This window comes from Sinomicrobium oceani (assembly GCF_900119185.1).
GTDB lineage: Bacteria > Bacteroidota > Bacteroidia > Flavobacteriales > Flavobacteriaceae > Sinomicrobium > Sinomicrobium oceani.
The window spans coordinates 115344-206246 of the sequence record NZ_FPJE01000008.1; the positions used below are offsets into that span (position 1 = coordinate 115344).

The 90903-nt window shown below is 46.0% G+C and carries 69 protein-coding genes (1 of these 69 cut by a window edge); 30 read left to right on the forward strand and 39 right to left on the reverse strand.

The genetic code is table 11. The features are described from left to right. Positions 1-469: the 5' portion of a Crp/Fnr family transcriptional regulator gene (locus BT112_RS08915; RefSeq protein WP_072317025.1), read on the reverse strand. Its footprint begins 101 nt before the window's first position; the window shows 469 of its 570 coding nt (coding positions 1-469); its start codon is at positions 467-469; its stop codon lies off the left edge, out of view. Positions 470-662: 193 nt separating this feature from the next. Here BT112_RS08915 and BT112_RS08920 point away from each other — a divergent pair, with 193 nt between their 5' ends. From BT112_RS08920 to BT112_RS08935, 4 genes are all read left to right on the forward strand, one after another. Then, positions 663-1868: an MFS transporter gene (locus BT112_RS08920; protein ID WP_072317026.1), complete on the forward strand. Its 1206-nt coding sequence runs from the start codon at positions 663-665 to the stop codon at positions 1866-1868. Positions 1869-1962: 94 nt separating this feature from the next. After that, entirely contained in the window at positions 1963-7080 is a 5118-nt protein-coding gene (locus tag BT112_RS08925; RefSeq protein ID WP_072317027.1) for a translocation/assembly module TamB domain-containing protein, read from the forward strand. 29 nt (positions 7081-7109) lie between these two features. Beyond that, the gene (tamL, locus tag BT112_RS08930; RefSeq protein ID WP_072317028.1) at positions 7110-9440 is read left to right on the forward strand and encodes a translocation and assembly module lipoprotein TamL; all 2331 of its coding nucleotides are present in this window, start codon (positions 7110-7112) and stop codon (positions 9438-9440) included. Between the two features lie 48 nt (positions 9441-9488). Beyond that, positions 9489-10691, forward strand: a complete 1203-nt coding sequence (locus tag BT112_RS08935; RefSeq protein ID WP_072317029.1) for a winged helix-turn-helix domain-containing protein — start codon at positions 9489-9491, stop codon at positions 10689-10691. Positions 10692-10931: 240 nt separating this feature from the next. Here the strand turns inward: BT112_RS08935 and purL are convergent, their stop codons facing one another. The 4 genes from purL to ribD form a co-directional block, all read right to left on the reverse strand. Further along, positions 10932-14612 carry a phosphoribosylformylglycinamidine synthase gene (purL, locus tag BT112_RS08940; protein ID WP_072317094.1) on the reverse strand — a complete coding sequence of 1227 codons (3681 nt, stop codon included), beginning with the start codon at positions 14610-14612 and terminating at the stop codon, positions 10932-10934. 108 nt (positions 14613-14720) lie between these two features. Continuing rightward, positions 14721-15704 carry an alpha/beta fold hydrolase gene (locus tag BT112_RS08945; RefSeq protein ID WP_072317030.1) on the reverse strand — a complete coding sequence of 328 codons (984 nt, stop codon included), beginning with the start codon at positions 15702-15704 and terminating at the stop codon, positions 14721-14723. A 356-nt stretch (positions 15705-16060) separates the two neighbouring features. After that, positions 16061-16663 carry an IMPACT family protein gene (locus BT112_RS08950; RefSeq protein ID WP_072317031.1) on the reverse strand — a complete coding sequence of 201 codons (603 nt, stop codon included), beginning with the start codon at positions 16661-16663 and terminating at the stop codon, positions 16061-16063. Beyond that, the gene (ribD, locus tag BT112_RS08955; protein ID WP_072317032.1) at positions 16660-17712 is read right to left on the reverse strand and encodes a bifunctional diaminohydroxyphosphoribosylaminopyrimidine deaminase/5-amino-6-(5-phosphoribosylamino)uracil reductase RibD; all 1053 of its coding nucleotides are present in this window, start codon (positions 17710-17712) and stop codon (positions 16660-16662) included. Before ribD ends, BT112_RS08950 begins: the two co-directional genes overlap by 4 nt. Positions 17713-17832: 120 nt before the next feature. Between ribD and BT112_RS08960 the strand changes: the two genes are divergently transcribed. The 3 genes from BT112_RS08960 (at position 17833) to ligA (ending at position 21376) form a co-directional block, all read left to right on the forward strand. Then, the gene (locus BT112_RS08960; protein ID WP_072317033.1) at positions 17833-18312 is read left to right on the forward strand and encodes a GNAT family N-acetyltransferase; all 480 of its coding nucleotides are present in this window, start codon (positions 17833-17835) and stop codon (positions 18310-18312) included. A gap of 29 nt (positions 18313-18341) precedes the next feature. Further along, positions 18342-19196, forward strand: coding sequence for a peptide chain release factor N(5)-glutamine methyltransferase (prmC, locus tag BT112_RS08965; RefSeq protein ID WP_072317034.1), 855 nt, complete (start codon positions 18342-18344; stop codon positions 19194-19196). A 179-nt stretch (positions 19197-19375) separates the two neighbouring features. Then, positions 19376-21376, forward strand: coding sequence for an NAD-dependent DNA ligase LigA (gene ligA / locus BT112_RS08970; RefSeq protein ID WP_072317035.1), 2001 nt, complete (start codon positions 19376-19378; stop codon positions 21374-21376). A gap of 62 nt (positions 21377-21438) precedes the next feature. Here ligA and BT112_RS08975 read toward each other — a convergent pair whose 3' ends face one another. From BT112_RS08975 to BT112_RS08985, 3 genes are all read right to left on the reverse strand, one after another. Next, positions 21439-22233 carry a TerC family protein gene (locus BT112_RS08975; protein WP_072317036.1) on the reverse strand — a complete coding sequence of 265 codons (795 nt, stop codon included), beginning with the start codon at positions 22231-22233 and terminating at the stop codon, positions 21439-21441. Between the two features lie 7 nt (positions 22234-22240). Next, positions 22241-22624, reverse strand: coding sequence for a hypothetical protein (locus BT112_RS08980; RefSeq protein ID WP_245777006.1), 384 nt, complete (start codon positions 22622-22624; stop codon positions 22241-22243). A gap of 135 nt (positions 22625-22759) precedes the next feature. After that, complete coding sequence (locus tag BT112_RS08985; RefSeq protein WP_072317037.1) at positions 22760-23173, reverse strand: helix-turn-helix domain-containing protein; 414 nt, start codon at positions 23171-23173, stop codon at positions 22760-22762. 305 nt (positions 23174-23478) lie between these two features. On the opposite strand from BT112_RS08985, the gene BT112_RS08995 reads away from it, so the two are divergent. From BT112_RS08995 to BT112_RS09010, 4 genes are all read left to right on the forward strand, one after another. Beyond that, positions 23479-24594 (forward strand): M14 family metallopeptidase, encoded by a 1116-nt coding sequence (locus BT112_RS08995; protein WP_072317039.1) that lies wholly within the window; start codon positions 23479-23481, stop codon positions 24592-24594. A gap of 125 nt (positions 24595-24719) precedes the next feature. Continuing rightward, positions 24720-25199, forward strand: a complete 480-nt coding sequence (locus tag BT112_RS09000; protein WP_072317040.1) for an Lrp/AsnC family transcriptional regulator — start codon at positions 24720-24722, stop codon at positions 25197-25199. Between the two features lie 92 nt (positions 25200-25291). Continuing rightward, entirely contained in the window at positions 25292-27877 is a 2586-nt protein-coding gene (locus BT112_RS09005) for a phosphoenolpyruvate carboxylase (protein WP_072317041.1), read from the forward strand. Between the two features lie 310 nt (positions 27878-28187). Then, positions 28188-28838 carry an SDR family oxidoreductase gene (locus tag BT112_RS09010; RefSeq protein ID WP_072317042.1) on the forward strand — a complete coding sequence of 217 codons (651 nt, stop codon included), beginning with the start codon at positions 28188-28190 and terminating at the stop codon, positions 28836-28838. On the opposite strand, the gene BT112_RS09015 is transcribed toward BT112_RS09010, so the two are convergent. The 3 genes from BT112_RS09015 to BT112_RS09025 all read right to left on the reverse strand — a co-directional run bounded on the left by BT112_RS09015 (position 28792) and on the right by BT112_RS09025 (position 31881). Further along, positions 28792-29520 (reverse strand): hypothetical protein, encoded by a 729-nt coding sequence (locus BT112_RS09015; protein ID WP_072317043.1) that lies wholly within the window; start codon positions 29518-29520, stop codon positions 28792-28794. The two genes, BT112_RS09010 and BT112_RS09015, sit on opposite strands and share 47 nt — an antisense overlap. 107 nt (positions 29521-29627) lie before the next feature. Then, positions 29628-30494: a helix-turn-helix domain-containing protein gene (locus BT112_RS09020; RefSeq protein ID WP_072317044.1), complete on the reverse strand. Its 867-nt coding sequence runs from the start codon at positions 30492-30494 to the stop codon at positions 29628-29630. Between the two features lie 61 nt (positions 30495-30555). After that, entirely contained in the window at positions 30556-31881 is a 1326-nt protein-coding gene (locus BT112_RS09025; protein WP_072317045.1) for an amidohydrolase, read from the reverse strand. A 327-nt stretch (positions 31882-32208) separates the two neighbouring features. Here BT112_RS09025 and BT112_RS09030 point away from each other — a divergent pair, with 327 nt between their 5' ends. From BT112_RS09030 to BT112_RS09055, 5 genes are all read left to right on the forward strand, one after another. After that, a complete protein-coding gene (locus tag BT112_RS09030) occupies positions 32209-32790 on the forward strand; it encodes a YdeI/OmpD-associated family protein (protein ID WP_072317046.1) in 582 nt (193 codons plus the stop codon). Positions 32791-32887: 97 nt separating this feature from the next. Continuing rightward, on the forward strand, positions 32888-33901 hold the full coding sequence (locus BT112_RS09035; protein WP_072317047.1) for a Gfo/Idh/MocA family oxidoreductase: 1014 nt from the start codon (positions 32888-32890) through the stop codon (positions 33899-33901). Between the two features lie 229 nt (positions 33902-34130). Further along, positions 34131-34889 (forward strand): hypothetical protein, encoded by a 759-nt coding sequence (locus BT112_RS09040; protein ID WP_139276079.1) that lies wholly within the window; start codon positions 34131-34133, stop codon positions 34887-34889. Between the two features lie 121 nt (positions 34890-35010). After that, complete coding sequence (locus BT112_RS21805; protein WP_175545768.1) at positions 35011-35184, forward strand: hypothetical protein; 174 nt, start codon at positions 35011-35013, stop codon at positions 35182-35184. Between the two features lie 707 nt (positions 35185-35891). Beyond that, positions 35892-36149: a hypothetical protein gene (locus tag BT112_RS09055; RefSeq protein WP_072317051.1), complete on the forward strand. Its 258-nt coding sequence runs from the start codon at positions 35892-35894 to the stop codon at positions 36147-36149. 791 nt (positions 36150-36940) lie between these two features. Here the strand turns inward: BT112_RS09055 and BT112_RS09060 are convergent. The 3 genes from BT112_RS09060 to BT112_RS09070 all read right to left on the reverse strand — a co-directional run bounded on the left by BT112_RS09060 (position 36941) and on the right by BT112_RS09070 (position 40094). Next, positions 36941-37888: an aldo/keto reductase gene (locus tag BT112_RS09060; RefSeq protein WP_072317052.1), complete on the reverse strand. Its 948-nt coding sequence runs from the start codon at positions 37886-37888 to the stop codon at positions 36941-36943. 210 nt (positions 37889-38098) lie between these two features. Beyond that, a complete protein-coding gene (locus tag BT112_RS09065) occupies positions 38099-39220 on the reverse strand; it encodes an MFS transporter (RefSeq protein ID WP_072317053.1) in 1122 nt (373 codons plus the stop codon). A gap of 79 nt (positions 39221-39299) precedes the next feature. Beyond that, on the reverse strand, positions 39300-40094 hold the full coding sequence (locus BT112_RS09070) for an SDR family NAD(P)-dependent oxidoreductase (protein WP_072317054.1): 795 nt from the start codon (positions 40092-40094) through the stop codon (positions 39300-39302). A gap of 120 nt (positions 40095-40214) precedes the next feature. Here BT112_RS09070 and BT112_RS09075 point away from each other — a divergent pair, with 120 nt between their 5' ends. Next, positions 40215-41063 (forward strand): helix-turn-helix domain-containing protein, encoded by an 849-nt coding sequence (locus BT112_RS09075; RefSeq protein WP_072317055.1) that lies wholly within the window; start codon positions 40215-40217, stop codon positions 41061-41063. 152 nt (positions 41064-41215) lie between these two features. Then, positions 41216-42580 (forward strand): tetratricopeptide repeat protein, encoded by a 1365-nt coding sequence (locus BT112_RS09080; protein WP_072317056.1) that lies wholly within the window; start codon positions 41216-41218, stop codon positions 42578-42580. Between the two features lie 69 nt (positions 42581-42649). On the opposite strand, the gene BT112_RS09085 is transcribed toward BT112_RS09080, so the two are convergent. The 4 genes from BT112_RS09085 to pxpB form a co-directional block, all read right to left on the reverse strand. Continuing rightward, on the reverse strand, positions 42650-43789 hold the full coding sequence (locus BT112_RS09085; RefSeq protein ID WP_072317057.1) for a hypothetical protein: 1140 nt from the start codon (positions 43787-43789) through the stop codon (positions 42650-42652). 123 nt (positions 43790-43912) lie between these two features. Continuing rightward, positions 43913-44227, reverse strand: a complete 315-nt coding sequence (locus BT112_RS09090) for a hypothetical protein (protein WP_072317058.1) — start codon at positions 44225-44227, stop codon at positions 43913-43915. 142 nt (positions 44228-44369) lie between these two features. Next, a complete protein-coding gene (locus tag BT112_RS09095; RefSeq protein ID WP_072317059.1) occupies positions 44370-45215 on the reverse strand; it encodes a 5-oxoprolinase subunit C family protein in 846 nt (281 codons plus the stop codon). Further along, a complete protein-coding gene (gene pxpB / locus BT112_RS09100) occupies positions 45208-45945 on the reverse strand; it encodes a 5-oxoprolinase subunit PxpB (RefSeq protein WP_245777007.1) in 738 nt (245 codons plus the stop codon). Before pxpB ends, BT112_RS09095 begins: the two co-directional genes overlap by 8 nt. Before the next feature lie 121 nt (positions 45946-46066). Between pxpB and BT112_RS09105 the strand changes: the two genes are divergently transcribed. Both BT112_RS09105 and BT112_RS09110 read left to right on the forward strand, forming a co-directional pair. Beyond that, positions 46067-46330, forward strand: coding sequence for a DUF6364 family protein (locus tag BT112_RS09105; protein WP_072317060.1), 264 nt, complete (start codon positions 46067-46069; stop codon positions 46328-46330). Next, positions 46327-46755: a type II toxin-antitoxin system VapC family toxin gene (locus BT112_RS09110; RefSeq protein WP_072317061.1), complete on the forward strand. Its 429-nt coding sequence runs from the start codon at positions 46327-46329 to the stop codon at positions 46753-46755. The genes BT112_RS09105 and BT112_RS09110 overlap by 4 nt, the downstream gene beginning before the upstream one ends. 53 nt (positions 46756-46808) lie before the next feature. On the opposite strand, the gene pxpA is transcribed toward BT112_RS09110, so the two are convergent. The 4 genes from pxpA to BT112_RS09130 form a co-directional block, all read right to left on the reverse strand. Next, positions 46809-47519, reverse strand: coding sequence for a 5-oxoprolinase subunit PxpA (pxpA, locus tag BT112_RS09115; RefSeq protein ID WP_072317062.1), 711 nt, complete (start codon positions 47517-47519; stop codon positions 46809-46811). A 33-nt stretch (positions 47520-47552) separates the two neighbouring features. Further along, positions 47553-48755, reverse strand: coding sequence for an Nramp family divalent metal transporter (locus tag BT112_RS09120; RefSeq protein WP_072317063.1), 1203 nt, complete (start codon positions 48753-48755; stop codon positions 47553-47555). Continuing rightward, the gene (locus BT112_RS09125; protein WP_072317064.1) at positions 48755-49873 is read right to left on the reverse strand and encodes a DUF2891 domain-containing protein; all 1119 of its coding nucleotides are present in this window, start codon (positions 49871-49873) and stop codon (positions 48755-48757) included. The genes BT112_RS09120 and BT112_RS09125 overlap by 1 nt, the downstream gene beginning before the upstream one ends. A 108-nt stretch (positions 49874-49981) precedes the next feature. Next, positions 49982-51517, reverse strand: coding sequence for a YifB family Mg chelatase-like AAA ATPase (locus tag BT112_RS09130; RefSeq protein ID WP_072317065.1), 1536 nt, complete (start codon positions 51515-51517; stop codon positions 49982-49984). A gap of 303 nt (positions 51518-51820) precedes the next feature. Here BT112_RS09130 and BT112_RS09135 point away from each other — a divergent pair, with 303 nt between their 5' ends. Next, the gene (locus BT112_RS09135) at positions 51821-52621 is read left to right on the forward strand and encodes a serine O-acetyltransferase (RefSeq protein ID WP_072317066.1); all 801 of its coding nucleotides are present in this window, start codon (positions 51821-51823) and stop codon (positions 52619-52621) included. A gap of 2 nt (positions 52622-52623) precedes the next feature. Here the strand turns inward: BT112_RS09135 and BT112_RS09140 are convergent, their stop codons facing one another. From BT112_RS09140 to BT112_RS09190, 11 genes are all read right to left on the reverse strand, one after another. Next, positions 52624-55317 (reverse strand): DUF5695 domain-containing protein, encoded by a 2694-nt coding sequence (locus BT112_RS09140; protein WP_072317067.1) that lies wholly within the window; start codon positions 55315-55317, stop codon positions 52624-52626. A gap of 83 nt (positions 55318-55400) precedes the next feature. Continuing rightward, positions 55401-57758: an alpha-L-arabinofuranosidase C-terminal domain-containing protein gene (locus BT112_RS09145; RefSeq protein ID WP_072317068.1), complete on the reverse strand. Its 2358-nt coding sequence runs from the start codon at positions 57756-57758 to the stop codon at positions 55401-55403. Positions 57759-57802: 44 nt separating this feature from the next. Then, positions 57803-59707 (reverse strand): DUF4859 domain-containing protein, encoded by a 1905-nt coding sequence (locus tag BT112_RS09150; protein ID WP_245777008.1) that lies wholly within the window; start codon positions 59705-59707, stop codon positions 57803-57805. 38 nt (positions 59708-59745) lie between these two features. Then, the gene (locus BT112_RS09155; RefSeq protein ID WP_072317069.1) at positions 59746-61428 is read right to left on the reverse strand and encodes a RagB/SusD family nutrient uptake outer membrane protein; all 1683 of its coding nucleotides are present in this window, start codon (positions 61426-61428) and stop codon (positions 59746-59748) included. A gap of 8 nt (positions 61429-61436) precedes the next feature. After that, complete coding sequence (locus BT112_RS09160; protein WP_245777009.1) at positions 61437-64463, reverse strand: SusC/RagA family TonB-linked outer membrane protein; 3027 nt, start codon at positions 64461-64463, stop codon at positions 61437-61439. A 253-nt stretch (positions 64464-64716) separates the two neighbouring features. Continuing rightward, positions 64717-66333, reverse strand: a complete 1617-nt coding sequence (locus BT112_RS09165; protein ID WP_072317070.1) for a sodium:solute symporter — start codon at positions 66331-66333, stop codon at positions 64717-64719. A 69-nt stretch (positions 66334-66402) separates the two neighbouring features. Then, positions 66403-67572, reverse strand: coding sequence for an aldose epimerase family protein (locus BT112_RS09170; protein WP_083564847.1), 1170 nt, complete (start codon positions 67570-67572; stop codon positions 66403-66405). 76 nt (positions 67573-67648) lie between these two features. After that, on the reverse strand, positions 67649-69145 hold the full coding sequence (araA, locus tag BT112_RS09175; RefSeq protein ID WP_072317071.1) for an L-arabinose isomerase: 1497 nt from the start codon (positions 69143-69145) through the stop codon (positions 67649-67651). Between the two features lie 45 nt (positions 69146-69190). After that, positions 69191-69889: an L-ribulose-5-phosphate 4-epimerase gene (locus BT112_RS09180; protein ID WP_072317072.1), complete on the reverse strand. Its 699-nt coding sequence runs from the start codon at positions 69887-69889 to the stop codon at positions 69191-69193. Then, a complete protein-coding gene (locus BT112_RS09185) occupies positions 69882-71582 on the reverse strand; it encodes a ribulokinase (protein WP_072317073.1) in 1701 nt (566 codons plus the stop codon). The genes BT112_RS09180 and BT112_RS09185 overlap by 8 nt, the downstream gene beginning before the upstream one ends. 47 nt (positions 71583-71629) lie before the next feature. After that, complete coding sequence (locus BT112_RS09190) at positions 71630-73174, reverse strand: alpha-N-arabinofuranosidase (RefSeq protein WP_072317074.1); 1545 nt, start codon at positions 73172-73174, stop codon at positions 71630-71632. A gap of 520 nt (positions 73175-73694) precedes the next feature. Between BT112_RS09190 and BT112_RS09195 the strand changes: the two genes are divergently transcribed. The 5 genes from BT112_RS09195 to BT112_RS09220 all read left to right on the forward strand — a co-directional run bounded on the left by BT112_RS09195 (position 73695) and on the right by BT112_RS09220 (position 78777). After that, the gene (locus BT112_RS09195; protein WP_072317075.1) at positions 73695-74384 is read left to right on the forward strand and encodes an NUDIX hydrolase; all 690 of its coding nucleotides are present in this window, start codon (positions 73695-73697) and stop codon (positions 74382-74384) included. Between the two features lie 404 nt (positions 74385-74788). Next, positions 74789-76189, forward strand: coding sequence for a type III PLP-dependent enzyme domain-containing protein (locus BT112_RS09200; RefSeq protein ID WP_072317076.1), 1401 nt, complete (start codon positions 74789-74791; stop codon positions 76187-76189). 232 nt (positions 76190-76421) lie between these two features. After that, the gene (gene speB / locus BT112_RS09210) at positions 76422-77306 is read left to right on the forward strand and encodes an agmatinase (RefSeq protein WP_072317078.1); all 885 of its coding nucleotides are present in this window, start codon (positions 76422-76424) and stop codon (positions 77304-77306) included. Positions 77307-77441: 135 nt separating this feature from the next. Further along, a complete protein-coding gene (locus tag BT112_RS09215; RefSeq protein WP_072317079.1) occupies positions 77442-78410 on the forward strand; it encodes a deoxyhypusine synthase family protein in 969 nt (322 codons plus the stop codon). 73 nt (positions 78411-78483) lie between these two features. Then, positions 78484-78777 (forward strand): hypothetical protein, encoded by a 294-nt coding sequence (locus BT112_RS09220; protein WP_072317080.1) that lies wholly within the window; start codon positions 78484-78486, stop codon positions 78775-78777. A 103-nt stretch (positions 78778-78880) separates the two neighbouring features. Here BT112_RS09220 and BT112_RS09225 read toward each other — a convergent pair whose 3' ends face one another. From BT112_RS09225 to BT112_RS09235, 3 genes are all read right to left on the reverse strand, one after another. Then, positions 78881-80299: a TlpA family protein disulfide reductase gene (locus BT112_RS09225; protein ID WP_083564848.1), complete on the reverse strand. Its 1419-nt coding sequence runs from the start codon at positions 80297-80299 to the stop codon at positions 78881-78883. 330 nt (positions 80300-80629) lie between these two features. Further along, positions 80630-81601 carry a hypothetical protein gene (locus BT112_RS09230; RefSeq protein ID WP_072317081.1) on the reverse strand — a complete coding sequence of 324 codons (972 nt, stop codon included), beginning with the start codon at positions 81599-81601 and terminating at the stop codon, positions 80630-80632. Positions 81602-81748: 147 nt separating this feature from the next. Further along, positions 81749-82279 carry a DinB family protein gene (locus tag BT112_RS09235; RefSeq protein ID WP_245777010.1) on the reverse strand — a complete coding sequence of 177 codons (531 nt, stop codon included), beginning with the start codon at positions 82277-82279 and terminating at the stop codon, positions 81749-81751. 199 nt (positions 82280-82478) lie between these two features. Here BT112_RS09235 and BT112_RS09240 point away from each other — a divergent pair, with 199 nt between their 5' ends. Together BT112_RS09240 and BT112_RS09245 are read left to right on the forward strand one after the other, a co-directional pair. After that, on the forward strand, positions 82479-82940 hold the full coding sequence (locus tag BT112_RS09240) for a (2Fe-2S)-binding protein (protein WP_072317083.1): 462 nt from the start codon (positions 82479-82481) through the stop codon (positions 82938-82940). A gap of 81 nt (positions 82941-83021) precedes the next feature. After that, complete coding sequence (locus BT112_RS09245; RefSeq protein ID WP_072317084.1) at positions 83022-85205, forward strand: molybdopterin cofactor-binding domain-containing protein; 2184 nt, start codon at positions 83022-83024, stop codon at positions 85203-85205. Between the two features lie 81 nt (positions 85206-85286). On the opposite strand, the gene BT112_RS09250 is transcribed toward BT112_RS09245, so the two are convergent. From BT112_RS09250 to BT112_RS09260, 3 genes are all read right to left on the reverse strand, one after another. Beyond that, on the reverse strand, positions 85287-86240 hold the full coding sequence (locus BT112_RS09250; RefSeq protein WP_217652350.1) for a glycoside hydrolase family 191 protein: 954 nt from the start codon (positions 86238-86240) through the stop codon (positions 85287-85289). A gap of 153 nt (positions 86241-86393) precedes the next feature. Beyond that, on the reverse strand, positions 86394-87179 hold the full coding sequence (locus BT112_RS09255; protein ID WP_139276081.1) for a peptidase associated/transthyretin-like domain-containing protein: 786 nt from the start codon (positions 87177-87179) through the stop codon (positions 86394-86396). A gap of 227 nt (positions 87180-87406) precedes the next feature. After that, the gene (locus tag BT112_RS09260) at positions 87407-89206 is read right to left on the reverse strand and encodes a SprB repeat-containing protein (RefSeq protein WP_072317086.1); all 1800 of its coding nucleotides are present in this window, start codon (positions 89204-89206) and stop codon (positions 87407-87409) included. Between the two features lie 183 nt (positions 89207-89389). Here BT112_RS09260 and tnpA point away from each other — a divergent pair, with 183 nt between their 5' ends. Continuing rightward, positions 89390-89821 (forward strand): IS200/IS605 family transposase, encoded by a 432-nt coding sequence (gene tnpA / locus BT112_RS09265; RefSeq protein ID WP_072317087.1) that lies wholly within the window; start codon positions 89390-89392, stop codon positions 89819-89821. Positions 89822-90624: 803 nt separating this feature from the next. After that, the coding region (locus BT112_RS09270) for a transposase (protein WP_072317088.1) at positions 90625-90903 on the forward strand (279 nt) is incomplete at its 3' end.

A 90903-nucleotide genomic window follows, 5' to 3' on the forward strand; every position in this document is an offset into this window, starting at 1 on the left:
GCCGGGGAAATTGTTTTTGAAGTCGTTGTACGTTCTCCTCGATAGCATGGAGCTGATTGTGGGCGTGGCGAAGCGCTTTATAGCGTACTTTTCCTGCAATAGCATTCATAATAAAACGATTAAACACCTTGTCTTCATCTAAAAGTTTCAAAAAATCCGTTCGTGGTATTTGGTAAACTTCCGTGTCTGTCAGGGCTGTTACCGCACAGAAACTCAATTTGTCATTCAGGGCTTCGATCTCTCCGAAGACTTCACCTTCTCCGAAAAATTCCTGTATGAAGTCCTTGCCGTTTTCCTCGGTAAGAAAGCATTTGGCCACACCTTTTTTAACGATATACACAAAAGATAACCGCTTTTGCTGTTCGACAATCCGGGTCCCCTCCGGGAAGTTATAGCAGGAGATCGCCTCCCTGTTGTCCCGGCGGATACCGGAAATATAATCGAGTAATGCTGTGTTGGTACGTATCATGTTTTTCTGAGATATCGGGACAAATGTCCTTTAGGATCAAAAAAAGTAGCCTTTACTTTGCGGCTGCTTTCAAAAATACTAAGAAAACCGTCCTGTTCCCGATCCGTAGTATAAAAATATGAGAGTACAGGTGGTATCTATAAGAAGATATCCCGGTTATTAATATTTCACACGACTTTAAATAGTGTTGTATATGATACTTAAAAACAATAAAATAATTGCAGGAAAAGACCCGGTGTACAACCTGCATTTCGGACTGGTATGTCTCAGTTCGCTGTTGTTTTCCTCCAGTTACAATATGCTTATCCCTGAGCTCCCGGCCTACCTGAGCAGCCTGGGCGGAGCGGGGTACAAGGGGCTCATCATATCGCTGTTTACGCTTACCGCCGGAATATCACGTCCGTTCAGTGGCAGGCTTACGGATACCATAGGCAGAATCCCGGTAATGATCACGGGGAGTGTGGTATGTATAGTCTGCGGACTATTTTATCCGCTGCTTGGAAACGTAGCCGGATTTTTATTGCTCCGCCTGGTGCATGGTTTTTCGACGGGTTTTACACCTACCGCCAAATCGGCCTATGTAGCCGATATCATTCCCGCATCCCGATGGGGAGAAGCCATGGGGCTACAGGGACTTTGTTACAGTCTTGGATTTGCATTGGGTCCGGCCACGGGGAGTTACCTTCGGATGTATTATTCTTTCGATATATTGTTTTATACCTCGTCCTTCTTCGCACTGCTTTCTGTCCTGGTCATTCTGGGAATGAAGGAAACGCTCGAACACAGGGAAAAATTCGGTTTTAACAAACTTCGTATCTCCCGAAAAGACATTATAGCTCCGGAGGTATTAACTCCAGCCATTGTAGTAATGCTGTCTTACAGTGCGTTTGGCGCTATACTTACCCTGATCCCCGACTGGAGTATCCATCTGGGTATAGCTTCTACGGGGAGCTTTTTTATTTTCTATACCTTGTCGTCCCTGCTGGTACGTATCGTTGCCGGAAAATTTTCCGATCGCTACGGCAGGATACCCGTGGTTCGTACCGGATTGGGAATACTGGCTGTAGCGCTGGTACTCATAGCGCTTGCCTCCTCCTTTTTCTCTCTGATGTCTGCCGCTTTTGTATACGGGATGTCCATGGGGGTCCTTTCTCCCGCATTAAGTGCATGGACCATAGATCAAAGCAAGACAGGGCATCGGGGAAAGGCCGTGGCAACCATGTATATTGCCCTCGAAGCCGGTATAGGTCTCGGGGCCCTGTTTTCCGGGACCTATTATGGGAATGTTCCGGGAAAGATCCCCGCAATCATGCTCTTCGGAGCCTTTTTAATCCTGGTTACACTGTTTTACACCCTGACCCTGAGGAATAAAAAGAGTTTTGCGGGTAAACAGGGGTAATAAACCACCTACAGTCAAAGTGCAAATAAATTACAGGTAAAACTTTATCAAACAAATTGTTTACTCTAAATTTGGCATTCAGTTTGCGAATGATTTGAAAAAAGAGAAGAAAAAGCAAGGGAAATTTTTAAGGATTACAGCAAGAATATTGCTGGGTATTTTTATTTTTCTCGTGCTGCTGCTACTTTTCATCCGCAGTCCCTGGGGGCAGAATATCATCGTCGGGAAAGCCGTGTCTTATGTTTCGGAAAAGACCAATACCCGGGTAGCCATAGACAAACTGTATATAACCTTTTCCGGTGGTGTGACACTCGAAGGGCTTTTTCTGGAAGACAAGGCCGGGGATACGCTTGTCTATTCGCGTTCCCTGAATGCCGAAGTGCCGCTCGGTCCGCTGATTTTTCGCAATAATGTAGTCATTAACCGCCTGGATTGGGAAGGATTAAAGGCCAGGGTGTCGCGAAAAGATTCCGTAACCGGTTTCAATTTCGATTTTCTCATCGATGCGTTTGCATCCGGGGATACGACCCCCGTAGAGACCCCGGACACCACATCTGCTCCTCCTGCTGTAGAACTCAACAATATTCGTTTCCGGGATTTCGATCTTACTTACAAAGACGATGTTACCGGGATGGATACACAGCTGAAACTCGGCGAGCTTTTGCTGCAAATGAAAGAAACCGACCTGGAACACATGCGTTTTCAGGTAGCAAATGCTGCTATTCGTCAGACGGAAGCCCGCTATCTGCAGACATTGCCTTTTTCCGAAGACCCGGCTGACGAACCCGAAAACGAAAGTCCTCTGCCCTATATCGCAGTGGACAATTTTGATATAGAGGACCTTTCTGCCGCTTATAATTCCGCTCCGGACGGGCTTGAAGCCCTTATTAATATCGGGATGTTCAACCTGAAGCTGCCGGAAGCCGATCTGGCCAGAAACCTTATCGATGTTTACCAGTTGCGACTCGGAGATTCGGATATCGGTATCCGCATGCAGCAAAGTAGTACGGCGGTTGCCGATAGTTTACAGCAGGACACTACAGCAAGCAGTTTCTCCTGGCCGGACTGGAAGATCAATGTGAAAAAAATAGCCCTCGAAAGCACTGATTTTAGCTATATTGTAAACGAATCATCACCGCAACCGGGTGTTTTCAATGCCGATGCTATTGCTATAAAAGATCTGGATTTTCTGGCCGAATCCATATTCCTGGAAAACCGCTCGGCAGGAGCAGACCTGGAGACTTTCCGATTTCGTGAAGCTTCCGGGTTAGACCTCAAAGCATTGACTTTCAAAGTCAGGGCCGATGACAACGGAATGAATCTTTCCGGGTTGCAGTTACTTCTCAATGAAAACCGTATTACGGGCGACGCGGATATTCGTTATAAAAGCCTTGAGTCCTGGCTCGAAAAACCCGAAAACGCGACCATCGATCTCAACCTCCCCGATTTTATACTGGTTAGTGGAGATGCCTTTTATTTTCAGCCAGACCTCCGGGATAACGAATATATAAAAGCCCTGACCCAAAACAGGATAACAGGCACGATCAAAGCCGATGGCAGTCTTAAAAATCTGAATATTCCCCTGACACATATCACATGGGGGAAAAACACCGATATTACCGTTCGCGGTACCGTACGGCATACTATGACTCCGGACAGTCTGCGGTTCGATCTTCCTTCCATACGGTTCCGTACCGTTAAAAATGATATTGCTGCCTTTGTCAGCGAACAGGATTCCGGTGTCGTATTTCCCGATACGCTAAGCCTTACGGGAAAAGCCCGGGGAGGAACAGATGCGGCAGAGGCTGTTCTGGACCTGCAGACTTCAGACGGTAACGTGCAGCTCGACGGTAACTTTTCCAATACCGGGGACAAACCTTTTAAAGCAGCTGTCAAAGCAGACAGGATTCATCTCGAAAAACTATTGCAAAACCCGAAGTTGGGACCATTGAGTTTAACTGTTACTTCAAGTGGAAACCTGAAGGATGTGTACCGTATGGATGCGGTGCTTGAAGCCCGTATTACCAAGTTCGAGATGAAAGATTACATCATTGAAGACCTTCCGCTGAAGGCAGATCTCAAAAACGGTAAAGGACGTGTATCTTCGGTTTATAAAGATAAAAATATAGATGTCGTACTCGATTCAGACATCGAGCTGGATTCCGTTTCTCCGCGTTTTGTCGTTGACCTCGACCTCAAAGGAGCAGACCTGCAAGCCTTAGGGCTTATGGACAAACCCGTACGTGGCGCTCTGAAACTTCAGGCTGATTTTGAGGGAAATGCCGACCGTTTTACACTGATTTCGGATATAAAGGACGGTATGGCGGTCTACGACAACAATTCTTACCCGCTCGGCGATTTATCACTCAATGCCCATGCCGATAAAGATACTACTTCCCTGGAACTGCATAACAAAATGATCGATCTGGACCTGTATTCCAATACCAGTCCGGAAGGTTTCGGAAAGGCGATGCAACGGCACTTCCGGACCCTGATCTCCAGGAGCTCGGACACGAGCGGAATTGCGGTAGACACCACCACACGTGTAACTGTATCACCCCTTGCCGATACCAAACTGAAAATGAAGGCCAGGATTACCAGTTCTCCGATCCTCAGCGATATTTTCCTTACGGGACTCAAGGAACTTGACACGATAAAAGCCGATGTCGATTTCCGGGAAGCGGAGCGCTATTTTATAGCCGATATACACATGCCGCATATCAATTACAGCGATAATGAGATAGACAGCCTGGTGCTCCGCCTCGATTCCGGTGACGGACAATTAACCGGACATTTCGGTTTTAAGGATCTGAAGGCCGGACCTCTGGCTATACAAAACACCTCGCTCGACGGCCGGGTAGCCGACAGAAAATTATATCTCGATTTTAACGCTTTTCACGAAGAAGAGAAACTGGTGGCGGTTCATACGCAGATCACCAGAGATAAAGACTCCATCATCGTGCATACCGATCCGGAAGAACTCGTACTCAACAAGAATCCCTGGGATATTCCTGCGTCCAATGCCATCATCCTGTCACCGAAAAGAATGCAGTTCCGTGATTTCAGTATAGCACGTAACGGTCAGCGTATGGAAATTCGGAGTGAAACGGGGGGAGAAGACGGAAAGGACAATATAGCCCTTGATTTTGACAATTTCAGACTATCGTCATTTCTAAGCTACCTGAATCCGGACGAATCGTTGGCCAACGGTACGCTAAACGGTAATATCGTAGCCGAAGATCCTTTCGGTAAACCAGGATTTCTCGCAGACCTGCAGATGAAAGATCTGGAGGTTATGAAAGCTCCTCTCGGCACCCTGTCTCTCGATGCCAAATCGCCGCAGGGGGAAAATTACGATTTCAACCTGGCCCTCAAGGGTGGGAATGTAGACCTTGATATGTCAGGAGATTACGAGACCGGAGAAACCGGAAGCATCGGTCTGAAACTCGACCTGAATTCGCTAAAGACTTCCGTTGTACAAGCCTTTACGCAGGATATGATTTCCGAACCCGGCGGATATGTTTCCGGTAATGTCGAAGTCAGTGGCACGGTAGCCGATCCTGTTTACGAAGGTACATTCACTTTTAATGACGTGAGTTTCCGCGTGGCTATGCTTAATACTCTTTTTCGCTTGCCCGGAGAGAAGCTCAACATCGACAACGACGGACTTTTCCTCGACAACTTTACTATTGCGGACGAAAACGACAACAAGTTTACCATCGATGGTGACATCAAAACGGAAAAGCTTCTGAACCCTTCATTCGACCTGAAACTGGACGCCAAAAATTTCAGGGCGCTACACTCCAAAAGAGAGGATAATGACCTTTTTTACGGTAAGGCCTTCTTTGATATCGATGCTACCATCAAAGGAAATCTGCGTATGCCCAAGATCGATATGAAACTGCATGTCAATTCCGATACGGATATTACTTATATTATTCCGGAATCCGAACTGGATATCGTAGAAAGGGACGGTGTCGTTATTTTTGTCAACCGGGAGGATCCGGATGATATTCTTACCAAGACCAGGGAAGAGTCGGTAACGGTTTCCGGATTCGAGCTCAATTCCCTGATTACGGTGGACGACAATGCCGTTTTTAATGTTATTATCAACGAAAAGACCAACGACAACCTGCGTGTTGCGGGGGGAGCCGAACTCAATTTCAATCTTTACCCCAATGGCAGGACAACACTGTCCGGGAAATATACGCTGAAAGAAGGACATTACGAATTGAATCTTTACAACCTGGTCAAACGAAAATTCAACATCATACAGGGAAGTACCGTAACCTGGGCAGGTGACCCGCTGGATGCCGACCTGGACATCAAGGCGATGTACGAGATTAAAGCTTCCGCATCCGCACTGATGGCTTCACAAACTACGAGTATGAGTTCTTCCGAAAGCAGCAGGTTCAGGCAGCAGTTACCTTTTATGGTATATCTCAATATTGCCGGGGAACTGATGACACCAGAACTCAGCTTTAATCTCGATATGCCCGAAGACAGCCAGGGTTCTGTCGGAGGGCAGGTATACAGCAGGGTGCAACAGCTCAATCAGCAGGAAGACGAACTCAACAAGCAAGTGTTTTCATTATTGGTATTTAACCGTTTCTTCCCCGAATCGGGTAGTGACGGAAGTAGTGGAGGGGCCGTGGCCGTAGCCCGGGACAACCTGAATCAGGCTTTGTCCGGACAACTTAATGCGCTTTCCGATAAGCTGCTGGGCGAATCGGGCGTGGAACTGGATTTCGGACTGGACAGCTATACGGACTACCAGGGCACAAGTCCGCAGGACCGGACACAACTGGATATCACAGCACGTAAAAAACTGTTCGACGACCGGGTTATTATCAGTGTGGGGAGTGAAGTGGACATCCAGGGAACGAACCAGGAGCCCGGGCAGGAAAATCCGCTTATCGGTAATGTAAGTATCGAATACCTCCTCACCGAAGATGGCAGGTACAGGCTCAAAGGGTTCCGGAAAAACGAATACCAGAATATCATAGACGGACAGCTTATCGTTAATGGTATTGCACTGATCTTTACCCGGGAATTTAATAAGTATGGCGAACTTTTCAAAAAGACCCTGAAAGAAAAACAGGAAGAAGCCGAAGCCAAAGCGAGGAAAGAACAGGAAAAAGAAAACCAGGAAAAGGAAAAGAAACGGGAAGAGGGTAAAAAGGAGGCGGAAAAAGAATCCGGGAAGAAGTAAGTTCCGGACCTTGTTAAACTTAGTTGGATATGATGCGAAAAAAGGTATTGGAAAGGTATAAAGTTCCCCGGAAAACTTTCGGGAAAAATCTTCTTGCGGCATTTTCCCTGCTCATATTTTCTACCTGTAGCGTCAAAAAGTATCTCCCCGAAGACGAATTGCTGTACACCGGAGCCGAACTGGAGATCAATGTGCCCGACTCTCTCAAAGATAAGATCAAAGATCTCAGTAACCTTCGCAGTGAACTGGAAGAAGTGCTTCGCCCGGAGCCCAACAGCAAATTTCTCGGCGTATACTGGGGGCTGAGAGCACATTATAAGGCGCAGAAGGAAAAACCGGGATTCATCAATCGCTTCCTCAATAAAAAAATAGGGGAAGAGCCTGTTTACACGTCCAAAGTAGATATTTCGCGGACCGAAGATATCATCCGGAACCGGCTCGAAAACCGTGGGTTCTTTTACAGTGACGTAGATTCCAGACTGGAAGAGCACGACAAAAAAAAGAAGGCAGAAGCCTTTTATACCGTCAATATCCCGCAACCTTACACCATGGAGAAGTATGTTGTGGATGATGATTCGGTACCCGTGATCGATGAGATCAAAAAGAATATCCGGAAATGGATCATTAAACCCGGTATGCGATTCGATCTCGATGCCATGAAAGCAGAAAGGGAGCGCCTGGACCGGGTGGTCAAGAATAAAGGATATTACAATTTCAGCCCCGATTTCCTTATTTTCGAAGCCGATACCAATCAGTACGACAATAAAAAATTCGATCTTTTCCTGAGGCTCAAGAAAGACGTTCCGGAAAAATCTACGGTTCCTTACCAGATCCGCGAAGTTACGGTATATCCCAACTACAGGGTGTCCAGCGATACTATTGCTTCAGACACTTTAGTGCTTAACGATAAGAATTACGTACAACCCGGAGAGGATTTCTTCAAGGCAAGAAGACTCGATCCGTTTATCAAGATCGGCAAAGGACAGTATTACAGCCCGGAAGTTTCCCGAAATACGAGTCGGAGACTTACCTCCATAGGAACCTATAAATTTGTCAATATCCGGTATGATGAGATCGACTCTCTGGCCACGGATACCACCCGGGCGCTTGCGGCGAGTATTTTTCTGTCGCCGATGAACAAAAGATCGCTCCGGGCAGAACTTCAGGCGGTGGCCAAATCCAATAATTTTATCGGGCCTAACCTGGCGACCACATTGACCAACCGAAACCTTTTTAAAGGTGGAGAAATTGTAAACATCACCGCGAGTGTAGGGTATGAGATGCAGTTTGCCAGCGGTAATAATACCGGACTCAACAGTTTACAACTCGGCCTGAAGACCGATCTTATTTTCCCGAGGGTTCTTTCGCCCATCCGCATTAAAGAAAACTGGTTCGAATATGCCATACCGAAAACCAAGGTAAGCATGGGGATCGATTACCTGCGCCGGAGCGAGCTGTACAGCCTGGTAACGGCATCGTCCTCATTCGGGTATATATGGGATGCCAACCGTTATATTACTCACGAGTACAACCCCATTTCGCTCAATTATGTCAACCTGGCCAATACCACCCCCGCATTCGAAGATATTCTCAATCAGAACCCGTTTCTGAGGAATAGTTTTAACCAGCAGTTTATTGCCGGTTTCACCTATTCCTTTACCTATAACGGTATGGTAGACCAATATAAAAAACACCAGTTGTTTATCAACTCTACCCTGGATGTTGCGGGAAACACCCTCGACCTTTTCAGTGCATCGGGCAACGAACGTCCCCGTACTTTTCTGGGGCTGGAATATTCCCAGTACGCCAAACTGGACCTCGATATCCGATACCATCTGCGTCTCGGCAGGGACAAAAAACTGGCCACAAGACTTTTTGCTGGACTCGGTGTGCCTTACGGCAATTCGGATATCATGCCCTACAGCAAACTCTTCTTTTCCGGGGGGCCATACAGTGTCAGGGCGTTTCGTATCCGCTCGCTCGGTCCAGGTACATTCAACCCCGAAAACGACACCAACCAGACGACGTTTTTCGATCAGACCGGTAACCTCAGGCTCGAATTTAATATGGAATATCGTTTCCCGATCTTTTCATACGTTAAGGGCGCCCTGTTTGCCGATGCCGGAAACGTATGGAATACTACGGATAACGAGGCACTACCCGGGGGAAAATTCAGCGGGAATTTCATGAAAGAACTCGGTATAGGAGGCGGGGCAGGATTACGTGTGGATATCCAGGGATTCGTTGTTCGTCTCGACCTGGCTGCACCATGGCACACACCCTGGTTACCCGAAGGTGAACGTTGGAACTTTGGCTTTAAGGACCCTATACTGAATTTTGCTATCGGGTATCCTTTTTAAAGCATTTCCCGGGGCAGATGAACGTAATAACCGATACATTGCCAGAGCATGAGAGAAATAATCACATCAGAACAACTCCGGAGAACAACATTGAAGGCCCAGGGACTTTTACACACTTCACCGTTCGGAAAGGGGAAAAATGCGGTGCTACAGGCACTGGAGCATCTGGGGTATATACAAATCGACACACTGTCCGTTGTAGAACGCGCCCATCACCATACACTTTGGACAAGAATCCCCGATTATAAGACCGAACATCTGAACGCATTGGTAAAAGAGCGGAAGGTTTTTGAATATTGGTTTCACGCGGCGTCCTATCTCCCTATGAAAGATTTTCGTTTTGCCTTGCCCCGCATGTCCGAAATCAGGCAAAACAGGTCGGATCTTTATCGTGCCGATCCGAAAATAATGCAGTATGTGACCGATGTCATCCGTGGGGAAGGACCTAAGAGGGCAACCGATTTTGAAAGCGAATACAAAAGGAAAGGAAGCTGGTGGAACTGGAAGCCCGCAAAAATGGCACTTGAAAGGCTTTTTATGCAGGGAGACCTGATGATACATCAGCGTAACGGCATGGAAAAACTTTTCGATCTTACGGAGCGGGTACTACCCGGAAATATCAACACTACAGCGCCTACCCCGATGGAATTCGCAGAATACCTGGTAAAAACATATCTCCGGGCCTACGGATTTACAACGGTAAAGCAAATTACACATCTTAAAGCAGGTAATACGATACGAAAAAATGTCCATGAAGTTTTGGCAGCCATGCAGGAGGATGGCGTTATCCGAAAGATAAATATCGATGGTATGCCTGATGTTTTTATGGCAGGGCAGTCCGAAGAAAAAAAAATCCGAAAACCCAGACCGGAAATCCGGCTGTTATCGCCATTTGATAATTCCGTTATCCACCGCGATCGTGTAAAACAGCTTTTTGATTTTGATTTTCGTCTGGAGTGTTATACCCCGAAAGCAAAAAGAACATACGGTTACTTTTGTCTGCCGGTCTTATTCGGGGATACATTCATAGGCAGGGCAGACTGTAAAGCCCATAGGAAGGAAAAGCAATTTGAATTGATACATCTCCATATAGAAAATACGGATACCGACATTGCGCTATGGATAAAGCCTTTTATAAAATCGATACGGCGTTTTGCCGATTTCAATAACTGTACCGCATTAAAGATCGGCAAAGTTACTCCCCCGGAATTGAAAGAGGTGTTAAAACGGGAAATGCAGGGCGATTATTAGGTGGTTGCTTTATTGTGGGAAAAAGTTATATAACCCGTTGTGCTTTATGAATAAAAATCGTTGTTTACGTCATGTTGCGCGTAGCCAAAACATCTCCTGCTGTCCGTAAAGATCCTTTGACAGGGCTCAGGATGACGTCTTTCAAACTATAATGAACGGGTTTATGTAGTAGTTTTGCATATCCGGATAACCAAAAACAAAACGGCTACGGGTCTGAAGTCCGTAGCCGTTTCGTGTGATTTACTTCTTATTATAACCGGTAATCCATTTTCTCGCATTGACAAAAGCTTCGATCCACGGTGAAACCTTATCATCTTTACGGTCTGCCGGGTAATAAGCCCAGTTCCAGGGGAAGATAGAGCGCTCAAAGTGCGGCATGGTCACCAGGTGTCTTCCGTCATCGGATACCATCATGGCTGTGTTAAAGTCAGAACCGTTGGGGTTAAAGGGGTATCCTTCATAGGCATATTTGCCTACGATATTGTATCGGGAAGCTTCGTAAGGAAAATGGAATTTCCCTTCGCCGTGTGCGGACCAGATCCCCAGTTTCGTTCCGGCAAGCGATCGGAGCATTACCGAATGATTGGGCTGTATCTCCACTGCGGAGAACGTACATTCGAATTTGTGCGAATCGTTGTGTAACATCTTCGGTTTTTCTTCATGCCCGGGATTGATCAGTCCCAGTTCTACAAAAAGCTGGCATCCGTTACATACACCCAGAGACAGGGTATCTTCGCGTTTAAAAAAGTTTTCCAGGGCGGTTCTGGCTTTTTCGTTGTAGAGGAAAGCTCCTGCCCAGCCCTTGGCCGATCCGAGTACATCGGAATTCGAGAAACCTCCGACAGCGCCAATAAACTGGATATCCTCAAGGGTTTCCCGACCCGATATCAGGTCGGTCATATGCACATCCTTAACGTCAAACCCTGCCATATACATGGCATTGGCCATTTCGCGTTCGGAGTTACTTCCTTTCTCCCTGAGGATCGCTGCTTTCGGGCGGGGCATACCGGAAATTTCCGGGCGTTTGCCGTCGAAAGAAGGAGGGAAGTTATACTGAAGCGGTTGTTTTTTATAATGGTCAAAACGTTCTTTGGCCTTGATCTCGCCACTTTGTTTACGATCGAGCAGGTACGAAGTTTTGTACCAGGTATCTCTGAGGTTGCTGATGCCGAAAGAGAAATTATCCGATCCGTTTTTCAGGTGCAGACGGTCGCCCTCGACCACTTCACCGATACGGAAAAATGTTACGTGATGTTTACGGAGTATGTCCTCGGCTTCTTCGGAGGCCTGGAAGACCACACCGATATTTTCGTTAAACAATGCCTTGACCGAATCCGCTTCTCCAAGCGATGTAAGGTCTATCTGTGCACCGAGGTTGACATCTGCAAAACACATTTCGAGCAGCGTAGTGATTAGTCCGCCACTGCCTATATCATGTCCCGCTGCGATATGGCCTGATTTTACGAGTTGTTGTATCGCATTGAAAGCGTTTTTAAAAGTTTCGGCATCCTTAACGGTCGGCGCTTCCGAGCCTATGCTGTTACATACCTGGGCAAAAGACGAGCCGCCGAGTTTAAAGCGGTCTTCGGAAAGATTGATATAGTAAATGCTTCCGCCGTTGCGTTGCAGTACAGGTTCCGTTACGGCCGTAATATCATTACAGTTCCCCGCTGCGGAAATAATAACCGTACCCGGGGCGATCACTTCATCGTCCGGATATTTCTGTTTCATGGAGAGGGAATCTTTTCCTGTGGGAATGTTAATGCCCAGAGCAATGGCAAAGTCCGAACATCCCTGTACGGCTTCGTACAGACGGGCATCTTCACCTTCGTTTTTACAGGGCCACATCCAGTTTGCAGAAAGCGATACGCTCTGTAAACCGTCTTTCAGCGGTGCCCATACGATATTGCTCAGGGCTTCCCCGATACTGTTGCGGCTTCCTGCTACCGGGTCTATAAGGGCCGAAACAGGGGAGTGGCCCACGGAAGTAGCGATCCCTTCTATACCCTGATAATCCAGGGCCATAACACCACAGTTATTCAGTGGTAACTGTAAGGGACCGGCACATTGTTGTTTGGCCACCCGTCCGCTTACGCAACGGTCTACCTTATTGGTCAGCCAGTCTTTACAGGCTACAGCCTCCAGTTGCAACACCTGTTTCAGGTACGTTTCGATATTCCGGGTGTCGTATTGCGGATCGGTATACCGGGCCGCCACCGTCTTGTCTTTCATGATGGTCTTGGGGGAACTGCCAAACATATCGCTGAGCTCCAGGTCCATAGGTTTTTGACCGGTGGAGGAGGATTCGAACGTAAAGCGATGATCACCGGTAACATCCCCGACCTCGTACATAGGAGAACGTTCCCGTTCTGCAATGCGTTTCAGGGTTCCGGCATCCTGCGGTCCGATAACAAGTCCCATGCGTTCCTGCGATTCATTACCGATAATTTCCTTGGCCGAAAGGGTAGGGTCTCCTACGGGCAGTTTGTCGAGGTCTATTTTTCCTCCCGTGTCCTCTACAAGTTCCGACAGACAGTTGAGATGGCCTCCTGCACCGTGATCGTGGATGGATACGATGGTGTTTTTGTCACTTTCCACCATGCCCCTTACGGCATTGGCTGCCCTTTTCTGCATTTCCGGATTGGAACGCTGAATAGCGTTGAGTTCTATACCACTGCTGAATTCGCCGGTGTCGGCAGAAGAGACAGCTGCCCCTCCCATACCGATGCGGTAATTATCCCCACCGAGAATCACGATTTTGTCTCCCTTTCCGGGAGTTTGTTTTTTAGCCTGTTCCGCCTTGCCATAACCGATACCTCCGGCCAGCATGATCACTTTGTCATAACCGAGTTTTCTCGATCCTTCCGTATCTTTCTCCTGGTGCTCAAAAGTCAGTAAAGACCCGGAAATAAGTGGTTGCCCGAATTTATTTCCGAAATCGGAGGCACCGTTGGAAGCTTTGATCAGAATATCCATGGGTGTCTGATAAAGCCAGGGGCGTTCTGCCATGCCTTTTTCCCAGGGACGCTCTTCTTCGAGCCTGGAATATGAAGTCATATATACTGCGGTCCCCGCCAGCGGAAGCGATCCTTGTCCGCCTGCAAGACGGTCCCTGATCTCACCTCCAGATCCGGTAGCCGCACCGTTAAAAGGTTCGACCGTAGTAGGGAAGTTATGGGTTTCTGCCTTGAGCGATATGACCGACTCGTAATCTTTGATCTCGTAATAATCGGGCTTATCTGCGCTTTTAGGAGCAAACTGCTGTACTTTAGGCCCTTTCATAAACGCTACGTTGTCCTTGTATGCCGAAACAATATCGTTGGGGTGAGCCTCCGAAGTTTTCTTGATCAGTTTGAAAAGCGATACGGGCTTCTCCTGTCCGTCAATCACAAATGTACCGTTGAATATCTTGTGGCGGCAATGTTCGGAATTCACCTGCGAAAATCCGAAAACTTCCGAGTCGGTAAGCTTTCTGCCGAGTTTTTCTGCCAGGTTTTCCAGGTAGGTCACCTCTTCTTCGTTCAGGGCCAGGCCCTCCCGGAGATTGTATGCGGCGATATCATCGATCTCCCGTATAGGTTCGGGCTGGATATCGATAGTGAAAATATCCTGGTTCAGCCCTTTGTAGCGCTGAAAGAGCATAGGGTCGAAATCCTGGTCGTCTCCGGCAACCGCCAGGAACTCCTCAATCCTTACAATGCCTTCGATTCCCATATTCTGGGTAATCTCAACGGCATTGGTGCTCCACGGTGTGATCATGGCGGCACGCGGGCCAACAAAAAAGGCGTCAAGAGACGCCGCTTCCAGGTTGGGCTCGCCGCCGAACAACCATGTTAATTTCAAATTATCTTCCTTGGTGAGTTCTTTACCGGTCTGAACCGCAAAGACTTTCTTTTCCGGGTTTCCGAAGAAAAGGATCATCATAGTGTAGAATTAGTCCTGTTTTATATTGTACTTTTCGTGCCGTAATTTAAAGGTGCAAAGTTAATTAATTATTTACAATGAAATGCTTTTGTGAAGGGATTAAATTTAACGGGAACCGGCCGTTCTCAGGAGTGCTTTTCTCAGGTATTCCCGGAATAAAGGAGGATTGTCCACCCAACTGTTATGCCCTGCACCGGGAATGATATGCAGGTCAATTCCCGGATAGCTTTTCAAATGTGTGTGTAACATTTCTCCGCCAAAATCAAAAAAGTCATAGGCTCCGTTGATTATTGTAGTAATGGCATGATCATTTAAGACCTTACGGTAGTCATAGTTCCAGTTTACTGTTTCCGACATTATCGAAGCTTTTGGGGTGTAATATGCTCTGCCTCCCTTCAAAAGATGGTGTTTTTTGATATGATATATATTGACGGCCGCAAAATTTATTCTCCAGAATGTTGTCAGATCTTTATGAGACAAGGGAGAATTCCGGATATCATCAACAGATTTAAGAGTATCCAGTCCTTTCTCTATATACGGCCGCTTCATGGCTACGACTTCGGGTCTGTTTAGCAGTATACTAACCTGTTTTTCATAGCGTTCGGAGAAAATACTTTTAATACTGTCCGACCTGGGCAATACAGTACCTGTCAGTACCAGGTTTGTTACCAGTCCGGGATGTTGCCGGGTGAGTTCCATCCCGATAAGAGTCCCCATGGAGTGGCATAGCAATTTAACTTTTCGGATATCCATAGCCTTGATCAAAGCATACAGGTCTGCTACATTTTTCTGAAAGGTGAGATCTTTTTGTTTTGCGGGAGATAAAAGGGCCCCCCGCTGGTCGTAAAACACGAAATGGAATTCGTTCTCCAGTCCTCTTACAGCATCTGTCATATAGTCGTGATTAGCACCGAAACCGCCGTGTACAACTATAACAGTGTCTTTGTTTTTATCCGACAAAAATTCTTTAACAAAAATCTCCGTATCTTCTCGTTGTAGATACCATTCGGAATATTTCTCATCCTGGGCTCTCGACGAAAGGCCGTACAAAAATATCACGGTACAGGTCAGCGCAATAACTCTTTTCATTGAATTTAGTTTATTAAAAGAATTATCCGCCTGCATTACCGTCAGACAGATTCAATTCTTGTTTGCGAGATAAAGACGAGTCCCGACGAAAGATGTTGCATGTATTGAGGGAAGAGAACAAGAGATGAAAAATAAAGTCATTTAAAGACAGAAATGTGTTTCTGTGCAAATCGAAGGGCTCGTGATATTTTATGGTTGATAGCAGGAACAAGGGAGGCACAACTAAAGATAAAAACGCTTCCACGAGTCTTACAAGAGTAAAACACGTCAGTTTCCCTCAAGGCTTAGACTTACCTGGCGGGAGCTTGCCAGACTACACAGTTTTTTTGTGTCTCATTAATAATAAGGAAACAAAATTACCGGATATCCACGCCATAAAGCTGTGCAAACAGTCCGAAGACCATTTCGGCATCCCGTTTACGTACGGAAATCGTGATCCGGCAATCCAGTTCCAGTTTCTGGTCTGTAATATCCAGGTTTTTCTCTTTGATCACCCGCATGACTTTGTTCATGTTTTTGTAATCAAACACCAGCAGGTAATCGACATTAACGGTCCGCTCTTCGATATCGGAAACTTCCAGTGCCATTTGTGCTGCTGTTCTGTAAGCGTTGATGAGTCCGCCAACACCGAGTTTTACCCCGCCGAAATAACGTACCACAACGATCAGTATATTGGTTACTTCAAAGGACTGTAGCTGTCCGTAGATCGGCATACCTGCGGAATTATTAGGTTCTCCGTCATCATTAGCCCTGAACTGTATATCTTCCGTTCCCACTTGCCAGGCATAGCACCAGTGCCGTGCCGCATGATGTTTTTTGCGCAGTGTTTCGAGATGCTCCCGGATCTCCTCTTCGGAAGTTACCGGAAATGCATATCCGAAAAACTTACTGTTCTTATCCTTAAAAAGGACTTCCTTCGAAGGGGCGGTAATCGTTTTGTACGTATCCTTTTCTGTCAATCTTCTGTTTTTTCTTTTTTTATAATCCGTAATTCGTTGCCGTACACGTTTTGTTTAGCAAACAGGAACCCCTGTAATTCCGGAGCAGGTGTACCGCCGTTAAACATGACATCGCCCCTGAAAATACGCGCTTCATCCCACAGTCCGGCAGCGATAAAAGTCTGTAGTGTACGCTGTCCGCCTTCTATAATAACACTTTGCAGTTCCTGTTCGTAAAGCAGTTTAGCGATTTCCCCGGCCACATCACCTGAAAAATCAAACGGAACTACGGTCGTATGCTCCCCGGACATCCCGGGCTGCTTTTCGGACAGGAAAAGCGTTTTTACGCTATCGTCCCAAACGTGGTAATCGTGCGGAATGCGAAGACTTCTGTCGAGCACGACCCGCACCGGGCTCTTGCCATACCAGTCCCTCGTATCGAGGCGGGGATTATCGGCGATAACCGTTTTGGTTCCCGTGAGAATGGCCTGTTCCTCACTGCGCCACCGGTGTACGAGCTGGCGGGCATACTTGTGGGTTATCCATACCGGGGCTGTTTCTTTACGATGTGCGGGACTCAGGTAACCATCAGCACTTTCGGCCCATTTGAGTATGATATAAGGTCGTTTTTTGTTGTGGTAGGTGAAAAAACGCTTGTTGAGTTCCAGGCATTCCTTTTCCAGCACACCTACCGTAACATCACAGCCTGCGGCGAGAAGTTTTTGTATTCCCCTTCCCGAGACTGCGGCAAAAGGATCGATTGTACCGATCACAACCCTCGGTATTCCCGATGCTATAATAAGATCACTGCATGGTGGTGTTTTACCGTGATGACTGCAAGGCTCCAGGCTCACATAGATGGTCGATGCCCTGAGCAGTTCCCGCTCTTTTACCGATCGTATGGCGTGTACTTCAGCGTGCGGTTCGCCTGCCCGCCGGTGCCAGCCCTCGCCGATAATCCGGTCTTTATGTACCACCACACTTCCTACCAGCGGGTTGGGATAGGTACTGCCCAGTCCGTTTTCGGCCAGCCGGATGCAACGGTTTATATATTTTTCATGTATATTCACAGGCTTAAAAATTCAATGCCGAAACAGGTTATCGCTACAAAAATAAGATTTTAAGAATGACCTGCACGATCCCTTTGGAGGGAATGTCTAAATGCAGTACTGCAAAAAAAGAAAAACAATATGGTTGTCAGGGAAATACAGCCCGGAGATAATGCCGGGATCGCCGAAGTCATACGGGATGTCCTTATTCATGACATGGGCGCCCCGAAAAAAGGCACGGCTTACGAGGACCCGTCGGTAGACTTTATGTATGAGGCCTACAGCGCCGAACGTTCCGTATATTTTGTCATTGCGGACGAAGGAACAATTATCGGTGGTGGTGGCATCGCTGCACTGGCCGGAGGTGACGGTACAGTCTGTGAACTTCAGAAAATGTATTTCCGGAAGCAGGCCAGGGGACTGGGACTGGGGCGAAGAATCATGGAACTTTGCCTGGACAAAGCCAGAGATTTCGGGTTTGAACACTGTTACATCGAAACCATGCCCTATATGGAAGCCGCGCAGCAACTGTATTTAAAATCCGGTTTTCGATACCTCGATGCGCCCATGGGAAATACAGGCCATAGCTCCTGCCCGGTGTGGATGCTCAAAACATTATAGTTATTTTTATATAAAAAAAACATACAAAGTTGATAATAAAAGAAATACAACATATATTTCAATCAGAACTTCAAAGTTTGTACGGACAGGAAGAGATTGATATTATCTTTTTCCGGCTTACGGAAGCGTATGTAAACATTACTAAACTCAGCCTTGCTTTACAACCCGGAATTACCATCAGCAAGACGGAAGAGCAGCCGCTTTTCGAAGCACTTTCCCGGTTGAAACAACACGAACCCCTGCAGCAGATCCTCGGGAGTACGCTTTTTTACGGGCGGGAATTTCATATCGATAAACACGTGCTTATTCCCCGACCGGAAACCGAAGAACTCGTAGACTGGATCGTGCGGGACTACCGGGAGACCGAAAAAAGCGTAGCTATTGCAGATATAGGCACAGGAAGCGGCTGTATTGCCATTTCGTTGGCTGCACATATCCCCGGCGCCAGGGTCACTGCTATTGATGTTTCCGAAGAGGCGCTCCGGGTGGCACGACGCAATGCTAAGACACATAGGATCACTGTCGATTTTGTAAGGAAAGATATCCTTACTACGGATACACTATGTAAAGACAAACTTGATGTTATCGTATCTAATCCACCATACGTCAGGGATTTGGAAAAAAAAGAAATGAAAGACAACGTTTTGCTTCATGAGCCCCATCTGGCATTGTTCGTCTCCGACATCCAACCCCTGGTATTTTATGAAAAGATTGCCCAACTGGCTGTTGAGCATCTGGCCGAAGGAGGACGGTTGTACTTTGAGATCAATCAGTATCTCGGTAGTGAAATGGTAACGATGATGGAAAATATGGGCTTCCGTGATATCCGGCTGAAAAAAGATCTTTCCGGAAACGATCGCATGCTTCGTGCAACATGGCTTTAGGAGGCGAAAGCACCTCAATAACAACCTCAAAGCACTAAAAACCGGGATTTCGGGAATTATTTGCCCGCACAGATTTATATTTTTCCGCAACTTCGGTATCTTGCAGACACATTGATTCTTGTGCTGTTATAGCGCAATACACTAAAAAAGAGATCCATACACAAAACGAAAATCACACTATGAACCCGGATCAACAGAAGATACAGGAGCTGAGAGCAGAACTCAGTGCGCATAACTACAGGTATTACGTACTGGACGAACCTTCCATACCCGATTACGAATTCGACATGAAGCTAAAGGAGCTCCAGGAGCTGGAAGCCAGGCATCCGGAATGGTACGACCCTTCTTCCCCGACGGTTCGCGTAGGAGGGATGGTGACCAAGAATTTCGAGACCATCGTGCACGAATACCGTATGTATTCACTGGATAACTCCTATTCTAAGGAGGAACTGGAAGACTGGGAAAAGCGGATACAGCGGATACTCGGGGACGCTTCTGTAGAATTTGTATGTGAACTAAAATATGACGGAGCTTCTATCAGTTTGTTTTACGAAAACGGCGAACTGGTTAAAGCGGTGACCCGGGGAGACGGTTTTCAGGGCGATGACGTAACGAATAATGTAAAGACCATTCGTTCCGTCCCCTTGCGGTTGCATGGCGATTACCCGGATAAATTTCACATCCGTGGGGAGATTATCCTGCCTCATGAAGGATTTGCAAAGATGAACCGCGAACGGGTAGAAGCCGGGGAGGACCCGTATATGAACCCGAGGAACACGGCCTCGGGAAGCCTGAAGCTACAGGACAACTCGGAGGTAGCCAGGCGACCACTGGATTGCCTGCTGTATAGCATCGCAGGAGAAAGGCTGAATTTCAACACGCAGTTCGAAGGGCTCGAAAAGGCGAGGAGCTGGGGCTTTAAGGTGCCTACCGTAGCCAAATTGTGCCGAAGCACGCAGGAAGTCCTGGAATTTGTCAATTACTGGGATGTTCACCGTCATGAACTTCCGTACGAGACAGACGGGGTTGTGATCAAGGTAAACAGTATAGCCCAGCAGGAAGAACTGGGGTACACGGCCAAATCGCCACGTTGGGCCATGGCCTATAAATTCAAGGCAGAACAGGCGTCGACCGTGCTCAACAGCATATCCTATCAGGTAGGAAGAACAGGCGCCATAACCCCGGTAGCTAACCTCGAACCTGTGTTACTGGCCGGAACTACCGTAAAAAGAGCCTCACTGCACAATGCCGACCAGATCGAAAAACTCGATGTCCGCGAAGGAGATACCGTATTTGTAGAAAAAGGCGGGGAGATCATCCCTAAGATCATCCGTGTGGATTTTACTATGCGCGATCCGGATTCCACTCCGACAGCCTATATCACTCACTGTCCGGAATGCCATACCGAACTCATCCGGAAAGAAGGCGAAGCCCAGCATTATTGTCCCAATTACTATGGTTGCCCACCGCAGATCACGGGACGTATACAGCATTATATCTCCCGAAAGGCCATGGATATAGAAGGACTGGGAAGTGAAACTGTGGAACTGCTCTACAAAGAAGGGCTTATCGAGAATTATGCCGACCTGTACTTGTTGAAAAAAGAACAGATTGTTCCGCTGGAACGCATGGCCGAAAAGAGTGCCGAAAACCTGGTTGCCGGTATCGAAAAGTCAAAAAATATTCCGTTTGAACGGGTATTGTATGCTCTGGGTATTCGTTTTGTCGGTGAAACCGTAGCCAAAAAACTCGCCAAGGCTTATATTTCTATCGATGCCCTCCGTAATGCCACTACGGAAGACCTCGTTGGTATCGACGAAATCGGGATAAAGATCGCAGAGAGTGTGGTGGAATTCTTTGGTAACGAAAACAATGTGGAGATCATAGAACGATTACGCTCTTACGGAGTACAGATGGAGATCTCCCCCGACAAATTACAAAACCAGAGCGACAGGCTCAAAGGACTTACCTTTGTGGTTTCCGGGGTATTCGAAACGCTCTCGAGAAACGAACTTAAAAAGCACATCGAAGATAACGGCGGAAAAGTAGCGTCCTCCATCTCATCGAAAACAAGCTATCTCGTAGCAGGCGACAATATGGGCCCCAGCAAACGGGAAAAAGCGGAAAATCTCGGAGTACCCATTATATCTGAACATGATTTTATGGAAATGATCTCCTGACAGGCGGTTGCGATACCACACACGGCGCTGCGAAAATCTTATGGTTTTCGCAGCGCTTTTTTTTAATCCTTTCTCATGTTCTTCCGCATTCGCATATTCAGGAATTCAACGAGAAGCGAAAAAGCGATAGCGAAATAGAGATATCCCTTCGGGATAGCACCGATTTCCTGGTCGAACACCCGGGTATGCGAAAGGTGGGCCGCCTCGGCAATAAGCATAAACCCGATAAGAATAAGAAAAGAGAGCGCCAGTAACTGTACCGAAGGGTGATTGTTGATGAATTTTCGGATAGGGTTGGCAAACGTCATCATGATGATTATGGAGATGACTACGGCGATGATCATCAGGATAAGGGCATCCTGGTGTTTTTCGCCGATACCGTTGGTCATACCTACCGCCGTGAGTATCGAATCTATGGAAAAAATAAAATCGATGATGACGATCTGAAAGACGGCCCTTGACAACGAAGTGATCTTTTTAGCCCGGAGCTGCTTTTCTTCATGATCGGGAATATCTACCTTTTCATGAATTTCCGATGTGCTTTTATACAGGAGAAAAAGCCCCCCGGCAAACAGTATGATGCTCTGCCAGCTTATCCCGGCGGAGATCCAGGAAGTGGTTATTCGATAAAAAGGCGCTTTGAGCCCCACGAGAAAGGAAACCCCAAGCAACAGGATAATGCGCTGTACCATAGCGAGCAGCAAGCCGATATTGGTAGCCTTTCGCTGCTGTTGGGCAGGAAGTTTATTGGCGGTTATCGATATAAAAACAATGTTGTCAATTCCGAGAACGATCTCCAGGAAGGTCAGCGTCAGTAATGCCACCCAGGCATCCGGTGTAGAAAATATATCGAACATCAGGACTTCATTCTATTCGCACCGCAGTTCCGCGTTTTTTGTTCTTTTCGTCCCCGACAATCGCATATTCGAAAGTATAGGAGTCTTCATCCGTCATCAGTATTTTTACCTGTACGGCCTTTTTTTCGATCATCGAAGTGGGGTGCAGTTTACGCATGATAAATTCGCAATCGCTGACCCAGGTTACCGAAGCCGTATCGATATGCTCTCCGATATAGTCGATATTAATGGAATCGTTACGTACAAATGTCGATTTTACTTCCTTTCCGTCCAGCATATAGCTGAACTCGAAAGTTCCTGTTCTGAAATCTTTACAGTCACGTTCTACCCGGTAGCAGGAAGCCAGCGCAATCAGCATAAACAGGCAGGCAATTTTTTTGGTAATTCCCACGATGAATTTTTATTTATGGCATGTACACAAAGGTAAGATATAAATATAACCGTAGGCGCTCCGGAAGAACTTTTAACGTATGAGGGAATTTAAGAGATGGTTCATAAAAAGGCATACGTATTGAAATCCGAAAAATCATTCCCTGTTACAGTATTCCCGGAATGTACCGTCTTTGTAGAAGAATACGATACGCTCCACTTCCTTTTCCGTAGCGCCCGGAGGAAATGCAGGCGGAGTGTCTTCTGTCCTGGATACGGAAAACAGGTCAGGGGATTCGTAAGATACAGACGGTTGAGCCTCCTTCTTCGGAGATTCTTTTTTATCTGCCGGGAAAACACCTTTACCATTGAGTAACCAGTAGAGCTCGACATCTGGAAAAGCATGGAGAATTTTAAGGATAAAATCGAGACTCGGTTTATTTCTTCCGGAGAGAATATGCGAAATAGAAGAGCGTTGCACACCAATGCGGTCTGCAAATGAAGAAGCGCTGAGCCCATAGAAATCGAGCACTTCCTGTAACCTTTTACTGAATTCTTCGATGTTTACCATTGTAAACAGTGTTTCTACGATGATTGCTTTTACAAATGTAAACAAAAAAGGCTAAATTCCCAACAAACCAGTTATTTAAGGTTGATTTTAGTAGTATTAAAAGTTCAAGTTATAACATTTATAGTGTTGATTAACAATTATGTATATATAAAATATATGATGTATCTAAATAGCGTGCTACGTCATAAAAAGACCTCTGCTTTAACGCTTCATTTTGTTCACATCCCTAAACAGGGAGGAAACTTTTATTTGTTTACAATTGTGAAACTTCTATTGTTTACTTTTGTAACCGTAAACATCAACCTATGGAATTATTAGAATGGCACCGGGAGCAACAGGAAGCAAAACTCTCCGGGAGATATATTACATTACAGGACATCGAACCTCTTCTTAAGCAATATGAAGACAACGGAGAGGTTTCTGTTATAGGTCGCTCCGTAAATAAGGACACCATATATATGTATCGTACCGGGCAAGGCCCGAAAAAGGTGTTGATGTGGTCGCAGATGCACGGAAACGAATCGACTACAACCAAAGCGGTCATGGACCTTCTCAAATTTTTAAAAGAAGAAAATGCCGTAGCGCGTCGCATCCTGGAGCAATGCACTTTATATATTATCCCTATGCTCAATCCGGATGGTGCGCGGGCTTATACCCGTGTCAATGCCGTGAATATTGACCTGAACCGTGATGCGGCCGATATCTCGCAACCCGAAAGTTTCGCGTTGCGGCGTGTTTTCGATGAGATCGCCCCTGATTTTTGTTTTAACCTGCACGATCAGCGTACCATATTCAATACCGGTGACAGTCCGAAACCGGCTACCTTATCGTTTTTGTCTCCCGCAACCAACAAGGAGCGGAGCATTACCCCGCCGAGGAAAAAAAGTATGGAGGTTATCGCAGCGGTCAATACCGTATTGCAACGCCATATCCCGGGACAGGTGGGGCGGTACGATGATAGTTTCAATATCAATTGTGTCGGTGATTCTTTTCAGACGCTCGGTGTACCGACCCTGCTGTTCGAAGCCGGGCATTATCCGGAAGACTACAACAGGGATATGACCAGGCAATATGTATTTCGTGCCTTATTAGCCGCTTTGCAATATGTGGCGGACCACCCGGTGAGCGGAGAAGGCTACGAAGCCTATTTTGATATTCCCGAAAACGGGAAACAGTTCTTTGATATTCTTATCCGGGAATTCCCCATAACGATAGCCGGAGAGGTTGTCCTTAAAGATATCGGGATACTGTATAAGGAAGAACTGCGTGATTGCAAAATCGTTTTTACCCCATATATCGAAGAGATAGGAGACCTGCAGGGTTTTTATGGACACAAAACGTATTCCGCGAGTGAAAAAACGCTGCCATCCATAGAAGAAAAAAACTTAGAAACAAGTACTTTACTTAAATTATTTCTTTAAATTAACCCTTTCTTAACAAAATATCCAAAGTTTTACGTGCATATATTGAATAATTTTTATTTTTTTGCATTTTAATATTGTGTTTGGATCAAGCAAGTTAAATTTTTTAGTAAAGTAAGATTAATATGGCAAAGTTTAGATTAGACGAGGTAGATCATCAGATTTTAGATATGCTCATCGACAATACCCGTACGCCGTTTACGGACATCGCGAAAAAACTGTTGATATCTGCAGGTACCGTACACGTGAGGGTGAAAAAAATGGAAGAAGCCGGTATAATAAAAGGTTCTTCTCTTACCTTGGACTATGTTAAGCTCGGGTATTCTTTTATCGCTTATGTGGGGATATTCCTGGAAAAAACGCATCAGACCAAATTTGTTATCGAGCGTCTCAACGAGATACCTAACATCACGGTAGCTCACGTGACCACGGGGAAATTCAATATATTCTGTAAAGTAAGGGCTAAAGATACCAAGCATGCGAAAGACATTATCTTCCGTATCGATGATATCGATGGTGTAGCCCGTACGGAAACGATGATATCACTCGAAGAAAGCATCAATGATAAGAAACGACTGATGCACTCCATTTTTAACGAAATGTAAAATTTTTGTTTATAACGGGATAAAGAACCCTCTCCGATACAGAATTGGAGAGGGTTTTTTGTATCTTCGGGGAAGAAAAAAGAAGAGTATTTATGTTGAGAAAACCTAAAATTGAACGTTTCAACGAAAATGTATTGTCTAAATACCAGATATACAATAGTATATTGATGACATTGCCTTTCGATGAAATTACCAATACAGGAGTTTTATTGCCTTTGTTCAGTGAAATTTGTGAAAAAGGATACGAGGAAAATAAGAATCCTTCGGAAATTGTCGAAGCATTCTTTACCAAGTTCTATGACAATCCGGAAGAAAAGGATCAAAACGATCTGCTCTTTCGTTTTATTCAGTACATAGAGCGGCAGGTGGTATTATTCGATGCCATAGAGGATGCTGCATTTCCCGTAATCAATAACATGGACGGGCGGGGAACCCTGCGAAGTATTAAGGAAGAAGCCGAAGGGAAAAATAAAACAGCAGCATTGTGTGAATTCCTGGAAAGGTTTAAGGTTCGCCCGGTACTCACGGCGCACCCTACACAGTTTTATCCAGGTCCGGTACTGGGGATCATCACCGATCTGGCCAAGGCTATACGGGACAATGACCTCAGTAATATCGAAAAACTGCTGGCACAGCTGGGGAAAACACCTTTCTTTAAAAAGGAAAAGCCTACGCCATACGATGAGGCCGTAAGCCTTATCTGGTTCCTCGAAAATGTATTCTATCATTCCGTAAGCAAGATATACAACTATATCCAGAACAATATTTTCGAGGATGTCGAGCTGAACAACCAGATCGTAAATCTCGGGTTCTGGCCCGGAGGTGACCGTGACGGAAACCCTTTTGTCACCAGTGAGATTACCCTCAAAGTAGCCGAAAGACTGCGCCTGACCATTCTTAAGAACTACTACAGGGATCTGCGTAAACTCAAGCGAAGGGTAACGTTTAAAGTTGTGGACAAACTGGTAGGCGACCTCGAACAAAAAATCTACGAAAGTATATACGAGTCTCCGCAAAAACCAGTGATCTCGGCACATGGTATGCTCAGTGAGCTTCATAAAATAAAAGATATTCTGGTAAAAGAACATCAGTCCCTTTTCGTAGAAGATGTCGATGACCTGATCAACAAGGTCAAGATCTTCGGATTTTACTTTGCATCGCTCGACGTTCGCCAGGACTCCAGGGTGCATCATACCGTGATCTCCGATATCATAAAGGAATCTCGGCAACTGGAACTGGACATTTTCCCGGACGATTACGAAAAACTTTCCGAAGACGAACAGATTGCCATACTGGGCAAGGTGAGCGGGAAACTCAATCCCGAACTGTTCAAGGAAGAAATAACCCGGTCTACGCTGGAATCGATCTATGCGATCAAGGAGATCCAGAAAAGCAATGGCGAATTGGGGTCTAACCGCTATATCATCAGTAATAACGGAAGTGCCCTGAATGTCATGGAAACTTTTGCCATGATCCGTCTGTGCGACTGGAAAAATCCGTCACTCGATGTCATTCCGCTGTTCGAGACTGTAGACGACCTGCAGGTGGCCGATAAGGTTATGGAGCAGCTTTATACCGATAAGGTGTATGGTGCACATCTTAAAAAACGAGGCAATAAACAGACCATTATGCTCGGGTTTTCCGACGGTACCAAGGATGGCGGTTACCTGATGGCTAACTGGAGTATCTATAAAGCTAAGGAAGTGCTTACGGAAGTATCGCGTAAACACGGTATTAAAGTGGTCTTTTTCGATGGCCGTGGCGGTCCTCCCGCAAGAGGTGGTGGTAAAACCCACCAGTTCTATGCTTCGCTCGGGCCCACTATCGAGAATGAAGAAGTACAGCTTACGGTACAGGGGCAGACCATCAGTTCCAATTTTGGAACCCTGGATTCCTGTCAGTATAACCTGGAGCAGTTAGTGAGCTCTGGCGTTGTTAATGAGGTTTTTGCCGATGAAGACAACATCCTGCACGATATCGATAAAAGTACGATGCAGGAACTGGCCGACATCAGTTATGACGCCTATGTGAAGTTTAAGCAACATCCGAAATTCATGCCGTACCTCGAAGAAATGAGCACGCTGAAGTTCTATGCGAAAACCAATATCGGAAGCCGTCCGTCCAAAAGAGGAAAATCCGATAAGCTTAATTTCTCCGACCTCCGGGCCATACCATTCGTAGGAAGCTGGAGCCAGCTCAAACAGAATGTACCCGGTTTTTACGGAGTAGGAACTGCTATTGAAGCCCTGGAAAAACGTGGGGAATTCGAGAGAGTACAGTCGCTCTACAAAAACTCTGCTTTCTTCCGGACACTGTTAGAAAACAGCATGATGAGCCTTACCAAATCATTCTTTAAATTAACAGCGTACATGAAAGATGACCCGGTTTACGGCGATTTCTGGACTATTATTTATGAAGAATATGAGCGTAGCAAGGCAATGATCCTCAAAGTTACGGGCGACAAAACCCTGATGCAGAATACGAGGTCCGGTAAAGCCTCTATCGAAATACGCGAAAAGATCGTATTGCCATTGCTGACGATACAACAATTCGCTCTTCGTAAAATTCAGGAGTTGAGAAGAGAAGGTAAAACCGATCCGAAACAACTGGAAATTTACGAGAAAATGGTTACCCGCTCCTTGTTCGGCAATATCAACGCCAGCAGGAACTCGGCATAACAATTTCCATATTTTTATCGTTAAGACCACCTTTGCGCTATGTGTGCGGGGTGGTTTTTTGTTGGGGGGGGGTAAAGGAGGTTTTGGTTGGATAGTTCGTAGTTGGTAGAGGAAGGGAGCGAGGCGGCTGAATGCTCCGGCTCCGCCGGAGTGTATCGAAGCCCCGGTTTGGGTGAGTCGTTTGGGGAGTAACTCAGTAACCAGGTATCTCCGGAAAATATAACTTTTTTTTAAGAATCCACCGCCTGCTTATGTTTCAGATTTTCATGTAAAGTTCGTAACTTATGTAAAAATCTAAAAAAGTAATGTTATGAAACGTGTTCTCATTATAGGAGCGAATGGAAAAATAGGTAAAATACTCTCCCGGAAACTAAAGGACGAAGCTGACTTTGAACCGGTTGCCATGCTGCGCAAACCGGAACAGGCTTCTTTTTTTGACGATCTCGGGGTGGAGCGTCATGTGGCGAGTATCGAAGGTAGTGTGGATGAGATTGCCAAGATCATGAAGGAGACCGATGCCGTGGTCTTCACAGCTGGTTCGGGGGGGAATACGGGGCATGATAAGACGCTTACGGTAGACCTGGACGGGGCCGTTAAAAGTATGGAGGCCGCCAGGCTGACCGATGTAAAACGCTTTATCATGGTCAGCGCCCTGAATGCCGACGACAGAGATCTCTGGGCCGCTTCGGGACTCGAACCTTATTACATAGCCAAGCACTATGCCGATTTTGTATTGAAGACGACAGATCTCGATTATACGATACTTCGCCCGGGACGATTACTGGACGAACCCGGAACGGGGATGATCAATATCACCTATCCGGAAAAAGAGGACGGGGTGTCCCGTGAAGATGTGGCCGGGGTTATCGTTCAGGCCCTTAAACAGAAAGATTCTATCGGTAAGATCATTGCGTTCAACCAGGGAAAAACGCCGCTGGAAAAGGCGCTGAGCCAGGGATAAGCTTCTTTTTCTTCCTGGAAGCATTAAACATCATTTCACTGTTCGGGGTGCGGAAATCTATGGTATAATCTTTCTGCTCCCGTATCGTGGTATGATATATGGAGTCTGCAAATCCGGTGTCGGACACTTCTCCGGAGCCTTTTGAGTTGCCGGTAGTTTCCTTACCAAGGACAATATATACGGTATCCCCGCGGACTTCCGTAACCTTAAACCAGGCATAGCCATCGCGTACCATACTGCCCCGGGGGGTTATCTCTTGGAATCTCCCGAAATAGAGGTCGCCCGCCCGGACCCGTTCGTTAAGATTATCAGCCACCACGTTTTCCTTACCCGCCGCGGATAGCTTTCCGAAAATCATCGTAGCAAAGAACGCACAGACGAGCAGGATAAAGATATATCCCATAAACCGTAGTTTGAAACCGCCCTTGACCTTTTCAGCCTTGCGGATCTCGGTCTTGTAAAAAATCCGCATTTCCGGTGTCCAGTTTTTACGGGAGATACGTAACCTGGTTACGGCATCATAAAATTCTCCCACAGGTTTGTTTGCCCATACGGAATAAAGTATCGTCGTTACTTTTTTACCAAAAAGAATAAGCGTCATGGCATGCCCGGGAACAATCGGGTTTTGCAGTTCGGTTGCCGAAATATGGGCTTTTTCTTCGTGATCCGTGTAAAAAAACATGAATGTACCGGGTGTTTGTGCTTACGAAGTTAGTTATAATAAGCCTGAAACAAGATGTTTAACTGTTAAAATCACCTTCAAACAATAATTCTATTCTTAAGGTATGTTTAATGTTGCTCGCGGAACTGTTGCGGAGTCAGCCCTGTATGCTGTTTAAAAAACCTTGAAAAACTGGCATGATCGTAAAAACCGAGTTCATAAACGATTTCCTTAACATATATATCCGAAGTTTTTAGCAGTCTTTTGGCCTCGAGCAAGCTTCTGTCCTGGATACAGGAAGAGGCGGAAACCCCGAGTGTTTTTTTGCATATAATGTTTAAGTAATTCGGTGTAATATTCAGTTTTTCATCATAGAAAGATACCGATCGTTCCGCGCGAAAATATCGGTCTGTAAGCGACAGGAATGCGGATAGTACCGGGTTGGACCTATAGCTGTGAACATCACCGAAAATATGCTCTGCGATTTTACCAACCATAAGAGCCAGGAGGCGGATACGTGTATCGATGAGTTGCCGGAAAGGATTTGTGCTGTTCAGTTCCGTACGGATCGCATGAAATTCGTATAGTAATCGCGGAACTGCGTCTTCGGGGATATCAACCACGGGATGGTTGCGATAGTGCAGGTACGAAAGATGCAGGGAAGGGAGTAGGGTCTCCAGTTGAGCCCGCCCGATCATCAACTGGTAACCTACCGTATGGGGCTGCATATCCCACCGGTGTACCTGGCCTGGAAACAGCAGGTGCACCTGGTTGGCTGCAATTTCGTAATCCCTGAAATCTATAGTATGTATTCCGCCACCGCTTTCAAACAACATAAAGACAAAAAAATCGTGTTTGTGCGGCTGCATGATCGTCTGCTGTCCGCGAAGTTCATGGTACAGCAGGTTACACCCTTCCTGCCTGTCACTGTCAAACTCCTGTATACCCAGTACCGGGAAATGTTCTTCTTCCTGATGTTCGAAGGCAGGATTCATACGTAGTTGTTTGGTGTATTTGCCATAACAAATATAATGCAAATGATATAAGCCGAAATTGCTAAAACACCACTTGTCCCCGGTACAACAGCGAATGTACGGGAGATATGCGCGATACGGCTTCGGCAGAGCAACTCGCATCGACCAGCACCACAGAAGCTTCGTCTCCCGCTTTGGGCCACTGCCGGTTACCCTCATCGTCGAGAGGCAATATGTTGTGCGTGGCCAGTTTCAGACTTCGGGACAGGTCGAATTCCGTCCGGTAACCGTATAACTGTGCCATCAGGTTGGCTTTTTCCAGGACACTACCGCTTCCCCAGGTGTTCCAGTGGTCGATAATGCTGTCGTTACCCGTGGCCACATCGACCCCGTATTTGTACAGGGTAGGAAGGGGCATGACCAGTCCGCCGAACGGAATGGTAGAGATCACCCCTATCCCCGAATGGGCAAGCTTTTCCGCGATTTCCTCCTGTTTTGACGCAGGAATTTTCCCCAAAACAAAACAATGACTCAGGAATGTCCTGTTGCGCAGCTTCGGGTTTTCATTTACTTTTTCAATGAGATAGGTTACCGTTCGTAACCCGGAATCTCCTGTTTCGTGCAGGTGCATATCGATTCCCTTATTATGATCAAGCGCCAGGCGAACCATAAAATCCACCGATCTCTCTATATTTCCGTCAATCGTATACGGATCGAGCCCTCCTATATAACCTATGCTGTCCATAGCAGCGGCCTCGGCCATCAGTCCGGCCGAATCGGTATAATAGATACCGTGTTGCGGAAACGCGACCAGTTCCGCCCCGAAACTGCCTTTTTTGTGTTGCAGTGCCTTTTCCAGATTTTCAAGCGATTTCATGCCGGAGGTCGGCTCTATGTTTACATGGCTTCGGGCAAAAGCGGTACCACGGGACTGCAGGAGTTCCACGATCTTTTCGGCGCGGTGAGTGGACGTCTTCAGCATTTCGGGCAACAGCTCTTGTTCCAGCGCAATCATTCCTTTAACACCACCCTGTCGTTTTCTTACCGCTTTCCATGGCCCGCCGTAAAAGGTCTTGTCCAGGTGAATATGCATATCCTTAAATGCCGGTAACATGAGCATTCCCCCGGCATCTTCACCTTCGGCAGCGGGATCATACGGCGTGATCTTCCCGATAATCCCATCGTTGATCTCCACACAAAACAATCCCGTACGGGTCGCGACTACTTCTCCTTCTTCGTAAATAAAACCGGTTTCCAGTCTTACATTTTTTAATACCATAGTCGTTGTATATTTTCCTTCGGCTACCGTTCCATTAAATCCCAACAGGGAAGGAGCAGTCATAAACCCGGTAACTCCAAGGGCTGAAGTTTTAATAAAATCCTTTCTCGATATACCTTTCAAAGCCATCGCTTTATATTTTTTCACAAAGGTAAAAGACAGGATCGAAAGGGCAGGGGTATCGTTTATGTTATTGCTTGTATAAATTATAATTATGGGGGAGTTGATTAGTTCGTAGTTGGTAGTTGGGGAGTTAATAGGTTATTTGGTTATTGAGTGATGTACAGCTCTAAATCCCCTGTTTTAGGCAAAAAACAGAGACGGCTGAGTGCTCCGGATCTGCCGGAGTGTGCAGAAGCCCCTCGGTCTGACAGGAATGACTACTACATTATTTATTCAGACCCATCCCCAATAACACAACAAATCAGTAACTTAGTACCCAAACTATGAACTATCATGAACACCAAAGTCGACACGTATATAGAAAAAGCCCGAAAGTGGCAGAAGGAATTTGAAGCTTTACGCGGCATTATGCTGGATTGTCAGCTTACGGAGACATTCAAATGGCGTAATCCTTGTTATACCTTGGGAGATAGTAATGTGGTGCTTATTCACGGGTTTAAGGAATATTGTGCCGTATTGTTTTTCAAAGGAGCCTTGCTCAAAGACCCGCACCATGTGCTTATACAGCAGACCGATAATGTACAGGCCGCCCGGCAGATGCGGTTTACGGATCTCGATGAGATCACCCGGACAGCCCATATCCTCAAAACCTATATTTACGAAGCCATCGAAATAGAAAAAGCCGGGATACAGGTACCGATGAAAAAAACTTCGGAATACCCGGTGCCGGACGAATTATCACAGAAGTTCGGGGAACTACCCGAACTGAAAAAGGCTTTCTATGCCCTTACTCCGGGAAGACAACGCGGATATCTCCTTCATTTTTCCGGGGCAAAACAGGCAGCAACACGGGTATCGCGAATTGAAAAGTGTACCCCGGGTATATTGCAGGGCAAAGGACTGAACGACCGTTAATTTTCCGGCAAAGCGGTATATTCCCGATAAAAATCGATAGGTTTGTAGTACACCGGATTTCCGGTGATTGTTCTCTTGAAGCAAAACCTAAAGTATTATGAAAAACAAGATCAGGACCGGGTTGTTGTCTTTTGGCATGTCCGGCAAAATTTTTCACGCCCCTTTTGTCAAAGCTCATCCGGAATTCGAACTGGTGGCCGTCGTAGAACGCACACAGAAAAGAGCGCACGAATACTATCCGGGCATCAAGAGTTACGCTTCGGTAGCGGAGTTGCTGAACGACGATGAGATCGACCTCGTTATTGTCAATACCCCCAACAACACGCACTATGAATTTGCATTACAGGCTTTGCGGAATAAGAAGCACGTACTGGTCGAAAAACCTTTTACCTCTACCTCCGAAGAGGCAGCACACCTGTTCCGGGAGGCCGCCAAAAACCACTGTCATGTACTGCCGTACCACAATCGGCGTTATGATAGTGACTTCCTGTCTGTAAAAAAAGTACTTGAAAGCGAAAAAACAGGACAGCCCGTAGAGGTGTATTTTCGCTTCGAACGTTATAAATACACTATCGGGGAAAAGCGCTTTAAGGAAGAGGCCATTCCGGGAAGCGGACTGCAGTACGACCTGGGGTCGCATTTGCTGGACGGGGTGATCTCACTATTTGGTATTCCCCGGCGCTGGCACAAAACCCTCGGTGCTTACCGGCCCGGATCGGAAGTGGACGATTATGTACACATTCACCTCGAATACGAAAACGGATTACAGGTCTTTGTCAAAACGAGTCTCCTGGTCCTCAGTCCACAACCTGCCTTTGTGATCAACGGTACCCGCGGCACTTATGTCAAGGACCGTACGGACGTTCAGGAAAAACAACTACTGGAAGGCATGCAGCCGGGCGATCCGGGGTTTGGCGTAGAAGAGGAGCACCGGGAAGGTATCCTGACCTGGTTGGACGACCGGGATGTAAAACATACCGAAAAAGTCGCTGCAGCACCGGCTTCCTACCTCGGTATCTTCGAAGCCGTATACCAGACGCTCAGGCATCACAAGCCCTACCCGGTTACCGAAGCACAGATTCTCGCTCAGTTGAACATCCTGGAAGGGTAGGGCATCCCCACTTCTTTTTTACACCTATCCACGCCTTTACCGTATATATCCGTACGGTATGATACCCGGTATATACCTCCCGGACCATATTATTTTTTTTTCAGCCCGTTTTATTGTATCTTAGAAGGGCCCTTTGGTTTGTATACCATCGTCATCCGTAGCTACTTACATGTTCGGTACCGTTCTTTTCAGTATCCTACGGATATTTTTAACCTTCAAAGTCAGACCTATGGAAAGTGAAGATGACAAAATAAGAAAGCTGTTCGAAAACAGTAATGCGCCCCGGGAACGGGATACCATCTATGCCGGCCTTCTGTCCGAATATATGACTTTCTTCAAAAAAGAATTTCCGGATGACTGGGATGATGAACAGATACTGGCGTTTGCCGTGCATACCTGGAATACGGCTAATATCCAGTTGAGATTGTCGCCGGATGGTCCAAATCGCATCGATCCGGATCAGGAACCCGTAAGCTGGACTACAGACCTGATGATGAAAATGGTGTCCTATAAAATGATTCATTACAAACCGTATGACCGTGTTTTTATCGAATTCGAATACGATAACGGAAATCTCAAGGTACAGACCGAAAGCGGGGAATTGTTTCTCCAAATGTTCCTCGAAGAACAGGAATCGGAAGATATCGGGGAGGATGCCGATTTTGATGAAGGATATGTGAACCGCAGGGCCGTCACCCTGAAACCGAAACAACCTTTTATAGACTGGATCAACAGCTTTTCTGAAGATAAGATCCCGTTAGCCGAGGTAGAGGGCAATGTCTATCTTCTGGATACCTCTGTATACGAACCGGACGAATGGATTGAAAAAAAGTTTGATAAATTATTCATCAAAGAACTATCCCATTGGCATCCGGAGTCGTTCTGGCCCAAAGAGCGCACGTACAAAATGTTCCGGAAATGGTTTCATATAGATTCTTCCACGCTGGTTTACGACCTGGTGAAAGAACCGCTAACCAAGGATTACTAAAAGCGGATACCCCGAACCAGACTTGGGTCTGGCTATCATTATAAGTACAGGAGTCCTGGTTTTCCGATCACTTTCACTACTGTTTATTTGAAAAATTATAATAACCCAAATACTATGTATCATGAAAAAGGTAATTCTAAACCTAAAAGATGTCCGGAAACTATCCGGAGCAGAGCAAAAAAACATTCTGGGTGGTGATGTCCCGGGAAAATGCGGAGGGGATGGTTCTTATATCATCGTCGACGGTGAGGTCGTTTGCTGTTATATCCCCGCACAAAACGCTTATATCTGCTGATATCCATCTTGGCAGAAGGTATTATGTAGTCCCGGCATCATCACTGCCGGGACTTTTTTTAGTTATTCCGGAACATCCGTATCCGAAGGACTAAACACCTTTTCAGGGAGCATGGTATTTTAACATTTCAGGAAATTTTCCTACCTTTTCAGGCGATAGGATATGCTTCTGTGCATAACCGTATTGCAAGGCAGGGGAATTTGAAATTCCGTTCCCTAAAGTGAAGGTTAACGTGAGGGGAGCGCTCGGCCCTGTTAGTTCGAAGTGTGATAGGGAACTATCTTTCAAGACCGTAAACACAGTAACTCAATAATCAAATAATTAAGAAATAAAAACCTGGCCTGACTTTTGTTATCCTACACTATAGTTTACCATTGCTGAACATTTTTTCCTATTACTAATTCGAGTAGATGAACCCTAAAAAACTTAAAATACTAATTCTAAGCTCCGTATTTATATGGGGCTGTAAGCAAAAAAGTGAGCTTAAAAAGTCAGATTTCCGCGTAGTAAAAGATTATACTGATTTTGCTCTTAAGATGGAAAACGATGATACTTTGCATATCAAGGTAAATCTATCGATGTGTTTGTAGGAGGAATTTGATCAAATTGAGATCACGAAAAGTAATGATAGCATATATCTACAGCTAAAAGAAAAATTTGTAAAGGAATATGATACGATCATTCGTTTTTCGAAAAATCTATATACATTGAAAAATGATACCCTTAATCTGGAGAAGATAATGTCAGATTTTGACATTAATTATACCAGTAAAACAACTCAACCATTTTTTATTATTACAAATCCGAAAGAGACAGATACCATCATACTAAGATCTATGGGACTTCACCATACAGGAATGCTTATAGAACAGTATCTTGGGTTAATGTCCGAATTATATCCGGAAGAAATGGAGAAATACAGAATGGAATATCTGGCTCCAGCTCCGGAACTGACTGAAAAGTAAATCTGAATTGGTTACTATTTAACCTGTTACTTTTAAGGTACTCATAAACGTTCCGGAAAACCCACAGCGCGGGCGTGCGGCTATTTACACATAATGTCAAATTATAGGACAAAATTCCGGCTCCATAGAAACGATGTCATAAATTCCCAAGAGAATGAACTACAAAGCTATATTCCAAGGACGGAGCTACTATTTTACATAATATAATTATAGTTGACAAACGATTTACCGCTGTTTTTGCGACTTTCTATTGTTTTGTCCTATAATTTATATTATGTAAAATAAAGTATTTTAAAAACTCACCTCTCCTGATTTATATTCCAATATAACAAAGTCCTCTGCAAAACACCACATTCTTTCCAATTCACAAAAGTACTTATCATTTTATAACTTTCCCGACCAGTACACAATAGACAACCCATCATCCGGTTACTAAAATTGGTATTCACTGTATTTTCCTTAAAATCCTGCCTGTTCATAATTCCCGTATTTGAAAATTTCCTGGCCGTTGGCCGGAATATCAAAATTATGAGCGCTTACAGTTCAAATAAATCAACAAGACTATATGTTGTTGTTTATCAGTGTATTAAAAAATAAATGCTTTCTTGATATGTTCTATAGTACATGTAGAGCCTTATTTTACATAATATCCAAACTGATTATTTCCGTCTGTAGTTATTCACCAAAAAACTGCCAGGTAAAAATGCCGCTCTATATCATCTTCAACGGAGCCACGAAAAGATATGTCAGTATAAGTGTCGCGGTGACTCCGTTTCCGATGATCGTATTATTTATCGGCTGGCCCGGTCCAGTAGTTCCAAGTCTTCCTGGTCGAGTTTCAATTTCGGCGCATCGAATAACGTTTGCAATTGCTTTTTGTTCGTAGCGCTTGCTATCGGTGCTCCGATATGAGGTTGTGCCAGTAGCCATGCCAGTGAAATGGTCGCCTGGGAAGTCCGGTGTTTTCCGGCAACCTTGTCAAGGGCCGACAGTACGTCCATACCCCTGGCATTCAAGTATTTTTTAACACCATTGCCCCTGACACTCTTGCTGAGATCGGCTTCCGAACGGTATTTCCCGGTGAGGAACCCGGCTGCCAGCGACCAATACGGAAAGACGGTCAGGTTATACTGCTCCGCCAACGGGGCGTATTGCTGTTCGTAACCACTGCGTTCTACCAGGTTATAATGAGGTTGCAGAGCCTGGTATCTGGGCAGTCCGTATTTTTCCGAAGCTTCAAAAGAAGCCTTTAGGCGTTCCGGGGAAAGATTGGATGCTGCAATATATCGTACTTTTCCGGCCTTGATGATCTCATCGTACGCTTCCAGCGTTTCTTCGACCGGGGTCTTTTCATCATCGAAATGGGTATAGTACAGGTCGATATAATCAGTTTGTAACCGTTGTAACGACTTGTCCACGCCTTCCAGGATATGCTTTTTGCTGGTATCCACCGGGTGAAGACCAGTCTCCCCTCCCACTTTGGTAGCCATTACGATCTTCTCGCGGTTGCCCCGGGCCTTCATCCATTTTCCGAGAATGGTTTCCGATTGTCCGCCGCCTTTACCGTCCACCCAATACGAATACATATCGGCCGTATCGATAAAGTTAAATCCTTCTGCGGTAAAAGCATCCAAAATGTCAAAGGACTCTTTTTCGTCCAGTGTCCATCCGAAGACATTCCCTCCCAGATTAATGGGAGCCACATGCAAATCGGTATTTCCTATACTTATCTTTTTCATTGTATTGTATTTAAAATTAGATTTTTTACGTTATACATCCCCCACTACGAATTAAAAAACTGTTTAAATTCGGGGCTTCGGTACGCTCCGGGCGGAGCCGGAGCACTCAGCTTAAAACAGGGAAGTAAAAGCTTTACATCACTCATGAACTCAATACCCATTAGCCTAATAACTCCCCCACTACCAACTACGAACTAACCACCCAACTACCTAACGTCTCCATATCCCATGCACCAGCAAGGTAAGTGCCCCGAAACCGAAACCTGCAGCAGCCACGCCTGTCCAGCCAAAATGCTGCCACACAATGCCTCCTATAAAAGTTCCGAGGGCACCACCGGTAAAATACAGCACCATATATACGGTGTTGATCCGGTTTCTTTCCGGCGGATTGTTTTCGAATATAATGGTCTGGTTAGTAATATGTACGGCTTGTATACCGAGGTCCAGAAACAGCGCTCCGATGATGAGCAATACTATACTACCTGAACCGAAACCGAGTATGATCCACGATATCATAGCTATAAGGGTTGACACGGAAATAATAACATTTTTGTTCATCGTGTCACTAAGTTTACCCACCACGGTAGCGATAACTGCTCCGGCAATTCCGACCACCCCGAAGGCACCTGCTTCCCGGCTTCCCATACCGAATTTTGGGGTTTCGAGCAGAAATACCAGAGTGGTCCAGAAGACGCTGAAACTGGCAAATACCAGCGATCCCCGTAATGCGGCCAACCGCAACCGTGGCCTGTTCCGGAACTGGTCTACGATAGAGAACAGCAACTGTCTGTAGCTTCCCTTAAAATCGGGCGTGATCTCCGGGAGTTTCCACTTCAGGAAAAGCCATAGCACGGCCATGATACCCGAAGCAATAAAAAACACAGATCTCCAATCGAGATAACTCCCTATAAAACCACTCAGGGTCCGCGACCCGAGAATACCTATAAACATTCCTGTCATCACAGTACCTATGGCCTTGCCACGATTATGGTCTTCCGCCAGCTGTGCCGCCATGGGAACCATGATCTGCGGAATAACAGACGTCAGACCGATAAACAGGCTCGACACTTTTAAAGCGGCAGGCGTCGGAGCCCATCCGGCCGATATGAGAGCGGCAATGATAAATGCAAAGTCTATGAGTATCATCCTTTTTCGCTTCAGCATATCGCCCAGAGGTACAATAAGAAACAATCCCAATGCGTATCCTATCTGGGTTAGCATCGGCACATCGCTGATAGCGCCTTCCGAGACGCCGAATTCACGGGCCATATCGGCCAGCAGGGGTTGGTTGTAATAGTTATTTGCTACCACCATGCCCGTGGTTATTGCCATAAGCAACAGTAAACCTGGGCTTAATGTTCTGTTTTCCAAATTCGCTTTTCTTAAAAGTGCTGAAAAATATCGTTTGTTCCTAAATAATATAATTGGCTACTCCGCCATCTGCTCTTAAGGCCGCCCCGTTTGTCGCCGAAGACAACGGACTCGCCACATAGGCGACCATATTCGCTACCTCTTCCGGATCGGCAAAACGCTGAGTGAGCGACGTAGGCCTGCGTTCCTCGAAGAACTCTTTTTGTATTTCCGCCACGGTCGTCTCCTGTGCCTTGGCCTGTTCTTCCAGGTCTCGTTGGTTAGCTCTGCTCATCGTAGGTCCTGGCAAGACACAGTTTACCGTTACCTGGGTACCTTTAGTCAGCCTGGCCAGTCCGCGGGATACGGCGAGCTGTGCCGTTTTACTGAAACCATAATGTACCATTTCTGTCGGGATATTCAGGGCGGATTCGCTCGATATAAATATAATACGTCCCGTGTTGCGTTTCAGCATACGCGGAAAATAATGCCGCGCCAGCCGTACCCCGCTCATGACATTGATGTCGAACATCTCAAACCACTGCGCATCGGTAATATCTTCGAACTTCACCTGGTTGAAGATCCCGACATTGTTCACAAGAATATCTACTTCCGGGATCTCCTCAAGCAGGTTGTCGATATCCTTATTATTTGAAAAATCTGCCGCGATCCCGCTAATGTTATCGTTTCCGGTAGCCTCTCGCAACGCTTTGATCCTTTCTGCCACATCAGTAGCCTTCCTTCCGTTGATGATCGTATGTGCACCTTCCGAAGCCAGTGCCCTGGCTATGGCATACCCGATGCCTGCAGTAGAACCGGTTACCAGTGCCGTTTTTCCTTTCAGTTGTAAATCCATATTATTTTATTTTTACCATGAAAACGAAGATTTCCTCTTCATTCTATTTCTTTACGAAGTAACGACATGAGCGGCATAACACCCTTGTAAAAATCCACTATTTTTATGTAATTTTACACGATGAAACGGTACAAACAATTCAACCGTCTTATAGTTAACGATTTCACTGCTGATGTCTGGCAGCATCCGTTGCACAATCACAACCATTACGAGATTATATTCATAGCATCCGGTGCAGGAATACATCACCTGAACAAGCGGCTCATGCCTTATAAAGCGGGACACCTCTACCTGCTGGGACCTGAGGACGAGCACGAATTTATCATAGAAAAAAACACCCGTTTCATTTACTTTAAGTTCACCAAGCTCTATTTCGATGCGTTTCCGTCCGACCATGCTGCCAGGTGGATACGTGACCTGGACGAACTGTTGAACAGGCCCGAACGCAAAAAGGGTGACCTGCTGAAGATGGAACCGGACCGGATTACAATAGCTACTCTATTCGAATTAATTATAAAGGAATACCAACGCAATGAGGTCTTGAGCAAAAAACTCGTTTTCGAGTGGTTTAAATCTATTCTGATGATTTTGAGACGAAACTGGAACTGTTGCGGCACACCGCACGATCGTTCTGCCCGGTCCGTCCTTACCGAAGAATTGCTCGAATATATAGAAATGCATATTTACGATCCGAAAATGCTCCGTCAGAAAGCTATTGCCGAACATTTTCACTATTCCCCGAATTATATCGGTTCCTTGTTCAAGGACAAGATCGGTACTTCACTCAAAAGCTACATTCAGCAGTACCGTTATAATCTGCTCGAGCAACGGCTGGCCCAGGGAAACGGAAGTACGAAACAGCTCGCTCTTGAGTTTGGCTTTACGGATGAAAGTCATTTACATCGATTCGTGAAAGGGTTTTCTGGTAAAAGTTTTATGGAATTAAAAACCTTTGCTTCACGATCTTAATTCTGCGTTATTTTTATTTTAAAATTCCGTAACAATCTGTTCATTATTTTTATTTTTTCATATTTAAAGCCAGGAAATCCCTTCTTTAAATGGATTTATTTATAATGTTTTTATAAGTTTGCGATTATTTACGTTAATCATAATAATAAATCATGAAAAGGAATATTTCCGTATTGGCAGGTATATTCGGTTCCGTATTGTTCAGCTTTGGGCAACAGAACCCGGAATGTCCTCAAAACCTTTCCATTTTTGCGGAACACGCAAAAAACAAAAACTATGAGTCGGCCTATGAACCCTGGAAAATGGTCTATGAAAACTGTCCTGACCTTCACTGGGCAACATATCATTACGGTGAACGTATATTGAAGGATAAGATCGAAAAAGATCCTGCAAACAAGGAGCAGTATATCAAGACTCTTACGGAGCTCTACCAGGCTGCACCGAAATATTTCCCGAAACGATATACCGAAGTGGGAAGCATGATCGACATTGCTTTGTTGAAAAACGATAACAAGACCGGGAATAAGGAAGAAATCTACGACCTGCTCGACCAGGCCTTTAAAAAGGATAAAGATGGCTTTAAAAATCCTAAAGCGCTCTACCTCTATTTCTCTATATTGGTAGACCTTCAGGGAGAAGGTAAGAAAGACCTCCAGGAGGTATTTGATGTCTACGATGATGTAACGGCCAAGATCGCAGAGGAAAACCAGGAACTTGCAGAGACTATTGTGAAATACGTAGCCAAAGAAGACGAAGGAACGCTTACAGCCAAAGAAAAACGTATATTGGCAGGTGCACGTCAGAATGGGGAAAACTATGAAAAAATAAGCAGTAGCGTAGATAGCAAACTCGGTAAACTGGCTGACTGTGACAACCTTATTCCGTTGTACCAGAAAAACTTCGAAGCTCGTCAGGGAGATGCTGACTGGCTGAAAAGTGCCGCTGGAAGAATGGATGCGAAAGACTGTACCAGCGATCCGCTTTTCGTGAAATTGGTAGAGGCTCTCGACAAGATCGAGCCTTCGGCAAGTTCCAAATATTACCTGGGATCGCTCTACGAAGAGCAGGGTAACAAAAGTAAAGCTCTGGAATACTTTAAGCAATCTATAGACCTGGAGACCGATGGGGTAAAGAAAGCTGCCAAGCTTACCAGTATTGCTTCCAAACTCAGCAAAAGTGGTCAGAAATCCGCAGCAAGAAACTATGCCCAACAGGCGCTGAATGCCAACCCGGCAAACGGTACGCCATACCTTATTATAGCATCGTTATATGCCAACAGTGCCAACGAATGCGGAAGTACTACATTTGAGAAAAGGGCAATCTACTGGAAGGCCGCCGAAATGGCGAGAAAAGCCGCGCAGGTTGACCCATCGCTGAAAAGCCGTGCCGCACAGACTGCAGCCAGTTATGCCGGAAGGGCACCGAGCAAACAGGACATCTTTAGTTCCGGAATGGCTGGAAAGACCATAAGCTTCGGATGCTGGATCGGCGGGAGCGTAAAAGTTCCTAACCTGTAAGCAACTCCACAGTAAAACCATAATAGAATAAAAGCGGGTGTTTCCTAACTGGACACACCCGCTTTCTTTTTATGCCACAGGCATATTACCTTCCATGTATTTTTCCACGATATCATTAAAACATTCCATTTCGTCATATGGTAAAAGCTGTACGGCAAACTCCAGGGCAACCTTGATATCCAGGCAAGGTTGTGCTACAAAGCCCGAGGCATCGTTTTCCGGATAATCCAGGGCCATGACGCATACTTTGATGATACTGGCGACACTGAATAGTACTTCGGAAGGACAACTCATACGCAATCCCTTATGGTAATAAATTTCGGGACGGTATTTGTACTTGTAAAACTTTTTCCGGATCAGTGTTTCGATTTTCTCTTTCATCCGGTCTTTTTCATCATCGGTCAGATCGCGTGTCTTCAGTGGTTTTTTCCTGGAATTCCCCGCTATCGGCCCCGAAATATCCTGGCATTCCTTTATTCCCGCATCGAAAATATCGGGGAGCATCAGTTGCAGCCTGTTATACTTCTCCTCAAGGTTGGTAAGGTCTGTTTCGGTGACCTGACTGCCCTCTTCAAAAGTCATCCCCTGTCTGGCCAGGTCGAGTAATTTTACCAGCTTCCGGTCTTCCGGTTTCTCCATGCGGAACAACGATCCTAATGCGGTATAAAACCGTCCTGTATATCGCTGATATTCATCGATACGTATTCCGTGCTGCGCTTTCCCTGTAAGCAGCCTTCCGGCCAGGCCGAATGCTATATCAAAGGCCTGGTAGAGCATAAAGACCGCCTGCTCATAGTCTTTTCTGGCACTGTAAAAGTTAACGCCGTCATGCAAAGCCTTCATTTTGGTATATGTCAGTGCAAAATGATTTCTGCCCTTCCGCAGGCCCTGCTCCGTATCTACAGTTTCCGAAGGAGGCTCTTCCGGCTGCCCCTCTTTTTTGTAAACCAGATTGATCTTCCTGCACATCCTCATGAAAAAGAGATTTCCTTCGTGCAATTGCTTCCGGGCGTAAGGCAACGGATAGGCCAGAAAAAGCATATTGTCTTCTTCGTTTATCCGGGGGACTTCCCCGGCTTCTGCAGAAGTCTTCCGGGCATACAATAAAAGAACCAGTCTCCGGATGTCTTTTCCCGTATTCCAAAAAGTCGTGTAGATATATTCGGCATCGTTTTCCGACACCAGTTGTTTTATCATTTTATCTTCCATGTTCCTGATAATTGTCGTTGTGATTAATGGTGTATTCCAAACGAGTCATACGTCTCCTGTTCCCGGGCCGGCACCGGAAGAATTTAAGATAAATATCCTCGGGAGATCGTGTAAAAGCTGAAGTTACTCTTCGAGAAGATGGTCACGAAGCATATCCATAAACTCACTCTCATGCACCGGTAACAACCGGAGTACAAGACCCAGTGTATTGTGTACACTGATATTGAGTCGGGAAATATCCGTGCTTATTTCAAGCCCTTCTTCCGTGGCAACCATGCATAATTTGAGCAAGTCGGATATGGTTTCCAGAAGGTGCTGATACCCGTTTCTGTGCAAAGAAACCACATAATCGCCCTTTTCGGGGCTGTGTTTGAGGGTCCGGAAATATTCCGGGGCCAGTTGGCGGAGTTCTTCCAAAACAGCATGTTCCTGTACCATAGTCTGTAAGCTTTTAGGTTCTGTATATTATACACCCATACATAGGCCCCAGTCCCAACAAAAATTGCTTTTTTTTCACACAAAACCCACTCCAGTTAACCGAAAATCACCTCTGATGTCAGGTTGTATCGGGAATCAGATACTATCGAAGTATATTCAATTTTATCTCCTCTCCGGCACGTTTTTGTGCAAGAACGGATATACTTCTTTCTGAAAACTGCAAAATACGCGGATATCCACCCGTAGTCTGGCAGTCGCGCATGAGTACGATCAACTTTCCAGAAGGAGTTAACTGTACCGTCCCCGGAAGGGTAGCCGAAGTAATAATGCCAAATTCATTAGGCGAAAGACGCTCCTCCAGCTGGTAGGCCATACGGTTATTCTGTGCAGATACGGTAAAACTCCCCTGCTCCAGCCGGTCCTGGTCCTCTGCACTCAGAAGACCGAATTCGGGTCCCGGATATACCCTAACTTCCTGTTCGAACAGGAAATCGTTATCGATTTTTATCTCTATGAGATTCTCTATATCACCTTCAAAAGCAGAGTATTCCATGGTTTGCTCAACGGCAACTCTTCCGCTTTCGGTAACCGGAACAAAATACGAACGGCTGTGAAGTACTTTTTTTGTCTTTATTCCACCTTTGACACCGATATAGGTACGTATACCTTTTTCGACCTTACCGAACGACAATATGTCTCCCGGTTTTATTTTTACCACCCGGTTATGCGGTATGGCCGTACCGTTGACGTCTGCGTGCATCGCGGCGCCTGTCATAACAATATGCGTAGGTTCGGAAAATTCCAGTACCGGTCCCGTCATAGCTATTTCCAGCACGGCAGCCTTATCCCGATTGTCCAGAAGCCGGTTGGCCAGCACTGCAGAAAACATATCCATTGCCCCGGAAACAGGTACCCCGTTGTCCCGGTATCCTGTTCGTCCCGTATCCTGAACCGTGGTAAAGAACCCCGGTTTACGTATCTTAATCATGCCACTCCTCTTTCTTGATTTTATATACCCCTGTTGCCGTTTCGATCGCAATGAGATCATACTCCGCTTTTCGGACCGGAAAAAACTTTACTTTGTCTCCTACCCGTATCCTGCATGGCTTCTTTGCAGAAACATCAAACAGCGGAATGGGAGAATTCCCTATGATATTCCATCCTCCCGGGCTTTCCTGCGGATAGATCCCGGTCTGTTTTCCACCGATACCTACGGCACCTTTGGGAACTTTGAGCCGTGGTTCTTCCCGCCTCGGAGCATAAAGCCCCGGGTCGAGTCCGCCCAGGTACATAAACCCCGGAAGAAAACCGATGGCGTACACCGTATATTCGGCGCCCGTATGTAAACTTATAAGCGTTTCGGCTGTCAGTCCCTTTTCTGAGATCAGCGTATCCGTATCCAGTCCGAAACCGGCTTCATAACACACCGGTATATACCATAAACGACGTTTTAACGATTTGTGCTTGCGTTCCGGGTACAGACTTCGCAATATCTTTATCTCTTTATCGGTATCGGAAAGCTTCCGGAAAATTACCAGTAACGAATGATAGGCAGGTACCAGCTCACAGGCATTACCGTATTTCTCGCGGATGATGTGGCGAAATCTCAAAACGTCCTCCAGAACTGTTTCATCTATGCGCTCAGGCCATTCCACAAGAATGGCTTTCTCCCCCATTGGTTTATAGTTGAGCCGGTAATTATTCAAGGTTGCTGCCATACTGCTAAGTACCAAAAAAACTGTAAGTATTAAAAGTAAAACCTGCCTAAATTGCGATTTCCGGGGAAGATTATGATTATACGTATATTTTTTTTAGGTTTGTCGTACAAAAGATCTGCTCATGGATACCAAAATCACACTTTCTTTTGACGAAGACACCATAAAAAAGGCCAAGGCGTATGCAAAATCCCAGAACATCAGCCTGTCCCGTCTTACAGAATTTCTATACCGCCAGATCATCAGCGGAGATTATCGCAGTCTCGAAGAGCTTCCTATTGCCGACTGGGTAGATCGCGTTGCAGAAGGCGAACCCGAATACAGAACAAAACCCCGAAGCAGAAAAGCGGCCAGGAATGAATCTTTCGAGAAGAAAAACAAAAAATGAAAGTCTTTGTAGACGCTAATATCCTGGTCTCGGTACTGAACCGGGAGTACCCTTTATTTACCTATACGTCGAGGTTACTGAGTCTTGCGGATCGTCGTGAATTTGCGCTGTGTACTTCACCGGTGTGTCTGGCTATAGCCTTTTATTTTGCAGAAAAGAAAAGTGGTACACGCCTGGCTAAAAAGAAAATACGACTGCTTATTTCCCGAATGCACATTGCCAAAACCGACAGGAATGCGGTAATGCTTGCCGCAGGTAACAAAGCAGTGGAAGACTTTGAAGACGGACTGGAATACTACACGGCACTTCATGCCGAATGCCAGTGTATTGTAACGGAAAATGTACAGGATTTTTACTTCGCTTCCATTCGTGTACTGGATACCAGGAGTTTCCTGGAGCACTATGTCCTGAATGCCGGTCTGTAATTGTTCCCGGAAAAATGTAGCATCACTATGGTCGCGGGTATGTCGGTTCTGTATCAGATCGTATGTTCGGAGAGATAACGCAGGACTTCTGCGGCATGTGGATGATCTCCGTGCAGACAGAAAGTATCGGCCCTGATCGTTTTTTCACTACCGGTTACCGTCCTTACTTTTTGTTCCTGAACCATATATAGTATATGCTGCCTGATTGCTTCGGGCCTGAGGATGATCGCATTGGCAGATTTTCGGGATACGAGGGAAAGATCATCATTATAGTTACGATCGGCAAAAGCCTCGTACCGGATGTTAAAGCCCCGGGACACTGCCGATTTTGCAATTTCCGAACCATAGGGCACATAGAGCCGTACACGGCCCTTATAGTTTTCTACAGCCGAAAGGAATACTTCCGCCTTCTCCCTGTTTCCGGCCATATCGTTGTACAAAGCCCCATGAGCCTTAATATGATGCAGCAGAATGTCATATTGCCGGGTGATCTTTTCAAGGGCCTCCACCTGCTCCCTTACGGAAAAAACAAGAGCCTCATCGTCCATGTTCATAGATTCCCTGCCGAAATTGGTTTTATCGGGATAAGAAGGATGTGCCCCGATGTCCGTTTCATATTGTATGGCAAGTTCCACAGCACGTTTCATCGTATCCGTATCGCCCGCATGCCCGCCACAGGCAATACTGCAGGAATGTATGTAAGGCATTAAGAGTACTTCGTTGTTCAGGCCTTCGCCTACATCGCAATTCAGTCTGACAGCCATGACAGTTAAAGTTTATTCGGATTAAACAATACATTACCAACCAAAGACTTTTGCTATACTCCTGGATCCGAGTATAATGGCAATGACAATAATAATTCCGGAAATAATATTTTGTAACGGGGTATTCCGGTATGCCCCGAGCAGTCCCGTACGATTAACCACCCACCACAGGAACAAGGCGACAACCGGAAGCAGGATACCATTGGCGACCTGGGCAAACAGGATGAGTTCTACCGGATTAAAACCAAGGGATGCAAAAACCACTCCCGTACCGATAATAAGGAACCATACCATTCTGAAACGCCAGTCGGTAAGTACCGCATTCCATCCAAAACATCCGTTGGCCACATAAGCCGCCGCCAAAGGTGCTGTTACCGAGGAAGTGATTCCGGCTGCAAACAGTCCCGTTCCTATAAAATAAATCGCATACTGCCCATACAAGGGTTCTAACCCGGTAGCCATGTCCATTACGCTTCGGATATCGGTAAGTCCACTCCCCGCAGCAGTTATAATGATAGCCATAGAGACCAGCCCACCCAGGATTACAGAAATAAAAGTGTCTTTACGGGCTGCTTTCAGATCTTCTTTTCCCGACCAGCGCTCGCGCACCAGGGAAGCGTGAAGAAACAAATTATACGGTACTACGGTAGTACCGATAAGTCCTATGACAGTAAGCAGGTTATCCCCAGAAAGTTCCGGGACAAATGCACCGTGCCATACGGCTCCCCAATCGGGTCGTATCATAACAGCCGCACATATAAAGGAGAGACTCATGAGTATGACCAGGACGATCATAGCCCGTTCCAGTATTTTATAATTCCCCATCCAGAGCAGTATACAGGCAATTGTCCCGATCAGCGCCGGATAAAAAGCACCGTAAGATTTGCCGAATACACCCTCGATACCAAGCGCGGAACCACTGAGGTTTCCGGCTTCATAGGCGGCATTACCGATAACCACAGCAGAAAAGATAAGTATTATGACCGGAAATTTGAGCCACGAACCCTGGCGCAGTTCCTGTTTGATCACTTCAGCCAGTCCGAGGCCGGTCATAATCCCGATACGCACGGCCATTTCCTGTAAAACCAGGGTCGCCACTACAGACAATACCATAGCCCAGAGCAGGGTGTAACCGAAGCCCGTACCGGCCAGGGTACATACGGTCACCGTTCCCGGGCCTATAAAGGCAGCTGCCACCAGAGTTCCGGGACCTATATTTTTAAAAAAACTACGCATCAGTGTGCCGTATTGAGTGCATATACCGCAAAAGAGCCCAGCCAGTGGGTACCTTCGTAATTATCGTCGACAATATGGGGTAGCGAATGCCTGATATGTTCATCGGCGATCTTTCTGAGATGGGTATATTCCGGAAGCGCCCGGGCTATATCGTATAAGCACCACGCACGGCTGAAGTTTACCCCGTCCAGGTGTACCAGCTTCCCGTCTTCCCGGTCCGATACCTCTCCCTGTTCGAGCCCAAAGGATGCTTCCCCGAGTTGCGGTAGAAATTTCCGGAGCCAATCGCGGAATTCTTCTGTGGGCAATATCCTGAGCATAATATCGGCTTCTTCCAGGCAGGGCGAAAGGAAATCGAACCCTCCGGGTTCCCAGGTTATCGGACACTCCGTATCGTCATTATAAAAATCCTTAGCCCTTGAAGTGATGAGATCTGAGAGCGCCGTATTATTTACCGTCTTCGCATAATCGTAAGCAAATGTAAGCCCGAAAGCCGTGTTGGAATGTTCTCCGATACGAATGGGGTAATGCAGTTTGGGTAGGAAACCCATATAGCTCTTTACGATTACATCGGTAAGCGGCTGCATATTTTTCTCCAGTTCGCGGGCCAGGGGATCGTCCCAGTTGTGGAGTTCTTCCGCCAGCTTCAGGAGCCAGGCCCAGCCATAGGTCCGTTCATACGAAGGTTCCCTGGTAAAATATTCCACTTCTTTGGCGATATTTGCAGGTGTGATATTTTCCTTTAGTTTCGCCCTGGCCTCAGTAGCTTTTCCCATATCCGGGAATTGCCGGAGCAGGCTCACCAGCATCCAGTGTCCGTGTACGGAAGAATGCCAGTCGAAACATCCGTAAAATGCCGGATGCAGGGCTTGGGGTGATTGCAGGTCCGTAGCATTCCCCAAAGTCTGGTTGAGTTTATTCGGATATTCGGTCTGCATACAGGTCAACGGCAGTGCGGCCAGCCTGTCCGCCTCTGCCGGCGTAAGTTTTAAACGGACCATACCCACGGAGTCCGTTGTTTGTGAAGTAGTTTCGAGGTTTTCTGATTTTTTTCGGGACTGTTCTTCCGAACAGGACATACAAAGCACAATGGCAATAACGATGGAGAATAATTTCATATATGGTGTTTTGACAGCTTAGTGAAACCGATCCGACAACTCTCGATGCCGGACAGGTCCGAATATAAGGATAAATAATGATAAACAAGGGAGATCTTATGACCCCTGTTATGCCAGCCAGCCATCCCGATCGAGACTCCGGTACTGAATGGCTTCGCTGATATGATTTCCGGAGATATTTGCGGCCTGGTCCAGATCGGCTATGGTACGGGCAACCTTGAGTATTCTGTCGTAGGCCCTTGCGGAGAGATTGAGTCGCTCCATGGCATTTTTAAGAAGATTCAGGGAAGCATCGTCCAGGGCGCAGAACTCCCTGATCTGCCGGGTACTCATCTGCGCATTGTAATGGGTATTCCTGGTTTCCCGGAACCTTTGTGACTGTAGCTCCCGGGCTGCGGTAACGCGCTTCCGAATTTCTGCGCTCCCTTCTCCCCTTCTGCTATCAGACAATTTCTCGAACGGAACGGGTGTGACTTCGATATGGATATCTATACGGTCGAGCAAAGGGCCCGATATCTTGCCGAGATAACGCTGCATTTCTGCGGGAGAAGATGTCACCGGGGCATCCGGATCGTTGAAATAACCGCCCGGACTGGGGTTCATACTGGCTACGAGCATAAAGGAAGAAGGATAGGTTACCGTGAATTTTGCCCGTGAAATGGTGACCTCCCGGTCTTCCAGCGGTTGTCGCATAACCTCCAGTACACTCCGTTTAAACTCCGGAAGTTCATCGAGAAAAAGTACTCCGTTGTGCGAAAGGGATATTTCTCCGGGTTGCGGATATGTACCGCCACCTACAAGGGCGACATCCGAAATGGTATGGTGTGGTGACCGGAACGGTCTGCGCACCATTAAACCCGAATTATCGGTACGCCCTGCCACACTGTGAATCTTAGTGGTTTCTACCGCTTCATTAAGTGTCATGGGCGGAAGAATGCTGGGCAGCCGCTTGGCAAGCATCGTCTTTCCGGAACCCGGCGGACCTATAAGAATAATATTGTGTCCGCCCGCTGCCGCTATCTCCATACAGCGTTTTATGCTTTCCTGTCCCTTGACATCGGCAAAATCGTGTTCCGGCATGTCGAGTTTACTGTAAAATTCTTCCTGATGGTCTACAATAGTTCGCTGCAGGACTTCCTTACCGTCGAAATGGGCTATAACCTCTTTGATGTTCCGTACACCATAAACTTCGATACCTTCGACAACTGCTGCTTCCCGCGCATTCTGTTCGGGGAGAATGAATTTGGTAAACCCTTCCTCGCAGGCCCGGAACGCTATAGGCAAGGCTCCTTTTATAGGTTGCAGGCTACCGTCGAGCGAGAGTTCTCCCATAATGATATAGTTTGCTATACTGTCGCTTTTTATTTGCCCGGAAGCCGCCAGAATCCCTACGGCAAGGGTAAGGTCGTAAGCCGATCCTTCTTTACGGAGGTCCGCCGGGGCCATATTTATGGTGATCTTTTTTCCGGGAATTTTGTACCCGTTGTTCTGTAATGCAGCAGCAATCCTGTAATTGCTCTCTTTGATGGCATTGTCGGGAAGCCCTACCAGGTGGTAGCCTACCCCGACCGCCACATTCACCTCTACGGTGATCGTGGTGGCCTCTACCCCAAAGACAGCACTTCCGAATATTTTTGTCAGCATTTACTCTTTTTTGTTTAAAAATATAAAAATTAACAAATATGTAAGCGAAGCTTCTTAACTTTGTTTCTAAAGCCGTAATGCTATATTTATGTTTTACCTGCATCATTTATATATCACCTACTGGAAAGTCAAATCGCTTATAGGGGTCTGTTAGGACTTGCTAAGGACGATAATTCTTTATTTATCATTACCTGTTTACTGAGCCTTATAACCTGAATTTCCGTGAAATTACGGGGATATTCATGTTCCCGATTTTCTGCAGATTCACCTTGGCCTTACCGGCAACCCTAATGCAACAACATCATGAAAAAAGAGAACATCATAGAAAACATTATAAAGAACAAACAGAATCCCAATCTGAAGTTCGAGCTGAAGGAAAAGACCGAGTCTTTTGTTTCCCGGCTGTTTTATACGTTATTTGATCATCAGACTTCGGTAGCAACGCACATCGACCTGCTGGAAGAAGATTTTCAGAAGATCGTGGACCTGGCCTGCTGGGCTCCCGACAAACCCTGCGGGAAGATCTGGGAAAGTTATCTCAACGAACTCCCCGAAATATTGCGAAAACTCAACCTGGATGCCAAAGCGATCGTAGAGAACGACCCGGCATCGCGGACCATCGAAGAAGTCTGCCTGGCTTATCCCGGTTTTTATGCCATTGCCGTTTACAGACTGAGCAGGCCGCTCTATCTGTACGGACTTCCCATTGTGCCGCGCCTGATGACAGAATATGCCCACCGGTTGACGGGAGTCGATATCAACCCGGGGGCGCAGATCGGTGAATACTTTTTTATAGATCACGCCACAGGTATTGTTATCGGTGAAACGACCCTGATCAAAGATCACGTGAAAATTTACCAGGGAGTTACCCTCGGAGCACTGCATGTGGAAAAATCCCTGACGGATGTAAAAAGGCACCCTACGGTGGAAAGTAATGTCACCATCTATGCCAATGCCACTATCCTCGGGGGAAAGACGGTAATAGGCGCCAACAGTATTATAGGAGGAAACGTGTGGCTTACCGAGTCGGTTCCGGAGAACTCTCTGGTGTACCACACGCCTGATATTAAAATAAAGGCCAATGACAAGATCAGGAACAGCTGATCCTACAGTTTTACCCGAACCGTTTTCTTTTTTAACGGTATCTTATAAGCTCCTTTTTCGCTTTTGAAAGGGAGCTTTTTTGTTCTTCCTTCGATATTGAGATAAGCTACAGGGGTATATTCGTCCCGGGCAGCCAGGCTGATCTCTACAACACCTGACCGGGGATCGTAATCGAGCTGCTCGAAAGTTCCCGCATCGAGTGTCAACCATAGTTTTTCCGGGGCCAGGTATATTCTGTTTTTTCCTGCCGTAGTAGGCTTTACCCGCACATGCTCTCCGGTAACTTCACAATTTCCACCGAAGGCAAGCCATCCCTTGTCTGTATCCTTCGTGATATAGGTTGCGGAATTGACTGCATAGCCGAAAAAGCCGGAACCGTAATCGCCCGAGAGGCCATCTATTTTTAATGTGGAAGGAAAGGAATGGAATGCTGCCGGACCAAAACCGTCTTCGGTAATGTTGGAGATTGACCCCAACAGCCCGCCATATCCTACTTTGAGCAGGTAGAGGTCTTCCGGGTTTTTACGGTAATGGGTAAGCACCGGGATCGCATTGAGGCCGGAACCGTAATGGTGTATCTGTCTTTCGATGCGCGACAGTTTACCACCGTAAAGAAAATCCCAGTACCTCCTGGCGTTTCCGTTGTAAGCCCAATGGGGCATTACGGGCATATAGGCCAGTATAGCATCGAGTGTTATCAGTGCTTTCTCGTCGAAACCAAAATAATCGGACCACATATAGACCTCTTCCTGGCCCGTGGAATCCCAGGGCATTTCACTCCCAAAAGGATAATTGAGGCTTTTCCAGTGCAAGGCGCGTTCTTTCATTATCTGTTCCAGACCTGCTGCCATGGTACTAAACTCTTCACGCTTCAGATCTTTGAGTATATTCAGGAAAACGGTACCTTCCATTTGTCCGAACTGTGCATAATACGGGGCGAGTTCCTGCATAGCTACCGAAGTCCGGTATGCCTGCTCAAGGTACCATTCCCACGGTCGATTGGTAACGAGCCCTTCCCGATATCTGGCCAGGCGGTACATCACCCAATACGCGGCTGCTACGTGAGGATAATTATAAGAACGTCCTATATCGTCCGCTCCCTTTTTGTCCCAGGCGGCCCAGGTTCCGTAATTGATATCTTTGTCGTAAGTACCGGCAGGCATCTTTTCGGGTTCGTAATAGAACACGCTTTTCTTTACCCCGTATTTTTGATCACCTTCGCTATGCTGAATGTTGCTCCACAGCGTCTCATCGACAAACCGCTGCAGTTTAATCAGTTCTTCCTTATCCGGCTGTACGAGTTGTTTCATGATCGCTCCGAGCCAGCTTCCGGCTCCTCCCTCATCGCTCAGCCCGGCAATCCAGGCACGGCTGTCCTGGGTAACCTGTCGCTTCTCTTCGTAATCATAGCTGATCACGGACGGATTCCGATGAAAAGGATCACCTTTTTCGTCAAACCATTGTTCCGTAAGCAGGAAATGCCCGAAATCCCGAATCACTTCGGCTTCCGGTTTTATAATGTTGTAATGCACGGTCTGCTCCAGGCTGTCGGCATATACAATCGTCACTCTGGCTTTTCCCCAGCGCATACCTTTTACATTGTATATTTCGGCTCCCGAAACGGTTGTTCCTTTTGCTTCCAGGCTCAGGGCACCTGCCGGCGAAATCCGGATATCGCTGATCGCTTCCGGATAATCTACAAAAAGCTGCCCGTCGACATCCATAGGAAGTACATAACCCGGAATACCGATGGTCACGGGACGTTCTTCCTGTTTCAGCACTTCCGGGATTTCCCGGATGGCATCGGTAAGTACGAAACGGATGGCGTAGTTGCGTACTTCTCCCGGGCGCAGGGTAATCGAAGTGGGTGTATTCCATTGGGTTACACCCTCCCACTCCTTATCGGCATAGGCTTTGCTATGGGCCATCCACTCATGAAACCCTTCGAATACGATACTCCGGGGAGTCGGGTCTTCAAGCAGTGGACGATAAGCTTCGAAAGCCATGTGTTCCTGCGGAAGGACCAATAGGTTCGGTCCCTTGCCATGAAGTCTTTTTACTTCGAGATAGCCTCCGTCTTTTCCGATATAGGGATCAAAAAACACATTCTGTGCATGGGCTTCATCCAGGGATTTGCCTTCGAGGATATTATTGAAAATCATCGGCACGCCCAAAGCCCCTATCTCTATATCGGATGCGGAAGTATTGGTAAGTTCGAAACGCATGACCAGGGCTCCCTGCCGGAGTTCGTAGTAACGCTTTACTGAAAGCGGAATATCGTCCGGAAGCGTGGGAGCTAGGTCTGCCGCAGCAAGGATATTCGCGGAAGTCTGCAGGGGTTTTACAGCTGTCCTGTGGCTTGCCGTGGTATAATCTTTCCATATTCCACCTGAAATGCGCACTCTGAGATTGATGTCACCGAGGTGAAAAAGGCTATCCTTATCTCTCACCTTCAACCGGTCTCCCGGGGTAAAGTCGAAATCGGGGTGTGATACCGGAGATAACCCGGCTACGGTCTGTGAAGAGCGAACGAGTTTTAACCGGAAGTGTCCGGCATCGATAGTCTCTAATCCTTCTTCCAGTGCCAGTACGGAAGGGCGGCCGGAAATTCTGCTCCAGTAGTCCTGCGCTGCCGCGGTTTGTACCACCAGTGTCAGTAAGAATACGAAAATTCCTTGCTTTAAAAATGTGATCATGCTGCTTTCTTATCTGTAATTTATAAATTAATTTTCCCTGCAAACCGGCTGAGATCTTCAACCGGATATCAAAGGCCCGGGGCCTACTCTTTGTTCAGAGCAAAAAGGTAAATACACGCACTTTCCGCCGGAACTTCTACAGTACCGTTGTTTAACCTAATGTCGCTTTCGCTAATCGTGATATTGTCTTTTTGCTCTTGGGTATTATATACCATATCTCCTCTCCCGCTCAGGCGTATTTCCCTTGCACTGTCGGGCAATGTCAAAGCAGGCACGGCTATTTTGAGCGGATAAACCTGCCGTGTGGCATTGATAACAGATATACTCAGTGTTTTCCCGTCTGCCGACCACGTTGCGGCAACCTCAAGGGGTTCCGGTGTACCTTCCAGGGTAACGGGATGCGTGCCAAAGTACTTTCGGTACATCTTTAGGGCAAGCCCGGTACCTTCCATCCAGGAGTCGGTCTTTGTCGTCTTGATAGCCCCGATAACATTAACAGTCTGGGCGTAGTTGGCCATATAAAAAATATCCGATTGCCTGGAGAATTCGTTAAATCCGGCAGCAATCCCCAGGGCATCGCGAAGATAATAACGGGTACCGAGCAATCCGAAAACATGTTTTCCGTACCAGTAATTCCATTCGTCCAGGGCTATTTTAATGTCCCTGTCCCGAAGTCCGGGAATCTCCTCTCGGCAACGCCTGTGCTCTTCGGCTATTTCCCGGATAGCATCCGGAATTTGCTTTACATGGGTGAGCAATCCGCCCGCATGCCAGTCCTGCCGGTAGAAATGTTCACTGATATAGGTCATATTTTCACTGCAATGCTCATACATCATATCATTCCATTTGCCCGGGAAGCCCACCGCTATCAGTTCTATATCCGGATCTGCTTTCCACATGGCTTCTGTTACTTCATTGTGCTTTTTTACATACGCTTCCACAGGCATATGTCCCAGTTGCCAGTCGCCAAACATTTCATTACCCACAGCCCATAATTTTACATTATAAGGTTCGGCATGCCCGTTTTCTGCACGGAGTTTTCCCATGGCTGTCGATACATCACCGTTGAAATAAAGTACTTCTTCTGCGGCCATGGCTGCTGTTCCCAAACCGGTATTTACCGCAACATTAGCTTCGGCACCCAATAAGCGGCATAACCGCATAAATTCGTGAACCCCGACATCGTTGTATTCCAGTCCGTTCCAGGCTCTTTCGAATTTGGTGGGGCGAGCATCAGGATCTCCTATACCGTCTTTCCAATCGTAACCGGAAACAAAATTGCCACCGGGCCAGCGGTATATCGGGGCATCGAGTTCTTTCATCAATTCGAGTACATCCGGACGAAATCCGTCGATATTATCGGCTGGCATCAGGGATACGGCTGCCAAAGTAACCTCTCCACCGCCGAAAAAGGTTATGATAAGCTTTCCTTCTTCCGTGTCGGTAGCTGCCTGAAACTCAAAAGGGAGTTTTATGAAGCCGTTAGCTACGGGTTCCGGGGACTGTAGTACCACTTTTGCTCCGGAAGCTATTGAAACCTCTACTTTCTTTACATTTTTACCCACACGATACACCAGACGCCCGACATACTTTTTGCCTGCCTTCAGGGCCAGGTTTTTCTGGGAAAGCTGCCACTGCCCGTTACTGAGCTTGTATTTCGGGATATCTCCCCGGGCATAGGTTTTGCTGCTATCGACCATTATGGCCGTGGTATCCGCATCGGTTATCCATGGTGACCTACTGGTTCCGGGGATATCATAGAATTTACGATCTTCGAGCATTTCCGCCCAGATCCCCCCGTAAATACATTTGCCCATATGCTCTATAAACTGTCCGTAAAGATAGGGCGACATCGGAGCTTTCTCCTGTTCGGGATGTATTGTTACCTCCGGATGAAGTGAGCGGGAAGCGATTTCTTCGAGTCTGATATCCGCAAAACTTACGGAGCCCCCGGCTTTACCGTTTTTTCCGAGCAGACCTTCCATCATAAAACTGTCCTCCCCTTCGGAATCAAATTGTATAACTACATGAGTCCAGTCCGTATTCCCGGTAAAGACCGTGTCGTTTGTTATGGGAAACTTCCCCAGCCGGAAACCGGCTCCGGCTTCTTCTGCGTCTCCCCTGACTCCTTCTGTTTTGATATATCCGGATACCTTATACGTCGTATATGGTTTGATATCGATTTTCTTATACCAGCGCGAAACGCCCATACTATCGGCCGTAATCCGGAGTACCCGCGAACCGAATCCGGACGAAACCGTATCAGTATAATTCTCCTGGTTGCTGTAGTACTCCTTTTCCCAACCGGCTTCGGAAGCTTTTGCTGTTCCTGCCGGCGACAGCAGTTGGCCGGGGGATTCTCGGTCACAGCCGAAGAAGAATAATCCGAATACGACAGTTATATAAAGGATATATTTCCCCGGTTTGCCTGAATATTGCATAGCTGTACTTTTTATAATTTTTCTGTTCCCCCGGCAGTACCGTTTTACTGCAAGGTAATATTAAAAACGAATGTCGCCCGAACCGTTTGTCCCGGCTGATGTTCGTAAACCAGGGCTTGCTTTATGGTGTATTGGTTCCCCGATGCATTCTGGCCGGGATATTGTCCTATGGTAAAGCGGAATGCCGAGGCATCGAATTCGGAATAGATCCGGGCATCACTTCCCCAATTGATTACATTACCGTTGGCATCAAACCAATGTCCGTACCCGTTGGCCGTAGTATTGGCGTTGAGGTCTCCGTTGGCTTCAACGGCATAAAAGGTAATCGTTTCATCCATGTTATTGGTAATCTCTCCCGGTTGCAACACAAAAGCCTGAGCCAGTTCATTGAGATCAACCTCTGCCGTCGTACCGGAATAACTGTCGGCACTTACGGGAAAGGAGAGGTTGTATGTAAGGGTAATATCTGCCGGTGGCAGCGTATCGTCTATAGGAATCGTCCCGTAGAGATCGGTATTACTGAATTTCACTTTATAAGGCCATTGGTCGTCATTACTATTATCTTCATCCCATGCATGCGGAGTGTAGTTGTCGGGTGCCCCGGTAACCACAAACCAGAGTTTACTGCAATGTTGCGGAACGGTAAAGACAGCATTGCCCTGTGTTCCCTGGTTCATCGTGCCATAGACTCTGGTACCGTCTTCAAGAAGAGCTACATAACCGTAGCGCCACCCGGCACTGCCCGGATTTTGTACCTGGTTATACCCCGAGGCATTAACCAGTCCGGTAAATTCGGTATTCACTTCGGTACCCGCCGCCGGCACGGCCAGGCGTATAACATTATAACCCGTTGTACCCGGACAACGATCGTAGGTCACCTGGTAACTTCCATCTTCGAGCGTGTTACTCCTGAAAGTATGGGCACCGATATAGTTTTCCCCATTTTCGCGGAGCGCATCCAGATCCCAGGTCACAAACCGGGTAGCGGCATCGTATATTTCCTCGTGAAGCTGCGCTGTGGAGATCCCTGTAATCCGCATATAGGCCTGTAACGGATCTTCCGGCTCCTGCGCCACTCTCCATAGTTTGCCGATGATATCCCTGCCGTGCTTGTCCGCCCAGTAATAATGCATAAAATAACTGGCATAACGTTGCGACTCATGGCAGATATGACGGAAATAGTTTTCGGTGTATACGCCAAAGTTATATGAAGTAAATGCCTCTTCCGGATAACTCTGGTAAGCTTGCCACTGTGCGGTCTGCTCCCAGAATCCGTTACCGCCGTTTCCACCGAAACCATAGCGAAACCCTGCACCGCCCCCAAGGTCACAATGTACCTGGTACTGAAAACTATGTCCGATTTCATGTGCTATGGTCGCTCCTACGGGCTGACAGGTATTGGGGCTTACCCAAAGTGCTCCTATGGTATCATCGTACCCCGATCCGGTAGCGAGCCACTCCTCCTGATAGTACAGGAAAATCATCATTTTATAATCGTCCAGCCTGGAGTTTCCGGTTCCGGTTTCGGCAAATTTGAGTTCTTCTACGTTTAATGTATAAAAACTTTCGGCCTTGCTGAGCAGGTCATCAATATCCACGCGATAGGCAGACGGAATTGCCGTCGATGCCGGGTCTTCACTACCGTAGTCTGCACCCCAGAACACAATAAAATGCTCTGATTGCCTGCTTCGGCCGTAATACCAGGTACTGGTACTGTCGAAAAGGTTCATATTGCCAAATTCGGAAGGCCTGTAAATCCTGGTCGTGTCTATCACGGAAGGATCGAATGCCCCGGAAGGGTCACCGATATGATCAGGATCGGTAGGGTCCGTATCCGAACGTGCACAGCTTCCGGCCATAAAGACCATGATTACAGCCAGGATACACCATGAGATCCGGTAAGGGATCGAGTGTTTTGAGTTTCGGGAATAAGAAATGGTTAAGTTCATAATATTCGTTGGTTTTAATCGGTTTAAATAATTTCGGTTTAATTAAAGTAACCGGGATTCTGATCCAGATTGGGGTTGGAATTCAGAAAATCCTGGAAAATGGGAAAAATATTCTTTTCTACGGCTTTTTCCTGATCGGTTTCCGCATCTTTACAGAACCAGGATTTCCCGTTATATACATTCATGTTTTTTCCGGTGACCCTGAAACGCACCAGGTCTTGTCTCCTATGATGTTCCCCGACAAATTCCCAGGCCAGGTCGTCCAGCAGTCCGCCGAATTCTACATCACTACCTCCTTCATAGGTTGCTATCAATGCATTGGGATCATAAACGGTAGCTCCTTTATTGGTCCATTCTCTATGCCCGTAGTCGTAGATACTACCTCCGGTCAGGTCGGCTACGGTACGGGTAGCATCGGAAGGATCTGCAAAAGCTCTTTGCCTTACTTCCGTGATCAACTGGGCAGCAACGGCCTGGTTACGTCCGAGCCGAAGCAGACATTCGGCCTTGATAAACATGGCATCTGCAAGTCGGAAGAAAGGTACATCATCTCCGTATGTACCGTTATTTCCGGGGACTATTTCGTTTTTTATAAAACGATAGCCTTCGAGCATATAGGCACCGGGGTTGTCTATAGAATGTACTTCTTTGGTATATACCAGGTTTACCTCACCCTGATCGTCTGCACTGGTACGCAGCGGCTCCCCGGTAGTGTAATGATATTGTTGCCCGTGCGCCCACGTATCATCAAACCTGCCGTCATTTTCATGATAGGTGTCTATAAATTGGGGGATGGCACAACTGCCGTTCCACGGGGTTCCGCTATATCCGAATGCTCTTGCTCCGACTCCGATAAGCGCCTTGTTGACCAGGTAATTTCCGGAAGCATAGGTTATATCATAAGGAATAGCAAAAATAATTTCGGGATTTCCGTTGAGATCGGCTTTAAAATTATCTTTATAAGATGCCGATAGCGAATACCCCCCTTCTTCAATGACAAACTCCGCTTCCGAAAGAGCAAGCTCGTAATATTCATTGCTGGAAAAATCGTTGAACCAGGCATTGTGGTTCAGGTACATCTTGGCAAGGATCATGGAAGCCACATACTTATTGGGGTGCCCGTGAAACTTCTCCGTGCCGAGGTTTTCCCTGGCCTCTTTGAGCTCGGAAACCACAAAGTCAAAAAGTTCTTTGGGGTCCGCCTGCTCCGGCAGATACCCGGGAGGTACGTTTTGTGTGGTCTCCAGGGCTATGTTCCGGAAACAGTCGAAAAGGATATAATAGTAGAGGGCACGCATGGTCTGCATTTCGGCTTTGAGCTCCGGGTTTTGCTGTACGGATTCCTGATCCAGTACTTTGTTTGCATAGCCTATCCCGTTGTAACAGTGGTTCCATATCGTCCAGAAATGACCGATGTATGGGTTGAAGTTGTGTTTGTGCATGGCGATATACAGGTCTCCCCAGCCAACACCGATACGAAGTGGTGTCATGATCAGATCCGAAGATTCTTCCTGAATATCAAAAAGACCGTTCCATCCCCAATACACACTTCTCAACTCGCTATAAACCGCTCCGGACATCCTTTCGATATCGGCATCGTTGAGCTCGATATTTTCCTCACTGACATCGCTGTAAACTGTTTCCGAAAGATCGGTACAGGCTACGAGTGCAAACGCAAACCCCAAGGTTAAAATCCTGAAAATCGTATTCATTGGTTTCATAATTCAAATTATTTGAAGGTTACATTAAGTCCCAGGGTCAGGGAACGTATGGTTGGATATTTATCTCGAAAATCATTACCTGCAGCATAAAAATTCCTGTTGGCAAGTTCCGGGTCCATGCCCTTATACCCCGTAATGGTCAGGAAATTCTGTGCGGAGCAATACACACGCAATACAGACAGGTATTTCTCCAGTTTGCCGACATTGACATTGTATCCGAGGGTGACATTATCAAACTTGAGAAAATCCCCCTTTTCGAGATAGTAACTTACGAAGGCCTGGGCCTGTGAGGGCGAAAGCGGTGCTATACCATACACCGGATCTGCCGCAGAGCGCAAACGGTTGTACTGGATGGAGTTGTTCTCATAATACATCCGCTGCTCGTTGAGTATCTTGAAACCAAATTGTCCGCTCATCTGCATATTCAGATCGAAATTCTTATAACGGAAAGTATTGTTCAATCCCAGATACACTTTCGGAAATCCGTTGCCAAGGTATTGTCTGTACGAATTGTTGTTAAGGCTTGTGGAATACGTAAGGGCCTCACCGGTCTGCGGATCTTCGATCAGCCAGATTCCGTCTTCGGTAACCCCTACTGATTTCATACCCCAGAAGTCTCCGATGGCACGCCCCACTTCCACACGATGTGTGGGTACCGAAATAGGATCTCCGGCAAATGCTTCGTCCCGATAGTCTTCGGTTTTGTAAAGATCGTTGGACATACTGAGGAGCTTACTACGGTTGTGAGACAATGTCAATGTTGTATTCCATTGAAAGTCATCGTTCTTTACAGGGATCGCATTGATCATGACCTCGACACCTTTGTTGCTGATAGAACCTACATTGGCCAGTGTGGTATTCGCCAGGTTGGGAGGCACGGGGACATTGTACTGATATATAAGATCGGTCGTTTTCTTATTGTACACATCAAGAGCACCGCTGAGACGTCCTTCGAACAAGGTAAAATCTACCCCCACATTGATCTCTGCCGTCTTTTCCCATTTGAGATCGGGATTGGGGTTTTGCGCTACCCGAATACTCGGTATCCATTCTCCTTCTTTGTTGTAATAGTTTCCGGTACCGCTGTTGTTAAACTGAAATGTGGTGAGGGAACTATAGTTGTTCAAGGGTCTTTGCCCTGTAACACCATAACCGGCCCTGAGCTTTAAATTATCCACCCACTTAAGCGATTCCATAAAGCCTTCGTTGCTTATGGTCCATCCGGCGGATACCGCGGGGAAAAGCCCCCATTTGTGGTTGTCCCCGAATTTAGACGAACCTTCACGCCGTATACTGGCCAGAATGTTGTACTTATTATCAAAACCGTAACTCACCCGGCCAAAAAAACCGATCAGGGTGTTGTCTTCCTTAAAGCTGTTCATCCCTGCCCTACCTTCTTTCAACAGGTCTCCCGCAGTGATATTGTTATACTTATAGGCATCGGTAGGGAAATCGGAATTGCTTACCGAAAAATTACTGTAGCGTTCGTAAATATAACTGTAACCACCCAATACCGAAAAACGGTGCTTATCGAGGTTAAACTTATAATTGGAGGTCAGTTCGAGTGTTTTCTGTTTTCTATCCTCGTGGAATATGTAGGCAGAACCAGCAAACCCCGTTACTTTGGAGGTATAATACCTTGACGTGGTATAGGTTGCATATTTCTTATTGTACAGATTGTTGGACAACATCAGGTTGGTCTCCCAGTTGTCTACAGGTTTAAAGGTGATATTCCCGATCATATTGGTCTTTTCCCTTTCGTCCTCTCCTACCAGTTCATCAAGGATAGCTACGGGGTTGTAATACTGGTACCTGTCCAGTTCTTCATCCCAGTCACCATCTTGGGTATATACGGGAGCGGTAGGATTCCGGATAACGGCCTTCCGGTATATATTATTAAGGCCCTCGCTCTCAGCATTGTTCGGGGTAAGCGTACGGTAATCTTTGAGTACATTGATATTGACTTTCAGCATATTATCCAGGAAGTACTGCGAAAGATTCAATTGTACCCGGATCTGGTCGTTATTACTCTTCTTGATCGTACCGTCTTCATACCGATAGGAAACATTACCCGAATATGCGGTAGTCTTGGTTCCTCCATCGATATTCAGGGAATGATTGTGCATAAATCCCGTACGGGTAACGGCATCGAGCCAGTCGGTTTCAGCCCCGCGATCGTTATAGCTGGTCTTTCCGGCCCTGATGTCTGAAACATTCATGAAATCTGCCTTTTTGTAAAAGTCCGAAATCGAGGTATAACCGACATAATTTACTGTTGCCGGTCTTTCGCGCGTACCACTTCGGGTGGTGATAAAAATAACTCCGTTAGCTCCACGGGTACCGTATATCGCTGCGGCAGAAGCATCCTTAAGCACATCGATAGATTCGATATTCTCCGGGGCTACGGTATTGATATCGCCCGGAACGCCATCTATGAGTATCAGCGGATTTACATTCCCGGTCAGCGTAGTCACGCCCCGCAGCATAATGTTGGATGAAGCGTCAGGACTTCCGGAACTTTTGGTGATGACAAGTCCGGCGACCTTACCTTTCACGAGCTCGGATGCATCCTGTATTTTCCCTACCAGGAACTCTTCCGATTTTATACTGGCTACAGCACTGGTAACATCCTTTTTTTCCTGAGTTCCGTACCCGATGACAATGACTTCGGAAAGACTGGTCACATCTTCCTGCATCTGTACCTGTAATGATGAGCGGTTGCCCATCGTGATTTCCTGTGTTTCAAAGCCCATATAGGAAAATATCAGAACAGGTGACTGTCCGCCGACATAGAGCGTAAAGTTTCCGTCAAAATCAGAAACGGCTCCTGTCGTTGTTCCTTTCTCCGTAATGGAAACTCCCGGCAAAGGCGCACCGGATTGGTCGGTAACTGTTCCTGTTATTGCTCTTTGTGCAAAAGAAGATAGCGAACAACAAAGGCAAAGCACCATAAAAAGTGTTCTGGCCCTGATCCCGAAATCTACGGGATTCCTTCTCCTTGAAAGGAAAAGACCGGAAGGGTAAATCGTTTTCATAATATCTGAGTTGTTAGTTTGTAAAGTGTAGTTAATACACGTTATAAAATTATAAACTCTCAGCTCATTGTACTGAACAAGATATTATCCGATTATAATACTATATTACCAAGTTTATCATTATTAATAAAAATAACGATCAAAATTTAAGAAATATCCCTCATTATAGCTAATTATACCCAACTTATATTACCATAAATAAAAAGGCCTTGCGGGAACTTCCGCAAGGCCTACAAAAGGTATATAAAACATACTACTTACCGTTAAAAGAAATCATAACCCAAATAACTAAGGCAAGTATAACGATGGAGGCTGCAATATCGATCCAGCCATATGTTTTCTCTTTATTACTATCTGCAACAGCAGGAGTCTGAAACGTCAGACCGGCAAGTTGCTTCTCATCCTGCGCCGGTGTGAGCATACTTACAGCGACCAATAACACGATACAAAAAAGGAAGAACCACGCTCCGAACGTCAGGAAGTTCACCGTAGCCAGTGTATGAAGCACACTGCCTTCTGCGAAATTATCGCTCATCAGCTCGATAACGATCCTGGCCATACCGAGGATAAAGCCGGTAACGAGTGTTACATAAGCTCCGGTAGCATTGATCCGCTTACTGAATATTCCCAAAAGGAAAACAGCAGTGATAGGAGGTGCTATATAGGATTGTACCGATTGCAGGTACTCATAAAGCACCCCGGAGATATTGGCCATAATAGGAATCCAGATAATTCCGAGGAACACTACGATCAGGGTTGCAATACGTCCTATGCGTACCAGTTTTATTTCCGGGGTATCCGGTTTTAGTTTCTTATAAATATCTACTGTAAATAATGTAGAACAGGAGTTAAATACGGAAGCCAGGGAACTCATCAGGGCAGCGAGCAAACCTGCGGCAACGAGTCCCCGTAGCCCGGATGGCAACAGATTACTCATCAAAACCGGAAAAGCCTGATCTGGCGTATCCCACTCCAGCATTCCTTTTTGTTTCAGGGTGAGGGCTATAACGCCAGGAATGAGAAATATAAATACGGGAAGTAATTTGAGAAAGGCACCCCATATCGCACCGCGACGTCCTTCTTTGAGGTTTTTGGCCGTAAGTGTTCGCTGCACGATATACTGATCGGTACACCAGTACCAGATACCGATAATCGTACTGGTGATAAACAGGCTCGGCCATGGGAAATCGGGATCGGAAGGTGGTCTCCACATGTTGAAGTATTCCGGTCCGAGAGTCGCTTTCATCTCTTCCCATCCGCCCACATAGTCCAACCCGATAAAGGTCAGGGCAGCTGCTCCTATAACCAATACAATAGCCTGTAAAGTTTCTGTATATACTACCGCGCGCATACCCCCGAATATGGTATAGGCCCCGGTGAGAATTACAGTGGCTATGGCGCCTACCCAGAAATTGATACCGAGCAGTGCGGATACCACTACTCCACCGGCATAAATAGTAACGGACACCTTGGTAAGAATATAAGCTACCAGCGATACCACCGACAGGAACCAGCGCGACTTGGCACTGAATCTTCGTTCGAGAAATTCGGGCATGGTAAAGACCCCGCTCCGGGCATAAAAGGGTAAAAACACCCAGCCCAGGATAAGTACCACCCAGGCCTGAATCTCAAAAATAAGCATGGGCATTTTATCACCCGCTCCGGCACCGGCAAGTCCTACGACGTGCTCGGAGCCGATGTTGGACGCAAAGATCGATGCCCCTACGACAAACCAACCGATATTTCTCCCCGCGAGAAAGTAGTCTTCGGTATTATTGGTTTTCTTTAATATAACCCAGACAGCCAGTCCGAACAGGACCAGAAAGTAAAGGGATATACATATCCAGTCTAAATTGTCTAAACTCTTCATGTATTAATGGTCGGTTTTACAAAAGTTCATTGAAAATAATATGTTAATTATCAATGACTTTTACATGTTTTATTTAACAGTAAATTTAAAAATAGTTGTAGTGTGATACTCCTCACCGGGGTTCAGCACGGTAGAAGGGAAACCGGGTTGATTGGGAGCATCCGGGTAATGCTGTGTTTCGAGGCACAGCCCGGAACGGAATACGTATTTCTTGTCGCTTTTGCCTACCAGCGATCCGTCCAGAAAGTTGCCCGAATAGAATTGGATGGCCGGCTCCGTAGTGGTTATTTCCATAACCCTTCCACTATTCGGATCGTACAAGGTAGCCGCAGGTTTCATCTCCCTGTCCTTACCGTTAAGTATCCAGCAATGATCATATCCTTTACCGAATTCCAGTTGTTTGTTTTTCGCACCGATATCTTTTCCTATAGTTTTGGGCTGGCGGAAGTCGAAAGGTGTTCCTTCTACTTTTTCCGGTTTTCCGGTAGGGATCAGGGTTGTATTTACGGGAAGAAACGTATCGGCATTGAGCTTCAGTTCTTCATCGAGAATTGTTTCACTTTCCGGAGACAGGTTGAAATAGGTGTGCTGTGTAAGATTAAGTACCGTTTTTTTATCGGTCGAAGCACTGTAGTCTACCCGGAGTTCATCGTTGTCGGTCAGCGTATACACTACGGTGACATCGAGATTTCCCGGATATCCTTCTTCCATGTCCTTGCTGTGATATTGCAGTTTCAGTGCCGGACCGTCTTCCGATCTGGTTTCCGAAGCTGTCCACAACACTTTATCGAAACCTTTTTTTCCGCCGTGAAGGTGGTTAGGGCCATCGTTTTTTGCCAGGGTATACTCTTTGCCGTCAAGCTCAAATTTCCCGTTGGCTATGCGGTTACCATACCTTCCTATCAACGCCCCGAAATAAGGTACGTCCTGCAGGTATCCTTCGAGAGTATCGAAACCGAGAACGATATCACCTTTCTTTCCGTCCTTATCAGGAGTCTGCAACGAGGTAATAATTCCCCCGTATGTCATCACCTTCATTTCGAGTCCGTTGGCATTGGTCAGGGTGTAACGTTCTACTTCTTCGCCATCGGGAAGTGTTCCGAAAGGTTCTTTGGTCACCGAGACAGCTTTCATTTCTTTTTCTGCCGGCTGCGCTTCTTTCGGGGTATCCTGCTTTTTGGGTTTGGTATTACACGCTGCAAAAACGAGCAGCAATACAATGAGATAATGGGTTTTCATAGAATTGATTTTAGCGAACACGAAGCGGTAAGTTCTTAAGTTTCCCCAAAAAACTTACCGGCTCTGCATTTCCTGGTTACATCTTATTTTGAAATAAGTGGTAATATACTTCATTCCATCGTAACTTATCTTTAAAATCACGTATGACGGTATCTTTATCAATCGTCAGTAGCTCAACTCCTGCCATTTCGGCAAAGTCTTCCATAAATTCTGCCGTAGCAGCCTTACTGTACACCGTGTGATGCGAACCACCCGCAAGTATCCATGCAGTAGCCGCAGTTTCCAGGTCCGGTTCCGGTTTCCACAATGCACGTGCTACCGGGAGTTTGGGCAGATCGTGTTCCGGTGTAACGGTCTGTACTTCGTTGAGTACCAAACGGAATCTGTTCCCCATATCCATCAGGGCCACATTGATGGCCGGTCCTGCTCCTACGTTAAACACCAGGCGCGCAGGATCCTCTTTACCTCCTATGGACAACGGGTGTACTTCGATCCCCGGTTTGTCTGATGCTATGGAAGGACAGATTTCCAGCATGTGCGACCCCAATACCCTCGAACCTTCTTTGCGGAAGTCATAGGTATAGTCCTCCATAAACGAAGTTCCTCCCTCGAGACCCTGGGTCATAACCTTCATGGTGTGAAGCAGTGCCGCCGTTTTCCAGTCTCCTTCGCCACCGTACCCGTAGCCATCGGCCATAAGACGTTGTGTGGCGATACCCGGAAGCTGTTTGAATCCGTGCAGATCTTCAAAAGTATTGGTATACCCGCCAAATCCTCCGGCTTCGAGAAAAGCACGAAGACCGAGTTCGATACGAGCGGAATCTTTTACGGATGCTTCATGGAAAGCAGGGTGATCGGTACGGTACTGTTCCCTGTACACGGCCAGGAGATCGTCCACCTGTTTATCGGTAACGGCATTGAGGTATTCTACCACATCTCCTATGCCATAACCGTTGACAGAAAAACCGAAACGCATCTGCGCCTCTACCTTATCACCTTCGGTAACCGCCACATGCCTCATATTATCTCCTATCCGTGCAATTTTGGCCGTCTGGAATACGTGCCAGCCTACGGCAACACGTGTCCATACTCCCAGTTTTTGCTGCACGCCTTCCTCTTTCCAGTACCCCGTAATCACCTTACGGTTCTTACGTAACCTGCTGGCCATAAAACCAAATTCTCTCCCGCCGTGGGCCGACTGGTTCTCGTTCATAAAATCCATATCTATGGCACTCCACGGGATTTCCGCATTGTACTGCGTATGAAGGTGGCACATGGGTTTATGCAGTAACTGCAAACCTTGTATCCACATTTTGGCTGGTGAAAAGGTATGCATCCATACGACTACTCCGACACAACGGTCGGTAGCATTGGCTTCGCGGCATACTGCTGTTACCTGTTCCGGGGTAGTTACCGTAGGTTTAAAGACCACATCTACAGGGACGGCCTTGCTGTCGTGCAGGTGCTTTGCTATTTCTTCGGAGTGTTTGGCCACGTTCTTCAACGTTTCCTCTCCGTACAAGTGCTGGCTTCCGGTGACGAACCACACTTCGTGATCGTTCAGATTTGTCATATTCTTCTTCTCGTTTCCTTATTAGTATTTTATTCTTTTTCCCATTTACTGCCCGTAATAGGCATCTTTACCGTGTTTCCGGTTGTAATGCTTTTCTATAAGCGTATCTTTAAGTCTCGGTGCAGACGGATTGATCTGGAGCGTGAGATAGGCCATTTTGGCCAGCTCTTCGAGTACTTTACTGTTGTACACGGCCTTATCGGCCGTTTTTCCCCAGGCAAACGGACCGTGATTACCGAGCAATACCATCTCTACCTCGGTATGTGACAGTCCTTTTTCCTCGAAGCAGTCGGTAATCTGTTTTCCCGTCATGTGTTCATAATTTCCACGGATGTATTCGTCTTTCATCGGGGGTGCACAAGGGATATCCGTAGTGAGGTGATCGGCATGCGTGGTCCCGAATATCGGGATGTCCATCTGGGCCTGCGCCCAGGCCACGGAATATGTGGCATGGGTATGCACTATACTCCCTATGTCCTCCCATACCTTATAGAGATACGCATGTGTTTTGGTATCGGAAGACGGCCTCATATTGCCCTCGATAATGTTATTGTCAAAATCCACGATAACCATATCTTCAGGAGACAGGTCTTCATAAGGCACCCCGCTGGGTTTTATAGCAAAGACCTTTTTTTCCCGGTCTACGCAACTTACGTTACCAAAGGTATATACGACCAGCCCGAGTTCGGGCAATTGCATGTTGGCCCGGTAACAGGTTTCTTTTATGGCTTGATATTCAGACATCGGATGTAACTTTTTCGGTATTTTTATGATGCGTGGTTTCTTCTACAAAACCGGCAAGTGCTTCGTAACGCTCATATTTTTCTTTATAGCTTGCTACCATAGACGGTTGCGGTTCGTATGTTTTTTCCATTGGACTTCCCATAGCTTTTACAGCATTCTCCACATCCGGATATACACCGGCGGCAACAGCAGCATATATGGCTGCTCCCAAAGCGGGTGCCTGATCGGATACAGCTATTCTGATGGGTCTGTTGAGTACATCGGCCAGGGTTTGCATAACAAAAGGGGCTTTCTTGGCTACTCCGCCAATACCTACTACTGATTTGATCTCCACCCCTTCTTCCTCAAACCGGTCGACGATCTTTTTGGCCCCGAAACAAATAGCTTCGACCAGGGCCCGGAAAATATGAGGTGCCCTCGTTCCGAGATTAAGACCGGTAATGGCTGTTTTCAGTGCCTGATCGGCAAAAGGTGTCCGTTTTCCGTTGATCCAGTCGAGTGCCAAGGGTACGCTTTCTTCTGTGGTAATCTGTTCTGCTTGTGCCGACAATACAGGGATAATTTTGCTGTTCATCGCTTCGACAAGCTGTTTACGTACCTCATCGGAAACCAGTGAGGTTTCGGCAAGCAGGTTCTGAATGGGCCAGGCTACGATATCTTTAAACCAGGCCAGCAGGTCTCCGAATGCAGACTGACCGGCTTCGAGGCCCACCCAGCCGGGAACTACCGATCCGTCTACCTGTCCGCATATCCCTTTAACAGCCTTATCACCTATAACATTCTTGGGTGCGACCATAATATCGCAGGTAGAGGTCCCCATAACCCTGACCAGAGAAAAGGCTTCTGCACCGGCGCCAACTGCTCCGGCATGAGCATCGAAAGTACCTACCGCTACAACCGCATTTTCTGTCAATCCAAGTTTTTCACTCCATTCCTTGCTCAGGTTTCCTGCAACGACATCGGAGGTATAGGTATCTTTATACAAATTGTTTTTTACTTCTACGAGATAAGGATCCAGTTGTGACAGGAAGCCTTCTTCGGGGAGGCCTCCCCAGCTTTCATGCCACATAGCCTTATGCCCTGCCGCACATCTGCTGCGCTTAAAAGACTCCGGATCCTTTTCTCCGGTAAGGATATACGTCATCTGGTCGCAATGTTCCATCCAGGACCATGCTGCTTTTTTAACAGCATCGTCTTCCCGGGCGATGTGCAGTATCTTCGCCCAGAACCATTCCGAAGAATATACACCTCCTATATACTGTGTATAATCGAGTCCGCCCCAGTTTCTGGATAAAGTGTTGATCTCGGCCGCTTCACTGATCGCCGTGTGATCTTTCCAGAGTATCATCATGGCATTGGGGTTTTCTTCAAACCCGGGCGTCAGTGCCAGGGCCTTGCCTCGCTCATCTACAGGAACAGGAGATGATCCGGTAGTATCTATGCATATCCCGACGACATCTCCGGGACGTACACCCGATTTCTCAACGACCTTCTTTATCGTTGTTTCCATGCCCTCGATATGATCCAGGGGATGCTGTCTGAAACGGTTTTTCGGAGCATCGCAATACTTTCCCTCTTTCCATCTCCGGTACCAGTGTACCTCGCTCTCCAGGGTAGCTCCGTCTGCCGTATCGACCAGAACGGCTCTTACGGAATCCGTACCGAAATCTAACCCTACTACATATTTACTCATTTCTAAACTATGTGATTAATATTGTTCTATATAATTTTATCAAACTTTTACTTTAAGGCAATAACCACCACGGAAAACGGCGGGAGCTCTACTTCGAGATTTCCCTTTTTCACCGAAAAGTCCTTAAATTCTTTGGGAGCGACTTTCGCTGGGTTTTCGAAAGTATTGTGGTCCTGAAGTTTCTTCGAAGTCAAAATGGTTCCTTCAGCTCCCCTGACATTGACATCGTCGAACTGCAAAGAAAGTTTGTGCGATTCGGAAGCATCGATATTTACCAGCGAAACGTGTACTACACCTTCTTTATTCCTGGAAGCGGAAACAGAAAGTGCGGGAAGGCTCTTGCCGTTGAACGTGTAATCGACATTGTCGAATTCTACAGGCAACAAGGTAGCATCCTGGTGCACATTGTACATTTTCATCACGTGATAGGTCGGTGTTAGGATCATCTTTTCCTCATCCGTCAGTATTACGGCTTGCAGTACATTCACCGTCTGTGCCAGATTGGCCATTTTTACCCTGCGGGCATGATTATTAAAAGTGTTGAGTGTGGTTCCTGCGATCATAACGTCCCGCATGGTATTTTGCTGGTAGAGAAATCCGGGATTTGTTCCAGGTTCTACGTCGTACCATCCTCCCCATTCATCTACGACCAGCGCAATTTTGTTGTCGGGATCGTATTTATCCATAATAGCACTGTGCTTCGTAACGAGTTCTTCCATCTCCAGGGCACTTTCCATGCTTTCGAAATAGTGCTTCTCCGTAAAATCCGAAGCAGAACTCTTGGCATTCCAGTCAATAACAGCATAATGGTGCAGTGCCATCCCCTCGATGAGACTGTGCTTTATGTTTTTCATTAGTACTTCGGTCCATTCGTAATCCGAGCTGGACGCTCCGGAAGCAATACGGAATATACCGGAATCGTTGGACCATCCACTAAGGAATGTAGCATATTTCCTGTATTCATCGGAATAATATTCGGCAGTCATATTCCCGCCGCATCCCCAGGCCTCATTTCCAATCCCCCAGTACTTCACATTCCAGGGTTCGGCTCTCCCGTTTTCCTTTCTGAGATCGGCCATAGGACTTCGCCCCTCGTGGTTCGTGTACTGTACCCAATCTATCAGTTCCTGGACAGTGCCGCTCCCCACATTACCGGACAGATAGGGTTCTGTTTCCAGAAGTTCACACATATTCAGAAAATCGTGCGTCCCGAAACTGTTGTCTTCCGTAACGCCACCCCACCATTGATTTACAATAGTCGGCCGGTCTTCCTTGGGACCTATACCGTCTTTCCAGTGATAGGTATCGGCAAAACAGCCTCCGGGCCAGCGAAGATTCGGTACTTTCAATGCCTTTAATGCCTCCACAATATCATTTCGTACCCCGGCCGTATTGGGTATGGTCTTGTTTTCTTCCCCGACATAAAAGCCGTCGTATATACAACGCCCGAGATGTTCCGCAAAATGCCCGTATATATGTTTACTTATCGTGTACTCCCCTTCCTTGTCATGAATGGTAACTTTCTGCTGTGCCTCCGAACAAAGTGCCGAAAGACCAAAAGCTGCGGTAAATAAGATCGTATGGGTTTTCATAGTTTTCAAAGTTAAAAGTGTATGTTTTACATTTGTAAAAATAGGTAAAAAATATTAAAATGCTAATTATAACCTGAAAAAAAGTATCTTGTTGTTATAAAACTCCTGTTTTCCTGACAGATTCCCTATAAAATCAACCCACGAAGATCAGGCCTGTAACAGGTCAGGTACTTTTGCACTCCGGGATGATACATTTAAAAAATACCGCATATACGGCACGGACCACAAAACCACCTGTGAACGAATAAGCTCATGAATATAAGAAGGTAGCTTGCGTGATTGACAATTTCAGCCTCATCAACTTTTTCTTTCGACAAAAAAGGCAGGGTGAATCCGGTATATCTGTATTTTCGATGCAACTTCAAAATCAAAATATTTTCGGCGCTTTCTTTTTTTTCCTGAAATTAAACGTATATTTATCCATTAATAAATAATATCTTACAACAAATCGGCATATATAACTGTTTCTCCCCCCTTTATATCGTGTTCTTAATTTTATCGAATTAACAAATCGCTACGAATGGATAATAATTACAATCAGGAAGACAAGGTTCTTGTGGCTGTAGACTGTATTATATTTGGTTTTGACGAAGAAGATCTGAAACTGCTCCTTGTTAAAAGGGGGTTCGAACCGGAAAAGGGCAAATGGTCGCTCATGGGCGGTTTTTTGCGCCAGAGCGAAATTCTGGACGAAGCTGCCAACCGGGTGTTGTTTACACTTACCGGACTTAATGATGTATATATGGAGCAATTGTACGGGTTCAGCAAGGTAGACCGTGACCCGGTGGAGCGTACGATATCCATGGCTTATTACGCCCTGATCAATATCAATGATCACAATCCCAAATTACTCGACGAGAATTCCGCACAGTGGTTTTCTGTCTCGGAATTGCCCGAGCTCATTTTTGATCACGGTGAGATGATCGATAAGGCACTCAGAAGACTGCGCCGGAGAACATCGACCAACCCGGTCGGGTTTGAGTTACTTCCGAAGAAATTTACCATGCGGCAACTACAAAAATTGTATGAAGTCATTCTCGGAGAGGAACTGGATAAACGAAATTTCCAAAAAAAAATCAAACAGATGGATGTATTGGTAAAACTCAAGGAAAAAGATATGACCTCTTCCCGGAAGGGATCTTTTCTCTATGAGTTTGACAAGGAAAAGTATGAAGAAAAAGTATCCGACGGCTTTACTTTCCGGGTCTGAAAAAGAAATTTTCTGTCATTTGACATCCGGGATACAAACCGAGACATATAAGAGAACTGGCTGCCAGCATATTACAAGATGTGATTTTTTTTATAAAAAAAGTACCGCTGTATTTGGCAGCTTATTTTTTTTATACATTTTTGTAACCGATTAGGCTAAATAAGAATGAAACTTGTTTATGACTCCGGGTGTACGACGATGAGGAAGTCATTTCCGTACACCGTTCTCAATTGGAACGACCGGGTTTTTAAGCTTACTTCCGCTATAACTACAAAACTTCTCTCCAGCAACGGGGCTGCCGCTGTACCGAATGCTTTATCGCTTCGTATTTGATCTTTTTGCTTTTATATTATATATTGTTATCTTAAAAACGACCCTTAATTTTATAATACAAAAGCAATAGAATGAAAACCAAATACATAGATCTCATCGATCAGACTTATTATTTTCCGCAGGAAGAATTTACCCTTCAGAACGAGACGCTGAAATTTCATGATATCGATTTGATGGCTCTGGTAAAGAAATATGGTGCTCCACTGAAATTCACCTATCTGCCGCAAATATCAAACAATATACAGAAGGCCAAGAAGTGGTTTGACACCGCTATTAAAAACAGGAACTACGATGGTAAGTATCATTATTGTTACTGTACGAAAAGTTCTCATTTCGAGCATGTGCTCACCGAAGCCCTCCGGAATGACATTCATATCGAAACCTCTTCTGCATTTGATATTAATATTGTAAACAACCTGCTGAAACAGGGCAAGCTTTCCAGGGATCATTATGTTTTGTGTAATGGTTTTAAAAGGGAACAATACATCCGGAACATTGCAGACCTTATCAATAACGGCCATAAAAAATGCATCCCGATCATCGATAATTTTGAGGAGATCGACCTGCTCAGCGAGGCTATCGATGGCAAATTTGATATCGGTATCCGAATTGCTTCCGAAGAAGAACCCAAATTTGAGTTTTATACCAGCAGACTGGGTATCGGCTACAAGAACATTATTCCTTTTTATAACCGGGCTATTGCAGATAACGAAAAAGCTACGCTGAAAATGCTTCACTTTTTCATCAATACCGGGATACGGGATACGGCATATTACTGGAACGAACTACTTAAGTGTCTCAAAGTCTACATCCAGCTCCGCAAAATATGCCCCACCGTGGACAGCCTGAATATCGGCGGAGGTTTTCCGACCAAGAGTTCCCTGGCTTTTAATTACGATTACGAATACATGGTCGATGAGATCATCAACCAGATTAAGATAGCCTGTGATGAGGCCGGAGTTCCCGTGCCTCATATTTTCACCGAATTCGGTAGCTTTACCGTAGGGGAAAGCGGCGGTGCCATCTACGAAGTGCTCTACCAGAAACAACAGAACGACCGGGAAAAGTGGAATATGATCAATTCTTCTTTTATCACGACACTTCCGGATACCTGGGCCATAAGCAAGCGCTTTATCATGCTTGCCATCAACCGGTGGAACGACGAATATGAGCGCGTACTGCTCGGCGGGCTTACCTGTGACAGCGATGACTATTACAACAGCGAACAGAACATGAACGCTATTTACCTGCCCAAATACAGCAAGACCAAACCCCTGTACATCGGCTTTTTCAATACCGGTGCATACCAGGAGACCATTGGCGGATTCGGCGGATTACAGCACTGCCTCATCCCCACCCCGAAACACCTGTTGATTAACAAAGACAAGGACGGTAATATTACTACCGAGGTATTTGCCGAGCAACAACGAGCCGAGGACTTACTCAAAATTCTGGGATATGACGAAAATTAGAAATGCCAGCTAACCGCCTCATACGGATACGGTACAGTATGCTCCCATTCCGGGAAGTATCCATACGGAAAGAAAGAAAGCGTTTTCCGAAAATCCTGTTTTTCGGATCGCTGCAGAATTATGTAACAGTGATTTTTTAACCTCAAAAAAAACGATAACCGATGCCGGAAAAGCGGCGGGATAAAAAAGCCCCGGATCCCGTTTACCGTCATCAGGAAAAAATACAAATACGATGAACAAGAGAACATACGCCGGAATACCCGAAAAATACACTCGTATAGACGATGCCAGGGTAGTGTTGATCCCTGTTCCCTACGATGGTACCAGCACCTGGCAAAAAGGCGCGGATAAAGGACCGGAAGCCTTTTTACATGCTTCCGACAATATGGAATGGTTTGACATAGAAACCCGAAGCGAGCCTTATAAAAAGGGCGTGTACCTCGCCCCTCCTATTACCGAGAACGCTTCACCCGAAAAAATGGTGGAGACCGTATACCGGACCACTAAAAACTATATCAACCAGGATAAATTCGTGACTATCTTCGGGGGAGAGCATTCGGTTTCCATAGGGACCATACGGGCTTTCAACGAATGTTTCGAAGATCTTACCGTGGTACAGATCGATGCTCATGCCGACCTGCGACCCGAATATGAAGGTTCCGCATGCAACCATGCCTGTGCCATGTACGAGGCCAGCCGGCAAACCAACCTCATTCAGGTAGGAATACGCAGTATGGACATCACCGAACTCGATCACATGGATGAAAACCAGGTTTATTATGCACACGAGATCATCAACGACGATGACTGGATGACGGATGCGGTCCACCAAATGACGGAAAACGTATTTATTACCGTAGATCTCGATGCATTCGACCCTTCCATATTACCTTCTACGGGAACCCCCGAGCCCGGAGGGTTGCTGTGGTACGAAACTCTTGAATTTCTCCGGAAGATATTTAAGAAGAAAAATGTGGTAGGATTTGATATCATGGAACTTTGCCCGGACGAAAACGAAAAATCCTCGGATTTTCTGGCCGCTAAACTCTATTACAAGATGCTGGCTTACAAGTTTAAATACACAGACAGACAAAAAGAAGAGGAAGAAGAGGATTAACCCGTTTTATTTGTAAGAATATTTTTATATTTTTATTCCTGCTTCATGCCTAAAAGTAACGTTGCAGTACGTACAATACAAACTATAATTCCCTGTAATGGGGAAGATTTAAAACATTATAAAAGAAGAAACATAATGAAGGGAGCAATTTCAGATTTCATAGAAAAATATTACCTGCACTTCAATGCTGCTGCACTCGTAGATGCTGCCAAAGCTTACGAACAGCAATTGGAAAACGGATCTAAAATGATGGTAACCCTTGCCGGAGCCATGAGTACGGCCGAACTGGGCAAAATCTTTGCGGAAATGATCCGTAAAGACAAGGTACAGATCATTTCCTGTACCGGAGCCAACCTCGAGGAGGATCTGATGAACCTCGTCGCTCACTCTCATTACAAAAGGGTACCTAATTACCGCGACCTGACCCCGAAAGAAGAATGGGAACTTCTCGAAAAAGGTCTGAACCGTGTTACCGATACCTGTATTCCTGAGGAAGAAGCATTTCGCCGCCTGCAGAAACACATTTATAAGATATGGAAAGACGCAGACGATAACGGCGAGCGCTATTTTCCGCACGAATATATGTACAAACTTCTGCTCTCCGGGGCACTCGAAGAATATTACGAGATCGACCTGAAGGATTCGTGGATGTATGCTGCTGCGGAGAAGAACCTGCCCATTGTGGTTCCCGGATGGGAAGACAGTACCATGGGTAACATCTTTGCGTCATACGTTATCAAAGGAGAACTGAAAGCTTCTACCATGAAAAGCGGTATCGAATACATGGCTTTCCTTGCAGACTGGTACAGCAACAATTCCGATAAAGGGGTAGGGTTCTTCCAGATAGGCGGAGGTATTGCCGGAGATTTCCCGATATGTGTAGTACCTATGCTCTACCAGGATATGGAAATGCACGATGTGCCGTTCTGGAGTTATTTCTGCCAGATATCCGACTCCACAACCAGTTACGGATCGTACTCAGGAGCAGTTCCGAATGAGAAGATCACCTGGGGAAAACTGGATATCGACACTCCGAAATTCATTATAGAATCTGATGCTACTATAGTAGCCCCCCTTATTTTCGCATATTTGTTAGATATGTAAAAGGAGGTATAAAATTATTTGCTTGTAATATTTATTTTAATCTATTTTTAGGCCAGAATAACAATTCCCCTGTATGAAACGAGTAATAGTTGATTATAAGAAACTTACTAATGAGATCCTTACCTTGCTGGTGGAGAAGTATCCCGATGGCTATGGTGATGACGACATTATCAGGTTTAAGAACGCCAATAACGAAACCGTGGAAGCGCTGGAAGTGCGTACCGATGATGCGGTTTACCTGGTAAAAGTAAGTACCAGGCTGGCTAATACTATGGAAAACTTCGATGAAGATGAAGACGACTTTGACTCCGAAGATGTCAACAGCTCCGTGGATATTCCGGATGACTCAGATGATGATGACAATTAGACCTGAGCAGGATTATTGATGCTAAAACAGAAAAGCCCCCGAAAATTCGTATTCGGGGGCTTTTCTGTTTACAATACCTTAAATATAGTATCCGGTTGGTTGTTTACAGAAGTTCGTCAAACAGCTTTCGTAAATTCTTATCTGAAGGTCTCGGAGCATCTGCCGAAACGATGTTACCCTCCGGATCGATCAGGATAAAGGTGGGGATACCTTCTATCCCGTAATCCTGAACAAATTTCGAATTGAAAGCATTATCGGCCAGTACCTGTATACCTCCCATATCCTTTTCTGCAATCATGGTTTTCCAGGCATCACGATCTTTTTCCCGATCTATGGACACGCTTAAAAAATGAATATTCTTATCCTTATAATCTTCTTCTACCTTTTGCAGGTGAGGGATCTCGGCCTTACACGGTCCGCACCAGGTCGCCCATACATCTATGTAGACGTATTTTCCTTTTAAATCGGCAAGCGAAGTTGTTCCGCCATCATAATTTTCATAACCTTCGAATACGGGGGAAGGTTTTCCCTTTACCAGGGTCTTTATTTTGTCATATTTCTCGTTGATCTTTTCTCTGGTATCCGGATAGGTCGTACCGGCGAGCAAATAATTATAAAGTTCTTCAGGGTCATCTGTAGATGGAGAAAGATAATATATATGATTGGCAATGATATCATCCTTCAGCCTCCCTTTCGGATACGTATCCATAACCTCCCGGGAAGCTCGCATGTAAAGGTCCCGTCCCTCTTCTCCACCTTCTTCCTTCATCTTCTTGTACACATCACCTACCCGCTCATTAAATCTATTAAAAACAAGACTTGCGTAAGAAGGTATATGGTTATAGTCCTCTTCGTTCTCATAATCGATATCCGAAAGTTCGGCATCAAAATCTTCACTCAGACTGAGCGAGTCTTTCTTTGCATAATATTTGTGATACATGGGATACCGCTGGAGATATCCGGCATAACTATAAAAATTTCCCTTTTTCTCGAGAGCTGCAAAATCTTCCGGTAAGCCTGAGGTTGCCACCAGCGAATCCATAATTTTTTGCTGATGCCTCACCGTTTTTTTAAAAGCATCTTCTTCCAGGAGATAGAATGCTTCCTGATCTTTGTTCTGGCTTCTTTGTATACTATCACGACGGAGTAAATACCTGATATTCTCCGCACCATCACCACGGACGGATAAGGTTTCATAAAAGTCATCAGGCTCCAGATCGGCTTTCATCTCCAGGTTATCTCCCTGTGCGATATATACGGGGATACGATTGTCATTGATCTTCATTACGTAATATCCGGGAGTATCGATGTACAGAGTATCTGCAAAATTTCCGCTATCATCGAGTTTAACCTCAAACTTGACATCCCTACCCTTTAACAATTGTATCTGTTCGGGTAGTTTTTTTCCGGAAAGCTGTCCGGATAGTATGGCGTAATCCGCTTTTTCCTTTTTATCACAACTCCACGCCACCGGGAGCAATAACATAACCAACATCGGTTTTTGTAAAAATCTCATTTTCATAATTTCAATAGTTTTAGTGTAGTGTTTTCTCTTCTTTCGCCTTCGGCTGTTTTCCGAAGGAAAAGGATTAAAAGTGCTTCGGAAAGTTACACTATTTTACGGAAGCCCGAAACTTTTTAAAAACAAAAACCAGGCTGATAAAAAATGATACTGATATTTTTTATCTCCTGGTCCTTTAGGTAATAGTCAGGGAATCGCGAATTCAGCACTACTGCATGACTTTGTAATCTTTAAACGGATGAACTCGGAAGACCACTTTTCATAATTTCAGAAGGGATGCCTTACCGTGCAGTTTTGAAATTCAACATAGTTCACTGATCGTGGTAATTTTTATGGATATAAAGATTTATTTCCATTGGCTACCACGTTACTTCCCAATCCGGAAAACGAAACTGAAAAATTGCTGGAATTGAAACTCAGCGACCCTGTAGGCGTACACATTCCGAGCGCATAGCGGCATTTACCATAGGCTCCCGAATTTTTGGTCACTTTGCTGTGACTACGTGCTTTTCCAAGCGATATATGGCCCCAGTCACTTACATCCGTGTTGGAAACCCGTCCCGATGAATAATAAATGGTGATCTTATATCCCATCTCTCCCCTCTTGGAACCCCAAAGCCATTTGGCGGTCCACCAGCTTTTATGCCATCTGCTGTAGGTTTTTCCCTGAAGCCCGTCTCCTTTCAATGCATTATCGTCATCTGAGGACTCCGTTTCTCCCTCTTTATCGATCATGACGAGACCACTGAGAATATTGTCCCATACTATTCCTGTTTCCCGATAAAAACATTGGGTTTTATAAACCTCATCACCTTTTTGCCAGGTAATCTCCATCACCTGATCGCCGGATCTGATCTCTCCCCTGGCTGCTTCTTCTATACGCTGCTGCGTATCACTGAGCCCCTTACCGGAATAGAGTCCTTCCATATATCCTACCTGTACGGTGGAAGGATCGGTGATGTTTCCATATGCTATCACACTTTCCTTATCCTTAACGGCACGATGAGATAACTGCATTCCTTTGTCTGTCGTAATACTTCCCAATAGTTCTACCCCACTGATCTGAAGTCCTCCCGGCAAATACTGCGCAAGGTTTTGCCTGGTAAGTTCAAGTTGTTCCCTGACGGTTTCCGGCAGATCGGGCGTAGTCAACGGGGTGAGTTCGCTTTTCAGCTCATCCGTGTCTTGTTGCTCCCGGGCATTCTCATCCGGAAAATCTTCGGTGTCGTTCTGACAACTGTTGAGGCCAAATGCAAGGCATAACATAAGTATCCCAAACCATTTCAAAGTTTTTGTTTTCATAAAATGTAAGATTAAGGGTTAATACTATGTTAAAAATAACAAAAAATCTTACATAAATAAAAAGAAATAACTTATGTCTTTGAAATAAAAATAAAATATATCGCTTTACCTGTTTACGTTCTCATCCTATAGTGGACAATCATAAAACTATATATACCTTTCTTTTAAGATGCGGAGATGGTGCTTAAGGTGCCCGGAAATAATAAAGCCAATGGCACGTACCGAGAGTTTGTTTCCACTTACCGTACCGCTACGCATCAGCATTTCATTGGTAAAAGTGTGAAATAGCGAAACCGAATTTAAACGGGCAGCTTTAAAATCGACCATGATCTCATTTCTGTTTCGGTTATTTGCTCCGGAATACGGTACGTAATCATCCTGCTCGAAACCCGGGATGTCGGTTTTGTCATTCCTGGCAAACCGCAGTGCCCTGTAAGCCATAATTCTTTCGGTATCTATAATATGCTGAAGTACTTCAGCCACGGTCCACTTCCCTTCTGCATACCGGTACATCCACCGGTCTTCCGGGATATCAACTATAAAGGCAAGGAGTTCGGCCTCGGTGTTTTTCAGAGCTTCGAGCAATTCAGTTTCGTCAAGAGCGAGAATGTAATTACTATAGCGTGTATGGTATTCGGTTTCTAAAAGTTCCCTGGAATGCATCATCTGGTTTTTCACGAAAGATAGTTATTTTTCAGGACTCACGAACATCTTTCCCCTTTATCCCTGTCTATATTTTCGACATTATCGTAATATATGATGAGACAGTCCGGAAACACCTGTTAAAAAATAATCCGGTTTTCGTACTTCCATACTTTTCTTTATATTTAGAGATGATTATACGATCATACGCCCCTTATTTTCAAAATGCTACCTTATGGACACAACTACCTTTCGCATATCTGTCAACCGAAATGCCCATATTGTCGAAGCTGATCCGGCTACACCCCTGCTGTACATTCTGCGCAATACCCTCGAACTCAACGGTCCCCGGTTTGGCTGTGGTATGGCCCAGTGCGGGGCCTGTATGGTGTTGATAGACGGCAAACCGGTGCCGAGTTGCAGTCTCCCTGTCCGCGCTGTCGGAGAGGCGGAAATTACCACACTCGAAGGGCTCGCTCCAGCAGGTGATACGCTCCATCCGGTACAACAGGCGTTTGCGGAAGAACAGGCGGCACAATGCGGTTATTGTCTCAATGGTGCCATTATATCTGCCGTAGCGTTACTTCGCCATAGCCCCAACCCCACCGAGGAAGAAATACGCAAGGGTATGCAACGCGTGCTTTGCCGTTGCGGCGCACATGCACGGATGATACGTGCAATACAGCAAGTGAAGTAATTACATCCCGGAATTTCCCTACGATCCAGCACGAACAACGATCATATTTTTTCCGGTATCCCAAATTCTAAACATAACCGTATGAATCCCCAGACCCGACGAAACTTCTTGAAAACCACAGGCTGCCTTACCATAGGCTTTTCGCTTGCAGGAATGTCTGCTTTTCCCGAACTCCTCCACCCGGTACAGGAACTTCCGGGCGGACTGCGAAGGCATCCGGCTGTCAATGCCTGGCTCGAAATACTGCCGGACGGCCGCTTGCGCGTCTTTACCGGAAAAATAGAACTCGGGCAGGGCATCCGTACCGCAGTGGCACAAATGGCAGCAGAAGAGCTTTCTATGAGTATGGATCTTATACAGGTTGTTATTGCCGATACCGACCGCACTCCCGACGAGGGCTATACGGCAGGCAGCGGGTCTGTAGTAAACAGCGCTATGTCCGTTCGTTATGCTGCAGCCTATGCGCGGCAGAAACTACTGGAACTCGCTGCTGAATATTTGGATGTGCCGATTACCGGGCTCTGGATCGAAAACGGACGCATAGGTACAGCGAATGATACCCGTGGCATCTCTTTTGATACGGTACTTGACGGACGCCGTATAACAGATACGGTACGCCCGCCGGTACAGCTAAAGGCCCGTTCTGATCGCCGTGTTATCGGAAAACCTGTGGCTCGTAAAGACATCTATTATATGGCTGCTGCAGAACCCGTATTTATACACAACATGCGGTTTCCGGGCATGGTACACGCCCGGGTAGTGCGCCCTCCTTCATACGGAGCGGTATTGAAGCGTATGGAAGAAAACCTTCTGAAAAAGGAATTCCCGAAACTGGAGTCTGTTGTACGCGATGGCAGTTTTCTCGGCGTACTTTCGGAAGATGAATATACGGTAATCAAAGCACAGGAATACCTGAAGAAAAATGCCGAATGGGATCAGGAAAAACCTATTCCGGAAATCGAAAACGAAAAGCTTCCGGAATATCTGCTATCCTTACCTGCTACTGATGAAACAGTAGAAAACGAGGGGTCTGATCCTGAAAATGACACGGATATCGAATGGATTGAATCTTCTTACTTCAAGCCGTATATTATGCATGGAGCCATAGGTCCCTCCTGCGCTTTAGGATTGTATAAGGAAGACCGGTTATTTATCTGGACACACAGTCAGGGAGTTTTTCCCCTTCGGGAAGCCCTTAGCGGTCTCCTGGATATCCCGGCAGAACACATACACGTTCAGGGCGTTCCCGGATCGGGATGTTACGGACATAACGGGGCCGATGATGTCGCTGCTGACGTTGCCCTTCTCGCCCGCGCTTTTCCCGGCAGACATATCCGCCTGCAATGGTCCAGAACAGAGGAACACCAATGGGAACCTTACGGCAGTGCGATGATCCTCAGAAACCGGGCAATACTCAGTGACCGGGGGCGGATAACCCACTGGAAATATGATCTGTGGTCGGATACCCACAGTCAACGCCCCGGGGGAAGTGCCGGGAAGCTTCTCCCCGCTTCATACCTCCGGAAACCTGTTACGGATAACTCTTTTGGTTTTTCCGGCGGAGGTTACCGTAATGCCATACCGTATTATCAGATTCCCAATCGCTATGTAAAGGCACACTTTTTCCGTGGCCCGTTGAGGGTTTCGGCATTAAGAGCACTCGGAGCCTACGCCAACCTCTTTGCCATGGAGTGTTTTATGGACGAACTTGCGGTACATGCCGCCAAAGACCCTTATGAGTTCCGCCTGATGCATCTCAACGATCCCCGCGCCCGGGAGGTCATGCAAAAACTGAGGAATCGAACTTCTACAGCTTCGCACCCGGAAGATACCGGGATAGGTATTGCGTTCTCCCGATACAAGAACACAGCGGCCTACTGTGCGGTTGCCGCGAGAGTAGCCGTAAAAGACGGTAAGATACAATTACAGAAAATGTGGAGCGTTATCGATGCCGGAGAAACCATAAACCCGGACGGACTAAAAAACCAGACAGAGGGCGGTATGATACAGTCTGCAAGCTGGACCTTAAGAGAAGAAGTTACCTTTACCCCGGAAGGTATCAGCAGTACGGACTGGAATTCCTACCCGATTTTCCGGTTCGGGGATGTGCCGGAAGTAGAAGTTACCATTATCGACCGGCCGGACACACCTCCTCTCGGTGCGGGGGAGGCCGCCCAGGGACCGGCAGCCGCAGCAGTGGCCAATGCCGTGTTTCATGCATGCGGAAAACGCATAAGACGACTGCCGCTGGAGAAATATCTGTAAAGTATTCCGGTAAGAAATCGTATACCTGCCGATAAAAACAGTCTTGTATATAATCCTGATGACTCCCGAAGCTATCTCAGATTATGTTCCGCAGGGTAGCATCACCCTGTCCAGGGCTACTACAGACACGTAGCCTGCAAAACCGTACATTGCATAACGTTCGCATGCATATACCTTGTTTTCGGGCTTATCGGCATAATCCACTGCCAATATGATCTTTCCGGCTTCTTGAAGCGCCAGCACGTTGGCCAGGTTCTCCGCACACCAGTCTTCGGTACAGGGTACGTCCGTATCCATAAAAAAGAGATCTTCTACCCCCAGGCCGTCTATAGCCTCCGTATACCCCTCATATCGTCGAAGCTCCGGGGAATTCTGGGGAAATATCCAGAACCCGGGTGATTTTCCCTTAGCGTATTCACTGATGTCTATGATTTGTGCCACCATCTTTTTTGCCAGACTCTCCCGGTTTTCACCGGGCACCAGGTCGAGGTCTATTTCTTCGTAGGCGTTGGGAATATCGAGATAGACCCCGTCAAACCCGGCGGCAATGGCCTGATCCACACGGCCTTTTACCGCCAGCTCCCACCAGGCCGGCTCCCAGTATTTTACAAAGTATTCATCGGGCCAGTCTTCCCAGTGATTGAGCTGCAATCCCGCTTTCACGACGGCCTCATATTCCGGACGATAGGTCTCGTTGGTCCCCATGGAAAAGTAAGCGAGGACTTTCTTTCCCGACTTCTTCAGGGTAGCTATCTCCTCCAAAGTAAAATAATGTTCTCCACCGTCACTGGATAAATCGATAATAGCCAGGTCCTGCGGAGCTTTGGCAAGTTCGTCGAGTTGGCCATCGGGATAGTTGGTCAGCTGGTAGACAAAATCCGCGATCGCTCCCGTTTCCGACGGAGGATCGGCACTTTCATCTGTAGTGACATCATCATCCCTATCACTACAGGAAACATGGATACTTAACAAAATAAAAAATATCATTCCGGTAAGCGGAACGTACCACCGTCTGGGTCTTGGGATTACTTTCATATTCTTTACTGAAATTCAGGGTTGTTTTTCGGACACAGGATATATACCTCTGACCCGTAGAAAAAATATAACCTCATTATCCCGGATAACGGATTTATTCTCTATTTATTTCCGCTTTCTAATTCACTCCGGAAAAATATACTTGTTTTCCGTTTAATGTCCGGAAGAAGTATTTGCCAAAGTATACAAAAACTCCTGACTATGGAGTATAAGTTCATTCAGAAGCTCAAAGCGTTGATCTTCCATCAATAATTCCGCATCAATTTCCTGTGCTTCGCAATATACCAGGAAGAGCCCTCTGCGGTCTTCGGGGATTTTTAATTCATCGGTTAAAAATTGTTCCGTAAAAAAAGTGTCATTTGTAAACAAACGGTCGAGATCCTCGAAATCTATTGTTTGGGGCGGGGCTTCTTTGACTTTGTTTTTTTTAAAAAGGCCCTGTACAAGTTTAAACAGCAGTACAAAATCTATATTCCCGGTGGTATTTGTCATATACTTAAGCGGATCGTTTTTCATATCCTCGGCAATCTGTTTTTGCAGCCCATTGCTATATGTTTTTTCGTCGAAATCAGGCGCAATATAGGTATCCGTCACTATGACTTCTTCCAGTTCGTTTACCTTTTCGGTCATTTCGATATTCAACTCTTCCCTGAAATGCCATGACCGGACCTTTATAATCTGTTCTTTGAAAAAACCGGAAGAAAACAATAAACTGTCATTCTTTTGGACCCGGATGTCAAACTTTCCGTCTTCGTCAGAATAGCGGGTGTTACCGTTTTTGAGATTCGTTATTTTAATATGAACGAGTTTTTTTCCTCCTCCGGATATCGTACCGGAGACAGAAGTATTTTCCTGGGCATAACATCCGGATATGATGCTGCAAAGTGAAAGGAAAAAATATACCCTCGATATATTAGACATGGTAAAATTTGAAAGCATGAACTTAAAGGTAACCAGAAGTACGCATACCTCAGGTGATCATCCTTCATAATTTTCCGTTAAAACACTGTTAATACACCGGTTATAATATCAATCCATTTAATTATTCGTAGCGAATCCTACTTTAATCCATCCACGTATACTTTCGTTACCACCACCAAAAAAAATACTCCCGGGTGAAGAGGTCCGGGAGTATTCAGCAATATTTATTACGATCAGCTATATAGTTATTGCCTTTCCAGCACCCTGACAATCAGGTTATTTTCATTATAACGTGTTTCCTGGAAAATCGTATCATTTACAGCATTTACGGTAAAGGCCAATCCGGCTACGACAACTGTATTAGCATTGCTGAAATATTGCATGGTAACCGGATCGTAATCGCTCCACCCCTCTCCGTTGCTATATATAATGACTTGTGAGGTGATACTGTTACCCTCACTGTCCAAAGTAAATTTCAATGTAGAATACGGAGCTCCATCGTCATATATATTAATCACCCACGTTCCTTCATAAACAAAAGTTTCTTCTAAAGTTACTTCCGTCTCTGCAGCGCAAACCCCGGTATTATCAGTGACAAAAACCGTATAGGTACCAGGCACAAGTCCGTTTACCGAGCTTCCTTCGACTCCCGTACTCCATTGGTAGGTATATGGGGGTATGCCCCCGGTAGCTACAGCCGTAACCGTGTTACCGGAAATGGTAGTGGTCACTGCCAGGTCGGAACCCGAACAGGGCGACTGTAGTTTCACCGGCAGACTGCCTTCGGTACTATTGTATGCATCAGTATAAGTATAGTGCAACGATGTCTCTATATCATTTCCTTCGGCAAGTTCGGGATCTGCATAACCCAGTGTCATCTGTACCATACCATTGCTGTAACTGATTTCCTGTACAATGACATTCTCATCCGCTACGGTAAATGAAAGCCCTTCGTAGAATTCCGTGGTAAGTTCTGTGACCGTACTCATACTTTCTTCCGGTATCGGTACCGGAACTTCAAAAGGAGAGACACTGAAATAATCGGGCATGGTCTCATTGTAGTAAGCTATAGCTACATTGAGTTTATCCGTAACAAAGGCATTCAGACTTTCTATAGCTTCGAAGCAGGCCGCAATGGCACCGGTAGCACCTTCGGCATCGGAAGCCTGGAGCCCTCTCATGCCCACATCGAATGTCAAACGCTCCGCCACCCCGGCGGTAAAGGTCATCTTACCGTTTTCCACCCGTTGGCTCATCACCGGTGACTTGAGTTCGAGAGCATCCTTAAACTTCAGAAAGGTATTCTTGAGTTTTGTGGTGAGGATCTCCCGGCAGGTCCTCACCGTATCCCTGAATTTCACCAGTGCTATAGCACTGAAGAGTACGGAAAGCGGAGGAACCTCTGCCGTATATACGGCTACTACGGCAGAGATTCCCATCCGGAGCATGTTCGTCTGGCATGGATTGAGAATATCACTCAGGCTGATACGCCCGGCCAGATCACTGGTCTCCGATGTGAAATTGGCTGTATATACTTCGGCCATCAGTTGCTTGTCGGTACCGGAGAGACTGGCATAATAATGGTCAAAACCTTCGAAAAATTCTTTTACACCATCTTCTTCGATCTCCCCGGTATCTACAGCGCGGATATCTTCGAGTAACGGGGCAAGTACTTCTTCTGCCGTAGCCGTCATTTCCGTTTGCTTTACTTCATAGCCTAAGTAGAGATCGAGATCGGGAATTTTCAGAACATTTTCCTCACCGACTACCACCAGATCGGGTAAAGCCAGAAAAACCAGCGTACTGTCCGATGTGCTGGCCACTTCTATAGTATAGTCATTGAAAGTAGCTTCATAACGTGGTGACGTTACACCCTTTTTATCGATCGTAACCAACTGTGCGGTATATATGGTTCCGCCGTCCAGAAGTTCTTCGGCTTTCGGTGGTTCTTCTCCCCCTTTATTGACTCCGCCATCATCATCGGAAGAACACGATATCGATAAACCAAAAAGGACCATAAGCCCTAAAAGTAACTGTTTGTTCATAATTCGGTTGATTTAGTTGATTTTTTCTCCGGGGTAAAATTATCTGATATGTAAATAGCAGAAAATACCCTTCTGAGGGTATTTTTAGCTGTCAAAAGCTTTATTGGTCTCAAAAATGGGATTTAAACCCTGCAATTTTATTGCAGCACTTTAGTAGTGCGAAAAAATCTATATTTTCGTATTATGAGTTATCAAAGAAAAGGCTCTCATACGGTAAGTTATTTGACGTGTGATATTGTTTGGGTTACAAAATATCGTTACAAGGTACTCCGAGGAGATGTTCAAACTCGTTGTCGTGAACTTTTAATCCAAATATGTGAAGCTGAAGGTATAGGAATACTTAAAGGAGTAGTTAGTTCGGATCACGTTCATATGCACATCGAATATGCTCCAAAATTGAATGTAAGTAGCATATTGAAAAAACTCAAAGGTCGTACATCAAGGAAACTTCAACAAGAATTTCCAAAATTGAAGGAGCGTTATTGGGGACAACATTTTTGGGCAAGTGGTTATGGAGTCTGGAGTACGGGTAATATTACCGATAAAATGGTCAATGAATACTTGGAACATCACCGGCGTGATTCGAGTGATAATTCCAATTTTATATTGGAATAGTAAAGGGGACTTTTAGTGCAGAGTGGTTTAGTGTAGTTTTCTTGTGTGCAATTCAGACTCCGTTAATCTTATATCGGGATATACAAATGAATAAGATCGGTACGGGTAGTGTATCATAAGATAATGCTCTTCGGGCACCCTTTGCGGGGAATATTATCTATGTCTTTAAACCGTTTCACTTTTTATATATAAATACGGGAATCCGTACTTATTCCGTCGTATTCTTTATCATATTTGCATAACAGTACTCCATAGGTCGTGGAATGCAAAAGACAAAATTTAACCTATCTTAAAAAATAAACCATGGAATATAAAGTCGTTCCGTTTGCTGCGGTAATATATCATAGAAAAGGAACTATAATATCAGGGAATTTTATTTAGGAATTACAAATTTTTCCGGAGGAATTCCGGTTTCTGGTAATTTTACGGGAGTGACCGGCAATTTTTTAAAGATAAAACTTTCCAATTCGATGGTAGGGAATCTACACATAAAAGTGGTTACATCCGAAAACATGAAATAACGTCAAAAGCTAAAATGTAATATCCTCTCCTCGGCTCCGGTGCTAAAGAAAACATACTAAACTCCAAATATCTTTCAAAACAAGTATTTTACTCCCCAGACGCTCGTTTGCACCCCAAATCTGCAACTTCGGATAAAAAAGAAAACAAGCCCCAGTGTCTTAACGCTATTTTTTCCTTATAAGGATTAGAAACGATAAGATGCACCCATATTTATTATAGAGGGTGTAAACTGAACTCTGTCTGAATAGATTTAAATTATTAATTTTATTCAGATAGTAATTATGAGCAACGAAGCACAATCAGATTTAGAGAAAAAGATCCTTGAACAGTTTATGTCGGGGAAGAACCTCTTCGGGGAAGGCGGCGCCTTAGCCCCGATGTTAAAGAACGTGATCGAGAAGGCCCTGGAAGCAGAGATGGATGCCCATCTGGATGATCAGGAGCGTACCAAAGGCAATAAGCGCAATGGCAAGGGGAAAAAGACGCTTAAAAGCCGTTTTGGCAGTTTTGATATCGATACCCCCGAAGATCGACAAAGTAGCTTTGAGCCTGCCCTTGTG

What these genes read in the sequence shown, in the direction of transcription:
- BT112_RS08920 (WP_072317026.1), top strand. Translation starts at nt 663, where the DNA reads ATGATACTTAAAAACAATAAAATAATTGCAGGAAAAGACCCGGTGTAC.
- tamL (WP_072317028.1), top strand. Translation starts at nt 7,110, where the DNA reads ATGATGCGAAAAAAGGTATTGGAAAGGTATAAAGTTCCCCGGAAAACT.
- BT112_RS08935 (WP_072317029.1), top strand. Translation starts at nt 9,489, where the DNA reads ATGAGAGAAATAATCACATCAGAACAACTCCGGAGAACAACATTGAAG.
- purL (WP_072317094.1), bottom strand. Translation starts at nt 14,612, where the DNA reads ATGATCCTTTTCTTCGGAAACCCGGAAAAGAAAGTCTTTGCGGTTCAG.
- BT112_RS08945 (WP_072317030.1), bottom strand. Translation starts at nt 15,704, where the DNA reads ATGAAAAGAGTTATTGCGCTGACCTGTACCGTGATATTTTTGTACGGC.
- BT112_RS08960 (WP_072317033.1), top strand. Translation starts at nt 17,833, where the DNA reads ATGGTTGTCAGGGAAATACAGCCCGGAGATAATGCCGGGATCGCCGAA.
- ligA (WP_072317035.1), top strand. Translation starts at nt 19,376, where the DNA reads ATGAACCCGGATCAACAGAAGATACAGGAGCTGAGAGCAGAACTCAGT.
- BT112_RS08975 (WP_072317036.1), bottom strand. Translation starts at nt 22,233, where the DNA reads ATGTTCGATATATTTTCTACACCGGATGCCTGGGTGGCATTACTGACG.
- BT112_RS08985 (WP_072317037.1), bottom strand. Translation starts at nt 23,173, where the DNA reads ATGGTAAACATCGAAGAATTCAGTAAAAGGTTACAGGAAGTGCTCGAT.
- BT112_RS08995 (WP_072317039.1), top strand. Translation starts at nt 23,479, where the DNA reads ATGGAATTATTAGAATGGCACCGGGAGCAACAGGAAGCAAAACTCTCC.
- BT112_RS09000 (WP_072317040.1), top strand. Translation starts at nt 24,720, where the DNA reads ATGGCAAAGTTTAGATTAGACGAGGTAGATCATCAGATTTTAGATATG.
- BT112_RS09005 (WP_072317041.1), top strand. Translation starts at nt 25,292, where the DNA reads ATGTTGAGAAAACCTAAAATTGAACGTTTCAACGAAAATGTATTGTCT.
- BT112_RS09010 (WP_072317042.1), top strand. Translation starts at nt 28,188, where the DNA reads ATGAAACGTGTTCTCATTATAGGAGCGAATGGAAAAATAGGTAAAATA.
- BT112_RS09015 (WP_072317043.1), bottom strand. Translation starts at nt 29,520, where the DNA reads ATGTTTTTTTACACGGATCACGAAGAAAAAGCCCATATTTCGGCAACC.
- BT112_RS09020 (WP_072317044.1), bottom strand. Translation starts at nt 30,494, where the DNA reads ATGAATCCTGCCTTCGAACATCAGGAAGAAGAACATTTCCCGGTACTG.
- BT112_RS09025 (WP_072317045.1), bottom strand. Translation starts at nt 31,881, where the DNA reads ATGGCTTTGAAAGGTATATCGAGAAAGGATTTTATTAAAACTTCAGCC.
- BT112_RS09030 (WP_072317046.1), top strand. Translation starts at nt 32,209, where the DNA reads ATGAACACCAAAGTCGACACGTATATAGAAAAAGCCCGAAAGTGGCAG.
- BT112_RS09035 (WP_072317047.1), top strand. Translation starts at nt 32,888, where the DNA reads ATGAAAAACAAGATCAGGACCGGGTTGTTGTCTTTTGGCATGTCCGGC.
- BT112_RS09040 (WP_139276079.1), top strand. Translation starts at nt 34,131, where the DNA reads ATGGAAAGTGAAGATGACAAAATAAGAAAGCTGTTCGAAAACAGTAAT.
- BT112_RS21805 (WP_175545768.1), top strand. Translation starts at nt 35,011, where the DNA reads ATGAAAAAGGTAATTCTAAACCTAAAAGATGTCCGGAAACTATCCGGA.
- BT112_RS09060 (WP_072317052.1), bottom strand. Translation starts at nt 37,888, where the DNA reads ATGAAAAAGATAAGTATAGGAAATACCGATTTGCATGTGGCTCCCATT.
- BT112_RS09065 (WP_072317053.1), bottom strand. Translation starts at nt 39,220, where the DNA reads ATGGCAATAACCACGGGCATGGTGGTAGCAAATAACTATTACAACCAA.
- BT112_RS09070 (WP_072317054.1), bottom strand. Translation starts at nt 40,094, where the DNA reads ATGGATTTACAACTGAAAGGAAAAACGGCACTGGTAACCGGTTCTACT.
- BT112_RS09075 (WP_072317055.1), top strand. Translation starts at nt 40,215, where the DNA reads ATGAAACGGTACAAACAATTCAACCGTCTTATAGTTAACGATTTCACT.
- BT112_RS09080 (WP_072317056.1), top strand. Translation starts at nt 41,216, where the DNA reads ATGAAAAGGAATATTTCCGTATTGGCAGGTATATTCGGTTCCGTATTG.
- BT112_RS09085 (WP_072317057.1), bottom strand. Translation starts at nt 43,789, where the DNA reads ATGGAAGATAAAATGATAAAACAACTGGTGTCGGAAAACGATGCCGAA.
- BT112_RS09090 (WP_072317058.1), bottom strand. Translation starts at nt 44,227, where the DNA reads ATGGTACAGGAACATGCTGTTTTGGAAGAACTCCGCCAACTGGCCCCG.
- BT112_RS09095 (WP_072317059.1), bottom strand. Translation starts at nt 45,215, where the DNA reads ATGATTAAGATACGTAAACCGGGGTTCTTTACCACGGTTCAGGATACG.
- pxpB (WP_245777007.1), bottom strand. Translation starts at nt 45,945, where the DNA reads ATGGCAGCAACCTTGAATAATTACCGGCTCAACTATAAACCAATGGGG.
- BT112_RS09105 (WP_072317060.1), top strand. Translation starts at nt 46,067, where the DNA reads ATGGATACCAAAATCACACTTTCTTTTGACGAAGACACCATAAAAAAG.
- BT112_RS09110 (WP_072317061.1), top strand. Translation starts at nt 46,327, where the DNA reads ATGAAAGTCTTTGTAGACGCTAATATCCTGGTCTCGGTACTGAACCGG.
- pxpA (WP_072317062.1), bottom strand. Translation starts at nt 47,519, where the DNA reads ATGGCTGTCAGACTGAATTGCGATGTAGGCGAAGGCCTGAACAACGAA.
- BT112_RS09120 (WP_072317063.1), bottom strand. Translation starts at nt 48,755, where the DNA reads ATGCGTAGTTTTTTTAAAAATATAGGTCCCGGAACTCTGGTGGCAGCT.
- BT112_RS09125 (WP_072317064.1), bottom strand. Translation starts at nt 49,873, where the DNA reads ATGAAATTATTCTCCATCGTTATTGCCATTGTGCTTTGTATGTCCTGT.
- BT112_RS09130 (WP_072317065.1), bottom strand. Translation starts at nt 51,517, where the DNA reads ATGCTGACAAAAATATTCGGAAGTGCTGTCTTTGGGGTAGAGGCCACC.
- BT112_RS09135 (WP_072317066.1), top strand. Translation starts at nt 51,821, where the DNA reads ATGAAAAAAGAGAACATCATAGAAAACATTATAAAGAACAAACAGAAT.
- BT112_RS09140 (WP_072317067.1), bottom strand. Translation starts at nt 55,317, where the DNA reads ATGATCACATTTTTAAAGCAAGGAATTTTCGTATTCTTACTGACACTG.
- BT112_RS09145 (WP_072317068.1), bottom strand. Translation starts at nt 57,758, where the DNA reads ATGCAATATTCAGGCAAACCGGGGAAATATATCCTTTATATAACTGTC.
- BT112_RS09150 (WP_245777008.1), bottom strand. Translation starts at nt 59,707, where the DNA reads ATGAACTTAACCATTTCTTATTCCCGAAACTCAAAACACTCGATCCCT.
- BT112_RS09155 (WP_072317069.1), bottom strand. Translation starts at nt 61,428, where the DNA reads ATGAAACCAATGAATACGATTTTCAGGATTTTAACCTTGGGGTTTGCG.
- BT112_RS09160 (WP_245777009.1), bottom strand. Translation starts at nt 64,463, where the DNA reads ATGAAAACGATTTACCCTTCCGGTCTTTTCCTTTCAAGGAGAAGGAAT.
- BT112_RS09165 (WP_072317070.1), bottom strand. Translation starts at nt 66,333, where the DNA reads ATGAAGAGTTTAGACAATTTAGACTGGATATGTATATCCCTTTACTTT.
- BT112_RS09170 (WP_083564847.1), bottom strand. Translation starts at nt 67,572, where the DNA reads ATGAAAACCCATTATCTCATTGTATTGCTGCTCGTTTTTGCAGCGTGT.
- araA (WP_072317071.1), bottom strand. Translation starts at nt 69,145, where the DNA reads ATGACAAATCTGAACGATCACGAAGTGTGGTTCGTCACCGGAAGCCAG.
- BT112_RS09180 (WP_072317072.1), bottom strand. Translation starts at nt 69,889, where the DNA reads ATGTCTGAATATCAAGCCATAAAAGAAACCTGTTACCGGGCCAACATG.
- BT112_RS09185 (WP_072317073.1), bottom strand. Translation starts at nt 71,582, where the DNA reads ATGAGTAAATATGTAGTAGGGTTAGATTTCGGTACGGATTCCGTAAGA.
- BT112_RS09190 (WP_072317074.1), bottom strand. Translation starts at nt 73,174, where the DNA reads ATGAAAACCCATACGATCTTATTTACCGCAGCTTTTGGTCTTTCGGCA.
- BT112_RS09195 (WP_072317075.1), top strand. Translation starts at nt 73,695, where the DNA reads ATGGATAATAATTACAATCAGGAAGACAAGGTTCTTGTGGCTGTAGAC.
- BT112_RS09200 (WP_072317076.1), top strand. Translation starts at nt 74,789, where the DNA reads ATGAAAACCAAATACATAGATCTCATCGATCAGACTTATTATTTTCCG.
- speB (WP_072317078.1), top strand. Translation starts at nt 76,422, where the DNA reads ATGAACAAGAGAACATACGCCGGAATACCCGAAAAATACACTCGTATA.
- BT112_RS09215 (WP_072317079.1), top strand. Translation starts at nt 77,442, where the DNA reads ATGAAGGGAGCAATTTCAGATTTCATAGAAAAATATTACCTGCACTTC.
- BT112_RS09220 (WP_072317080.1), top strand. Translation starts at nt 78,484, where the DNA reads ATGAAACGAGTAATAGTTGATTATAAGAAACTTACTAATGAGATCCTT.
- BT112_RS09225 (WP_083564848.1), bottom strand. Translation starts at nt 80,299, where the DNA reads ATGAAAATGAGATTTTTACAAAAACCGATGTTGGTTATGTTATTGCTC.
- BT112_RS09230 (WP_072317081.1), bottom strand. Translation starts at nt 81,601, where the DNA reads ATGAAAACAAAAACTTTGAAATGGTTTGGGATACTTATGTTATGCCTT.
- BT112_RS09240 (WP_072317083.1), top strand. Translation starts at nt 82,479, where the DNA reads ATGGACACAACTACCTTTCGCATATCTGTCAACCGAAATGCCCATATT.
- BT112_RS09245 (WP_072317084.1), top strand. Translation starts at nt 83,022, where the DNA reads ATGAATCCCCAGACCCGACGAAACTTCTTGAAAACCACAGGCTGCCTT.
- BT112_RS09250 (WP_217652350.1), bottom strand. Translation starts at nt 86,240, where the DNA reads ATGAAAGTAATCCCAAGACCCAGACGGTGGTACGTTCCGCTTACCGGA.
- BT112_RS09255 (WP_139276081.1), bottom strand. Translation starts at nt 87,179, where the DNA reads ATGCTTTCAAATTTTACCATGTCTAATATATCGAGGGTATATTTTTTC.
- BT112_RS09260 (WP_072317086.1), bottom strand. Translation starts at nt 89,206, where the DNA reads ATGAACAAACAGTTACTTTTAGGGCTTATGGTCCTTTTTGGTTTATCG.
- tnpA (WP_072317087.1), top strand. Translation starts at nt 89,390, where the DNA reads ATGAGTTATCAAAGAAAAGGCTCTCATACGGTAAGTTATTTGACGTGT.